Below are 108,914 nucleotides of genomic sequence, written 5' to 3'. Positions count from 1 at the left end.
ACCGGGTGCGAATCGCGTTGTAGTCCGGCGTGCTCGGCACGACCCGGGGTCCGTCGGCCGGGAAGGTGGCGGCACGGATCTCGGCGAGCAGCGACCCTTGAGGATGACGGCCGGGTCGGTGACGCGCGGGTCGTCGACGCAGCGGATCGCGGTGAAGGCGTCCTGGGTGGTGCCGTACTTGCCGGTGGAGTCGCGCTCGTTGTAGATGTCGGCGAGCTTCTCCAGCGTCGCGCCGCGCTGCTGCTTCAGCTCGTTGAGGCCGGTGTTCAGGACGTCCCAGAGGCTCTCCTGGTAGAGCGCCTGGATGACGCCGGTGGTCGCGTCCTCGTAGGAGAGCTTGCGGCCGTCGCCGACCGGGACCGGGAAGTCGATCAGCGGGCGGACGAGGTCCTGGAACACCTTGACCGCGGCGCCGGCGTCCTGGCCGAGCGCGCAGTCCTGCTGGGCGGTGCACGACTTCGCGAACTGCGTGAACGCCGTCCCGAAGCCCTGGCCCTGGGCGACCAGCGACTCGACCGCGTCCTGCTCCGGGTCGACGGCGCCGTCGAGGATCATCGCGCGGACGTTCTTCGGGAACGCCTCGGCGTAGGCCGACCCGATCCGGGTGCCGTAGGAGTAGCCCAGATAGGTGAGCTTTTCGTCGCCGAGGACCGAGCGCAGGACGTCCAGGTCCTTGACGACGTCCCGGGTGCCGACGTTGGCCAGCATCCCGGTGCCGTCGTCGGTGCGCTGGGCGCACTTCTCCGCGAAGTCCTTCTCCTGCGACTCCTGCTTGAGCACCCCGCCCGGCGAGCCGTCGGTCTCGCTGTCGTCGGCGCGGTCGGCGTCGCGCTCCTGGTCCGTGAGGCAGTGGATGGCCGGCTGGCTGGCGCCGATCCCCCGCGGGTCGAAGCCGACCAGGTCGAAGCGCTTGGCCAGACCGGTGCTCGTCGTCGGCTTGACCAGGCCGGCGGCCGCGACCATGCCCGACGCGCCCGGGCCGCCGGGGTTGACCACGAGCGACCCGATCCGGGAACCGCCGTCGGTCGCCTTGTGCCGGAGCAGGCCCAGCGTGATGGTGTCGCCGGCCGGCTTGGCGTAGTCCAGCGGCACGGTCAGCCGGGCGCACTGGAGGTCCTTCGCCTGGAACGCCGACCGGGCGTCTTCCGACGTCGCGTAAGGTGCGCACTCGCCCCAGCTCAGGCTCTGGCCGTAGAACCGCTCCAGACCGGCGGGGACCGGCCCGGACGGCGGGTGCGACTCGGTCGTCGGTGCGACCGGTGCCGGCTTGCCGGTGGACGTGCAGGCGGCCAGCGAGGCCGCGATCAGCACGGATGTCGCAATTGCGGTGATCCGGCGGCGTCGGATACGACCGGACCTGGCGCTGGGATGAGGGAACACGGTTGGATCGTCCCATCCGGCCGCGGAACTCGAACGCACCACCGCCACGTTGGGTGGGGCAGGCCGGTCGAGCGAGAGAGAACGGGAGACCAGGGGTGGCAGCACTGATCAGCCGGGTGGGCAAGAAGCTCCGCCGGATCATCCAGCGGCCGGGCAGCGTCGAGCTGACCCGCTACGAAGCACTGCTGCCCGCGGTCGAGAAGCTCGAACCCGAGCTCGAGAAGCTCTCCGACGAAGAGCTGACCGAGCGGGCGGGCGAGCTCCGCGAGAAGCTGAAGGACACCGCTTTCGGCGACAACCACCTGATCGAGATCTGCGCGCTCGGCCGCGAGGCCGCGCGGCGGGCCCTCGGCGAGCGCGCGTTCGACGTCCAGATCCTCGGCACGATGGGCCTGCTCAGCAAGCACGTCGTCCAGATGGAGACCGGTGAGGGCAAGACGCTCGCCGGCGCGCTGGCCGCGGCCGGCTACGCGATCCGCGGCAAACGGGTCCACGTCGTCACGGTCAACGACTACCTCGCCCGGCGCGACGCGGAGTGGATGGGCCCGGTGTACGCCCTGCTCGGCGTGTCGGTCGGGTGGGTCGAGCCCGCGCACTCCCGTGAGGAGCGTCGCGAGGCCTACCACAAGGACGTCACGTACGGCGCCGTCGCCGAGATCGGCTTCGACGTCCTGCGCGACCGGCTGGTCACCGCGGTCGACGACCTGGTCCAGCCCGACCCCGAGGTCGCGATCGTCGACGAGGCGGACTCGGTGCTGGTCGACGAGGCCCGCGTCCCGCTGGTGATGGCCGGCTCGATCGACCACACCGACGCCGACGAAGAGGTCGCGAAGGTCGTGCGGCGGCTGCGGCTCAACCTGCACTACGAAACCGACAGCGAAGGCCGCAACGCCTGGCTGACCGACGCCGGCGCGTCCGTCGTCGCGAAGTCGCTCGGCCTGGAGGTCGACGACCTCTACGGCGAGACGGCTTCGGACCGGCTCCCCGCGGTGAACGTCGCGCTGCACGCGCACGCGCTGCTCACCCGTGACGTCGACTACCTCGTCCGCGACGGCAAGGTGCAGCTCATCAACGCCGCCCGCGGCCGCGTCGCCGAGCTGCAGCGCTGGCCGGACGGCCTGCAGGCGGCCGTCGAGGCGAAGGAGCAGGTCACCGCGACCGACCGCGGCGAGATCCTGGACTCGATCACCGTCCAGGCGCTGCTCGCGCGCTACCCCGAGGTCGCCGGCATGACCGGTACCGCGGTCGCCGTCGCCGAGCAGCTGCGGGAGTTCTACGAGCTCGAGGTCGCGGTCATCCCGCCGAACACCCCGAACGTCCGCGAGGACCTGGAGGACCGGGTCTTCGCGTCGCCGTCGCAGAAGCTGCGGGCGATCGAGGAGGAGATCCGCACGGTCCACGAGACCGGGCGGCCGATCCTCGTCGGCACCCAGGACGTCGCCGAGTCCGAGGAGCTGGCCGAGAAGCTGGCGAAGGTCGACCTCGAGTGCGTCGTGCTCAACGCGCGCAACGACGCCGAGGAGGCGTCGATCATCGCCGAGGCCGGCAAGAAGGGCGCGGTCACCGTGTCCACGCAGATGGCCGGGCGCGGCACCGACATCCGGCTGGGCGGCACCGACGGCGCGACCCGCGACGAGGTCGTCGAGCTGGGCGGGCTGCACGTCATCGGCACCGCGCGGTACCCGTCGAGCCGGCTCGACGGCCAGCTGCGCGGCCGCTCCGGCCGCCAGGGCGACCCGGGCAGCGCGATCTTCTTCGCGAGCCTGAACGACGAGCTCGTGCTGTCGAACGCGCCGGACGTGCCCGAGGGCATCGTCGACGACGAAGAGACCGGCGAGATCACCGACAACGCGGCGCTGCGGCAGCTCAACCACGCCCAGCGCGTCGCCGAGGGCGTCGACCTGGAGATCCACCGCAACACCTGGCGCTACACGCGGCTGATCGAGCGGCAGCGGCGTGACCTGCTGGTGCACCGCGACAAGGTGCTTCGCACCGCGTACGCGGCGGAGCAGCTGGAGAAGGCGCACCCGGAGAAGTTCGGCGAGCTGAAGGAAAAGCTGGACGACCAGGACAAGCTGGAGCAGATGTGCCGCGAGGTGCTGCTGTTCCACATCGACCAGCTCTGGTCCGACCACCTGGCGTTCCTGACCGACGTCCGCGAGAGCATCCACCTCCGGGCGCTCGCGCGGGAGACGCCGCTGGACGAGTTCCACCGCGCGGCGATCCCGGAGTTCCACAAGATCATCGCCGAGGCCGACTCCCGGGCGGCGAAGACGCTCGAAGAGGCCGAGCTGACCGACGAGGGCATCGACCTCGGCGAGGCCGGCGTCCGGCGGGCGAACACGACGTGGACGTACCTCGTGCACGACAACCCGTTCGACTCGGACTTCGAGCAGACCATCAAGAAGGTCCGGAGCATGATCAAGCGGAAGTAGCCCGTTCCGGAAAACCCCCGTCCGGTTAGTCCGGGCGGGGGTTTTCTCGTTTGCCCGAGCCGGAAGAATCGGGGCATGCGCAAGATCCCGACGCTGTTCCGCCGCGACCCCGAAGACCTCCGCCGTGTGACCCGCGAAGTGCACCCCGAGTGCCAGTGGGTGCTCGACGGCCAAGGCGTGGCCACCCGCAAGTACGACGGCACCTGCGTCCGGCTCGACGAGTCCGGCGACTGGTGGGCGCGGCGCGAGGTGAAGCCGGGGAAGACCGCGCCGGACGGGTTCGAAGCCGTGCAGACCGACCCGGAGACGGGCAAGACGGTCGGCTGGGAGCCGGTCGGGCAGTCGTCGTTCGCGGCGTTCTTCGAGGAGGCGCAGGAGCGGCTCTTCGGTGCGGCGCCCGGCACCTACGAGCTGTGCGGGCCGAAGGTCAACGGCGATCCGGAGAAGCTCGGCACGCACCGGCTGGTTCCGCACGCGACCGCGCAGGAGTTCGCCGACGTCCCGCGCGACTACGACGGGCTGATGGCGTGGCTGCTCGCGCACCCGGAGTTCGAGGGCGTCGTCTGGCACCACCGGGACGGGCGGATGGCGAAGCTCAAGCACCGGGACGCGGTCGCGTCGGCCTAGGTGGCATTTCGCCCACATTCGCTCGGCTGACCGGGTGGCCGTGAGCCAGAATGGCGGCATGCCGCAACTGCGCATCGCGCTCGCCCAGGTCAACCCCACCGTCGGTGACCTCGACGGCAACGCCGACCTGCACGTCGCCTGGACCCGCAAGGCCGCCGAAGCCGGCGCTCACGTGGTCGTCTTCCCCGAGATGTCGCTGACCGGGTACCCCGTCGAGGACCTCGCGCTGCGCAAGACCTTCGCCGCCGCTTCCCGGCAGGGCGTCGAGTCGCTGGCGCGCCGCCTCGACGAGGCCGGCTGCGGCGAAGTGCTGACCTACGTCGGCTACCTCGACCTCGACGAGGTCGGCCCGCGCGACGCGGCGGCGGCGCTCTACCGCGGCGAGGTCGTCGCGCGGCAGTTCAAGCACCACCTCCCGAACTACGGGGTGTTCGACGAGCACCGCTGGTTCAAGCCGGGCACCACGCTCGACGTCGTCCGGTTCCACGGGCTCGACATCGGCATGGTCGTCTGCGAGGACATCTGGCAGGACGGCGGCCCGATCTCGGCGCTGGGCCGCGCGGGCGTCGACCTCGTGGTGGCGCCGAACGCGTCGCCGTACGAGCGGTCGAAGGACGAGCAGCGGCTGCCGCTCATCGCGCGGCGCGCCGCCGAGGCCGGCGCGCCGCTGGTCTACACCAACCAGATCGGCGGCCAGGACGACCTCGTCTTCGACGGCGACTCGCTCGTCGTCGGCGCGGACGGCGCGCTGCTGGCGCGCGCGCCGCAGTTCGTCGAGCACCTGCTCGTGCTGGACATGGACCTCACCGCGGGCGGGCACGCCGGTGACGGCGAGCTCGAAGGCCTGCACGTCCGGCGGCGCGTGCTGAGCGAGGAGCCGGTGCCGTCGTACGAGCCGACGGCCGAGCCGGTGATCAGCGAGCCGCTGTCGGACGAGGCCGAGGTGTGGTCGGCGCTGGTCGTCGGGCTGCGGGACTACGTGCACAAGAACGGCTTCTCGTCGGTGACGTTCGGGTTCTCCGGCGGCATCGACTCGGCGGTCTGCGCGTCGCTGGCCGCGGACGCGCTGGGCGGCGACAACGTCTACGGCGTCTCGATGCCGTCGAAGTACTCGTCGGGGCACTCGAAGGACGACGCCGAAGACCTCGCGCGGCGGATCGGGGCGCACTACCGGGTCGAGCCGGTCGAGGACATGGTCCGCGTCTACGTCGACCAGCTGCACCTGACGGGCCTGGCCGAGGAGAACATCCAGGCGCGGACGCGGGGCATGCTCCTGATGGCACTGTCCAACCTGGACGGTCACTTGGTGCTGGCCACCGGCAACAAGACCGAGCTGGCCGTCGGGTACTCGACGATCTACGGCGACGCGGTCGGCGCGTTCGCCCCGATCAAGGACGTCTTCAAGACGCACGTCTGGCAGCTGGCGCGCTGGCGCAACGCCGAGGCCGCGAAGCGCGGCGAGACGCCGCCGATCCCGGAGAACTCCATCTCGAAGCCGCCGTCGGCCGAGCTGCGGCCGGGCCAGGTCGACACCGACTCGCTGCCCGACTACGCGCTCCTCGACGACATCCTCGACGACTACGTCGAGGGCGACCGCGGGTACGCGGACCTGGTGTCCGCCGGGTTCGAGCCGGAGACGATCGACCGCGTGGTGCGGATGGTCGACAAGGCCGAGTACAAGCGGCGCCAGTACCCGCCGGGCACGAAGATCACGTTCAAGGCGTTCGGGCGGGACCGGCGACTGCCGATGACCAACCTGTGGCGCGAGGGCAAGGCCTGACCTCAGCTCAGGGCGACCTGGCGGCCTTCCGGGGTGCGGAGGGCCGCGTTCAGGCCCGCCTTGTCGGCGCGGCGGACCAGGAGCTCCAGGCCGAGCGCGTCGGTCGCCGTCCGGACCGACGCCGGGTCCGGGTGGGCGCCGGTGACCATCAGCAGCGGGATCGACGGCAGGCCGCGCGTGGTCGGGTGAGGCGTGCTGCCCCAGTCGATGAGGAACGGGCGGAGCGTGCCCGGCGCGCTCGGCGGGGTCAGGCGCCACCGCAGCAGCTCGCCGTCCGCGGTCTCGCGGGACATCTCGAGCGCGTCGCCCGGGTCGAAACCGTGCGCGCGGGCCTCGGCGATCGTCGCGTCGAGGTCGGTGGTGCGGACGGCCCACGCGACCAGCGCGGGCTCGGTCAGCTCGTCGATGCCGAACGGCCGCGGCGCGTCCGGCTCGGGCTGCGCCGGATCCGGGCCGACGACCTCCAGGTACATGCCGGCGCCGAGGTCGGCGAGGTGGTTGGCGGTGCCGAGGCCGACGTGGCTGCCGCCGGGGGCGGGCGTGACGCCGGTGAGCGCGGTGACGCGGGCGACGGCCTCGGCGAGGTCCGGGCCGGCGTAGACGAGGTGATCGAGCACGGCGCCATCATCCCGCGCCGACGGCGCTCGCCGCATCGACCATCCCGTGGCCGTAGTAGGTCGTGCCGGCCTTCGTCTCCCGGCAGACCGTGTCGGGGCACGGGAGCGGAGCCGCCGTCTCGTAGAGGGCCCGCTTGACGCGCTCGGCGCTCCACCACGGGTGCTCGCTCGCGATCAGCGCGGCGACGCCGCTCGCGTGCGGCGCGGCCATCGACGTCCCGCTCGCCGACCGGTATTCGCCGTTCGGCCAGGTCGACCAGACGCGCGCGCCGGGCGCCGCGACGCTGATCCGGGACGCGGAGTAGTTGGAGAAGCCCGCCTTCAGCAGCTTTTCGTCGAGCGCGCCGGTGCCGACGACGCCGGGCAGCTCGTGCGGCAGCCGCGTGCAGGTCGGGTCGATCGTGCGTTCCACCGGGGTGCTGTCGGCCGGGCTTTCGCGGTCGACCGAACGCGTGTCGAGGTCGATGCCGGCGTTGCCCGCGGAGGCGACCACGAGGACGTTCCGGCGCTGGGCGTAGGCGACCGCGCGGCCGACGGCGAGCTTCGCCGCGGCCTGGTCCGGCTGGTCGTCGCAGTTGTAGCGCCACGGGATCGAGCGGTAGCTGTTGTTGGTGACGGCGAAGCCGTGTTCGGCGGCCCAGACGAACCCGCAGACCATGCTTTCGGCCGTCTCGGTGTCGTCGAGCTCGGCGAGCTTCACCGCGGCGATGCGGACCCCGGGCGCGACGCCGACGACGCCGGATCCGTTGCGGGCCGCGGCGATCGTGCCCGCGACGTGCGTGCCGTGACCGTCGAGGGTCGGCCGCCAGGCGCCGGGGCCGCGGTCGGCCCAGCCGGACAGGCAGGACACGGAGTTCTTGGCGTCGAACGCTTTCGTCAAGTCGGGGTGGGTGTCGTCGACGCCGACGTCGAGCACGCCGACGAGGGTGCGCTTGCTGCCTTCGGTGACTTCGTGCGCTTCGGGCAGGTGCAGCGCCGCGACGTCCCAGGCGGTGCCCTCGGGCGGCACCTGGCCGGAGTTCGGCGAGTTCGGCCCGGTGTAGCGGAGGTCCTTGCGGGGCGCGAAGAACTCCTTCGGGATCTTCGCGGTGCGCGTCGCGCCCACGGCGTCGATGCCGGGAGACTTGCGGACCTTCGCGGCGAAGTCGTCCTTCGCCGTGTACGCGACGACAACGCCGATCTGGGGGTAGCTCGCGACCACCGTGCCGCCGGCTTTACGGATGACGTGCTCCGCCCACGACGTGTGGTGCGTGACGACGACGTGCGGCATGACCAGCGGATCCGCGGCCGCGGGAGCGACGATCAGGCCGAGCAGGATCGCCGTCACCAGGAATACTCGCCGCACCCAAGCCTCCTCGAATCGCCCAAACCGAACTTAGCGATCATTCGCGGCGGCGACACCCTCTTCGGTCGTAGGCTGACGGGATGACGACGGGGCTCACGGTGTTCGACACGGCGATCGGCGTCTGCGGGCTCGCCTGGCGCGGGGACGTCGTGGCCGGGACGTCGCTGCCCGACGGGGACGCTTCCCGCACCCGCGCGTCGCTGGCCCGGCGCTTCCCGGACGCGGTCGAGGGCCCGCCGCCGGCGCCGGTGCAAGCCGCGATCGACGGGATCGTGGCGTTGCTGGCCGGGGCGCGGGTCGAGCTGGCTTCGGTCCCGTTGGACTTCTCGGGCGTGCCGGAGTTCAACCGGCGCGCGTACGAGATCGCGCGGACGATCCCGCCGGGCCGGACGCTGACCTACGGCGACATCGCGCACCGGCTCGGCGTGCCGGGCTCGGCGCAGGCCGTCGGGCAGGCGATGGGGCACAACCCGTTCCCGATCATCGTGCCGTGCCACCGGGTCCTGGCGGCCGGCGGCAAGGACGGCGGGTTCTCGGCCCGGGGCGGGGTCGGGACGAAACGCCGGATGCTGGTGATCGAGGGCGCGCTGGCCGACGAGCCGACCCTGTTCTGACCGGCCTGCTCACCACCGGGGCGAGCGGGCCGCGAACGGACGACACGCGTACCTGGACGGTCAGCTCGCGTACCTGGACGGACGACTCGCGTACCTGGATGGACGACACGCGTACCTGGACGGACGACTCACGTGGCTGGGCTCCAGGGCTTCATCCAGGGGGTCGCGGGCCAGCCCTCCGCCGCCGCCATCAGGGGGATCGCCGTGGCGCCGTCGACGTGCTCGCGGATGATGTCCGCGTGGCCCGCGTGGCGGGCCGTCTCCTCGATCAGGTGCAGCAGCACCCAGCGGACCGACCACGCCTCGACGTCCTGCGGGTACCACGGGACGCCCTTCGGCACCGGGACCGGCCGGCCGAGGTCCTCGATCCCCGCGATGACCTCCGCCGTGCGGGCCGCCACCTCGTCGTAGCGCGCCAGGACGCTCGCCAGCGTCTCCGACGGCCCCAGGCTGTAGGCCGCCTGGTAGTCCGCCATCGCCTCGTCGAACGGCTTCTGCGGCAGCCCCAGCAGGATGTCGATCCAGCCGTCTTCCGTCGACGCCACGTGCTTGACCAGGCCGCCCACCGACAGCGAGCTCTTCGTCGGCGTGAGCCGGGCCTGCTCGTCCGTCAGCCCGTGGGCCGCCACCTTCAGCACGTGCCGCTGCTGCTCCAGGTACCGCAGCAGCCCGTCACGCTCGTCGGCCACCGGGGCACGTTTCCCGCCATCGAGATCAGCTCCTTCGCGCTCGTCCCCGGAATCGTGCCACCCACCACCGACATTTCCGGCGCGACCGCTCAGCCGCCCCGGGGCGCGTGCCGCGGCGCCGGCTTGATGAAGGCGTACGCCCCGCCGACGCCGTACAGGACGGCGCGCACCACCTGCTGGAACCGGCTGACCACACCTTCGGCCGTGTCCAGCTGCCGCGCGAGCACGAGCGCGGCCCAGGTGACCAGCACGATCACGAGCCCGGCGACGGCGAGCGCGCGCCAGCCCGGCGGCCACCACAGGATCAGGCTGATCACCCCGACCGTGAGCACGACGGTCGCCAGCAACGAGAGCACGTCGCTCTGCTCCGGGTAGGCGGCCTGCAGCAGCGCGACCACCCCGAACACGCTCACCGAGATCGAGCTGAGCCGCGCCGTCCAGTGGACCGGGCCGAGCCGGTGCAGCGGGGGCCCGGCGAGCAGGAACGCGACCCCCGAGACGGCCAGCAGGACGCGGAACACCGGCGGGCCGGTCAGCAGCGCCTCGACCGGGTCGTGCACCGGCGAGACGCCCGTCGGGAGGAAGAACTCCAGGAGCCATCCCGAATACGCGAGGACGGCCAGTCCCATGAGGAGGGCCGAGGCTATCCGAGCCGTGCGCACGAGGCACACATTAAGCGACCCCGGCCACCTCGGCCGCACCACCGTGATCAGACCGACCGAGTCGTTACGCCTGCGGACGGACGAAGGGGAACAGGACCGTCTGGCGGATCGAGGCTCCGGTGAGCATCATGAGCAGCCGGTCGACGCCCAGGCCGAGCCCGCCGGTCGGCGGCATGCCGTGCTCCAGGGCCAGCAAAAAGTCTTCGTCCAGCTCCATCGCTTCGACGTCTCCGCTCGCCGCGCGCAGCGACTGGGCCTCCAGCCGACGCCGCTGCTCGATCGGGTCGGTCAGCTCGGTGTAGGCGGTGCCGACCTCGGATCCGAACGCGATGAGGTCCCAGCGCTCGGCCAGCCGCGGGTCCTCGCGGTGCTGGCGGGTGAGCGGCGAGACGTCGGTCGGGTAGTCCGTGTAGAAGGTCGGCAGCACGGTCGCGCCCTCGACGAGGTGCTCGAACGCCTTGAGCACGAGGTCGCCGTGGCTCGGCTCCTCCCCCACCGGCACGCCCGCGGCCTCGCACAGCCGCCGCAGGTCGGCGATCGACGTCCCCGAGCCGACCTGCTCGCCGAAGGCCGCCGAGACGGCGTCGTGCACCGTGATCACCGGCCAGTCGCCGGAGATGTCGTGCTCGACGACCCGGCCGTCCGCGTCGGGCCGGCGCACGACCTGGGCGCCGTACGCGGCTTCGGCCGCGTGCTGGACCAGCTCGCGCGTCAGCGTCCGCATCGTGTCGTAGTCGGCGTACGCCTGGTACGCCTCGAGCATCGTGAACTCGGGGTTGTGCGTCGCGTCGACGCCCTCGTTGCGGAAGTTCCGGTTCAGCTCGAAGACGCGCTCGACGCCGGCGACGCACAGCCGCTTCAGGTACAGCTCGGGCGCGATCCGCAGGTACATCCGCATGTCGTAGGCGTTGATGTGCGTGACGAACGGACGCGCGTTGGCGCCGCCGTGGACCGTCTGCAGCATCGGCGTCTCGACTTCGAGGTAGTCGGCGTGGTGCAGGCGCTCGCGCACCGCGCGGACCACCGTGGACCGCAGCCGCAGCATGGTCGTCGAGTCGGGGTTGACCGCGAGGTCGAGGTAGCGCTGCCGCACCCGCGTCTCCGGGTCGGTGAGGCCCTTCCGCTTGTCCGGCAACGGGTGCAGGCACTTCGCGGTGACCGTCCACTCGTCGACGAGCACCGAAAGCTCGCCCCGCTTCGACGTCACGACCTGGCCGCTGACGCCGACGTGGTCGCCGAGGTCGACGCCGGTCCGCCAGCCCGTGAGGTCGAGCTCGCCGGCCTCCAGCATCAGCTGGATCTCGCCGCTGAAGTCCTTGACGCGCGCGAAGCACAGGCCGCCGAGCGTGCGCATCGCCAGCACACGCCCGGCGATCCGGACGCGGTGGCCGGTGGCGCTGTCCGGCTGCAGCCCGGCGAACTTCCTGACGACGTCGCCGATGTGGTCGTCCCGGCGGAACCCGACCGGGTACGGGTCGATCCCGGCCTCGCGCAGCTTTTCGAGCTTGGCCATCCGGACGCGGACCTGGTCCGGCCGCCGGGCCGGCTTGGCCGCCGGGACCGCCGCGGACTCCTCGATCTCCCGGACGCGCGCGACGAAGTCGTCGCCGACCGTCTCCAGGCGCAGCGCCCGCGACCGTCCGGTCGGGACGAACCCTTCGAGCGCGCCCGCGACGATGCCGACGCGCGGGAGCCGCCGCGCCGAGGAGTAGCAGAGGAACCGCGGCTCCCATTCCGGCCCGTACTTGGCGTTGGACCGGTACAGCGACTCCAGCTGGAAGAACCGCGACGCGAGGCTGAGGACCCCGCGCCACGCCCGCAGCACCGGGCCGGCGCCGATCCGCTCGCCCTCGGAGAAGACCGCGCGGAACATCGCGAAGTTGAGCGAGATCCGCTGCGCGCCCAGGTGCTGCCCGGCCGCGACGACCTCGGCGATCATGTACTCGTTGAGGCCGTTCTCGGCGTCGCGGTCACGGCGCATGAGGTCCAGCGAAAGCCCGCGCCTGCCCCACGGCACGAACGACAGCAGGCCGCGCAGGTCGCCGCGGGCGTCGTAGGCCTCGACCATGACGCTGCGGCCGTCGCTCGGGTCGCCGAGCCGGCCCAACGCCATCGAGAACCCGCGTTCGGTCTCGGCGCCGCGCCAGGCCTGGGCGCGGGCGAGCAGCTCGGCCATCTCGTCGTCGGGGATCTCGCCGTGGCGGCGCACGCGCGAGGTGTAGCCGGCCCGCTCGATGCGCTTGACGGCCTGGCGCACCGAGCGCCGTTCCGGCCCGGCGAGGCTGAACTCGCGGATGTCGAGCACGGCTTCGTCGCCGATCTCCAGGGCGCGCAGGCCCGCGTCGGTATACGCTTTCGCGCCGCGCTCGCTCGCGCCCAGCACACCCGGCGTCCAGCCGTACGTGCGCGTCTCGTCGAGCCACGCGCGGACGGCGTCCGGCCACGCCTCGGGGTCGCCGATCGGGTCGGCACTGGCGACGCTGGTGCCGCCGAGCACGCGGTACGTCACCGCGGCGCGGCCGCTCGGCGAGAAGACGACGCTCTTGTCGCGCCGGGTGGCGAAGTAGCCGAGGGAGTCGTCCTCGCCGTGTTCGGCGAGCAGCCGGCGGACGCGAAGCTCCTCTTCGTCCGTGCGCAGGCGACGGCTGCGCACGCCGCGGAAGAGCGTGTACAGCGCGGCGGTGGCGACGGCGGTCGCGCTCAGGTCGATGAGGACGTCCAGCCAGGCCGGCCCCTCGCCGACGCCGATCCGGCGCAGCTGCAGGTTCTCACCGGTGGCGTGGTTGACGACCCACGCGAAGCGCTCCCACGAGTCGCCGAGGTGGCCGGGAAACGCCTCCGCCAGCCCCCAGCCGACCAGGACCACCGCGGCGAGCCCGCCGAGGAGCACGGTCAGGCCGTCCCGCCAGGCGCTCGGCGCGAGCCGGGCGGGGAACGCCCTGCGCAGCGTGAGCAGGAAGACGATCAGGGCGACCGACAGCACGTCGGCCGCGGTGAGGGCCCACAGCTGGACGGGGATGTGCCGGACCTGCTTCGACCCGAGCGAGAGCAGCTCGGGCGACCACAGCAGCGTCGCCTGCAGGGCGAGGGTGAGCACCAGCCCGGCGACCTGGAACAGCACCAGCGTGTACAGCGCGGCCTTCTTGCGGCGGCGCAGGGCGCCACCCAGGACCACCAGCAGCAGCACCATCACCAGGCTCGCGCTGGTCGGCACGCTCAGGCTCGAGAACGCCATGTCGATGCCGTTGAGCAGGCGCCCGTGCGGGCCGTTCGTGAACAGCAGGAGCACCGAGAAGACCGCGGCCAGCTGGACCACGGTCGCGACGATGCCGCCCGCCTTCGCCTTCCAGGCGGGGAGGCGCGTGCTCGCGAGGGTTCCCATCGTTGGTTTCGTCGCCTTTCGCGGCCGATCGGTCGTCATGCCCTCTTCTTGACGTAAGTGAACCCGGGTTGGTTGTCCACGGACATCAACCTGAAGGACGACAGCTTGTCGTCCCTTCGCACGAGGGTGTGAAGCTGGTCCCACGGGGGTGGGTCCCGGCGCGGGAGCGTGTCACGCTTCGGGACACCTCTGCTCCACGACCCGGGGACCTCGCCGAGGCCTCGAGGGAAGGACGGTCGACGACGATGTCTGCTACCGCGAACGGGCCCGAAGAACCCGCCCCCTACGGCACCGGATCGGCGCCCAAGCCGGCTTCGGGCCGGAAGGTCCGCGTCCACCACCTGCGCGAGCTCAAGGAACGCGGCGAGCCGTGGCCCATGCTCACCGCGTACGACATGTACACCGCCGCGCTGTTCGACGAGGCCGGGATCCCCGTGCTGCTCGTCGGCGACTCCGCGGCCAACAACGTCTTCGGCTACGACACGTCGCTGCCGGTGACGGTCGACGAGCTGTTGCCGCTGGTCCGGGCGGTCGCCGGCGCGGTCAAGAAGGCCCTCGTGGTCGCCGACCTGCCGTTCGGCTCCTACCAGCTTTCGCCGGAGCAAGCGCTGGCGACGTCGGTTCGGTTCATGAAGGAGGGCCGCGCCCACGCCGTGAAGCTCGAAGGCGGGCGGCGGTTCGCCGCGCACGTCGAGGCCCTCACGTCGGCCGGCGTGCCGGTGATGGGCCACATCGGCTTCACCCCGCAGAGTGAGCACAACCTCGGTGGCTACCGGGTGCAGGGGCGCGGCGAAGCGGCGGACGCGCTGCTCGCCGACGCGCTGGCGCTGCAGGAGGCCGGGGCGTTCGCGGTGGTGATGGAGATGGTGCCCGCCGAGGCCGCGAAGCGCGTCACGGCGGAGCTGAAGATCCCGACGGTCGGCATCGGCGCCGGCCCGGACTGCGACGCGCAGGTGCTCGTCTGGCAGGACATGGCCGGGCTGCGGCGCGGGAAGGCGCCGCGGTTCGTCAAGCGCTACGCCGACGTCGCGACGGTGCTGCAGAACGCGGCGACGGCGTTCGCGGAGGACGTCCGGCGCGGCGAGTTCCCGGCCCCGGAACACGCTTTCCACGACTAACCCCGCTCCCTGAACCGCTCGGCGAGCGCCGGGTCGTTCTCCCACCACAACCCCGACGTCGATGCGGCGCCCGAAGCGGCTTCTTCGTCCAGCTGGACGTCGATCTGCTTCGCGCGCCGCTCGTCGTCGCGGGCCCAGCGGACGAACAGCGCCACCACGAACGGCAGGCCGGCGACGTCGCCGCCGATCCACAGCACGCCAGCGCCGATGATCTGGTCGGTCCGCGGATCCGGGCCCCGGCCGGGGTGGGCGGCCGCGTAGTGCGCGGGCGCCAGCAGCGGCCCGAGCCAGAGCACCAGGCCGAGCGCGCCGTCGAAGATCACCTCCGTGAACGCGATCCACACCGAGACCAGGTGCGGGTCGCGCCGCGGGGTCGGGTCGAGCCCCAGGCGCGTCCAGAAGTACGTGAAGCCCGCCAGCACGAGCGCGAGCCGGACCAGGCCGTCGACGACCGGGGACCGCAGCGTGAGGTCGTAGAGCGGGGTCAGGTAGAGCACCAGCAGCGGCACGACCAGCGCGAGCGTCACGACGGGCGGGAACGTCAACGCGCGGGCGAGCGGGCCGCGGCCGTGCCGGCGCGCCCACCGAGCCGGCACGGTGTCGAGCAGGAGCCGGATCGGCGAGCCCAGGGCCAGCAGGAGCGGCGTGATCATCAGCAGCGTGATCGTCTGGACCGCGCGGACCCAGAAGAACGTCGTGTCGTAGACCGCCAGCGGCGAGCAGGTGACGACCACGATCGTCGCCAGGCCGGCGAGGAACGCCGCCGTGCGGCCAGGCGGCCAGGTGCGGCGGCGGGTGGCGCGCACGTAGAGCGTGCCGAAGACGAGCACGGCGAGCACCGCCGGGACGTCGAGGGTCAGCGGCACGTCACACCGCGAAGAAGATCAGGCTGCCGATTCCGGCGACCACGCAGTAAATGGCGAAGGGGGTCAGAGTGCGCGTTTCGAAGTAACCGGTGAGGAAACGGACAGAAATGTACGAAGCGACCCCGGCGACGACACTGCCGACGAGGGCCGGCCCCAACGAAGCGTGGTTCTCGGGGGCGAACAGCGTCGGCATCTTCAGCACGCCCGCGGCGAGGATGACGGGAGTGGCGAGCAGGAAGGCGAAGCGCGCGGCGTCCTCGTGACCGAGCCCGCGGCGCAGGCCGGCGACCATGGTGATGCCCGAGCGGCTGATGCCCGGCAGCAGCGCGAGGATCTGGGCGGCACCGATCAGCACCGCCTCGCCGATGCGCAGCTTCGCCAGCCGGACGTCCGTCGCCTCCTCGACCGAGACGGCCCGCATCACCATGGTGTCCTCCGCGGAGAAGTCCACAGTGTCCTCTTCCGCCGCGGCCTTGCTCGGCCGCGAGAACTTCTCGGCGGCGTAGAGGACTCCGCCGTTGAGCGTGAGGAAAATGGCCGCCGGGACCGGCTTGCCGAGGTAGTCGCGCAGCACGCTTTCGAGCAGCAGGCCGGCCAGCCCGACCGGGATCGTGGCGAGCACGAGCAGCCCCGCGAGGCGCTGGTCGGGGGTGCGGACTTCGCGGTGGCGGATCGACGTCCACAGGCCGCGGATGATCCGCACCCAGTCCTTCCGGAAGAACAGCACGAGGGCCAGCGCGGTGGCGACGTGCATCGCGACGAGCACCGCGAGGTACGGCGAATCCTTGCTGATGCTCAGGTCCCGCTGCCACTGCCCGCCGAGCCAGGCGGGCAGCAGGATGCTGTGGCCGAGACTGGACACCGGAAACAATTCCGACACCCCTTGCAAGGCGCCGACGACAATCGCCTCGACGTAGGTCACCGCGGACATTCCGGGCCTTTCCGTACTGCTTTTCGAAACTCCGACACCGGAACGTACCGGCCCATCCGTTAACACGCGGCAAGGGGCACGGCATCGCTCAGCATCCCCTCAGCCAGTGTTCACGTACATGAACTTCAATCATGTCCTTGACTGACGTTCGGACCTTGGCTTAGCGTTTAGCCCGTCGCCGCCACGACGAAGCTTCGAACCCTCGACGAGGAGGATGGGAATGCGTGTGCGGACCACCGGCCGTCGTGACCACACCGACGCCCTCGTTCCTCCTCGCTCGGACGTCACCCGCAGGACGTCCGAGCCCACGGACGGGAGCCCGCTCAGCCCGGCGGCGGGGGCGGGCTCCCACCTTTCCTGGCCGTCGTCCCGGCACCCGGCGGCGAGGCGCCGGGGCGACGGCCAGGCCCCTCCGGCAGAGTGTCGGGCATGGACGAGCTCTACCCGCCGATTCCCCCGCGTGCCGAAGGGTTCCTGGACGTAGGCGACGGGCACCGGATCCGCTGCCAGGAGGCGGGGAACCCGGCCGGGAAGCCGGTCGTGGTGCTGCACGGCGGGCCCGGTAGCGGGATCGCACCGATGGCTCGGCGGCACTTCGACCCGGCGGCCTACCGGATCGTCCTCTTCGACCAGCGTGGTTCGGGCCAGTCGACACCGGGCGCGGACGACCTGGGCGCGAACACCCTGTGGCACCTGGTTTCCGACATGGAGAAGCTGCGCGAACGGCTCGGCATCGAGCGCTGGCAGCTCTTCGGCGGATCCTGGGGCGCGACCCTCGCGCTCGCCTACGCGCAGACGCACCCTTCCCGCGTCAGCGAAATCATCCTGCGCGGCGTCTTCACCGTGCGGCGCGGCGAGCTGGACTGGATCTACCGGGGTGGCGCCGCGAACCTGTTCCCGCGCGAGTGGGAGGCCTTCCTCGCCCCGATCCCGGCTTCCCGGCGCGACGACCCCCTTTCCGCGTACGTCTCGCTGCTCGACGATCCGTCCGAAGAGGTCCGGCACCGCGCCGCCATCGCGTGGAGCACCTGGGAAGGCGCGACGGTGTCCGTGCAGCCGCAGGAGTCCTTCGTCCGCCAGTACGCGGAACCGGCGTTCGCGCTGACGTTCGCGCGGCTCGCGGTCCACTACTTCCGCCACGGCGCGTGGCTCGAAGAGGGGCAGCTGATCCGCGACGCGGGCAAGCTCGCGGACATCCCCGGCGTGATCGTGCAGGGCCGGTACGACACGGTGTGCCCGCCGGTCACCGCGTACGAGCTGCACCGGGCGTGGCCGGGTTCGCGGCTGGAGCTGCTGGAAGGCGCCGGGCACGCGGTGACGGACCCGGGCGTGCTGGCCGCCCTGCGCGCGGCGACGGATTCATTCCGCCAGTAGCACCGAGAACACCTTTTCGAGCTTCTTCACGACGACGGCTTCGTCGGCGCGGTTCAGTTCGGTACTGCCGATGAGCGTGCGCATCACCCAGAAGCCGGCGATCACCGCGAGCGCCAGCGCCGGTCCCGTCCTGCCCTGATCGGGCAGGACGTCGGCGAGGTGCTTTTCGACGTGCCGCTCGATGCCCGCGCGCAGGATCTCCGCGGCGCGCGGGTTGGGCGCCGACCGCAGCATCAGCAGGAACGGGTCGAGCTGCCCGGCGTCCGGGGCGGTCCGGCGCACCAGCGCGGCGGCGATGTCCGCGGCGAGCGTCGCGGGGTCGTCGGTGAGCACGGTCCGCTCGGCCATCGCCGCCTCGACGACCTCGGCGAAGAGGCCTTCCTTCGAGCCGAAGTAGCGGTTGACGAGCATCGCGGTGACCCCGGCGGACTCGGCGATCTCGCGCACGCCGACGGCGTCGTACCCGGCCCGGGTGAAGGCGTCGAGCGCCGAGTTCAGGATGGCTTCCCTGGTCGCGGCGGCGTTGCGAGGTCTCATGTATACGAGTGTAGACTTATCGTAAGTCTACAGGTGTATACCTCTTGGGAAGGTGCTTCATGGATCTCGAAATCGCTGGTAAGCGCGCTCTGGTCACGGGTTCCAGCGCGGGCCTCGGTGCCGCGATCGCCCGGCTCTTGGCCGCCGAAGGCGCTTCGGTGGTGGTGCACGGCCGGGACGTCTCCCGCGCTTCGCGGGTCGCTTCGTCGATCGGTGCGGCCGGGGTGGCGATCGGCGATCTGTCGACCGACGCCGGGGCGGACGCGGTGGCCGCGGCCGCCGGGGACGTCGACATCCTGGTGAACAACGCCGGCTCATACGACCACCTGGGGTGGACGGACGCGACGCCGGAGGTGTGGGCGTCGACGTACGAGGCGAACGTGGTGTCGGCGGTCCGGATGATCCAGCGGTGCGTGCCGGGCATGCGGGCGCGGGGCTGGGGCCGGGTGGTCCAGATCGGCGGCGGGCTGGCGATCCAGCCGATGGCGATGCAGCCGCACTACACGGCGACGCTGGCGGCTCGGCACAACCTGGCGGTGTCCCTGGCCCGCGACCTGGCGGGTACGGGCGTGACGTCGAACGTGGTCGCCCCGGGCGCGATCCTGGTGGACTCGGTCCGCGAGCTGCTCACGACGATCGCGCCCTCGCACGGGTGGGGTGATTCGTGGGAGGACATCGAGCCGGCGGCGGCGCGGGACCTGGTCCCGAACGACGTGGGCCGGCTGGGGCGTCCGGAGGAGATCGCGGCGGCGGTGGGCTACCTGGTGAGCCCGGCGGCGGCTTACGTCAGCGGCGCGACGATCCGGGTCGACGGTGGCACGATCCGATCAGTGCACTGACCTTGGCCGGTAGGGGTCGACGGGTGCGGACGACCGGCGTTTTCCGGCTATCGTCGGCCCTCCACGGCTTCGGGGAGGAACCATGCGGGTCAAGGCATTCCTGTGCGCGGTGCTGAGCGCCGCCGGACTGGCCGTCGCTCCGGGGGCGGCGTCGGCCGCGGCTGCCGAGTGCAGCATCGACTTCGACCACATCTGCCTGTGGTCGGACATCAATTACCACAACGGCTACGGCGCTTGGGCGGGCTCGGTGGCGAAGCTTCCGACGGCCCTGAACGGCAAGGTGTCCAGCCTCGAGAACATCATGCCCGGTGCGGTTTTCTTCTTCTCCGGCGAGAACTACGGCGGCAGCTCCTTCTGCATCGAACCAGGCGACGTGGACCACGACCTGACCGCTCGCTACGGCGGCGGCATCAGCTGGAACGACCGCATCAGGTCGTTCCGGTACTACCCGGGCGGGTTCTGCAACCTGCCGTGACTCAGAGCCGGCCGCCCGACGCCGTGTCGCCGGACAGCCTCTGGGCCAGGTACACCGGGACCGTCGACACCACGATCAGCACCGCCGCCACCACATTGACGATCGGGGCCTGGTTCGGCCGGAACAGGTTGTTGTAGATCCAGATCGGCAGCGTCTCCATGCCCGTGCCCAGGGTGAAGGTCGTCACGATGATCTCGTCGAACGAAAGCGCGAACGCCAGCAGGCCGCCCGCCAGCAGTGCCGAGCGCAGCATCGGGAACGTCACCAGGCGGAACGTCGTGAACCCGGTCGCGCCCAGGTCCATCGACGCCTCTTCGAGGTTCCCGCCCATCCGGCGCAACCGGGCCACCACGTTGTTGAACACCACCACGATGCAGAACGTCGCGTGCGCGATGATCGCCGTCAGGAGGCCGAGGTCGATGCCGAGGATCGTCCGGAACGCGTTGTTCAACGCGATGCCCGTCACGATCCCCGGCAGCGCGATCGGCAAGATGATGAGCAGCGACACCGGGTTGCGCCCGAAGAACCGGTAGCGCTGCAACGCGAACGCGGCCATCGTCCCGAGCACCAGCGCGATCGCCGTCGCCGCCAGGCCCGCCTCCACGCTCGTCCACAACGCGTGCAACGCGCCCTCGTTCGACGACGCGCGGCTCCACCACTCCAGGGTGAACCGGGACGGCGGCCAGCCGAACGTCGTGTCCGCGTTGAACGAGTTGAGCAGCACCACCAGCAACGGGAAGTAGATCACCGCCAGGCCGAGGCCCAGCGCCGTCCACAACAGCGCCCGAGACGTCCGCACCGAGCCTCCTAGAGGTTGTCCAGCGCGCCGGTGCGGCGCACCGCGGCCAGGTACACGAGCATGATCACGACCGGCACCGTCGCGACCGTCGCCGCGAACGGCAGGTTGTTGGCCGCGCCGATGTTGTCGTAGACGACGTTGCCGAGCATCTGGGACGTGCCGCCGACGATCTTCACCGCGATGTAGTCGCCCAGCGACAACGAGAACGTGAAGATCGAACCGGCCACGATCGCCGGGAACGTCAGCGGCAGGATCACCGACCGGAACGTCCGGAACGACCGCGCGCCGAGGTCGCCCGACGCGTCCACGAGCGAGTCCGGCAGCCGATCCAAGCCCGCGTAGATCGGCAGGATCATGTACGGCAGCCACAGGTACGACAGCGTGATGATCGTCGCCGTGACGCCGTAGCCGGGAGAAATCCCGCTCAGGGCGCCGTTGCCGGACAGCATCGACCGCCACGCGTACGCCTTCACCAGGTAGCTCGCCCACAACGGCGTCATCACCGCGATCACCAGGATCCGCTGCGCCCGCGGCGACGCCAGCTTGGCCATCGCGAACGCCATCGGAAACGCGATGACGGCGTCGATCACCGTCACCAGCGCCGCGATCCCGACCGTGCGGAAGGTGATCGTGCGGTAGACCGCGTCGCTGAACAACGTCGTGAAGTTGTCCAGCGACCACTCGATCGTGACCTGACCGGTGAACGCGTCCGTGTGCCAGAACGCCGTGACGAACAACGCGGCCAGCGCGCCCAGGTAGGCCAGGCCGAGCCAGAGCAGCGGGGCCGAGAGCAGGAAACCCAGGCGCAGCTTGGGCTTCCGGTAGAAGAACGCCGAGAGCGCGGTCATGTCAGCCCTTGATCTCGGTCCAGGCCTTCGTCCACTCGCCGTAGTCCTTGCACTTGACGTCCGTGCGGCCGTCGAGGCACTGCGGGATCGGCGTGGTCCAGTAGGCGATCTTCGACGCGTACCCGGCGTCACTGGCGTGGTAGGTGTCGCAGAGCGTCTTGTCCGTCATCTCCGCGCACGCCTTCGTGTTCGCCGGCGCCTCGCCGAAGTACTCGGCGACCTGGGCGTTCACCTTCGGGCTGATGATGTAGTCGAGCCACTTGTACGCGCACGTCTTGTGCGCCGACTTCGCCGCGACCATCCAGGTGTCCGACCACCCGGTCGCGCCCTCGCTCGGCACCGACGCCTCCAGCGGCGCGCCCTCGCCCTTGGTCAGGTTGACCGTGACCTGCCAGGCGGTGCCGACGACGGCGTCGGCGTTCTTCAGCGCCTGGGACTCCTTGAGGTAGTCCGACCAGTACTCGGACACCAGCGGGCGCTGCTGCTTGAGCAGGTTCACCGCGGCGGTGAACTGCTTGTCGTCGAGCGCGTACGGGTTCTTGATGCCGAGGTCCGGCTGGTGCGCCATCAGGTACAGCGCGGCGTCGGCGATGTAGATCGGCGAGTCGTAGGCGATCACCTTGCCCTTGTAGGGCGAGTTCGCGTCGAACATCACCGACCACGACGTCGGCGCCGGCGTCACCTTGTCCGTGCGCCAGGTCAGCAGGTTCGCGCCCCAGCCGTGCGGGATGCCGTAGGAGACCCCACCGACGCTGTTCCACGACTTGTCCTTGAGGAACGGCTGCACGTCGGCGTAGTTCGGCACCAGCGCGGTGTTCACCGGCTCGGCGTCCCCGGAGGCGACCAGCCGCAGCGACGCGTCGCCCGAGGCGGACACGACGTCGTACTGCCCGGTCTTCATCAGCGTCACGGCCTCGTCGGAGGTGCCGAACGGCTTGACGTTCACCTTGCAGCCGGTCTGCTGCTCGAACGGCGTGACCCAGTTGACCTTCGGGTCGTTGGAGCCGTTCTCCGCGTAGCCCGGCCAGGCCAGCACGTTCAGCTGCCCTTCCGGCTGGCCGAGCGCTTTGAGCGCCTCCAGCTTCGGCGGGGTGAAGCCCTGCGCGCCGGGCGGCGCGGCGGAGTTCGAACCCGATGTGCCACATGCAGCCAACAGCAGGCTTGCGCCGAGGAGCCCGGCCAGCCGCGTCTTCCTGTTCTTCATGGCAAACCCTTCACTGACCGGGAACCTGGAAACTGTGTTCGTGGCGCCAGCTGAGCCGGACGCGGCCCTCCGCCAAGGCGCCGTCGGTGTTCTGCCGGACGACCGAAAGCTGTCCGCCGGCGTCGAGCGCGACGGTGTACCGCACGGTCGCGCCCGCGTAGACGACGTCGGTGACCGTGCCGGTCGCGCTGGTGTCCCCCACGGCGGCGGGCTCGGACAGCTCGGCGTCGAGGCGGATCTTCTCCGGCCGGATGCTGAACAGCCCCGGCCGGCCGATGACGGACTCGGCGCCGCGCCCGCCGAGCAGGTTCGACGTGCCGACAAACCCCGCGACGAACGCGCTGGCGGGGCGTTCGTAGACCTCTTCCGGTGGCCCGACCTGCTCGATCCTGCCGTCGTTGAAGACCGCGATCCGGTCGCTCATGGTGAGCGCCTCGTCCTGGTCGTGGGTGACGAAGACGAACGTGATGCCGACGTCGCGCTGGATCTGCTTCAGCTCGAGCTGCATCGCCTGGCGCAGCTTGAGGTCCAGCGCGCCGAGCGGTTCGTCGAGCAGCAGCACCTTGGGCCGGTTGACCAGCGCGCGGGCGAGCGCGACGCGCTGGCGCTGGCCGCCGGACAGCTGCGAGGGCTTGCGCGAGCCGTAGTCGTCCAGCCGCACGGTCTTCAGCGCTTCGAGCGCGCGCTCGCGGCGTTGCTGCTTCGGGACGCGCTTGACGCGCAGGCCGTATTCGACGTTCTGCTGCACGGACATGTGCGGGAAGAGCGCGTAGTCCTGGAACACCGTGTTGACGTCGCGCTCGAACGGCGGGAGCTGACTCACGTCCCGGCCGTCCAGCTCGATCGTGCCCTCGGTGGGCAGCTCGAAGCCGGCGATCATGCGCAGCACGGTCGTCTTGCCGGAGCCGGACGGCCCGAGCATCGAGAAGAACTCGCCGGGCGGGATGTCGAGGTCGAGGCCGTCGACCGCGTGGACGTCGCCGAAGTGCTTGCGCAGCCCGGAAAGCCGGATGGCCGGGCCGTCGGTCGCGCTCGGCGGCGGGGCGTCCTCCCGCGTCTCGGTGGGTGCTTGGTTGGGCATCGTGACCCTCACAGTGCGCTCATCACGTGCTTGACGCGGGTGTAGTCCTCCAGTCCATAGAGCGAGAGGTCCTTGCCGTAGCCGGACTTCTTGAACCCGCCGTGCGGCATCTCGGCGACCAGCGGGATGTGGGTGTTGATCCAGACGCAGCCGAAGTCGAGCTTCGCGGCCAGCCGCATCGCGCGCTGGTGGTCGCGGGTCCAGACCGAGGACGCGAGGGCGTACTGGACGCCGTTCGCGGACTTCAGGGCCTCGGCTTCGTCCTGGAAGCGCTGGACGGTGATCACCGGGCCGAAGATCTCGTTCTGGCTCATTTCGTCGTCCTGCTTCAGCCCGGAGACGACGGTGGCCTCGTAGAAGTAGCCCTCGTCACCGACCCGATTCCCTCCACAGTGGACGGTCGCGTGGGCCGGGAGCCGCTCGATGAAGCCCGAGACCTTCGCCAGCTGGGCCGCGTTGTTGAGCGGACCGTACGCGACGTCTTCGTCGTCGGGCTTGCCGGTCTTCGTGGTTTCGGCCTGCCGCCTGAGCGCCGCGACAAACGTGTCGTGCACCTCGTCGGCGACCAGCACGCGCGTGGCCGCCGTGCAGTCCTGACCCGCGTTGAAGTAGCCCGCGACGGCGATGGCCTCGGCGGCGGCTTCGAGGTCGGCGTCGCCGAAGACGATGACCGGCGCCTTGCCGCCCAGCTCCAGGTGCACGCGCTTGACGTCGTTCGCCGCGCTGCGCGCGACCTCGATGCCGGCCCGGACCGAGCCGGTGATCGACACCATCGCCGGGATGTCGTGCTCGACCAGCGCGCGGCCGGTGTCGCGGTCGCCGCAGACGACGTTGAACACGCCCGGCGGCAGGAACTCCCCCGCGATCTCGGCGAGCAGCAGCGACGACGCCGGCGTGGTGTCGGACGGCTTGAGCACGACCGTGTTGCCGGCGGCGAGCGCGGGCGCGATCTTCCAGATGGCCATCAGCAGCGGGTAGTTCCACGGCGTGACCTGCGCGCAGACGCCGACGGGCTCGCGGCGGACGAAGGACGTGTGGCCTTCCATGTACTCGCCGGCCGAGCGGCCTTCCAGTACGCGCGCGGCCCCCGCGAAGAACCGGATCTGGTCGAGGACCATCGGCATCTCTTCGGCCAGGGTCAGCGCGATCGGCTTGCCGGTGTTCGCGGACTCGACGGCCACGACCTCCTCGGCGCGGGCTTCGAGGGCGTCGGCGATCTTCAGCAGGGCGAGCTGGCGCTGGGCCGGGGTCGTCGCGCGCCAGGTCTCGAACGCGGTCGCGGCGACCTGCAGCGCGTTGTCGACGTCCTCCGGTCCGGCGATCGGCGCGGTGCAGTAGGGGCGTCCGGTGACCGGGTCGACGATCTCCGCCGTCCGGCCCGACTTCGAGTCGACGTACGCGCCGCCGACGTAGTGCTTCAGCTCCTGCACGGTGGACTCCTCCAGCGATCGGGGCTAAAACATATAAGTCCATATGTAATAGGACAAGAGGATCAGGCAAGATTGGTGCGAACGGGTACTCGGGCGGACGAAGGGTCACGATGCGCAAGGGCATGTCGCACAGCGCGCGATCCGCCATGTTCGCGCCGCTCGGCCAGGTCGGCCGGGCGGAAGCGGTGGCGGCGCGGCTGGTCGACGCCATCACGCTCGGCCTGCTCGCCGATGAGGAGCAGCTGCCCAGCGAAGCCGACCTGGCCGCGCAGTTCGGCGTCTCGACCGTGACGGTCCGGGAAGCGCTCGTGGCGTTGCGGCAGCAGGGGCTGGTCGAGACGCGGCGGGGGCGCAGCGGCGGCAGCTTCGTCCGCGCGCCGGCCAACCCGCCCCCGGACGAGTGGCGCTCGCGGCTGCGCGAGGTGTCCTTGTCCGACCTGCGCGACGTCGGCGACCACTACCTGGCGATCGCCGGCGCCGCCGCGAAGCTCGCCGCCGAGCGCAGCTCACCCGAGGACGTCGCCCGGTTGCGGCTGGCGACCGACGACCTCCGCACGGCGCACGGCATCGACTTCACGCGGGCGGAGCGGCAGTTCCACCTCGAGGTCGCGGCGGCGGCGCAGTCGCCGCGGCTGACGCACGAAGAGCTCCAGCTGCAGACCGAACGCGGCGGGCTGCTGTGGCTCCCGCTCGGCGCGGGGTCGCCTGCCTGCGAGGAGCACGCGGCGATCACGGCGGCGATCGCGTCCGCGGACGGCGAGCTGGCCCGCAAGCTCACCGAGGAGCACATCCTCGGCGCGCTCGACCGGCTCGCGGACGTGCACCTGGACCTGCTCGCCCCCTAAACTCCGATTTACTCCCGCGCATCGAGGTGAGCACCGTGAACGACACCCGCACGCTGGCCGGCGACGAGGTCGTCGAGCAGGTCTCGGCGTTGGTGGAAGGGGTCTTCGAGCGGCTGAAGCCCCTGCTGGCGGCGGCCGAGTCGGTGCTGGCGGACGCCCCGGCCGCGGCCGCGCTGCACCGGATCCGGCCGCCGGTCACCGAGGCACTGGGCGGGTTGATCGTCGGCGCGGGCTTCGTCAGCGCGCCGCACGTGCTGTCCGACTCCGAGTTCGGTTTCGAGTGGTGGACGGGCTCTGCCGACGAGCCGTCGCAGCTGTTCATCAGCTTGGACCCGGCCGCGGAGAACTTCCTGGACTACACGCGCCAGTCGTGGTTCACGGTCCCCCGCGACACCGGGCGGCGGCACATCAACGGCCCGTACGTGGATTACCTGTGCACCGACGAGTACACGCTGACGTTCACGATCCCGGTGGTCCTGGGCGGCGCTTTCGCCGGAGTGGTGGGCGCGGACGTGTACGTGCGCGAGTTCGAGCGCGCGGTCCGTCCCCGGCTGCGGTCGTTGGGCCGCGGCGCGGCACTGCTGAACGCACAGGGGCGGGTGATCGTGTCGAACAGCGTCCGGCAGCCGACGGGGTCCTTGGTGCGTTCGGCGGACGTCCCGGCGTGGTGGTCGGCGGGCGCGGAGCCGAACCCGGTGCTGCGGCGGTGCGGGGATTCGCCGATCGTCCTGGTCACCGGGGACTAGGGCCCGCCCATCATGGAGTACCCGACGTAGCAGTCCGGCCCGGCTCGCACGACCACGGACATCGGCGCCCCGTCGGGCGCCGGCCCGGCGACGAACACCGGGTGCGCGGCACCGAACCACGTGTCCACCTCGTCGACCTGGGCCAGTGCCACCTCGCCGCCGAGCCGGGCCGACGGCACGCAGTACGGCTCGTCGTGGCACCAGCCGGCCCCGGCGCACGTCGTGTAGCTGCGGTAATCCCGGCCGGCGTGGTGAATGCGGTACGGCAGCCCGCGGTCGCCGGGCAGCGCGTACCCGAAGTGGTTGGCCGTCCACGGCAGGAAAGCGAACCCGCCCGCGGCAAGCACCAGCAGCACCATCACGAGAGCAACCAGTGCCGCGCGTCTCTTGACCACGAGGGGTGGACGTCCGACGCGGCCGGCGAGTTGCTCACGCTTGCAGCGCGACCCACAGCTCCGCACGTACCCCCGGTGAGTCGAGGTCGCGCCCCAGCAGCTCCTCGGCTTTGCGGATCCGGTTCCGCAGCGTGTGCCGGTGCACTCCGAGCCGTGCGGCGGCGGTGTCCCAGTGGCCGTGGTGTTCCAGCCAGCAGCGCAGCGACGTCTCCAGGTCGCCGCGGCCCGTCTCGTCGTGCGCGCGCACCGGGGTGAGCATGCCGCGCGCAAACGCTTGCGCCACCGTGGGCTCGATCAGGGACAGCAGACCTCGGCCCGTGTGTTCCGCCGCCGACACCAGCGGTTTGTCCTCCGCGGACGCCACCTGGGCGGCCAGCTCCGCCTGCTCCAGACCGGCCGCGAAGTCCGTTGTGGACACCGGGCCCGCCAGCCCGCCGTGCAGGCCCCCGATCCGCGTCGCGGCCTCCGCCGCCGGGTCGGCCGGGCCGATCGCGACCACGGACGACCCGCGCCGCGCGGCGAACACCGGCTCGCTCTCCAGCGCCCCCAGCAGCTTGCGCCGCGCGGCGGGCGCACCGACGAACACCAGCACCGACCACGGCGCGTGCGGCGGCTCGCCGCCGGTCTCGGCCAGGACCCGCAACGCCAGCTCCGCCTGGCCGGCCACCAGCAGCTCCAGCAGCCCGGACCGCAGCGCCTGCCGGGCCGCCGCCTGCGCGCGATCCTGTTCCAACGCCAGGGAAAGCACCGAGACCGCGGTGTTGACGATGTGCCGCCCCGCCGTGTCGAGCGACGCGCCGACCGCGAGCACCCGCCGCGCGCTCGTGTCGAGGGTCTGCAGCACGACTTCCTGCCCGTCGAGCGTGACCACCCGGGTGCCGGCGCGAAGCCGCTCCAGCTCTTCGCGCAGCGAAGCGCCGTACGCGCGTGCGCTCGCCGGAGCTGCTTCGGTGACGGTGGTGCGGTCGAAGAGCAGCACCCAGCCGTCGACGAGCTTCGCCAGCTTCCGCAGCACCCCCGGCGGACCGCCGCGACCCACCGCTGTGCGCGTCAGCTCCTGCTGCGCCTTACCGATCCGGACGGTCATCGCGTACTCGTCGGCCGCCACCGCCCGTGACACCGCGCGGGTGATCGCGATGAACGGCGTCTCGCGCGGCACCTCCAGCACCGGCAGTCCCACTTCGGCCGCGGTTTCGACCAGCGCTCGCGGAACCTCGTCGTGACTCAGCCCGACACCGAAGCCGAGCCCGGCCACCCCCGCCTCGACCAGCCGGCGCACGTACGCGGGTGACGTCTCCTCGTCCAATGCCAAGCCAGTGGTCAGCAGCAGCTCGCCGCCTTCGAGGAACGCCTGCGGGTCGGTCAGCTCCGTCGGGTGCACCCACCCGATCGGGCGGTCCAGGAGGTCGTCGCCGGTCAGCACCCGCAACCCGAGCGGCCGGTCGGCGGCCAGTGCGGCCAGCGTGAGTGCCATAACGGCCAATTCTACGCACCTTCTTGTACGGAAAGGCCAGCTGACGGGGGTCGCGCGCGGACTCATCCTGAGGACGTCGACCGCCTTTCCCCAGGGAGCACGCCGTGACCGCAAGCACCACCGCCGAACCGCAGGCCCCGGCGCCCCGGCAGCGCAGGCTGCGCACCGAGATCCCCGGGCCCGTCTCGCGCGAGCTGCAGGAACGCCGCGCGAACGCCGTCGCCGCCGGGGTCAGCTCGGTGCTGCCCGTCTACGTCACGTCCGCGAGCGGCGGGCTCCTCACCGACGTCGACGGCAACGTCCTGATCGACTTCGGCTCGGGCATCGCGGTGACCAACGTCGGGCACTCCGCGCCGGCCGTCGTCGACCGCGTCCGCGAGCAGGCCGGCCGGTTCACCCACACCTGTTTCATGGTCGCGCCGTACGAGGGCTACGTCGAGGTCTGCGAAGCGCTGGCCGAGCTGACGCCGGGCGACCACGCGAAGAAGTCCGTGCTGTTCAACTCCGGCGCCGAAGCCGTCGAGAACGCCGTGAAGATCGCGCGGGTGGCGACCGGCCGCCAGGCCGTCGTCGTGTTCGACCACGCGTACCACGGGCGCACCAACCTCACCATGGGCATGACCGCGAAGTCGGTGCCCTACAAGCACGGTTTCGGGCCGTTCGCGCCCGAGGTCTACCGCGTGCCGGGCTCGTACCCGTACCGCGACGGCCTGTCCGGTGACGCGGCGGCGGCGCTGGCCATCGACCGGATCGAGAAGCAGATCGGCGGCGACCAGGTGGCCGCGGTCGTCCTCGAGCCGATCCAGGGCGAGGGCGGGTTCATCGAGCCCGCGCGCGGCTTCCTGCCCGCGATTTCCGCGTGGTGCCGCGAAAACGGCGTCGTGTTCGTCGCCGACGAGGTCCAGACGGGCTTCTGCCGCACCGGATCCTGGTTCGCGTCCACCGACGAGGACGTCGTCCCCGACCTGATCGCGACGGCCAAGGGCATCGCGGGCGGGCTGCCGCTGTCCGCGGTCACCGGCCGCGCTTCCCTGCTGGACTCCGTCGGCGCCGGTGGCCTCGGCGGCACGTACGGCGGCAACCCGATCGCCTGCGCCGCCGCGCTCGGCTCGATCGAGACGATGAAGACGGAGGACCTGGCCGCGTCGGCGAAACGCATCGAAGGCGTTGTCCTGCCGCGTTTGCGGGCGCTGGCTGCCGAAACCGGCGTCATCGGCGACGTCCGCGGGCGCGGCGCGATGCTGGCCGCGGAGTTCGTGCGTCCCGGGACGAACGAACCCGACGCCGACCTGACCAAGCGCGTCGCGGCGGCCTGCCACCGGGCCGGCGTCGTCGTGCTGACCTGCGGCACCTACGGCAACGTCGTCCGGCTGCTGCCGCCGCTGTCCCTGCCCACTGAGCTGCTCGACGAGGGCCTCGCGGTCCTCGAGCACGCTGTCCGCACGGAGGCTCGCGCATGACTTTCCCCTTCTGGGTCGCCGGCAAGCCGGTGACCGGCGGCGCGACGGCCGTCGTCCACCACTCCTACGACGGTTCTTCCGCCGGCTCGCACTTCGTGCCGTCCGCCGAGGACGTCGAAGCCGCGGTGCGGGCCGCGCACGACGTCGCCGACGAGTTCGCGACGCTGCCCGCGCACGTCCGGGCCGGGGCGTTGGACCACGTGTCCCGAGCCTTGGGTGAGCGGTCCGAGGAGATCGCTCAGCTGATCACGGCCGAGTCCGGCAAGCCGCTGAAGTGGGCGCGCGGCGAGGTCGGGCGGGCGGTCTCGACGTTCCGCTGGGCTGCCGAGGAGGCGCGGCGCTTCTCGGGCGAGCTGCAGCGGCTCGACACCGACCCGGGCGGCACCGGCCGGTTGGCGCTGGTCCGGCGCGTCCCGCGGGGGCCCGTTCTGGGCATCACGCCGTTCAACTTCCCGCTCAACCTGGTGGCGCACAAGGTGGCCCCGGCGATCGCGGTGGGCGCGCCGATCGTGCTCAAGCCCGCGCCGACGACGCCGCTGACGGCGTTGCTGCTGGGCGAAATCCTGGCCGAGACCGACCTCCCGGCGGGGTCGTGGTCGATCCTGCCGGTGGACAACGAGACGTCGTCGCGGCTGGTCGAGGACCCGCGGCTGCCGGTGGTGTCGTTCACCGGCTCGGTCCCGGTCGGCTGGGCGATCCGCGACCGCGTGCCGCGCAAGCACGTGGCACTGGAGCTGGGCGGCAACGGCGCGGTGCTCGTCTGTCCGGATTGGACGGACCTCGACTTCGCGGCGCAGCGGATCGCGACGTTCGCGATGTACCAGGCGGGGCAGTCGTGCATTTCGGTGCAGCGGGTGTACGTGCACTCTTCCGTTTACGACGCTCTTGCCGAGAAGGTCCTCGCGCAGGTCCAGACGCTGCGCACGGGCGACCCGCGCGCAGACGGCGTCGACGTCGGCCCGATGATCAACGAGGACGCGGCTTCCCGGGTTTCTTCGTGGGTCGCCGACGCGGTTTCGGGCGGCGCGCGGCTGCTGACCGGCGGCGGGCGTTCAGGGGCCACCTTCGAGCCGACGGTGCTGGCGGACGTCCCGGAGGACGCGTCGGTGATGGCCGACGAGGTCTTCGGCCCGGTGGTCTCGCTGATCCGGGTTTCGTCGGTGGCCGACGGGGTGGCGCGGATCAACGCCTCCCGCTTCGGGCTGCAGGCGGGCGTGTTCACCCGCGACCTCCCGACGGCGTTCGAGGTGTCGGCGGCGTTGAAGGTCGGCGGCGTGCTGGTGGGTGACGTGCCGAGCTTCCGCGCGGACCAGATGCCCTACGGCGGCGTGAAGGACTCGGGCGTCGGCCGCGAGGGCCCGGCGTCGGCGATGGCGGACTTCACCGAGGAGCGCGTCACGGTCCTGACGGGATTGACGCTGTAATCGTTCGCCCCCCGCCCGGCGCCGGCGTAGGTTCGGGGCCGGGTGAGGAGGGCGCATGACGCTGGCACGCAAGGGTTCACGGCTCATCACGGTCGAGGGCACGGACTACCGCTGGACGGTCCGCGCCAAGCCGACCTACTCGCAGGGGCTCGGCGCGACGATGACCTTCGCGGTCGAACTCGCCGAGCGGCCGGGCGCCACCCTGGTGGTCGACACCGGACGGCCGCGGCCGGACAACTGGCTGCACCTGGCGACCGAGCCGGTCCGGCCGGCCGAAGTCACCGAAGCCGTCCGCGCCGCACTCGCCCGGGGCTTCGACTTCACAGCGACGCCAGCGTCTCCGTAAGCGCGGCGTGCGCCTCGACGAGTGAAGGTCCGTACCACGTGAGATGGCGGCCGGAGACCAGGACGTACCGCGCGTCCAGGAAGTGGTCCGGGCCGTCGTCCTCCGTGAACACGTACGGCTCGTCCGGCAGGACCAGCAGGTCCGCATCCGCCGTGAAGTGCGCGCGCAGCTCGTCGACGTCCGGCCGCGGGTACCGCTCCGCCGACCCCGCGTAGACGTTCGCCACCCCGACCCGGCGCAGGACGTCGCCGCCGAAGGTGTCGCGGCCCAGGACGATCCACGGCTTGCGCCACACCGGGACCACCGCGTGGAACCGCACCGGCCGGACCTCGCGCCAGACCTCCTCCGCCGCCACCAGCCATTCGGGTTCGGCGAGGTCGTACGCCTGGGTCAGGATCCGCCGGAGCGACCCCAAAGCGGCCGGGACCGTGGCCGACGCCGTCATCACCCACACCGGGATCCCGTTGGCGCGCAAGCGTTCCACGTCCTCCGGGCGGTTCTCCTCGGAGTTGGCCAGCACGAGATCCGGCGCCAGGTCCAGCACGGCGTCGATCTTCGGGTACTTCGAGCCGCCCACCCGCGGGACGTCCAGGTCGGCCGGGTGCGTGCAGTAGTCGGTCGCCCCGGCGAGCCGGCCGGGCGCGCTGACCTCGACCGCTTCGGTCAGCGACGGCACCAGGGACACCACGCGGGAAGCCGGGCCGGTCAGCGGCACCGGCTCCCCGAGATCGTCGACGAGGTTCATGCGCGTTCGAACGACACCTTCCGCTTCTCGACGTCGACCGCGGTCAGCCGGACGTCGATCCGCTCCCCCGCGGTCAGCTTCTCCCCCGCGCACTTCGCCATCACCGTCGGGTCCTCGACCAGGATCTCCGCCTTGTTCTCGTCCGCGCGCAGCACCACCGCGCTGAACTCGCCGCCGATGTGCTCGGCCAGCACCCACGCCTCGACCTGGTCGATGCATGCCCGCTCGACCTTCGCGGCGAGCGTGTCCGACGCCGTCATGCGCTCCGGGACGTCCGCGAGCGCCGCCCGCACCCACTCCGGCACCTCGCGCCCGGCCGAGACGGCCAGGCAGATCTCCGTCGCGAACCGGTCGACCAGCCGCCGGATCGGCGCCGTGACGTGCGCGTACGCGCCGCCGATGCCCGCGTGCGTCGTCAACGACGGCAGTTCGCCGTCGAACGCCGTGTACCCCGCGCCGCGCAACAGGCGCGTCGTGTCGGCGTAGAGCGCCATCGACGCCGGCTGCCCGGGGTCCAACCGGGACAGGAACTCCGAGACCGTCGTCTTCGGCGCCCAGGCGATGCCCAGCGCTTCGGCCGAGCGCCGCAGCCAGTCGACGGCTTCGGGCTCCGGGTCGGGCAACGTGCGCAGGACGCCGACCCGCGCGTCGATCATGATCCGCGCCGCGGCCATCCCGGTGAGCAGCGAGATCTCGGCGTTCCAGGCGTCGACGGCGGTGCGCGGCCGGCGCGCCAGCACCCAGCCGCCGTCCGGGTCGCCGCTGATCTCCTGCTCCGGCAGCTGCAGCTCGACGGCGCCGCGCCGGACGGCCAGCTCGCGCCGTCGCCGTCCCAGCTCGGGCAACGCGGCCACGGACGGGTGCGGGTTTCCGGCTTCCAGGGCGGCTTGCACTGTCTCGTAGTCGAACTGCTCGGTGGACCGGACCAGTGCGCGCCGGACGCGGGTCGCCGTCGGTTCGCCCGATTCGTCGGTCTCGATGGTCCAGAGCACCGCGGGCCGGATCTCGCCGGGCAGCAGGCTCGCCGCGCCTTCGGAGAGCACCGGCGGGTGCAGCGGGACGTTCCCGTCGGGCAGGTAGAGCGTCTGCCCGCGCGAGCGCGACTCGCGGTCGAGCGCGCCGCCGGGCGGGACGAACGCGGCGAGGTCGGCGATCGCGTAGTGCACGCGGAAGCCGTGCGCGGTCCGTTCGACGACCATCGCCTGGTCGAGGTCCTTCGAGCCCGGTGGGTCGATGGTGACGAACGGCAGGTCCGTCGCGTCCTCGCGCGGGCCGGCGCTCGCCAGTGGGTCGAGCACCGCGGCTTCCGCCTCGGCCAGCACCTCGGGCCCGAACGACTCCGGCAGCGAAAACTCGGCACGCAGGGGCCCGAAGTCCCCGCCCGCCGAGTGTGTCCTGATCACGAGGGGAGGCACCCCCCAACCCTAACCCTCGAAGGGCCCGATGATCGCCCGATCGGGCGCGGGCCGGTCGGGTGTACGTTGACTTCGCAATAATGAAAACCGTCTTCATTTCCAGAAGGGGCTCCGATCGTGAAGATCGCGTTCGTCGGCAAGGGCGGCAGCGGGAAGACCACGCTGTCATCGCTGTTCGTCGCGTACCTCGCCGACGCCGGGCTGCCGGTGCTGGCCATCGACGCCGACATCAACCAGCACCTCGCCGTGGCACTCGGCGCGCCCGAGGAGGAAGCGCTCGCCTGGCCGACGCTTGGCGACAACATGGCCCTGATCAAGGACTACCTGCGCGGCGACAACCCGCGGATCGCCGACGCGGCGTCGATGATCAAGACGACGCCGCCGGGGCGGGGGTCGCGCCTGGTCCGGCCGTTCGAGGACAACCCGGTGTTCTCGGCGTGTTTCCGGCAGCTGGGCGGCGTGCGGCTCGGCGTCACCGGGCAGTTCGACGAGGACGACCTGGGCGTCAAGTGCTACCACTCGAAGGTGGGGGCCGCGGAACTGCTGCTGAACCACATGGTCGACGTCGAAGGCGAGTACGTGGTCATGGACATGACCGCGGGGGCGGACGCGTTCGCGTCGGGGCTGTTCACGCGGTTCGACGTGACGTTCCTGGTGTGCGAGCCGACGGTCCGCAGCGTGGGCGTCTACCGGCAGTACGCGGACTACGCGCGCGACTTCGGCGTGCGGCTCGTGGTGGTGGGCAACAAGGTGACCGACGCCGAGGACGTCGAGTTCCTGCAGGAGCAGGTCGGCGACGCGCTGCTGGGGTGGATGTCGGCATCCCGCCACGTCCGCGCGGCGGAGCGCGGCACGGCCCGGCCGATCGCCGAGCTGGAGCCACGAAACCTGTCGACCCTCCGCACGATGCAGACGACGGTCGACGCGGAGCAGCGCGACTGGGCGCGCTACCAGCGTCAGGCCGTCGAGTTCCACCTGCGCAACGCGGCCGCGTGGGCGGGCGACAGCCTGGCCGCGCAGGTGGACCCGGAGTTCGTGCTGGGCCCGGGGTTGTCGGTCTAGTCGTCGGCCTCCTCGGCATCGGCCCGCCGGGTCCGTTCCCGCGCGATGTCGAGGGCCCGCCGGGCGGTGGCTTCGTCGGGGTACGGGCCGAGGAGGTCGATGCTGCGGCTGCGCTCGAGGTGCTCGACCTGGTGGGTGCGGGTGTTGTAGTACCACCCCTGGTCCGGGTTCGGATCTTTGGACATGGTCCTAGGTTCGCACCACCGGGCCGGGTTGTCAGCGCTTGTACCGGTAGGGGATCTCGGTCGGCGTCCCGGTGGGACCGAAGTCCTGGTTTTCCTCCGGCTCGGCGGGCTGGTCACTGAACTCGTCGAACCAGCCGCGCGGGGTACCGCGAGGCGGAGTGGGCGGTTCCTGCCGCGAGGGCTGCGGGAGGGCGGTGTCACGCCCGGGAAAAACGGGCGGCGCCGAGTTCGGGGGAACGGGGGGCATCGTCCCGGGCCCGGGGAAGACGGGCCGCGCCGGGGCGGCGTGGCGGGCCGGGAAGGGCTGGGGGGTCGACTCCGGGCCGGGGAAGACGGGCTTGGAGCGGGTAGGTGGGGCGGGGTTGGCGGGCGGTGCCCAGGGCGGGGTGGCTGTCGCCGGGGGGTTGGGGTGCTGGGGGCTGGTGGGGTGCGGCTGGGGTGCGGGCGGTTGGTGCTGAGTAGGCGCCTGCGGTGACTGCTGCGCGGCGGGCAGTTGCTGCTGGGCCGGTGACTGCGGCGCAGCCGCCGGCTGCGCGCTCGACGGTTGCTGTGCGGCCGGTGGTTGCTGTGCGGCCGGTTGTCGCTGCGGCTCCCGGGCTGCGGGCGGTTGTTGCGGAAGTGGTGAAAGCGGCGCGGCGGACGGCGGCTGCTGGACCGACGGCCGCGGCTGCTCGGCCGGCGGCTGCTGAACTGACTGCTGTACCGCAGACGCTTGCTGTTGAGTCGCCTGCGGTGCCACAGGCGACTGGTGAGCGGGCTGCTGCACCGCAGTCGTTTGCTGCTGATTCGGTTCTTGCGAACCAGCAGGTCGCTGCACAGCAGACACCTGCTCCGGAGCCGGCGCCTGCGGCTCCTGCTGCTGCGCTGCAGCCGGTTGCGCGGCCGACGCCTGCGGCGACTGCTGCTGCACTGCAGCCGGTTGCTGCTCTACCGCGGGCGATTGCTGCTGGTCGGGCGACGGAGCGGCAGGTTGCTGCTGGCTCGGTGGCTGCGGACCGTCACCGGGCTGCGGCGAGGTCGGCGATTGCCGGCCGGAAGGCTGCTCGGCCGTTGCCTGCGGCTGCTCGGCAGACTCCTGACCGGTCGCCGCGGGACTGGCGGGTTCCTGCCCAGCGGAAGATCGCTGCTGCGCGGCAGGCGAGTGTTGGGCCGACGCCTGCGGCTGCTTCAGTTCCTGCGAATCAACAGGCTGCTGTACCGCGAACGGCTGTTGCTGCTGCGGATCCGCCGACTGTTGCGCGGCAGGCGACTGGTTCGGCAGTCGTGAATCAGCAGGTTGCTGCTGGTCCAGCGGCTGCGAACCGGCAGTGGGCTGCTGCGAGGCCGGCGATTGAGGGCCGGAAGCCAACTGCTGAGCCGCTGCCTGCGGCTGCCCGGCAAGCTGCGGTTCGCCGGACACCGGCGAACCGGCGGCCGTGTGTTGCTGAGCTGCGGTCTGCGGGACCTGCGACTGCTGCCCGGCTGGCGTCGGCTCCGCCGCCGGCGCTTGCGGCGTAGCCCACGGCTGTTGCTGGCTCGGCGACTGCGGCACGGCAGGCGGCTGCGCAGCGATCACAGGCGACTCCGGCGCGGCAGCCTGCTGATCCGCCGCCGATTCCGGCTCGGGCGCAACGAACGGCTGCTGCCCCTCAGCCGGTGACTCCGGCGCAGCAACCCGCTGATCCGCCGCCGCCGATTCCGACTCCTGTGCAAGGAACGGCTGCCGCCCCTCGGCAGGCGGCTCTTGCGCTGAAGGCGGCTGATGCATCTCCGATGCAACCGGTGCGCCCAGTTGCGGCTGCGGCTCACCAGCCGACTGCGGTTCCGCCGGGGGTTCCGCTGGTTGCTCCGGCGCTTGCGCGGCTGGGACCGCTGCCTCAGCCCCGGACTCCGCGCCATCCCGCGGCTCAGGCTCAGCAACATCCCGCGGCTCAGGCCCAGCGCCGTCCTGCAGCCCTGACCCAGCACCCTCCCGCGACTCGGGCACAGCACTACCCTGCGGCCCTGACTCGGGGCTCTCCCGCAGCTCGGGCCCAGCGCCGTCCCGCGACTCAAGCCCGGCATCGTCCCGCAGCTCAGGCCCAGCACCGTCCCGCGACTCGCTCGCAGCGCTGCCCTGCAGCTCGGGCCCAGCACCAACCTGCCGCTCAGGCTCAGCGGAACCCTGCAACTCAGGCTCTGCCGATGAAGACTCAGCTTCGGGCCGAACGACATCCCGTCGCTCGTCTTCGGCAGACACGGATTCAGCCGCCTCCCCCGGCCTCACCTCCACCGCCGCCTCAGGCTGGGTGGTCTCACCCCGCTCCGGCGCGGACTCGACCGGCTCCGACGGCTCAGCCCGCGACACAGACTCGGCCTGCGACACCTCAGCAGCGGCCGTCTCCGACGGCAGCGGCGTCGCTTCCGGCTCGGCCGGCTGCCAGCCAGTCTCCACCGGCTGACCGACGTCGATCGACGGCTCCCCCGGCGCAAGCGTCTCCTCGACAGAAGGCGCAGGAACAGCAGGTGAAACGCCGGCCTCCGGAGCCGCATGGCGGGGCGCTCGCTCCTCCGCCGGCCGGCGCCCCCGGTCCGGCGCACCGGGCTCCTGGCTCCAACCCGCCCCTGACGCCGACTGCCCCCACCCGGGTGGCTGAGCCGGCTGCTGCACCGTCCGCCACACCGGGGCCGGCCCGATGTTCATCGGTGCCGGGGCCTGATCCGGGCGGGCTCCCGGAGGCGGGGGCGTCGGACGGGCCGCCGGCCGCGGGATCGGGTCCAGCGACGACACCAAGACCGACGTGTTCTCCGGGTCCTCGACCTTCCGGCCGCTGCGCTCGCGGTAGACCATCTCGCCGTCGGCGTCCATCTCCACCAGGTAGCCCGCCTCCGCGAGCTGCTCCTCGTCGAGGTCCGCCAGCCTCTCGTAGCGCGATGGCACGACGCGGTAGATCGGCCAGGCCAGCGACGCGTGCTCGGCGTGGAACTGGGCCAGCAGCGCCGCCATCTGCTGCTGCCACGGCAGCGACATCCCCTCCGCCAGCGACCTGGGCAGCACCACGTACCCCGCGTCGACGCCCGGGTAGCCCTGGCTCAGCTGGTCGGACAGGGGCGTGCTGGACGCGGGGCGCGCCGACTGCCGGGGCGGCTGGGGCGCGCCGAACAGCCCCGCCGGGTCCTGGCCGGCCCCGGCTTTGCCTCGCTTGCCGAACTTGCGTCCCACGTGCTCATCCTCTGCCAGTACGCGGCCACCTGCTCGTGGAAGCGCCGCGACGTCGGGTGAATCGGCCGATTCGTGTCAAGGCCCTCGAGACCCATGCTAAACGCCGGGGCGGACGGCCTGCGGCACCACTTCGGCCTCGTCGAACGAGAACGGCCTCGTGTGCACCGGGACGCCGGTCTGCTGCGCCTCGACGACCTTGCCGTCGCCCAGGTACATCATCACGTGGTGGATCGTGTCCGGGTTCGAGGGATCCGTGGCGAGGAACAGCAGGTCACCGGGCTGCGCCTCGCGCACCGGCAGCAGCGCGCCCGCGTGGTACTGGTCGCGCGAAACCCGCGGCAGGATGATCCCGGCCGACTCGTACGCGCGCAGCATCAGGCCCGAACAGTCGTACGAGTTCGGGCCCGTGGCGCCCCACACATACGGCTTACCCTGCTCGCCGAGAGCGAAACTGATCGCCTTCCCGGCGGCCTCGCTCGGCGGCAGCAGCTGACCCAGCCCGGTACCGCAGGCGACGACGTCGACGACCTGGCCGACGTTCTCCACCAGCGTCGCCGCCATCGGCTCCCACTTGTGGTAGCGGTCCGGGAACCCCGAGCGCTCGACCTTCTGCGCCGCGTCGCCCGGGCGCATGTTCTCCCAGTCCGGGACCGCGAGCAGCACGTCGTAGAACTTGTTGACCGCGTACGTCGGGTTGGTGACCTCGGCGATCGAGCCCCAGCCCATCGACGGGCGCATCTGGAAGATGCCCTGGGAGTCGCGGTCACCGTAGGTGAGGTTGTGCAGCCCGGACTCGGTCATCCCGGCCTGGATCGCGACCTGCCACCCGCGCGGCGCCAGGGACCGCTGCTTGCCGATCGTGATGATCAGCGCGACGATCCCCTTCTGCTCGTCGTCGAGCTTGGACGCGTCGACCGTGCCGCGCTCGCCCTCGCCGGGCTGGGTCGGCCCGACCGAGGCGTCGCAGCTCATCAGCGACACGCCCCGGGCCTGCGCCTGCTGGTTGTCGACGACGACCTTGGCGGCGACGGCGGTGACGATCAGGGCACCGATCGCGACGAACACGATCAGCCCCAGCCACAACCCCAGCCGCCGCACGCTCAGCTCGCCTGGTCGTAGTCGGCGACGCGCCAGCCCGCGTTGGTGTTGACGACCGTGATGGCGAGCTTGGGCCCGTCGGTCGGGATCGTCAGCTGCACCGAGCTGGTGTAGGACGTCCCGACGACCGGCTCACCGGTGACCTTCGTCGCCGGGATGTTCGCCGGGTCGACCGACGACATCACCGGCAGGTACTCCTCGGTGGTGAAGGGTTTCAGCTTGGCGAGCCACTGGTCCGAGGTGATCCCGGCCGGGTGGTCGACCCAGGCCGCGGCCCACTCCTTGGCGACGCGGACGGCGTCCCCGTTCGGCGCCGCCGTGGTCGGGGTGGCCAGCGGCGCGGACAGCCGCGTCGGCAGGTTCGCCGTCGGCACCGGCGCCGCGACCCCGGGCGGCGGGGTCGCCGTCACCGACGTCGTGGTGCCGGTGGTGGGCGAGGCCTTGGCCTGCGGCTTGCCGACCACCTTCGGCAGCACGATGCCGAGCGCGGTGACCAGGATGGCCAGGAAGACCAGCGTCCCCATCAGGTGGCGGGGCGAGCGCAGCGGCCAGCCCCACAGGCGGCGGTAGACCGCGGCGCGGCCGCGGTTGGTGCGGATCGGCATCGGTCACCGCCCCATGGCTTGGTCGGTGTCCCGCTCTTCGCGGACCTCGATGCCGCGGGACGGCCGGTACAGCACGAAGACCGGCTTGCCCGCGACGACTTCGGGGTCGACGCGGCGGGGCTGGGTCCGCACGCCCGGCGTCCGCGGCACGTCCTGCGGCGTGTAGTCGCTGAAGCCGGACTCGGGGGTGCGCAGGTCGGACGGCACGACGACGGGCTCGGGCTCGTCGTTCCAGCGGCGGTCGGCCACCGGGGAGGTGTCGACGCGCCGGCTCTCCTCGCGGCGGAGCGTGGGACGACCACCGGCGCCGACGACGACGTAGTCGCCGGGGTCGCCGTTGGCCGGGTTGTACTGGCCGTAGACCGGGGAGCCGGGGCGTCCACCGGCGGGCAGCGCGCCCGCCGCACCGCCGCCGATCGCCCCCGGCCAGGCCCCGGACCAGGCGGCGGCCGGGCGGCCGGCGCCCGAGGTGTGGTCGAGCCGCTGGGAGTTGGCGAAGATCGTGGCCTCCGGCCGGAAGCGGCCACCACCGGCGGTGGCGCCGAGCGGACCGCGCTGCTCGCCGTCGACGACGTCGTCGGTGTCGCGCACGTTCTGCCAGAACTCGTCCTGCGGCGTCGGGCCGCTGCGGTTGCGCTTGAAGCGGGAGAAGATCCCGCCCCCGGGCGACGGCACGGCGGCGCCGACCATGCTGACCGACATCTCGACCATCTGCCACAGGCGCCGGACGGGCCGCCCGACCATGAACAGCAGCACGGTGATGAGCCCGGCGAGGACCATCTGCGTGAGCATGTTCAGCGAGTTCCCGGCGTCGAAGATGGCCTGCAGCAGCAGCGCGTGCACCCCGGCGAGCACCGAGAGCACCACGAGGTTGAACGCGACCCCGCCGGCGACCTTGAGCACGCGGCGCAGGATCTCGGGGTGCAGCAGGGCGACGAGCCCGATCAGCGGCGCGGTGAGCGCGAAGAGGCGGATCAGGACCTGGGCGAGGAGTACGGACGCCTTCGCGAGCAGCTGGAAGAGCGAGTAGACGAGGGCCTGGCCGAGGGAGAGGAAGCCGGCGCCGGTGCGGCCGCCCGCTTCGCCGGTGAAGTAGCCGGTGGCGGGGCCGAGCTTGGTGGAGATGTCCTTGTAGGCGTTCTTCTTGCCGTCGATGACACCTTGGTTGGCGTCGTCGCCGTTGCGCAGCTGCCCCCACGTGAACGCCTGCGCGTCCAGGAGCGGGCGGCCGAACTGGTCGGCCTGCGGCGCCGTCGGGGTGCCGAACTCGCCGCGCAGCCAGTTCTTGTAGACGATCTCGTTGTGCAGGTTCGTCGGCAGGATGTGCCGGATGACGCGGTCGTTCGAGTCGTCGACGAACCCGGCTTGGATGTTCGTCGTGGTCTGGACGATCGCTTTGTCGATCGGGTCGAAGTAGCGCAGCATCGCCAGCGACGACGCCGCCAGCCAGATCCCGGCCATCGCGTAGAGCGCGCGTTTGCTGACCGCGGCCAGGTCGCCGCGCCAGATGTTGCGGAACATCATGATCGACAAGATCAGCGCGACCAGCCCGAACAGCTGGGCGTAGATGTTGTTGTAGACCTTCTCCGCGCCGGACTTCACCGCGCTGTACAGCGGGTTGAGGAGCCCGCCCTCGAGCACGGTGTAGTGCAGCGAGTTCGTCGCGCCGACGATGTTCTTGCCCAGGTTGAACAGCTGGTTGCCGCCCCAGGTGTCCAAAGTGGACCCGGCCGGGGTGAGGTTCAGCGAGGTGCAGTTCGTCTCGAAGGTGTTCCAGACGAACCCGGCGTAGCTGTAGTCGACGTACGGGCTGCCGGCCTCGCCGTGGCCCTCGGCGGGGTCGATCGCGCCCACCATGCCCGCGCCGGGGCGTTCGGGGTTCGGTGCCTCACCGCAGGCCGCCGCGCTCGCCGCCGGGGCGGTCGCGATCGCCTGCAGCCCGAGCACGAGCATGACGGCGAACATCGTCGCCCGGCGGGACGGCGTGCGCCGCCCGGGCCGCGGGCCTTCCTTGATCCGCCGCTTGAGCGAGTGCCACCCGGCGGCCAACGTCAGCAGGACCGCCAGCGTCAGCACGGTGTTCATGCGGCGTCCCGGCCGGTGCCGCCCTTTCCACCCGTGCGGGCGTGCTGCTGCCCGCCATTGCCGTTCGGGGAAACACCGCCGTTCGGCGAGACACTGCCGTTCGGGGAAACGCCGCCCTCGACCTCGCCGGTTTCGGAGGCCAACGGATCGGGCGCGCCCAGGAGGTTCTCGTCGGCCAGGCCGACCTCCAGCTCCGCCGCCAGCTCGAAGTCCTGCTCCAGCTCGATGTCGTCCTCCGGTGGGGACGCCACGAACGGCCTCTTCTCCTCCGATGGGAGCGCCAGCTCGTTGCCCGGGCGGCGCGGGGGTGATGCCGCGTCCTTCGAGCCCGGGGTCGTGTCCATGACCGCGCGGAGGTGGTCCAGGTGCGGCCCGGAGAAGTCGACGCGGATGCGCTCGACCCCGCCCGCGCCGTCGCCGAAGATGAACTGGCGGGGCTCGACGTCGCGCTCCAGACCGCGCTGCTGTGACCCCGGACGACGGCCCAGGGCCGCCACCACCTGCTCGTACCCGACCCCGACCGGGACCTTCAGCAGCCGCAACGCGTCCGCCTGGGCGTCGTCGTCGTCCAACCGACCCACGAACACCGAGTCCAGCAGGGTCACGAAACCCTGGATCTTCAGGAAGTCCGCCGGGATCTGGGACGACAGCAGGACACGGACGTTCCACTTGCGCGAGTCACGCGCGAAGCGGTTCATCAGCACCCGGCCGGTCGGGACCTCGGACAGGAAGAACGCCTCGTCGATCCAGACGCCCTTGCGCATCTCCTTCGGCTTCTCGTACACCGACCGCTGGGTCAGCCACGCCGCCAGGTTCAGCATCTCGACGCCCAGGGACTCCGCGTCCGTCCAGTACTCGCGCGGGACGCCGTCCTTGGGCAGGGTCAGCCCGGCCATCGTCAGGACCGTCAGGCGGTCGTCGCGGGTCTCCGCGTACGGGTCCGCGTCCGTCTCCGGGATGAGCAGCGCCATCCGCTCGCGCATCTCGTCGAGGAAGTCCGCGACGACACCCGCGTGCTCGTGGTGTTCCGAAGAATCCCGCCGGAGCGCATCGATTACCTGGCCCGGATCCGCGTCGAAGCGGCCGCCGACCGTGCGGACCGCGCGCAGCAGCACGATCCGGGTCTGGGCCATCCGCGAGACCTCGTACGGCAGGACACCGGTCAGGACGTCGAGCACGAGACGTCGTCGCGTCGCACCCGCGAGGGCCTTCTCGCGGCGCCAGGAACGCTCCGGGTCTTCCTCGTCCATGAAGTGCTCGATCAGCGGCTCGGCGACCACCCGGTACGGGTTCAGGATGCCGGGCTGGGCGTTGAGCAGGTTGATCGGCCGCGCGTACGGGCGCAGCTCCGGCAGGTCGCACAGCCGCGACAGCGGGCCGGACGGGTCGAGAATCGTCCAGTTCGCGCCGGCGCGCAGCGTCTTGTAGACGATGCCGCCGCCGAGGAACGACTTACCACCACCCAGGCCGGCGACCATCGCGGTCAGGCCGGAGCCGTCGCGGATCTCCTGGGCCATCCACGGGTCCCAGGCCACCGGGCGCCGCGTGGCGGTGCACGTCTCGCCGAGCAGGATGCCGCGGCGGTCGCCGACCTCCGCGGTCGCCGTCGGGACCGCCGAGGACGCCCAGACCACCGACCCGCGGCGCATGTACGCCGCCGAGGCCAGCGGCTCGCCCGGGATGAACTCCCGGGCCATCGCGTACTGGGCCTCGGGGTGCTCGATGGCGATCTTCGGCTTGTAGAGGTCGAGCAGCTGCTGGGCCAGGCGCAGCGCGTCGCGCTCGGTCGGGCCGGACACCGCCAGCCGCCACCACGACCGCACGCGGGTGGCGAGCGCGGTGAAGCCCGACGTCATTTCGTCGTCGATCTCCAGCACGCGACCGGCCTGGCGCGACAGCGACTGCGGCGGCTCCAGCTCGTGCTCGTCGGTGTAGTGCTTGACCTGCGAGCGCACCTTGTTCATCTGGCGCTGCAGCTCGCTGGCGACCTCCTCGGGCCGCCGGACGTAGATCCGCGCCGACACCTCGACGGCGGCGGGCAGCCGGTCGGCGTGCTGGATCCACGGGTCGTCGACCTCGGGGATCTGCAGGCCGTGCATCTGCCCGACGGTGAGCACGGCCAAGTGCCGCGACACCCCGGCGTTGGAGCCGGTGCGGCCGCGGACGGTGACCGTCGGCGCGTACGGGTCGGCGTAGTAGTCGGCGGCGTCGGTGAAGCTGGCCAGGTCCTCGGGCTCCCAGGCCGCGCCCGGCACGGCGGGCATGTTCCGCGGCGCGGGCAGGCCGAGTGAGCACGAGCGGTGCATCAGCCAGGACATCTCCTCGGCGTGCACCGGACGGCCTTCCAGCCCGGCGCTGCCGATGACCTGGTCGAGGTGCTCGACCTCGGAGTCGAGCGCGCTCAGCTCGGCGTCGACGGCCTCGGGCAGGATCTTGCGAAGCACGGGCGCGGCGCGTTCGACCGCGCGGTCGACCATGCGCCGGGTCTGCACCTGGACGCCGATGTAGACCTCTTTTTCGGCCATCGAGCGGCCCATGAGCTGCTGCTGCTCGCCGATCAGGTAGTCGTCGAACGACAGCGCGCCGGGGACGTCGCTGGGGCGGCCGTGTGCGTTGTAGACGTGCGCCTCGGCCCACATCCGGATCGGGTACGGCCGGTTCGTCACGCGCAGGTGCAGCCAGCGGCCCTGCAGCTCGGCGTACTGGCCGGCGATGGCCGCGACGAGGTCGCGCCGCTGCGAGTCCGAGCGGAACGACCAGCGCTGCGGCGCCAGCCGGTACCACGCGTAGACCTCGTAGCCCGTGCGGACCAGGTGCCCGTCGATGCTGCGCACCGCGATCGAGGGGGTGTACGCGGGGATCGCCTGCTCGCCGGTCAGGCGACGGCCGTTGCCGCCTCCCGAGCCGTTCCGCGCCGCGCGGACCTGCTCGGGCGGCTGCCACGCGCCCGAGTGCGCGTCCCGACCCCGTTTTCCTCGGCTACCGCCGCGACCGAACAACGACTACCTCCCGGCCCGAGCCGCGTTGCCGCGGCTCCGGCGCGCTCGTGGTGTTCCCTGGACCCCGGCACCCGGCGGCCCGCCGTGGTGCTGGTACTGCCGCTTCCGGCGATGCTTCGGCAGCGGGCGCTCGGCCCGTACCCGGACGCGGCTGGCGCTGACCGCGCCGCCCGTGCCCGTGGTCACCTCGCGGGGGGTGTTGAGCTCGCGCCCGGCCATCGAGACCACGGTGCCCAGGGGCCGCTCGTGGCTGATCTTGGCCGTCAGCAGCCGGGTGATCGCGATCGTGGCGATGAACGCCCACGCCGTCGAGAAGAACCCGAAGCTCCACCCCGCCCAGCGTTCGACGCCGAGGACGACGAAGAACGCCGGGATGCCGATGAGCCACGCGACGTAGCGGGCTCTCCAGGGAAAAGTCGCTTTCGGCGGGCCGAGCCACACGGCGTCGACCCGGTAGACCTCGTCATCAGTCCTGATCCGCACGCCGCCGCCTCAGCCGGTGAACAGGCCGGCGATCCACTGGCCCACGTTCACGCCCGCGCCACTGACCGCGAGACCGATGATGGCGAGCGCGATGACCACGCCGGCGAGCCGCCGCATGACACCGGCGTTGTCGCCCTTTCCGCCACCCAGCCAGAGAAGCAGGAGGGCGACGGCCAGCAGCACCAGGGGGATGACGTTGTCGAGCAGCCACTGGCGCACGTTTCCCGTGCCCAGCTCGCCGGCGGCCAGCGTGTCGAGGGTGGTCAAGGTCATCATCGCGTTACTCCCGGTGCGCGGTGGGGCCCGCGCGGCTCTGGCTCAGGCGGTGCTTCGAACAACATCATGGCGGCTACGAGGGGTAGTGGTCAAAGCGCGCTGCGTAGACGACGGCTGGGTTGTCAACCGGTGTGGCGCGCACGGCGCACGAAAACTCCACGCCCACCATCATCGCGGCAAGGGCCCTCGGGTTAAAGCCCGGGCACCCATACTTCTCAGTGTGCTGACGAACTCACCCCATTGCTCGGGATTTGCTCACTGTGGGTACTTGCACCGAGGCCGTTGTGCGGCCTGGGACAGTGTGACATGACCCGAACGGCCCCGTCGCGCGAGTCCGCTCCGTTACCGTGGTTCGGCCGGTGGGCACCCATGTCGATCTTGACGGCTCGCGCTGTCCGTCACACGGCGCTCAAAACCTCACACGCTTTTCACTACATAGCGTGATCTTGGGCTTCACGCGCGGCGCTGGGCGAAAACGCCCTTCGGGAACGCACCGGCCGCGACCACGCGGCGGGTGAGGTCCCGGCCGAGCTCCTCCAGCCGGGCCAGCTTCTCGGCTCCGAGGTGGTCCCACGGGCCCCTCGCGGCGGCTTCGGTGGCCGCCTCGACGCGGTCACGCACCGCGACGCCTTCGTCGGTGAGCGCGCCGTCGCCGTCGAGGATCCCGCGGTCGCGCAGGCGCTGCTCGGCGGCGGTCCACTGCTCGTCGCTCCAGCCCCGCGTCAGCTTGGCCGCGTCGACGGTGAACCCGGCGCCGGTGGCCACGTGGGTGACGAGGGCTTCCACGCCGCTCAGGCCGTTGAGGAGGAGGGCGGCGATGTGGCCGTCGCCGCGGTGCTCGCGCAGCAGGGTGATGGCGTGCCAGAGCGCGAGGTGCGGCGGCTCGGGCCAGTCCAGGCCGGCGTGCGCGGCGTAGAGGGGGCGTCCTTCGGTCGTGCAGCCGGCGGTGGCCTCGCGGGCGAGGTCGGCGGCCTCGACGACCTCGTCGCTCTTCAGCTCGCCTTCGCCGAGGAGCCGGGTGAGGGCCCCGTCGACGCCGTCGAGCCGCGCTTCGAGGACCTGCTCCGGCGTCGCGAGGGTCCAGGCGCGCGGGATCACGCGGGCGACGACCTCGGGGTTGAAGTTGTAGAAGGTGGCGGCGACGACCTCGGGCCCGACCGGTCCCATCGCGGCCGAGCGGCCGGCGAAGTAGGGCATCCGCCCCGGCCGCAGCCCGATGCCGGTGAGCGCCTGGTCCACTTCGGGCGCGAAGTACGCCAGAGCGTGAAGGGAATCGAAGGCCGACTTGAACCGCTTCTCGTCACCCGCCATAGCGGCACCCTACTACCGGGTAACCACCCGCGGAACCTTCGGCCGTGACCGGTCGTGAGTGAGAAACAGGGTTGGAACACGGTTTCTCACTCACGACGGCCGCGGCAGAAGAGAGGCGGACGAGCCGGCATGTAAGCCGGATCCTGTTCCCGGGTCGCCTCGCGGCTCGCCGGGCGGCGGCCATCCATCTCGGCCTGCCGTCGCCGGCAGGCTCCAGCGGCCTACCCGCAGGCTCGGACGGGCCGTCCTCGAACGCCTGCGCAGGAGCTCGCGCTCCCTCTTGGCCTTGCTCCGGGTGGGGTTTACCCAGCCGCCCCGGTCACCCGGGACGCTGGTGGTCTCTTACACCACCGTTTCACCCTTACCCCGGCCCTCGTGAAGCACGCGGGCCGTGGCGGTCTGTTTTCTGTGGCACTTTCCCGCGGGTCACCCCGGGTTGCCGTTAGCAACCACCCTGCCCTGTGGAGTCCGGACTTTCCTCGGACCGGGTCGCCCCGGCCCGCGACCGCCCTGCCAGCTCGTCCGCGGCACAAATGGTAGCCCAGCGCCCGAGCCATGCTCGCGGGGACGAGCACCCGGCCATCGCGGGGCCGCGTGGCAGGCCGGATTCCCGCACCCGCTCGCCGCCGCCCCGTGGCACCCGCCGCACCACGGCCGCGGAACCGAGCAGCCGGGGGCCCGGGACTCAGTAGCCGGCCGCGGCGCGGCTGTGGTGACGGGGCCGCTCGGGTTCCGGGGGCCGCTGCGGCGGGACGATCGACGGCGCCGAGCGGCGGGCCAGCTCGGCCGTCCAGTGCAGCACCGCGGCGGGGCTGTCGAGGCCGATGAGCCCGACCAGCTCGCCGCCCGAGACGAAGCCGGTGATCGGGCGGGTTCCGGCCACCGGCGACTCCAGCAGCACCGTGTCCGTCCCGAGCATGGGCCGCCCGGCGACCTGGATCCGGACGCCGTGCTGCTCGGACCAGTAGCGCGGCACCGGCGTGTACGCCGGCGAACCCGACGGCCCGGCGAGCAGGTTCTCGGCCGCCGCGCGGCTCATCTCCACGGCGTTGAGCCAGTGCTCGTCCCGCCGCGGCGTCGCGTCGTAGCGGACGTTGGGCCAGCGGGCGACGTCGCCGGCCGCGACGATCGTGTCCGAGCCGACGACGTGGCAGGTGGGCCCGCAGACGACGCCGTCGTCGAGCGGCAGCTTCGCGCCGCGCAGCCAGGACACCGCGGGCACGCTCCCGACGGCGACCACGACGCAGCCGACGTCGATGGCGCGGCCGTCGGCGAACTCCAGGCCGACCGACGTCGTCCCCGGGTGCCACCGGCGGATGGTGGTCCCGAGCTCCAGCCGGACGCCGCGGGCGGCGTGCAACGCCGTGAGCCAGTCGCCGATCTCCGGGCCGAGGACGTCGGCCAGCAATGCCCGCGACCGGCCGATGAGGACGACGTCGCGGTCCATCTCCCGCAGGCTCGAAGCGACTTCGCAGCCGATGAAGCCGTCCCCGATGACGGCGACCGGGCCGGAGCTGGTGGCGAGGGCGCGCTGGAGGGCCGTGGTGTCGGACAGGGTCCGGACGACGACGACCCGCGGGTGGCCGTGCGGCGCGCCGGGCATCCGGCGGGGTTCGACGCCGGTGGCGATGATCAGGCCGTCGTAGCGGAGCTCCTCGCCGTCGAGGTGGACGACCTGCCGGTTCGGCGACAGCGCGGTGACCGGCGTGTCGAAGTACCACTCGGCGTCGACCTCGAGCGGGTCGGCGAGCAGGGTCTGGGCCCGGCTGACCGCGCCGGTCAGCAGGCTCTTGGACAGCGCCGGGCGGTGGTAGGCGATGTCCGGCTCGGCGCCGAAGACGACGACCTCGCCCTCGAACCCGAGCTCGCGCAGCCGTTCGGCGGCCCGCAGGCCGGCGAGACCGGCTCCGGCGATGACGATGCGTTCGCTCACGAGGTGGCTCCCAACAGGTGGATGGCTCGCATGGGACAGGCGCGCGCGGCCGCGCGGACGTTCGGCGTTTCCCGGGCTCCCGGCCGTTTCTCGTACTCCAGCTGCCCGTCGTGGCCGAGCTGGAAGACCCCCGGCGCCTCGGACTGGCAGACGCCGTAGGCGTGGCAGCGGTGGCTGTCGACGTCGATGCGCAGCGACGCGAGCTCGGGTTCTTCGGGCGCGGGCTCGATCAGCCCGGCCCGGACGAGGGCCGACGTGGGCAGCACCCGCAGCGCGGACAGCACCACCGGCGGCACGAGCAGCGTGATCCCGGCGAGCCAGACGACCGAAAGGTGCCCGCTCGAGATCGCGCCGAGCCAGGCGTGCACGGCCAGCAGCCCGATGGCGAGGTAGCCGAGCTGGTGGAAGCGCAGCCAGCGGCCTTCGCGCTTGCCGCGCCGCAGGCCCGCGGTGATCGACACGGCGATGACGAGCTCGAGGCCCGCGATGCCGAGCGCGTGCCGGGGCGTGCCGTCGTAGAACGGGAGCAGCAGGTCGGCGACGCCGAACGGGTCGTCCTCGAGGAAGAGGAACGTCAGCCCGTGCAGGGTGCCGGTGGCGAGGGTGAACACGGCGAGCAGGACGTGCCCGGCGCGCAGCGCGTCCTGGCCGCTGAACCGGCGGACCCAGCCGGTGGCGGCCAGCACGCCCCAGCACAGGGTGAGGCACATGCAGAGGTAGGTGAGGCGGCCGGACAGCGCGGCGGCCTGGGCGATCCCGGTGTCGTGCGGCGACACCGGGAACAGCGCGGCGGACGGGGACATGGACGGGCTTACCTCCGGGTGCGCGGCTGGGTCCTGCCGGGGGTTCCGAGCAGGCGGAGCAGGCCGAACGTGGCGACGGCGGCGAACGCCACGAAAGCGGCCCCGAGGGCGAGGTCTCCGCCACCGAGGGTGTCGTCCTCAGTGGCGGAGACGAGCAAAGAAGTGGTCTCGGCGAGCCCGGTGCTTTCGAGGAGCGTCAGGTGCCCGAGCGAGGTGTCGACGGCGGTCTGGGCGAACGCGCGGACGTCGTCGTCGCGGGTGCCGGCGCGGACGTCGGAGGCGAGCCCGAAGAGGGAGCCGTACTCGGCGCGCAGGCGGTTGACGTAGGCGCGGTCGAACGCGTCGCCGGAGTCGCCGGACAGCTCGCCGGCCCAGCGGCGTTCCTGCTCGGTCGGCACGGCGGGGAGCGTGATGGCGAGCCGGTCGGCGACCGCGCGCAGGGCGACGTCGAGGCGGGCCTGGTCGTCGGCGATGCGGACGGCGACCGCGCGCACGCGCCGGTTGGTGGCGCGCTCGGCGGCGAGCCTGCTCGCCGGCGTGGCCCACAGCGTGTGCTGCTTCAGGCGCGCCAGCAAGGTGCGGTCGGTCTGCTGCAGCTCACCGGCGGACGCGGGCAGGGCGCAGCCGAGCACGAGCGCGGTCGTGGCGGCGAACAAGGCCACGAATCGGAACGGCATCCCCGTTGTCCCTTCGTGAAGAACGTCTCACCGGGGGTTACGGAAGAACGGCGTTCACCGGTTCTCTTCGTCACCTTTTAGTGACTGTGATGTACATCACAAGACACAATTTGAACCCCCTCTGCGACGCACCTGGCCTAATGGGGCACGGAAACTAATGCATATGGCCTATTAAGTGCTTTTGCGCTACGCTCCGATGGCCCCACGGTCCGCCAGTCAGGTGAGGTTGCGAGCTTTATGGAAGCACTGGGCAGAGAAAGTCTCGGTCACGTCGGCCGCACTTCGTCCGCAACGGCGGTCGAGGCACGCCCCGACACGGGAGACGACCTCGTCCCGCTGCTGTACAAGGACTTCCGCGCCACCCTGTTTTCGCAGGTACTGGCCCTGACGAACCACGACCGGCAGTGGACCGAAGACGTCGTGCAGGAGACCATGATCCGCGCGTGGCAGCACTCCGGCACGCTCGAACGCGAGCCCGGAATGCTGCGCGGCTGGCTCCTCACGGTGGCGCGCCGGATCGTCATCGACGGCTGGCGAAATCGCCGGGTCCGCCCGCAGGAGGTCGCTCTGGAGATCCCGGAAAACGCCGAGTCCACCGATCGCGCGGACAGTTCGTTAGCCGCACTAACGATTAGCCGGGCAATGTCGGCACTGGACGAGAAATATCAGTCCGTCATCGCCGAGACATATCTCGCCGGAAACACCGTCCGGCAGGCGGCGACAATTCTGGGAATTCCCGAGGGAACCGTCAAATCGCGGTTGTACACGGCGATGCGGCAATTGCGTAAAGCGCTCGGGGAAGTGACGGTGCGATGAGGGCGAAGCACCGCGACGCCGCGGCTTACGAACTCGGCGTCCTCGACGATGCGGGAGAGTTCGAAACCCACCTCGCGGAGTGTCCCCGGTGCCGCGAACTGCTCACCGGCTTCCACCCGGTGTCCGCGGCGCTGGCGGAGGCGGCCCGGCTCGGGTACCTGCCGGGCGGCGGTTCCCCTCCCGGTGGTTCCCCGGTCTCCGGCGGGCCGGTCGGTGCTGGTGCCCCGGCTTCCGGTGGTTCCCCCGGTGCCGGTGCCCCGGCCCTCGGTGGTCCCGCCGACCACGGTTCGCCCGCCTCCGGTGGCTCCGCCGATGCCGGTGCCCCGGCCTTCGGTGGTCCCGCTGGTGCCGGTGCCCCGGCTCCCGATGGTGCTCCTGGTGCCGGCGTCCCAGCCTTCGGTGGTTCTCCCGGTACCGGTGCCCCGGCCCTCGGTGGTCCCGCTGGTGCCGGTGCCCCGGCTCCCGATGGTTCCCCCGGCCCCGGCTCCCCGGCCTCCGGCAGCGTCTCCGCCTCCGGTGGCCCACCCGCTACCGGCGACCCGGTCCCCGGCTCCACCCAGCGGCGGCCCGACGCGGCCGGCGTCGGCTACCCGCCGCCGAGCGAGGGGTCCGCCCGGCGGCGAAAGCCGTGGGTGTTCTCCCGCCGGCGGGGGATGGTCGCCGGCGTGCTCCTGCTGGGCGGGACGATCGTCTGCGCGGCCCGGCCGGCCGTCGCGAGGACCTGGTCCGCTTTCGCTGCGTCCATCGTCTCCCCTGCTCAGGTTGTGGCCGGTACCGGCCATGACCTGCGGGATCTCCCGTGGTCAGCCGGTTTCCAGTAGTCTGCCCCAACCCAACATGAAAGTCCTTACGGTGGATACCGAAGTAAATCCCGAGCATCCCGTCCGCGGGGCTTCGGTACCGAAGCGCCCCGCTCCGCGGCTCCCCGGCCGCGAGCCCGAGCTCAGCCGCCTGACCAGCCTGTTCCCCCTCGCGCTGGACGGCACGGCCGCGAGCGCGGTGCTGGTCGGCGAGTTCGGCATGGGCAAGACCGCCACGCTCCACACCGCCGCGGCGCTCGCCGCGGACGCCGGATTCACCGTCGCGGTCGCCACCGGGTCGCGGCTGGAGAGCCACCTGCCCGGCGGGGTCGCCCGCCAGCTGGCCGACGCGCTCGACGATCCCGGCGCCCCGCGCCCGCCCGTCGCCGACCTCTGCGGGCCGGCCGGCGAGAGCGAAGCGCTCGACCTCTTCTTCCGGATCATCCGGGACGCGACCGAGCGGGGCCCGCTGTTCCTCGGCATCGACAACGTGCACCTCGCCGACGCCTGGTCGATGCGGTGCCTCGCCTACATCCGGCACCGCGTGCTCGACCTGCCGGTGTTGATCATACTCACCTCCCTGATCGGCCACCCGCCGCACCGCGAGGTCGCGCTGCTGGAGATGGCCGGCTGCACGCCGGCGACGATCACCCTCAACGGCCTCGGCGACGCGGGTGCGGCGGAGATCCTCGGCCTCGCGCCGGGCGAGCTCGCGACCGCCTGCCGCGAAGCGACCGGCGGCAACCCGTACCTGCTGCAGGCGCTGCGGCCGCGGCTGCTGCCCGGCGCGGACCCGCACGAGCTCGGCTCGTCGCTGATCGGGCAGGTGCTCCACACGCGGATGGCGGAGTTCCCGGACGCGCCGGCGATCCTGCACGCGGCCGCGATCCTCGGCGAGGACGCCGGCTTCGACCTGCTGGCCCAGCTCGCCGGCGTCGACGAGCTCGACGCGCTGCAGGCGATCGACACGATGGTCCGGCTGCACGTGCTGAACAACAGCAACGCACCGACGCTGACCTACCCGTTCGTCCGCAACTCCGTGCTGCGGGACATGCCGAAGACGACGCGCGCGGTCAACCACGCGCGGGCGGCGAAGCTGCTGTCGGAGACCGGCGCGCCGGTCGAGCGCGTCGCCGCGCACCTGCTCGAAGCGACGTCGATCCGGATCCCGTGGGGTGTGGACGTCCTGCGGCTGAGCGCGCGCAACGCCGTGTTCTCCGGCCGGCCCGAGCTCGCCTCGCGGCACCTGCGACGGGCACTGGAGGAGCGGCTGACGTCGGGGCGGCGGGTGGCCGTGCTGCTGCAGCTGGCCCACGCGGAGTTCCAGGTCGACCCGCCCGCCGCGGCGCAGCGGGTGCGGGAGGCCGTCGACACCATCGGCAACCGCGACACAGCCGCGTTCATCGCCTCGGCGATGCTGCTGTCGCTCTGCGGCGGCCAGGACGCGCGGCTCGCGATCAGCGCGGCCGGCCAGATCGCCGCCCGGCTCGACGCGGGCGGCCCGGACGCCGTCTGGCCGCTGCTGTGCATGACCTACCTGGCCGAGGCCGGCAGCCGGCTCGGCCCGCCGCCGGAGTTCCGCGACTTCGAGGAGCAGTGGGCGCCGCTGACCGACCCGGCGGCGCAGCGCAGCCGCTCGGCGCTGCTGGCGCTGGACGCCGTCCGCAGCGGCGAGTCGGCACCGGACGCCGTCGGGCACTTCGCGGACGCGCTGAGCCTCACCGCGGGCGCCGCCGCCCCGGACCCGGCCGGCGACGAGCCCGAGCTGTTCGAGCAGCACTACTTCTTCACGCTGGCCACCGCGGTGCTCGCGGACGAGCCGACGCTCGTCGACCGGCTGTGCCGCGTCCTCGACGTCGAGCGCGAGCCGTGGGACGTGCACATCCCGCACGGCGCGCTGCCCACCCTGGCTCGCGGGATCGCGCTGCAGGCCAGCGGCGACCTGCAGCGGGCGAGCGTGCACTTCGAGTCGCTGCTGCGCCGCTTCGACGAGCGCGGCGGGACGACGACGTGCCCGGTCGGCGTGCTGTGCGCGGCGAAGCTCGTCGAATGCTGGGTGGACCTGGGCCGGTTCGAGGCGGCGACGTCGCTGCTGGACCGGATGGACTTCGTCGCGAGCCAGGGCCTGTTCACCCACACCTACCTCCTCTACGCGCGCGGCCGCCTGCGCGTCGCGACCGGGTACACCCGCTTCGGGTTCGAAGACCTGCTCAGCTGCGGCCGGAGGCTCGCCCACCACGGCATGCGGTTCCCGGGTTTCGTGCCGTGGCGCGCGCACGCGGCGCGGGCCGCGCTGGCGCTGGGCCAGGCCGACGACGCGGCCCGCTTGGCCGAAGAGGACATGAACGCGTCCGCCCGCTGGGGCGCGGCGCGGCCGCTGGGCACGGCCCTGACGACGATGGGCCTCGTCCGCGAGGACGACGAAGCCGAGCGGGCGCTGAACAAGGCGATCACGACGCTCGGCTCGTCCCCGGCCCGCCTCCAGCTGGCGACGGCGCTGACCGAGCTCGGCACCCTGCAGGCGCGCCACGGTCAGTCCGAGAAGGCCATCGAGACCCTGCGGCAGGCAGTGGAGCTGAGCGAGCACTGCGGCGCCCGTCCGCTCGCCCGGCGCGCGGCGGAGGAGCTGCGGTCGGCGCGGCGGACGTTGACGCCGGCCAAGGACAACGAGCACGGCTTGACGCGGCAGGAGAACCGGATCGCCGTCATGGCCGCGCAGGGGCTGACGAACCGGGAGATCGCGACCGCGCTGCACCTCACGCGGCGGACGGTGGAGCTGCACCTGTCCGGCGCGTACCGCAAGCTCGGCATCCCCGGCCGCGCGGAACTCGGTGGCGCACTGGCGAAGTCCCAGCGCGGCGGGTGAGTTCCCACCGCGTGGACGCGCGTTGACCGGCTCCGGCGTCATTGCTCTACTCGGGCCATGTCGCTCGAAGAGCCGTTGAAATTCGCCTACTGGGTCCCGAACGTGAGTGGTGGCCTCGTCACGTCCGACATCGAACAGCGGACGGACTGGGGCTACGAGTACAACAGAGACCTGGCCGTCCTGGCCGAGAACAGCGGGTTCGAGTACGCGCTTTCGCAGGTGCGCTACACGGCCAGCTACGGCGCCTCGTACCAGCACGAGTCCACCGGGTTCAGCCTGGCGCTGCTGCTCGCGACGCAGCGGCTCAAGGTGATCGCGGCCGTCCACCCCGGACTGTGGCACCCCGGTGTGCTGGCGAAGTTCATCGCCAGCGCCGACGTCATTTCCGGCGGGCGCGCGGCGGTCAACGTGGTGAGCGGCTGGTTCAAGGGCGAGTTCACCGGCCTCGGCGAGCCGTGGCTGGAGCACGACGAGCGCTACCGGCGGTCCGAGGAGTTCATCCGCGTGCTGCGCGAGCTGTGGACGAACGACCACGCCGAGTTCCGCGGCGACTTCTACCGGATCCACGACTTCGACATCAAGCCGAAGCCGGTGGCGGCCCCGCACCCCGAGATCTTCCAGGGCGGCAACTCGACGGCGGCGCGCAAGCTCGCCGGGAGCGTGTCGGACTGGTACTTCAGCAACGGCAAGGACTTCGACGGCTTCAGCGAGCAGGTCGCGGAAGTGCGGGGGTACGCGGCGTCGAACGCGCGCACTGTCCGATTCGGACTCAACGGGTTCGTCATCGCCCGTGAGTCGGAGAGTGAAGCTCGCGCGGTCCTGCAGGAGATCGTCGCGAAGGCCAACGTCGAGGCGGTGGAGGGGTTCCGGTCGGCGGTGGCGCAGGCGGGAAAGTCCACTTCGGACGCGAAAGGCATGTGGGCCGACTCGGAGTTCGAGGACCTGGTGCAGTACAACGACGGCTTCCGCACGAAGCTGATCGGCACGCCGGAGCAGATCGCCGACCGGGCGATCGAGTACAAGAAGCGCGGCGCTTCGCTGTTGCTGCTCGGGTTCCTGCACTACCTGGAGGACGTCGAGCACTTCGGCAAGCACGTGCTGCCGGTGATCCGGGCGAAGGAGCAGGACCTGGCGCGCGGCGCGGCCACCCCGGAGCCGCTCGGCGTCTGACCCGGGGCCGCCGGGGCGCCCCCCCGTTCTCGACGCTACCCGAGAGCACCGACAAAACCGGGGGGCGAAACCGTCGGCTAGCGTGAGCCGGTGAACTTCTGGGCAGGCGCGGGAAGCCTGATACTGCTGGCCGCCGTGCTGGTCTTCGCGATCGTGCGGCCGCGTGGCTGGCCCGAAGCGGTCGCCGCGGTGCCGGCGGCCGGCCTCGTGCTGCTGCTGGGGCTCGTGCGGCCGGAAGCGGCCGGGCAGCGCGCTGTCGAGATCCTCCCGACGCTGGGCTTCCTGGCCGCGATCCTGCTTTTGTCCTTTTTGGCCAGTGTCGACGGTGTCTTCACCTGGCTCGGCAACCGCCTGGCCGAGGCCTGCCACGGCAAGCCGCGGCGGCTGCTCGTGCTCACCTTCGCGGCGGCATCCGGAGTGACCGCCGTCCTCAGCCTGGACGCCACGGTCGTCCTGCTCACCCCGGTGGTTCTGGCGACGGCGACGAGCCTGCGTCTCCCACCCCGCCCGCACGTCTACGCCTGCGCGCACCTGGCGAACTCGGCGTCGACGCTGCTGCCGGTGTCCAACCTGACGAACCTGCTCGCGTTCGGCGCCTCGGGGCTGACGTTCGCCGGGTTCACCGCGGCGATGGCGTTGCCGTGGCTGGTCACCATCGCCATCGAGCTGCTGGTGTTCCTGCGGTTCTTCGCCGCCGACCTCCGTCCGCGCGAGACCGCCGAGCCGAAGCAGCACCTGGAGACGCCGACGTTCGCGCTGGTCATCCTGGGCCTGACCCTGGCCGGCTTCGCGCTGGGCCCGCTGGGCCACGTCGAGCCCGTGTGGATCGCGGCGCTGGCCGCGCTGATCCTCGGCACCCGCGCCCTGGCGCGGGGCACGATCAAGCCGTGGCAGCTGGTGACCGAAGCGGCGCCGCAGCTGTGCCTGTTCGTGCTGGGCCTGGCGGTCGTGGTCGAGGCGGTCTCGGAGCACCTGCTCGGCGGCCTGCTGCGCGACGTCCTGCCGTCGTCGGCGGGCCTGGTGGACCTGCTGCTCGCGGCCGGGGTGGCGGCGCTGCTGGCCAACCTGGTCAACAACCTCCCGGCGACGCTGATCCTGCTGTCCGTCCTGGGCCCGCACCCGGCGCCGGGGGTGCTGCTGGCGGTGCTCCTGGGGGTCAACATCGGCCCGAACGCGAGCTACCTGGGCTCACTGGCGACGCTGCTGTGGCGCCGCACGCTGCCGGAGCACCCGTCGGCGAAGACGTTCCACGCACTGGGGGCGATCACGACGCCCCTGTGCCTGGTGGCGGCGACCGGGGCGTTGTGGCTGAGCTTGGGCCTGCTGACCTGAGTCAGCCGGGCATCGCCACAGGTGCATGGGATACCTGGTGCGTGCTCGATTTCACGGAGCTGTCTCCAGATGGGGAAGATCTCGAACAACTCACCCGCGAACTCTGCCTCGCTCTCGACTACCGAATCCGGTGGTCGGACCACGGCGCGGACGGCGGCCGTGACCTCCTCCTCGAGGAGCCGGGAGACCCCGTGCTCGGCAAGAAGGTTCGCATTTGGCTGGTTTCCTGCGCACACACTGCCCATGCGAAGAGTGGTGCCGGACGCGCAGTAAACGGTGAGGATCTCGGATCGGACCAAGCTTCCTCATCAGCTGCGCAGCATTGACGAGTGGCTGGACGCGGCCGAAGCCTTGAAGCTGCCCGAAGGCCACGAGATCCGCCCGCGAGGTGTCTTCCACGATGACAAGCATGGTGGTCACCTGGTACTTCGGCTACCTCCACGACGTCTGTTCAGGCGGGCTGAGTCAGCCGGGCATCGTGATCGTCTGGCCCGGCTTCATCGTCGCGCCGCAGTCGTCGAGCGGGCCGCCGAAGCGGTCCGCTGCCACGGCCGGGATCGTCTTCGCCGCGTAGTCCTGCGCTGCCTTGAGCTTCGCCGGGTCCGTCGCCGCGTCCTTGCGCACCCAGTCGCCGTTGCGCAGGCCCTCGATCGGCGAGCTGTAGATCAGCACGTAGTCGCGGTCCAGGCGCGGGTCGAGCGCGATGCCGTTGCCCGCGGCCCACGGGCCCCAGGAGTGGATGAACGTCGGCTTCACCGTGTCGAACACGTAGTTCCGCAGACCCGCCAGGTCGTTGTCGTGCACCAGGTCGGCGATCGGCTTGTTGACCAGGCCGGCCATGTCGACGAGCTCGAGCCGGCTGGTCATCGACGAGCCGCCGAGGTCCGGCAGCAGCAGGGACGCCTTCTGGATGCCCAGGATGTCCGCGTACGTGTTGAAGCCGCGGCCGAAGCGGTCCGCCACCAGGCACGCCGTGATGTTCGGGCTCTTCGCGAACTTGTCCGCGGCCTGCGCGAACCCGATGGCCGACGGGACGAACGCCCCCACCAGCACCACGACGATCCCGATCCGCAGCAGCGCCCGGCGGTGCTTGAGCAGCTCGCCCGCCGAGAGCGTGCCGGCGATGACGGCCAGCGGCCAGATCGGGCTGGCGAACCGGTGCTGGTACATCCAGTCGGCGACCATCACGCCGTACGCGATGATGCCCAGCGCCAGCGGCACCAGCAGCGCGATCAGCGGACGCCGCCACGGCGCCTTGACCAGCGCGAACGCGATCACCAGCGCGAGCAGGACCACGCCGGCCCAGCCCGCGTAGCCGGCCAGCTCGAAGGGCCGCTTCAAGGCGTCGAAGCCGGGCAGCCCCTGCTGCTTGGCGACCGACGGGTTGGCCAGCAGCCGCCCGAACTCCGAGTGCCGCCAGACGACGTACGCGCCGAACGGCACGGCGAACGCCGCCACCGACAGCAAAGCCAGGCGGAAGCTCTTCCAGAACAGGCCGCCGCGCAGCAGGAGCAGCGCCGCCAGCGGGTACGCGCCCGCGTAGATCAGGCCTTCCGGCCGGGTCAGCGCGGCGAACGCGACCAGGACGCCCGCCCAGAGCGCGACCTTCGGCGTCAGCAGCTTGTCGCGCTTGACCGAGACGAACAGCGTCACGGCGAGCGTGACGACCACGAAGGCGAACAACGAGTTCTCCAGGCCGGACACGACCCAGATGACGAACGACGGGATCGTCGCCAGCGTCAGGCCCACGACCAGCGTGACCAGCCAGGCGAAGCGCGTGAAGATCTGCTTCGCGGCGATGTGGCACGCCGTCAGGATGCCGCCGGTGAAGAGCAGGCCCAGCGCCTTCGGGAACAGCACGTAGTCCGGGAGGCCGAACAGCAGGCCGTGGTCGAACAGGCCGACGAGCTTGCCGACGCCGAGCAGCACCATCCACGTCGGGTCGGAGAAGCCCTCGACCGGCGGGGCGCCCGGCTGCAGCACCGGGCCGAGGCCGTCGGCGAAGCTGCGGGCGTAGGAGAACGTGATGGCGGCGTCGTCGACGATCCAGTGGCCGTAGCGGGTCGCGTGCACCGCCACGGCGGCCATTCCCGCCAGGACGGCCAGCACCGGCGCCAGCCGCGAGCCCCAGCCCCGCGTGGTCGTCACGGGCGTGGGCTCCTCGGGGACGTCGCTCGGGGAGGTCTCGGTGAGTGCGCTAGCCGTCATTTCCTCGTCACTGTTCCGCCCGCAGGCCTCTGCCGGTGGGATACGCACGAGCTGGCGCCCCATGAAGCGCGCCCGAGGCCGGACCCGCCACCGCGGCGACGCGGTCGAGACACTGTAGCCAATACCCCATCGGGGGTCCGGCACGCGTCGGCATTGAGCGTGATCCACCCCACATTTCAGGTGGTCAGGTCAGGTGCGAGGTGTCGTTGACCAGCCGCACCGAAGCGTTCCCGTCCGGGTAGAACTCGACGATCGACAGCGACGCCAGATCGAGGTGCAGCCGGAACAGCAGCTGCGGGCCGGCGTCGAGCCCCATCCGGAGCAGCGTCTTGATCGGCGTCACGTGGCTGACCAGCACCAACGTCTTCCCGCCGTGCTCGGCGATCAGCTCGTCGCGGGCCTTGCGGACGCGTCGGTGGACGACGTCGAAGCTCTCCCCTCCGGGCGGCGGCACCGCGCTGTCGCCCAGCCACGCACCGTGGAGCTCGGGGTCGCGCTCGGCCGCTTCGGCGAACGTCAGGCCTTCCCAGTCGCCGAAGTCGGTCTCGATGAGGCCGGGGTGGGTCTCGACGCGCCCGCCGAGCGCGTCGGCGACGGCCTGCGCGGTCTGCTTGGTGCGGGTCAGCGGCGAGGAGATGATCGCGACGCTCTCGCCGTCGACGACCAGGCCCTCGGTCGCGGCCAGCCGCTTCGCCGCCGCGGCGGCCTGCGATCGGCCCAGCTCGGTCAGCGGGACGTCACCGCGGCCGGAGTAGCGGCGCAGCGCCGACATCTCCGTCTGGCCGTGGCGCAGCAGGAGCAGCCGGGTCGGGGTGCCCTTCGCACCGGTCCAGGCCACCGTCGCGCGGTCGGGCCGTCGGGTCGGGAGCTTCGGGGCGGGCTTCCCGGCGGCGGGCTTGCCGGTGGCCGCGTCCATCGCTTCGTTGGCGAGCCGGTCGGCGTGGGAGTTCTGGGCCCGCGGGATCCACTCGTACTCGACCCGGGAGAAGCCGGCGGCCAGCTCCTTGGCCCGTTCGGCCAGCGGCTGCATGTCCGGGTGCTTGATCTTCCAGCGCCCGGACATCTGCTCGACGACGAGCTTCGAGTCCATCCGGACGTCCACAGTGGACGCGCCGAGCTCGGCCGCGGCGGCCAGCCCGGCGATCAGGCCGTTGTACTCGGCGACGTTGTTGGTGACGACGCCGAGGCTTTCCTTGCGCTCGGCCAGGACCTCGTCGGTGGCGGCGTCCTTGACGACCGCGCCGTAGCCGGCCGGGCCCGGGTTGCCCCGGGAGCCCCCGTCCGCCTCGACGACCACATGCGACGTCACAGACCCGACTCCATGGTCCGGACCAGCACCGCGCCGCAGTTCTCGCACTGGATGACGTCGTCCTCCGGCGCGACCTTGATCTCGGCGATCGTGTTGCGGTCCATCTCCAGCTGGCAAGCGCCGCAGCGGCGGGCCCGCAGCAGCGCGGCGCCGATGCCCTTCTGCTCACGGACGCGCTCGTACAGCTTGAGCAGCGGCTCCGGGAAGCGCGGCAGCAGCTTCGCGCGGTCTTCTTCGCGGCGCGCGCGGGTGGTGTCGAGGTCCTTGAACGCCTCGTCGCGGCGGGCGACCGCGGCGGCGACCTCGGCCTCGGCCTTGTCGACCTCGGCGCCGGTGCGCTGCGCGTCCAGGCCGAGGGCCTCGCGCTGCTCCATCAGCTCCAGCAGGTCGTCTTCGAGCGCGCTCTGCCGGCGCTGCAGGGTCTGCAGCTCGTGCTCGATGTCGGTCATCTGCTTCGAGTTCACCGAGCCGGACGCGAGGAGCTTGCGGTCGCGGTCCTCGCGGGCGCGGACCGACTCGATCTCCTTCTCCTGCCGGGCCACCTCCCGGTCGAGGTCGGACGCGGCGGTCTCCACCGACACGAGCGCGTCACGGCGCTCGCGGGCCGTCTTCTCCCCCGCGTCGATCTCGGCCAGCTCGGGCAGGGTGCGGCGGCGGTGTGCGGTGCGCGAGAGCTCGGCGTCCACCTTGGCGAGCTCGAGCAACTGGCGCTGCACGGCGGGATCGGCCTTCACGGTGCTCCTCTAAATAGATGTGCGCTCGGCGCGGACGTTCCACGGGTCGGTGCACCGCGTGGAGACGTAGGTGTCGACGTTACCCGCAAACGCCTGCGCCACGACCAGCGAGGCTTGCCCGCACCAGGGCCATTCGCTGGCCCAGTGGGTCAGCCCGACCAGCGCGGGCACCGCGCCCGGGTTCGCGAGGTGCTCACCGGCGGGGTGATGCCGCAGGTCGGCGGTGACGAAGGCGTCGACGCCGGCCGCGGTGGCCTGCTTCAGGTAGGAGTCCCCGGCGCCGCCGGAGACGGCGACGGTGCGGATCGGGCGGTCCGGGTCGCCCGCGCCGAGCACGCCCGGCACGGTCGCGGGCAGGGCCTCGGCGACGCGCTGGACGAACGTCGCGAACGGCTCGGCCTCGGGCAGCTCGCCGATCCGGCCGATGCCGGTGACGCCGTCTTCGTTGGGCGCCAGCGGGCCGGTCACGCGCAGCCCGATCGCCTGCGCGAGCGCATCGGAGACGCCGGGGTCGGCGGAGTCGGCGTTGGTGTGCGCGCAGTAGAGCGCGATGCCGGTGCGGATCATCCGGTGCACCAGCGAGCCCTTGGCGGTGTCGGCGGCGACGCCGTGCACGCCGCGCAGCAGCAGCGGGTGGTGCGCGACGATCAGCTGCGCGCCGAGGTCGGCGGCCTCGTCGACGGTCTCGGCGACCGGGTCGACGCAGAACAGCACCCGCGTGACGGGCTCGGCGGGGTCGCCGCAGACGAGGCCGACGGCGTCCCACGACTCGGCGAGCGCGGGCGGGTAGGCCTGCTCCAGGACGGTGATGATTTCGGAAAGCGCGGGCACCGGGGGATCTTCGCATGTACGCGTGCGAGCCCCGCGAGTGCTGGCTGTGCGCTACGCGGTGATCTCCGGCTTAGGTCCCAGCTTCGGTCCCGCGGCGACGTGCATCACCCGTTAGTGGCGCCCCGGCGGCGGGTCCACCACCGCCGCCGTGAGCGCCGGGGCGGAGCGTCAGTTGCAGTTGCCGCAGCAGCCGCAGCCCTGACCGGTGCACTTCGAGCAGCATCCGTGCATGATCGCTCTCCTTCCGGTTCGCGTCCTCGCGGGAACGACGCTAAGTGGCGGCGCGGGGCAGCGGGTACCGCCGAGCGAGCGGGTGACCGGGTGAACCGGCCGGTTACGCTCGCGAAATGACGCACCTCGTCTTCGTCTGCTCCGGCAACATCTGCCGCTCCCCGATGGCGGAACTCGTCTTCCGCGCGCACCTCGAGGACGCCGGCCTCGGCGACGTCGTGCGCGTGTCCAGTTCCGGTACCGGGGGCTGGCACGCCGGAGAGCCCGCCGACAAGCGCGCCCGCGCGACGCTCGAAGCGCACGGCTACCCCACCGCGCACGTCGCCTCCGAGGTGTCGGACGAAGACCTCGCCGCCGATCTGCTGCTGGCCGCCGATGACGGGCACGCGGAGTTCCTGCGCGCCCGCGTCGACGATCCCTCGAAGGTGCGGCTGCTGCGGTCGTTCGACCCGTCCGCCCCCGGCGGCGCCGAAGTCCCGGACCCCTACTACGGCGGTGACGACGGCTTCGAAGACGTCCTCGGCATGATCGAACGCTCGGTGCCCGGTTTGCTGGATTGGGTGCGTTCGCGCGGGTAGAAGTCACAGGTGACGGAGGTCGGCGGGCGCCACGGGCGGGGCACCGCCTACCGTGGTGGGGTGCGGTTGCGGTTCCTGCTCAAGCCCGGGTGGCTGGCGCTGACGGTGGTGGTGTTCACCTTCGCCATCTGCTGCTTCACGCTGCTTTCACCCTGGCAGTTCAGCCGCAACGCCGAGCGCGAGCAGCAGAACTCCGCGCTGGAGGCCTCGTTCACCGCGCCGCCCCTGCCGCTGACGCAGCTCCTGCCGCCGGGGAGCGCGCCCGACCAGCACACGGAGTGGCACCTCGTCTCGATCACCGGCCAGTACCTCGCGGACAAGGAAGTCGTCGCGCGGCTGCGGACGGTCCAGGGCGAGGGCGCCTTCGAGGTGCTGACGCCGATGCGGACCACCGACGGCACGGTCGTCCTGGTCGACCGCGGGTACGTCCGGCTCGACAGCAAGTCCGGCGTGCTGCCGTACGCGCCGCCGCCGGCCGGGATCGTGTCCGTGACGGCCCGGGCGCGGGCGGACGAGACCGACCCGAAGAACCGGGACGCGTTCGCCGACGCGTCGACCGGCGGGCAGCTGCAGAGCTACGTCGTCGACTCGCGGGTGGTCGCGCGGGCGGGGAAGCTCGACATCCGGCCGGGGTACTTCCAGCTCGACACCGATCAGCCCGGCGTGCTGGGTGCGCTGCCGCTGCCGCAGACCGACTCGGGGCCGTTCCTGTCGTACGCGCTGCAGTGGATCGCGTTCGGCGCGATGGCTCTCCTGGGCTGGCTCTACTTCACGGTGCGGGAGCTGAAGCCGGGTGGGGCCTTGGTCTCCGGGGAGGCTCCTGCGCGGCGGAAGTCCGTCGCGGAGATCCTGGCCGAGGACGAGCTGGCCGAAAGTGGCCATCAGAAGTAGCTCGAAATTGGCCCTTCTTCGGGGCCACTTCCCGGCGTGACACTGGGCTCATGCTGATCCACCCCTGGGACGCCGCTTCGGACGCGGAGTGGCGCGAATGGCTGTCCACGCACGACTTCGGCCAGCTGATCGCCGGCGGCACGGGCCGCGACCTGCCGGTGGTGACCCCGGCGCACTTCGCGTTCGACGGCGACCGCACGGTGGTGACGCACCTGGCGCGCCCGAACCCGATCTGGCCGCTGCTGGAGGAACACCCGCGAGCGCTGCTGACGGTGGTCGACGACTACACGTACATCCGCGCGGACTGGAACACGGACGCGGACCCGGCGTTCGGGGTGCCGACGTCGTACTACGCGACGGTCCAGCTCGAGGGCGACGTGCGGCTGGTCGACGACCCGGACTCGAAGGCTTCGTTGCTGGAGAAGCAGCTGCGGCACTTCGAGCCGGACGGCGCGCGGGCGCCGGTGAGCGCGGCTTCGGACTCGCCGGACCGGCGGTTGCTGCCGGGGATCCGCGGGATCGAGTTCACGATCACGGGTGTGCGGGCGAAGTTCAAGTTCGGCGGGAACAAGACGGAGGAAGACCGGGACCGCATCGGGGGTCGACTGGCCGAGCGCGGCGGCCGGCTCGACGCGGAGGCGTTGACCCAGCTGCGCCGGCGCGGCTGAAGCCGCCGCACCGGCGGTCCGCGTCAGCCGCCGCAGGCCGGGACCGGGAGCACGTCCAGGAACCCGTGGATGGTTTCGCCCGTGGTGTGGTTGAGCGCGTCGGCGGTCATGTGCTGGGTGACGCCGGGTTGGTTGGCCGTCGCGTGCTGCTCCCGGATCCCCATGGTCGTCGAGACGTCGTCGCCGGTGAAGAAGACCAGGCCGTTGTCGGCGAAGGTGATGGTCCAGGTCTGGCCGGCGACGTTCGTGTGGATCTCGAACTCCTCCCCCACGACGAACGACCCGCCGGGGCCGTCGTCGTCGTGCTTGGACTTCAGCGTGAACGGCGTGCCCAGGCTGCCGGACTTGTCCTGCTCGTAGGTGGGACCGCAGCGCCGCTTGGCCTCGGCGGTGCCGCCGGTGACGACGAGGGTGACCAGGCTCGCGGCGACCACGCCCGCCGCAATGTGCTTGTACCGCACGAAATCCTCCCGTATCTCTGCGAAGCGTTGCCTACGCCTGTCGATACGCGGAGGAGTTACAGCGTCAGCGCGAGCGGCGCCGGAAACCCGCCACCACGGCCAAAACCACCGACGTCACCGCGGCCAGCCACCCGACGACCCGGGACAGCTCCACCGCCCGCGTCACGTGCCCCGCGTCCGGGTTCCGCCCGACCCCGAGCACCGGCAGCTCCGCCACCCCGTGCGGGTACACCGTCCGCCCGCCGACGCGGACCTCCAGCGCCCCCGCGAACGCCGCCTCCACCCGGCCCGCGTTGGGGCTCGGGTGGGCGATCGTGTCGCGGCGCCAGGCCCGCCACGCGCCGCCCGCCGAGCCGCCGACCACCGGGGCCGCCAGGACCGTCAGGGCCGCCGCCATGCGGGTCGGGACCAGGTGGACCAGCTCGTCGAGGCGGTCGATCGCCCAGTGGCCCTGCCGTCCGACGCGTGACCGGCGGAGCAGGCTCACCGCCCGCGCGCCGAGCAGGCCCGGGACCCCCGCCACCGCGCCCCAGACCAGGGGCGCCACGACCGCGTCCGACGTGTTCTCCGCCAGCGTCTCCACCGAGGCCCGGGACAGCCCGACCAGGTCCAGGCCGTCAGCCACGCGCGGGTCCAGCTCGGACAGCGTGGACCGCGCCGGGGCGAAGCGGGACTCCTCGAGGTCGCGCGCCAGCTCCGTGCCCTGCAGGGCCAGGCCGGCCGCGCCGAGCACCGCCCACGTCGTCACCGCCGTCGCCGACGCCTGCACCAGCGGACGGCCGCGGCCGGCGCGCTCGAGCAGGAGACCGCCGGCCACCGCGGCGCCCGCGACCGCGAGGCCCGGGCCCTGCGCGAGCCGCCGGAACGCCGTCACCGGGGGCCGGCGACGCGGGTCACCGAGGGCGCCGTCGGCCGCCACGCCCAACACCAGTCCGATCGCGCGCGCCGCGCTCACCCGTGCCCCCCGGCAGAAGAAAGTCCAGTTCCCGAGGGAGGCTACTCGCCTCCGCGGCACCGGCTTATTCGACCAGCGCCGCGATCTCCTCGCGCGCCTGGACGACGATGTCGCGCATCGCCCGCTCCGCCCGGTCCGCGTCGCCGGCCGCCACCGCCGCGGCCACCTCCAGGTGGAGTGCCACGGCCTCGGGCTGCGGCTCCGGCGGCATCAGCCCGTGCCCGGTCCGCCCGGTGAGCACCTCCGCGACGACCTCGGACAGCTGCGCGAACATCGGGTTCCGGGACGCGCCGAGCAGCAGGTCGTGGAACGCGATGTCGAACTCGAGGAACGTCGTGAGGTCGCGCGCCCGGGCCGTCCGCGCCAGCCGCTCCCCCAGCGCGCCGAGCCGGCCGCGCTCCTCCGGCGTCGCGCGCAGGGCCGCGTACCGCGCCGCGCACGGCTCGATCGCCGACCGCAGCTCGTTGAGCGTAGCGAGGGCCGTCGGCCGCGCGGGACCGTCGAGCTGCCAGCGGATCAGCCGCGGGTCGTAGTGATTCCACTCGGCCGGCTCCCGGACGATCACCCCGACCCGGCGCTTGCTGGTGGTCAACCGCATCGTCTCCAGCACTCGGACGACTTCGCGCGCGACAGTCCGCGAAGCGCCGAAGCGCTCCTGGAGCTCTTCGGAGCGCAGGACGGTGCCTGGTGGCAGCGCTCCGTTGGCGATCGACGCGCCGAGGGCGTCCAATACCTGCTCGTGTCCCACTCGGCCAACCTAGCCGTCTGATTCGATTAAGTAGTACTTCATCTTGAATAAGTAGTACTTTTGAGTTTGACTCACCCGAGCACAACGACGTGGGAGGTGCGGATGACCGTCATCGTGGTGATGGGCGTGTCAGGCTCCGGCAAGACGACGATCGGCACGGCGCTCGCGAACGCGCTGGACGTCGAGTACGCCGAAGCGGACACGTTCCACCCGCAGGCCAACATCGACAAGATGACCGCGGGGCACCCGCTGACCGACGAGGACCGCGCCCCCTGGCTCGAAGCCATCGCCGGCTGGATCCGCGAGCACCAGGCGTCCGGCGGCGTCGTGACGTCGTCCGCGCTCAAGCGCCGGTACCGCGACGTGCTGAGAACCGGCGGGAAGGTCTGGTTCGCCCACCTGAACGGTGACCACGACACCCTCGCCGAGCGGATGAAGTCCCGCTCCGGCCACTTCATGCCGGTGTCGCTGCTGGACTCCCAGCTCGCCGACCTGGAACCCCTCGAGCCGGACGAGCCCGGCGCCGTCTTCGACATCCGCGAGACGCCCGACGAGATCACCACCGCCGCCCTCACCGCCTTCCGGGAGCGTTCATGACCACCCTCGCCGCCGCCTGGACCGGCCACGACACCCGGCTGATCGCCGCGACGGTCGTCGCGATAGCCGTCATCGTCGTGCTGATCACCAAGGTGAAGCTGCACCCGTTCCTGTCGCTGGTGCTCGGCTCGCTCGTGCTCGGCCTGACCGCCGGGATGCCGGTCGACAAGCTGCTGAAGAGCTTCAGCAGCGGCGTCGGCAGCACGGTCGCGTCCGTCGGCATCCTCATCGCCCTCGGCGCGATGCTCGGCAAGCTGCTGGCCGACTCCGGTGGCGCCGACCAGATCGTCGACACGGTGCTCGGCAAGGCCCGCGGCGCCGCGCTGCCCTGGGCGATGGCGCTGGTCGCGGCGCTGATCGGGCTGCCGATGTTCTTCGAGATCGGCCTCGTCATGCTCATCCCGGTGGTGCTGCTCGCGGCCAAGCGCACCGGGAAACCGCTGATGCTGCTGGGAATCCCGGCGGTGGCCGGCCTTTCGGTGCTGCACGGCCTGGTCCCGCCGCACCCGGGCCCGCTCGCCGCGGCGGGCGCGCTGAACGCGAACGTCGGGATCACGCTGGCGTTCGGCCTGCTCGTCGGCATCCCGACGCTGGTCATCGCGGGGCCGCTGTTCGGCAAGCTGGCCGCGCGGCTGGTGCCGGACGCGACACCGCCCGAGCGGCTGATCCCCGAGCGGGCGGACCCGGACAAGCCGCGTCCCAGCTTCGCGGCGACGTTGACGACGGTCCTGCTGCCGGTCGTGCTCATGCTGGCGAAAGCGCTCTCGGACATCCTGCTGGCCAAGGACAACGGCGCCCGGCGCGTGCTGGACTTCATCGGCGACCCGCTGATCGCGCTGCTGGCGGCGGTGCTGGTGGGCATGGTGCTGCTGGGCCGCCCGGCGGGTCTCGACCGCTCCCGGCTGTCCACTGTGGTCGGTGACTCGCTGGGCCCGATCGCGGGCATCATGCTGATCGTCGGCGCGGGCGGCGGCTTCAAGCAGACCCTGGTCGACGCGGGGGTCGGCGACGTCATCACGGGCCTGGCCAAGGACGCGCACCTGTCGCCGCTGCTGCTGGGCTGGCTGGTGGCGGTGGCGATCCGCTTGGCGACGGGCTCGGCCACGGTGGCGACCGTCTCGGCGGCGGGCATCGTGGCGCCGTTGGCGGCGGGGATGGACCCGTCGCACAGTGCGCTGCTGGTGCTCGCGATCGGGGCGGGGTCGTTGTTCTTCTCGCACGTGAACGACGCGGGGTTCTGGCTGGTGAAGGAGTACTTCGGGCTGTCGGTCGGGCAGACGCTGAAGAGCTGGTCGGTGATGGAGACGCTGATCTCGGTGGTGGCGATCGCGCTGATCCTGCCGCTGTCGCTGGTCGTCTAGCGCTTGGTCCGAAGAAGGCCGCCACCCTGGCGAGGGTGGCGGCCTTCTTCATACGTTGACATGTGACCTTTTGGTCACCTATTCTCGCTCACGTGCCCGACGACGACCTGGTGTTCAAGGCGCTGGCGGATCCGACCCGCCGGTTCCTGCTCGACCTGCTCTTCGAGCGCGACGGCCGCACGCTCACCGAGCTGGAGACCCAGGTCGACATGACCCGCTTCGGCGTCATGAAGCACCTGAAGCTCCTCGAGGAGGCCGGGCTCGTCGTCGCGCGGAAGGAAGGCCGGGAGAAACGGCACTTCCTGAACCCCGTGCCCATCCGGCAGATCCACGACCGGTGGATCGACAAGTACACCGAACGTCACGTCACCGCGCTGCTCGATCTCAAGGACGAACTGGAAGGCGAAGAACCATGACGACCACCGTGCAGGTCCACCGCGTCTACATCAAGGCCACCCCGGAGCGCATCTGGGAAGCCATCACCAAGCCCGAGTGGACCCGGAAGTACGGCTACACCGGCCTCGCCGACTTCGACCTCAAGGTCGGCGGCAAGCACCGCACCCGCCCCACGCAGGAGTTCATCGACGCCGGCTTCACCGGTGACCTCGTCGACGGCGAAGTCCTCGAAGTCGACCCGCCGCGCAAGCTCGTCGTCACCTGGAAGCTGCTCATGGGTCCCGACGAGATGTCCGCCGAGCCGTACACCACGCTCACCTACGACATCGAGGCGACGAAGACCGCCGGCACCAGACTGACCGTCACCCACGACGTCACCGGCGCGCCGCTCACCGGCGAGATGGTCAGCGGGATCCACGAAGACGTCAACGCCGGCCCCGGCGAGAACGCGGGTGGCGGCTGGGACTGGATCCTGTCGGACCTCAAGTCCCTGCTCGAAACCGGCGAGATCCTGGTCCCCGCGCCGTGAAGGGTCTGGTGGCCTGCCTCGCGCCGCTTCGAGGCAGGCCACCAGGTCTATGCGCGCTGGGTCGCCGCCTTCAGGGACGCCTTCGCGGCGTCCGACGCGCCCAGCGTGTCCAGTCCGAACAAAGCCGCTCCCACCACCGGGTTCACGTCCACGACGCGGACCACCGCGCGCGGCGCGACCTTCAGGCAGCGCCGCTCGATCTCCGCGATCACCGGCGCGCCGACCCCGGTCAGCACCCCGCCGCCGAGGACGATCTCCGGTGCTTCCCCGGTCAGGTCCAGGTTCCGCAGGATCACCGCCGCGAACACGCTGACCTCTTCGACGAACCGGGTGACGATGTCCGACGCCACCTCGTCGCCCGCCGCCGCGACCTCGAACAGCAGCGGGCACAGGCCGTGGATCGAGGCCGGGTCGATCTCCTCGAAGTGCAGGCCCTGCACGACGTCCAGCAGCCTCCGCTTGCCGAAGAAGGACGCCACGGCAGCCTGCAACGCGGTCCGCGGACCGCGGCCGTCCTCGGCGCGCACGGCCCACCACAGGGCCTCCTCGCCGAGCCGGTAGCCGCCGCCCCAGTCGCCGGAGATCTTGCCCAGCGCGGGAAAGCGGTGCACGCGGCCGTCGGGACCGACGCCGGCGCCGTTGATCCCGGCGCCGCAGACCACCGCGACACCCACCCCCGCGCTGCCCGCCCGGAGCAGCGCGAGGGTGTCGTTGCCGACCGTCAGGGTGTCGCTCCACCCGCGCGCGGACAGCGCCGCGTGCAGCGCTTCTTCCTCACGTGGGAAGTCGAGACCGGCGAGGTACGCCGACGTGTGCACCGCGAACGGCTTCTCCCCGAAATCGGGAAAAGCCTCCAGGACCAGGCCTTCCAGCGCCGTGACGCAGGCCGCCACGCCGATGTTCTGCGGCGACGCGCCGGGTCCACGCGACTTGCCCAGCACGACGCCGTCTTCCGAGATCACCAGGACCTCGGTCTTGCTGTTGCCGCCGTCGATCGCGATGACAGCGGGCCTCATCCGCGCGCCCAGGGCAAGTACTCGCGGTTGATCTGCACCAGCGAATCGGCCAGCGTGTCGGCCTTCGTGTACTGGCCGACCAGCGGGTGCGCCAGCAGCGCGTCGGCCACGCGGTCGCGGCCGCCCTTGATCGCCGCCTCCAGCGCGAGGAACTCGTACGCCGTCGTCGCCGCGATGAGGCCCGAGAACTGCGGCTCCACCGGCGTCTGCGCGATCGGCGTCGCACCGTTGGAGTCCACAGTGGACCGCGCTTCGATGACGGCGTCGTCCGGCAGGAACGGGAACGTGCCGTCGTTGCGGACGTTCACCACGTGTTCCTCGGCCGGTCCGCCCGCGGTCAGCGCGTGCACCAGCTGCACCGCGGCTTCCGAGTAGTACGCGCCGCCGCGCTTCTCCAGCGACTCGGGCTTCGTGTTCTGCTCCGGGTCGAGGTAGATCTTCAGCAGCTCTTCCTCGACGTCGGAGACGACGTCCGCGCGCGGCCGCTCAGTGCGCTGCTTCGTGACCTGCTCGTCGTGCGCGTAGAAGTACTTCAGGTAGTACGACGGCACGACGTTCATGCGCCGCAACCACTTCTCCGGCACGCTGACCTCGTTCGAGAGGTAGTCCAGATGCTGGTCCAGCAGCTCCGGCAGCCGGTCGACGCCGTCGACGAGCGCGCCGCGCTCCCAGCTCAGGTGGTTCAGTCCGGTGTGGACGAGCTTGACGTCGTCCGCGCCGACGCCGAGCAGCTTTCCGAACTGGCGCTGCAGGTTGATCGCGACGTTGCACAGCCCGACCGCGCGGTGGCCCTCGTTGAGCAGCGCGCGGGTCACGATGCCGACCGGGTTGGTGAAGTTGACGATCCACGTGTCGTCGCCGGCGATCTTGCGGACGCGGTCGGCGATGTCGAGCACCACCGGCACCGTGCGCAACGCCTTCGCGAGCCCGCCCGCGCCGGTCGTCTCCTGACCGACGCAGCCGCAGGCGTGCGGGAACGTCTCGTCCGACCGCCGCGCCCGCTGGCCGCCGACGCGCAGCTGGATCAGCACCGCCGACGCGCCGTCGACGCCCTCTTCCAGCGACTGCGTGGTCCGCACCCGCGCCGGGTGCCCGGCGTGGTCGAGGATGCGCTGGCTGAACCCGCCGACGGCCTCCACGCGGTAGGCGTCCGGGTCGACCAGCACGATCTCGTCGACGTCCAAAGTGGAGCGGCGGCCGGCGATCCCGTCGATCAGCTCCGGCGTGTAGGTGGACCCGCCACCGACGACTGCCAGCTTCATCCCTTGACTCCCGTGAATGTGATGCCCTTGACGAACGACTTCTGCGCGAAGATGAACAGCACGATCACCGGCGCCATGATCAGCGCGGTGGCGGCCATCGTCATGTTCCACTCGACGTGGTGCATGCCGCGGAAGGACGCGATCGCCAGCGAAAGCGGCCAGTGGTCCTGGTTCTCGCCCGTGTAGAGCAGCGGCCCGAAGTAGTCGTTCCAGGTGAACAGGAAGCAGAACATCGCGGTGGCCGCGATCCCGGGCTTCGCCATCGGGATGAGCACCCGGTACATCGCCTGGAACTCGTTGCAGCCGTCGATCTTCGCCGCTTCGAGGTAGTCCTTCGGAATGGTGAGGAAGAACTGGCGGAGCAGGAAGATCGAGAACGCGTCGAAGAAGAAGTACGGCACGATCAGCGGGACCAGCGTGCCGGTGAGGCCCATCCGGACCCACAGGTCGTACAGCGGCACGATGGTGACCTGGGGCGGCAGCATCATCGCGGCGACCGTGAGCATGAAGAACAGGTTCTGCCCGCGCCACCGCAGTTTCGCCAGCGCGTACGCCGCCGGGATCGCCGAAAGCAGCGCGCCGACGGTCGCCAGCGCCGAATACAGCAGGCTGTTGCCGAAGTACTCCAGCAGCGGCGCCTTCTTGAACACCGTGACGAAGTTTTCGAAGTGCCATTCGGTCGGCCACAGGCTCGCCGTCATCGCCTGGTCGCTCTTCATCACGGCGGTGAGGAACACGAACAGCAGCGGCAGCATGAAGATCACGCCGAGGGCGATCCCGGTCGCGTGCAGCGCGATCCAGGACAGCCGCTTGTCCCAGGTCCGCTTGAACCGCACCCGCGGCGGCACGCCCGCCGGTTTCTGCGGCGCTTCGGCCAGTGCGGTCATGCCCCCTCCTCCTGGTGCTGGGACTTGCGCAGCTGCCGCACGAGAATCCACGTGAAGCCCGCGCTCACGATGAACAGCAGCACCGCCATCGCCGCCGCGTAACCCATGTTGAAGTAGCGGAAGCCCTGGACGTAAAGCCAGATCGGGTACGTCAGCGTCGAGTTCTGCGGCGCACCGATGAGCTTCGAGTTGCCGGCGACGTCGGCGGTGCCCGCGGACGCGGAGGCCGCCACGATCGCCTGCGTGAAGAACTGCAGCGCGTAGATGATCGAGTTGACCACGCCGAACAGCAGCACCGGCGAGATCGACGGCAGCGTGACGTGCCAGAACCGCCGGACCGGGCCGGCGCCGTCGAGCTCGGCGGCCTCGTACTGCTCGGTCGGGACGTCAAGCAGCGCGGCCAGGATGATGATCATCAGCTCGCCGGAGCCCCACAGCGCGAGCAGCGTCAGCGCGGGCTTCGACATGGCCGGGCTGTTGAACCACAGCCCGCCGTCGATGCCGATGAGCCGCAGGAACCGGTTCACCGGCCCGAATTCGGGGTTGAACACGAAGACGAACGCCAGCGTCGCCGCCGCGGGCGGGGCCAGGGTCGGCAGGTAGCAGAGCGTCCGGACCAGGCCCACGCCCGACTTGAGGCGGGAGATCACCGACGCGATGCCGAGCGAGAACAGCACCCGGCACGTCGTCAGGATGACCACCAGCCACAGCGTGTTGTACGCCGCGACGCCGACCAGCGGCTCGGTGGTGAACATCCGGACGTAGTTGTCGAACCCGATGAACTGCGGCGGGTTGATCAGGTCGTACTTGGTGAAGGAGTAGTAGACCGTGGCGATCAGCGGGTAGCCGAAGAAGACCAGGAACCCGATGAGCGCCGGGGCCATGAAGAAGAAGACGGTCCGGCGGCGCTTGGCCCGGCGGGCCCCCGCCCGCGCCTTGGCAGGCGCGGACGGGGAACCCTGGGCTTTTTCCGCGAGCGTGGACGTCATCCGCCCGCGCCCTTCTGCTTCAGTTCGTCGTTGATCTGCGCATCCACCTTCTTCAGGCCTTCGGTCAGATCGGGGATCGAGCCGGCCTGCCACTTCTCGGCGAAGTCGTTGACCGCCTTGAGGTGCGCGTCACCGATCGGCGTGGTCTGGTTCGAGACGAGCTTGCCGCTGTCGTACATGTCGAGGAACGTCTTGAACTGCGGCTGCAGGTCGAGGCGCGGCGACGTCAGCGAGGCCTTCGTGCTGGGCACGTTCTTCAGGCCGTTGGCCATGTCCACCAGGGTGTCGGTGTCCAGGGTGACCTGCTTGATCAGCTCCCACGCGGCGCCGGGGTTCTTGGCGCCCTTGGGGATCGCGATGATCGTGCCGGTGGTGAAGGCACTGCCGTACTTGTCCGCCATGGTGGTGAGCACCGGGGCGGGCGCGGTGGCGTAGTTCAGGGTCGGCGCCTGGTCCTTGATGAACGCGGTGCGGAACTCACCGTCGTAGATCATCGCCAGCTTGCCCTTCTGGAAGCCGTTGTCGGCGGAGTACTCGTCACCGAGACCGGCCTTGAACTTCTCGACCTTGTCGTGGCCGCCGAGCGCGTCGATCAGCTTCTTCTGGAACTCGAACATCGCCGTCCAGCCGGGGTTGGTGGCGAGGTCCGACTTGCCGTCCGGGCCGATGAACGGCGCGCCGAAGTTCGGCGCCCAGTACTGGGCCTGGTTGGCGTAGAACGGCATCGACGGCAGGAAGCCGGCGACCTTGATCGAGCCGTCCGCGTTGTACTCGGTCAGCTTCTTGGCGTCTTCGAGCAGCTCGTCCGTGGTCTTCGGCGGCGAGGTGACGCCCTTCGCCGCGAACATGTCCTTGTTGTAGTAGAAGCCGTAGACGTCGGCGAGCATCGGCATCGCGCACCGCTTGCCCTGGTACTCGGTGTAGTTGCGGACCGCCTCGGGGATTTGGTTCAGGTCGATCTTGTCGCGGTCGATGTAGGGCTTCAGGTCCTGGAAGCTGCCGTTGGAGCACCAGGCGCCGAGGTTGTCGGTGTAGAAGGAGATCGCGACGTCGGGTGGGTTGCCACCGCGGATCGACTGCGTGAGCTTGTCGTCGTCCTGGTTGCCCTCGTGCTTGATCTCGATGTTCGGGTACTTCGCCTTGAGCTTGTTGAGGCCCGCGGTGACCACGCCGTACTCGCGGTCGGTGAACTTGCTGTAGACCGTGATCGTGAGCTTGTCGTCCTTGCCGGGCGCGGCGGCCGCGTCACCGCCGCCGCTCGGCGCGGCGGCGCCGGAACAGGCGCTCGTCAGCAGGACGGACGCCGCGGCGGCGGCCACTAACAGGGCGCCTCGGCGGGTCCGGGTGGTAGGGGGCATGGCCCTCCTCCTCATCGGTTGGGGCTGCTACTCGGTTGGGGACGGGGCGGAACGGGTGTTCGGGAGGGCCTCCGGGTTCTTGCCGAGTGGCTCTCCGACCGCGGGCCTGCGCGACCCGAGGAGTGTGGGGGTGACGACGCCGAAGACGTCCTCACGGGCGGTGGCCAGCGCGGACTGCAGCGCGCCGGCGCGGACGGCGTTGCCCTGCACCGAAGCGCAGCCGACGGGCGTGCGCGGCAGGACCAGGTCGTGCAGCTTTTCCTGCACCAGCGCGGCGAGGTTCTCGCCGCCGGCGCGGCTGGTGTCGCCGCAGAGGAGCACGAGCTGCGGGTCGGCGACCGCGACGAGGTTGGCGATGCCGCCGGCGACGCGGCGGGCGAGGTCGTGTCGGAAGGGGTGGTCCGGCTCGGTTTTCGCGACGGCGTCCCAGGCGGTTTCGGCTTCGACGCCGTGCGCGGCGGCGAGGCGGCAGAGGGCGGGCGAGTCGACCAGGTTGCCGAACCGGGCGCCGGCCTCGGGCCAGACGTCGCCGGTGTCCACGGTGGCCGGGTCGGGCACGCGCATCCAGTCGATCTCGCCGCCGCCACCGGTGGCGCCGCGCAGCAGCCGGCGGCCGATGACGACCGCGCCGCCGACGCCTTCGGACAGCCAGACCATGACGAAGTCGTCGACGTCCTGAGCCTGCCCGACGCTCATCTCCTCGACGGCGACGAGGTTGACGTCGTTCTCGATGAGGACGTCGACGCCGAGGTCGTCGCTGAGTCGCTGGGGAACGTCGAAGCCGAGCCAGCCGGGGATGTGCGGGGCGGAGGACAGCAGGCCGGTCCGCGGGTCGAACGCGCCCTGCGCGCCGATCACGACGTGGGCGAGCTGAGTCCTGGTCAGTCCGGCTTGCCGGGCGACGTGTTCGAGGGCCTCGCCGAAGGTCCCGACGACGTCGGCGCCTTCGTGGACGGGCAACGGCGTCCGGTACTCGGCGAGCACGATCCCGGCGACGTCGGCGACGACGAAGTCGGCGAGGTGCGGGGTGAGGTCCACGGCGGCGACGAAGGCGAGGCTGCCGTTGGCCGCCCAGAGCTGGGCGCGGGGACCCCGCCCACCGCCGCGGACGCCGGCCTTGATGACGAGGTTGTCCTGCTCGAGCCGGGTGATGAGCTGCGCGGTGGCGGGCTTGGAGAGCCCGATGGCGAGCTCGAGCTCGGCACGCGTCAGCGGGCCCTCCCGCAGGAGGACCTCGATGGCGGCGCGATCGTTGATCTCGCGCAGCATCCGCGGGCTACCGGCTCGCACTCGTCCCTCCGGACTTAATTAGGATACTTTACAGACGGTTTCGCAGGACTGTAGTGAGCCGGGGCACAGCCGTCAACGGTCTCGTGAAACGAGCAGGTAACGCCTCGACGGCGCAGGGCCACGTGGCGGAAACACCGGTGAACGAGTTGCGCCGGGCGGGCGGGTCCTGGTCAGCGGATTTCCGGTTGCTTCGCCGAGGATGCTGGACTTCGTGGACATTGTGGCGCAGCGGGTGCGGACCACCTGGACCAAGCGGTCCCGGGGTGGTCCGGCGGCTGCCGCGCGCAACCGCGTGCCGGTGGCCTTCCCCCTGCTCGCCGGTGCCCCGATCCACGAGGTGACGGTCGACGAGTCGACCGGCTTCGAGCCGCGGTTCACGGCGCTCGACGTGCTGGACGACGTGACGCTCCGTTTCGCCGGCGGAGCGCTGGCGGTGCGGGTGGAGCTGGCGCGGATGAGCCGGCCGACCCGGGAATGGCGGCCGGCGCCGGTCGTCTTGCGGCCGGGCGAGTGGCTGCGGTGGCAGATCAACTACCGCTTCGGCTCGACGTGCGCGTGCGACGCCCAGTGGCGGTACCGGCTGGAGACGCTGAACCTGGCTTACGGCACCGAGTTCACCGGCGAGCCGGCTCGCACGGTGATCGAGCGCGGTGATCTGCGATGACGCCGCCGGAGGATGTGCTCGGCTGCCCGGTGCCGATCGCCCGGTTCGTCGCGCGGACGGAGCTGGCGGTGGTCGCGCTGCAGCACGTGGTCGCGTACCCGGGTGGCTGTTCGCTTCACCTGCACCTGAGCGTCCGGCGGGGGTCGCTCGACGCTGTCACGTGGGAGGGCATCGCCGCGAGCCACGCGGGCGGGTTCCCCGGACCGGCGGACGACGGGCTGCAGTTCCGGGTCAGCGAGGGGTCGCTGGTGGAGGTCGGTGGCGGCGCGAGCTACGACGACCGGCGCTACCGCGGTGACCGGCAGCTTTGGCTTTCACCACTCCCGGCCGGGCCGTTCGAGTTCAGTGTGGAGTGGCGGAAGGTCGGCCTCGCCCGCACCGCGACCACGATCGACGGACAAGCCATCGTCGAGGCGGCGGCGCGGGCCGAGCCGTACTGGCCGTGAGGAGGGAGAAGGCGGATGTCCGAGCAGTTCGAGGCAGGCCGGGACCGGGTGGTGGCGACCCTGCGCACCTTGGTCGCCGAAGGGGCGGACGGCCCGCCGGACTGGGAGAACGACACCCTCCCGCGCTATCTGGAAGCGCTGGCCGGGTGGTTGCGGGACTGCGAGGGCTACTACGCGAACCAGGGCATCCCGCTCCCCGCCGATGGCTGGCAGGTCTTCCGGGACGCCCTGGTAGCGGCGACGGTGTACGAGTAGCGGCTACTCCTCCGCGTCCGCCCAGGCCTGGAGCATCACGCGGGCGATCGACGAGTTCCCCGGCAGGATGATCTCCGCCGCCCCGTCCGCGATCGGCGTCGGCTTCGAACCCTCGCCCCGCACCGAACTGTTCTCGAACGCCTCACGCACCTCCGCCCGCGACACCCACAGCGCCTCTTCGATCTCTCCGTCCGCGGGGACCAACGGCAACGATCGATCCGCCCGGGCCGTGAACCCCAGCATGATCGACCGCGGGAACGGCCACGGCTGGCTCCCGAGGTAGCGGACGTCCGACACCACCGCCCCCACCTCCTCGCGGATCTCGCGCAGGACGCACGCCTCCAGCGACTCGCCCGCCTCCACGAACCCCGCCAGCACCGAATACCGCCCCGCCGGCCAGATCGGCTGACGCGCCAGCAGCACGTGGGAGCCGTTCACCCCCTCCGAGGAATGCACCAGGCAGATCACCGCCGGGTCCGTGCGCGGGTACTCCTCGCGGCCGTCGTTGGTGCACTTGCTCGCCCAGCCGAACTGGATCAGCTCCGTCGGATGACCGCAGCGCGTGCAGAACTTCGCCTGGCGACGCCAGTTCCGCAACGCCTGTGCCGTCGTGAACAGGCCCGCCGACGTGTCGTCCAGCAGGTCTCCGTACCCGCGCAGCTCGACCCAGATCTCGCCGTCGGCGCGCGGGACCTCCTCGACGAACCCCCAGCTGCCCGCCATCTTCACCGTGTCGGCGTCGCCCGACGGGCCGCCCGGCAGCGACCAATAATCCGTGTCCTGCCACTCGCCGAGGAACACCGCGTCCGCCGGCGGTGAAGCGCCGAAGTCGACGGCTTTGCGGAAGGCCAGCACCGAAGAGCCTTCGACCACCGGGGTGCGCCCGGTGTCGTCCAGCAGGACGACCCGGGCGTCGGCCCAGCGCGACAGCAGCCGCGAAGGGTTGGTGCGCAAGCCCTCCTGACGGTCCACAGTGGACCGTGACAGGGTGGGCAGGTCACCGAGGGCGAACGGGACGGACATCAGGCGGGCTCGCCCACTACGACGTCGCCCAGCGCGAGGAGCTTGTGTTCCAGCACCGCCGCGTCGCCGACCACCACGCCGGTGAACCGCTGGGGTGCGAAGTACTTCAGCGCCGCTTCCGCGACCTCCGAAGCCGTCACCGCCGCCACCCGCGCCGGGTGCTCGTTCAGCCACTCCAGGCCCAGCCCGGTCGAGGCCAGCGCCAGCACCTGGCCGGCCAGCCCGGACTGCGACGACGTCGAGGTCAGCAGCGAGCCGATCGCGTACTGCCGCACCGACTCCAGCTCGTCGCCCACCGGCGGGACCTGGCCGAGGCGGCCCAGCTCGTAGCGGGTCTCCAGCAGCGCCGGCGCGGTCGCCTCGGTCGCGGTGTCCGCGTCGACGTTGACCACCGCGGTGCCGTCGGTGAACTCGAACCCGGAGTGCGCGGAGTACGTGTACCCCTTGTTCTCGCGGATGTTCTCCACCAGCCGCGACGAGAAGTACCCGCCGTAGGCCAGGTTCGCCAGCTGCAGCGCCGCGTAACCCGGGTCGGTGCGCGGCACGGTCTGCGCCGACAGCCGGATCTGCGACTGCACGGCGCCGGCGCGCGGCACCAGCAGCACGTTCGGCCCGGTCAGCTCCGGCAGCGCCGGCAGCCGGACCGCGGAACGGTCGGAAGCCCAGCCGCCCAGCACCTTCTCCAGCTCGCCGACGACGGCGGCCGGATCGATGTCGCCGACCAGCACCAGCACCGCGCCGCGCGGCAGCACGGACGCCTGGTGCAGCGCCCGGACCTGCTCGGGCGTCACGACGGCGACGTCTTCGGCGCGCGGGACCTCTCGCGTCGCCGGGTGGTCGCCGTACCGGTGCTTCTGCAGCGCCTCCCGCGCGATCGTGCGCGGCTGCGTGCGCGAGACCGCGATCCGCTCGACCAGCCGCTCCTTCTCGCGCGCGATCTCGTCGTCGGCGTAGGTCGCCCCGGTGAGGACGTCACCGAGCACGTCGAGGAACGTGGGGAGCTTCTCCGCGAGCGCCGATCCGGTCAGCACCAGGCGTTCCGGGTCGACGCCGGCGCCGATGTCGCCGCCGATCAGCGCCAGCTCGGCGTCGATCTCGATGCGGTTGCGGCGCGCCGTGCCGGTCAGGATCGTCTCGGCGAGGACCTCGGACGTCGCCGCGTGCAGCGCGTCGTCGCCCGCGAACGGGATCCACAGCCGCGCCTCGACCATCGGCACGGTCGCCTTGCGCACGGCCAGCACGCGCAGGCCGTTCGAGAGCTCGGTGTCCACATGGGACAGATCGCCGGCGGCGCGCTGCTCGCCGAGGGGCGGCAGCGGGCGCGGCCCCCGCGCGGTGCGGCCGATCTCCTCGGCCGTGCGGTGCGTTGCAGAAGTCACTGCTCGTTGTTCCCTTCCGAAGCGGGCTTGACCACCAGCACGGCGCGCGCGTCCGGGCGCAGCGCCTTCGCCGCGGCCGACACGGCTTCCGACGTGACGGCGGACATCCGGTCCGCGAGCTTGTACACCAGCGACGCGTCGCCGTAGAGCAGCTCGAACGAGCCGAGCGCGAGGGTCCGGGACACCAGCCTGTCGTGCTCGGAGTGCAGGCTCGCCGTCCAGCGGGCGGTGACCTTCCGCAGCTCGTGGGCGTCCGGCGGGTTCTCGGCGATCTTCTCGAGCTCGTCGTCCAGCGCGGCGAGCACGCGCTCGCGCGGCACCTCGTGCGGGTGGATCAGGGTGATGGTGAACGTGTCCGGGTCGCGCGCCTCGAACGGGCCGAACAGCCCGGCGCCGGCGCCGATGTCGACGACCAGCGGCTCCTTGTGCACGAGCCGCTGCTGCAGGCGGGAACCGTCGCCGTCGGTCAGGACGCCGGCGAGCACGAGGTAGGCCAGGTAGCCGTCGACGTCGTTGATCGGGTCGGGCATCCGGTAGCCGATGCCGAGCGCGGGCAACGGCGCGTGCGGGTCTTCGACCTCGCCGCGCAGCTCGGTGGTCGGCAGCGGCTCGGCGAACGACGGCCGCTGCGGCGCGGGCCGGAACGGGACGTCGCCGAAGTGCTGCTCGATCAGCTCCTTGGCGGTCCCGATCTCGAAGTCGCCCGCCACGGTGAGCACGGCGTTCGCCGGCGCGTAGTAGGTGTCGAAGAACGCGGCGCAGTCTTCGACCGTGGCGCTCTCGAGGTCCTCGAAGCCGCCGTAGCCGTTGTGCGCGTTGGGGAACGTCGAGTACAGGACCGGCGGCAGGGTGATCCAGGGGAACCCGCCGTAGGGCCGGTTCAGCACGTTGAGCCGGATCTCTTCCTTGACGACGTCGATCTGGTTCGCCAGGTTCTCGGCGGTCAGCTTCGGCGCTCGCATCCGATCGGCTTCGAGGAACAGCGCGCGCTCCAGCGCGGCGCTCGGGAGCACCTCGAAGTAGTCGGTGTAGTCCGGGTGGGTGGACCCGTTGAAGGTGCCACCGCTGGACTGCACGTGCCGGAAGTGGGCGAGTTTCTCCAAGCTCTCGCTGCCCTGGAACATCAGGTGCTCGAAGAGGTGCGCGAAACCGGTGCGCCCCTCCGGCTCGGAGCGGAAACCCACGTCGTAGTGCACGCTGACGCCGACCACCGGCGCGGTCGCGTCGGGTGCGAGGACCACCCGCAGACCATTGTCGAGGGTGTATCGGACGAGCTCGGGATCGGCCATGGCCCCACCCTACGACGGCTCGGGGCCTCCTGGCTTCCCGGCTGGCGGGTGAGAACCGGTGTCCGCGGCCACGGTGGCGAGCAGCCGCCCGCGGTGCGCGCCGGCGAAGGTGCCGGCGAGCGCCGTCGCGAACGATCCGGCCTGGTCAGGGGTGATGTCGCCGTCGTGCCAGTACACCTTCGGCGGGTGGTCGAGGCCGGCGAACGCGGCCACCCACGGGCCGGTTTCGCCCAGAGCTGACGCGTACGGCAGGCCGCGGGAGAACACCACCTCCCGCTGCGGCTCGTCGAAGTCCTCCGGCCGCACCGCGGAGACCCCTCGCAGGCGGCGCGCGACTTCCGCGCCCGCGCGGCGGCGCGCGGGCAGCGCGGCCGAGACGGCGACGGCGGCGGCCCCGGCCAGCGCGAGGATGACGCCGAGCTGGGCGTACCCCGCGGTCAGCGCGAGCAGGATGGTCAGGAACACGCCGTAGAAGACGGCCCGGATCCCTGCGCGCCGAAGCCGCCCGGTCGCGAGCCAGCCGCGGCCGGCGAGGTCGGCGCGCAGCTCGGCCCGGGGAAGTTCGACGTGCCGCAGCCGCAGTTCGGCGAATGTCACCGACTCGTCCGGCAGGACGGCTTCGTACACCGCACGTTCGAAGGACGTCAGGTGGTCGTCGGGCGGGTTGCGGCGGGTCAGTGTGGGGCCGTCGCTCACCCAGACGTAGTTGCGGACGACCAGGTCGAGCACGGTCGCGGCCAGGTCCGCCGGCCCGGCCCGGCCGTGCAGCAACACACCGGCGTGCCCCGGCAGCACACCCTCCGGAGACGCGAACTCACCATTCCTCGCGATCAGCCCGGCCTTCGGCGGGTCGCCGGTGTCACGGCGGCGGGCGAAACCGACGAAGGCGACCGCGGCCAGGAGGAGCGCGGCGAAGACGGCCCAGGCCCAGCCGACGGGGGCGGTGAGCACGAACGCGCCGGCGATCGTCTTGGCCGGGACCAGGACCTCGTTGCCGGGGACGGTGCCCGCGGGCAGCTCGACGGTCGCCGTCATCCGGTCACCCGCGGCCAGGTTCTGCTGGCTGAACCGCGTGAGCCCGGCGTGGTCGATCTGCGCGGCGGCGCACGGGAAGCCGCCGATAGCGCAGTCGACGGCGACCGGGATCTTCGGCGCCGCGAAGGAGGCGCGGACGAACTTCAGGTCGGCGCTCCAGCCACCGGCCAGTTCCCAGGTGACCTGGTTCCCGGCGACGACACCGTCCACTGTGTACCGGACGATCGACGTGCCCGAGGTGAGGTGGACGGTGAAGGTGCCGTCGTCGACCTGGGCCGTACCGCTGCCTTCGAGGACGACGTCGCGGACGCCGTAGACGCGGTCGCGGTCGTGCGGCGCCGCGACCCGCAGCGGGACGCGGCGGTCCATCGTGACGCCGTCGGGCACGGAGATCGCTTCGGCTACCGAAAGCGAGCCGTCGCGCTCGACCTTGAGCTGGATCTCGGCGCTCTGCGGCACGGTGGGCAGCGGCGGCTCGTCCACCGGTGCCGCGGTCAGGAGGAGCGCCAGCACCGCTTCCGCGAGCACGGTCAGCGGGACGCGCGCACGGACGCGGTGAGCAGCCCGTCGAGCGCCGTCAGGAAGGACGGGAAGTGCGTGCCGAAGCGGCGCAGGTCGTGATCGGACTCCATGCCGCCGTACCAGTAGAGCCCGGCCGAACCGTCCGAGGCGGGGTTGAGCGCGGCGAAGGTGCCGAGCCAGCGTTCGGTGTCGCCCAGCACGACCGCGTACGGAAGCGAGCGTGAGAACACCATCTCGCGATCGGCCGGCGGGATGTCCTCGGCCTTCGCGGTGCGCAGGTAGTCGAGCAGGCCGCGGACCTGGCCGACGAGCACCCGGCCGCGCGCGGTGCGCGAGGGCAGCAGCGCGGCCGCCGCGGCGACGGCGAGCCCGGCCAGCGCGACCGCGACGCCGAGCAGCGCGTCGCCGATCGTGAAGGTGAGGACCGCGGTGGCGACCGCGCCGAGCGCGAAGATCCCGGCGCCGAGCCAGGTCAGCCGGCCGCGGGCGGTGTCGGGCCGGCGGGAGAACCAGCGCTTGGTGACGACGTCGGCGTACATCGCGTCGCTGATCTTGCGCAGGTCGAGCCGGCCGTGGGCGCGCAGCCGGGACACGAGCACGGCGTCGGTGCCGGCCGGCAGGAGCGTCTCGTAGACGGCGCGTTCGAAGTCGTGCAGGTGCTCGTCCGGCGGGTTGCGGCGGGCGATCTGCCAGTCGGGCCCCGGTACCTCGGCCAGCCAGAGGTAGTTGCGGACGGCGAGGTCGACGACGGTGGCACTGATGTCGACGACGTCGACGGTCTCGTCCACGACGGTGCCGACCTGGCCGGGCAGGACGCCGTCCGGGCTGGCGAAGAAGAGGCGGTCGCCGTCGCGGAGCAGGACTTCGACCGGGCCGGTGGCGGTGGTGAGCGCGCCGGCGTCTTCCTTGCGGCGGCGCTGGACGAAGAGGCCGCCGGCCACGAGGAAGACGAGCAGGAGCGCGAAGACGACGCCGGTCAGCGGGGTGAAGGCGAAGGCGGTGGCGAAGAGCCCGACCTCGGCGAACTTCGCGTTGGCCGGGACGGTGTTCGCGGGCAGTCCGACGAGCAGGTCGACCCGGTCGCCGGGCTGGACGTCGTTCTGTTCGAGCCGGACGACGCCGGTGTGGTCGAGCTCCGCGAGGGTGCAGCGCTGGTTCGAGCCGATCGGGCCGGCGAAGCAGTCCACAGGGGACAGTCGCGGCGACGGCGCGAGGAAGGAGGCGGTGAGCTTGTCCAGGGGCGCGTCGAAGCCGCTCGCGACCTGCCAGCGGGCTTGCTGGCGGCCGCTCTGGTCGGCGATGGCGCCGTCGACGGTGTAGGTGACGGTGGAGGTGCCGCCGGTGAAGGTGAGGACGAGCTGGTCACCGGTCAGCCGGCTGGTGGCGGCGCCTTCGGTCTTGACGTTCCCGGCTTCGAAGACGCGGTCCTGGTCGTCACCGGCCGAGACGCGGAGGGGGACGCGCGAGATGAGCTGACGGCCACCGGGGACCGTGACCTTCTCGGTGACTTCGAGGGAGCCGTCGCGCAGAACCTTGAGGGCGACATCGGCGGTGGCGCCTTCGGGCGGCTGGACGTTTTGGCCGTTTTCGCCGTTGAGCTGCTGGGGCTTCTTGACCTGTTCGGACGGAGCGTTCGGCAGGACGGGCCCGGCGGAGGGCCCTTGCGCGGCGGCCGGCCCGGCGCTCAGCACGACCCAGGCGGCGACCGCGGCCGCTGCCCCCCATTTGCTCGACACAGCACCACACCCTAGAGCACCCGCTCTATGCTGACGCCCGGAACGGCGAGATCTCCGCAGGTACGCCGCTTCCGACGGGGAAATCGCACGGGGGGTTCCGCTTTCATGACGCAAGGCCCACAGGGACCTGGCTCCGGTCCTGGCCCGCACGACCCTCGGCGGCCGTTGCCACCGCCGGGGGCCCGGCCGTTGCCACCACCCGGGGCTCGGCCGCTGCCACCGCCGGGGACTCGGCCGTTGCCGCCGGGGCCGGGGCCGGTCGGACAGCCGCAGCAAGGTCCGCAGTTTCCCGGCCACCCTCCCCGAGGCCCGCAAGGCACCCAGGGCTTCCCCGCTCACGGCCCACCGACCGGCCCCTACCCGCGCCCCGGCTTCCCTCCGGCCGGCGCGCCCCTCCCGCCGCCGGCCGCCGCTGTCCCGCCCGCCTTCGCCCCTTCCTACGCCGGCCCGCCGCCCGGTGCGCCCTACGGCCCGCGGTTCGCGCCCGGCTACCGCCCCTACGTCGCCAAGAAGTCCAACACCGGGGTCATCGTCGCCGTCGCGATCATCGGGATCGTCGCCGTCGTCGGGGGGCTCGTCGCGGCCGTCGCGCTGATCGGGGGCAACACGCGGCACGTCGCCGACGCGGGGTACTCCAGCACCTACCCCTCGGACACCGACGAAACGACCTCCGCCGCCGAGACCACCGAAACCACGTCGTCCACCGAAGACACGACCAGCAGCGAGACCACCGAGCGCACGACCCGCACGTCCGAGCCCCCGCGCGGGCCGCGCCCGGTCGCCGCGACCGGGGACAACCCGATGTTCGCCAGTGCCGACTACGGCCTGCAGAACGTCTCCTGCTCGCTGAGCCGCTGGGCGACCGACCAGGGCAGCGCCACCCGCTTCTTCCAGTCCGGGATCGCCTGCCTCGACGCGATGTGGTCGCGCATGCTCGGCGGCGCGAACCTGCCGTTCCGGTCGCCGAACCTGTCGGTGCCGCGGTCGCTGTCGGAGTCGTCGACGCCGTGCGGCAGCGGCGGCACGACGACCGGTGTGACGCCGTTCTACTGCCCGTCGAACGACACGATCTACATGCCGCTGGACCGCATCGAGATCGACGTGTGGGGCAACCACCCCGGTCCCTACCTCTCGATGCTCGCCCACGAATACGGCCACCACGTGCAGAACCTGGCCGGCATCTCCGAGGCGTACGGCAACCAGCGCTACGACGCGGGCGCCGACTCGGCGGTCGGGCTGGAGCTGTCCCGGCGGATGGAGCTCGAGGCGCAGTGCTTCTCGGGCATGTTCCTCGGCTCGGCGTCGGTCTCGGGCGGCTCGGTCGACAAGAACATCTACAACGAGGCCTGGAACGCCCAGGACCGCGGCGACGACTACGCCCGCAACGGCAAGCGCGACCACGGCAGCGCCAAGCACAACATCTCCTGGTGGCAGCACGGCGCGACCAAGAACCGCAACCAGCAGTGCAACACGTGGCTGGCCGCGTCGGGAGACGTCTCCTAGCCCGGCGGGGCGAACGGGTTTTCGGCGGGAGGCACCGGGGTTCCGGACGGCGGGGTCGGCGTGTCCGCGTCGGCCGCCCGCCAGGGCGAGGCCACGGCGGGCTGCCCGCCCGTGGCGGTCGACCCGAGCTGAGCGCTCGCCGGGTACCCGGCCTGCGGGAACCCCGGCCGATCCGGCCCCGGCGTGGCGGGGAGCTGCCCGCGCGCCGCCGCGACCTGCGCCGCGTAAGCCCGGACCGCCCGCGCGTGGTCGCGGTTGCGCCGTTCCGCCAGCACCGCCGCCAGGAACGCCCACGGCGGCACGCCCGGCGGCACCGGCGTCCCCAGTGCGTTGCCGACCTGCTGCGCCAGCTTCCAGCCCAGCGCGTGCGACGCTTCCGGCGCCAGCTGGCCGAACCGCGCCAGGAACTGACGGCTCGCCAGCGCGAGGTCGTCCGGGAGCCGCGTCAGGTCGAGCTGGGCCGCCCAGCCCTCGAGGCCCGGCGGCATGCCGATCGCCGGGTAGCCCACGCTTTCCGGCACGCGGTCGCGGACCACCAGCGTGCCGGCGAGGAAGTCGCCGACGCGGCGGCCGTCGGACGAGCACAGCGACACGATCACCGCCACCGCCCCGAACACGCCGAGCGCCCAGAAGTCGATGACGAACCCGGCGAGGCCGCGCGTCAGGGCGTGGCGGAAACGGATCGGCCCGCCGTCGACGCGCACCACGCGCAGCCCGACCGCCATCTTGCCCAGCGAACGGCCCCGCGACAGCGTCTCGAACAGCACCGGGTAGCCGACCATGATCAGCACCACGAACACCAGGAGGAGGGTCAGCGCGAGCGATCCGTCGTCGCCCGGCACGGTGAGCATGAGCACGACGAACGCGCCGATGAACAGCGCGAACTGCACGAGGACGTCCAGCACCATCGCCAGCGCCCGGCTGGCGAGCTTGGCGACGTGCAGGTCCAGGACGACGGCTTCGCCGGTGACCAGCTCGGATTCCTCGTGCACACGGCCCAGCGTAGCGACGGATAGGCTGACCTCGTGGATGTGGACGTCTTCGTCGCGACGCACTCGGCGGAGTGGTCCCGGCTCGGCGAGCTGACCCACCGCGGCGGCAAGCTGACGGGGGCGGAGGCCGACGAGCTGGTGACGCTCTACCAGCGGACCGCGACCCACCTGTCGATCGTCCGGTCGGTCGCGCCCGACCCGGCCCTGGTGAGCCGCCTGTCCGGGCTGGTCGCCCGCGGCCGGAGCGCGATCTCGGGGTCGCACAACCCCGCGTGGCGCGAGGTCGCCCTGTTCTTCACGCGCCGCTTCCCCGCCGCCGTGTACCTCTCGCGGCGCTGGTGGATCCCGGCCGCGCTGGTGTCGATCGCGGTGATGGTCGTGATCGCGGTCTGGGTCGCCGGCGACCCGAACGTGCGCGCGTCGATCGGCAGCGCGGACGAGCTCAACCAGCTGACCAAGCCCGGCGGCGAGGCGGAGAGCTACTACTCGACGGGCCCGGCGACGTCGTTCGCGGCGCGCGTGTGGACGAACAACGCCTGGGTGGCCGCGACCTGCCTGTTCCTCGGCATCGCGCTGGGCATGCCGGTGATCGGCGCGCTGTGGCTGAACTCGCTCAACGCGGGCGTGATCATCGGCGCGATGAGCGCGGCCGGCCGCGGCGACGTGATGATCGGCCTCCTGCTCCCCCACGGCCTCCTGGAGCTGACGGCGGTGTTCATCGCGGCGGGCACCGGGCTGAAGCTCGGCTGGACGGTGGTCGACCCCGGCCGCCGTTCCCGGACGAAAGCGCTGGCCGAGCAAGGCCGTTCGGTCGTGGTGATGGCGCTGGGGCTGGCGTGCGTGCTGTTCGTGTCCGGGCTGATCGAAGCGTTCGTGACGCCGTCCGGCTGGCCGACGTGGGTCCGGGTGGGGATCGGCGTCGCGGTCGAAATCGCTTTCCTGGTCTACGTTTTCACGCTCGGCCGACGGGCGGCGAAGGAAGGCGAAGTGGGCGACCTCGACGCGCGCGACGCCGGGGACGCCCTGCCCGAGTCAGCATAGGCACGAGCCCTCGAAGGCGATCGACGATCCGTCCTCCAGCCCGGCCGTCCCGACGAACCGCGCCTCGAACTCGCCCACCTCGGTCAGCACCAGCTTCGGGCTCGACGCCGTTCCGTCCGCGCCCGTCTTGACCGTCACCGTCTCGCCGCCGCCTTCGAACACCAAAGCGTTCTTCGGGCGGGCCGCGCGGACGAAGAACGTCACCGGCACGTCCGCCGCCGGCTGGCCGTTTTCGCCGATCACCCGGACCACGAACGGCGTTCCCGGGTCCTTCGACGCCAGGCGCTGGCCGTTGCCGGACAGGATCGCCAGCGTCCGGCCGCCCGCCGCCCACGTGTTCGCGATGCCCGTCAGGGAACAGACTTCCTGGTACAGCCGGGCCCCCGGGGCGGCGTCCTCCGCGGTCAGGCACCGCGCCGTCGCGACGTTCGCGATCTCGACCAGGCCCGGCAGTCCCGCCACGCGCCGCCACGTCTGGTGCTTGTCCTTGTCGTCGCAGGCGGCCATCTTCACCGCCACCCCGTCGACCGGGCTCGCCGCCGTCAAGCACTGTCCACTCTGGACATTCGTGAAACGCTGCGAGGCGTACGTCCACTTCGCGCCCGCGTCCCCCGCGTCGGCCAGCACGGGCTTGCCGTCGGCCACCGCGAGCGAGAGCTTGCCCCCGCCGTCGGCCAGGTAGACGGGAGAACCGTCCACCGCGGGCGCCGAAGAGATCGCCAGGGCCACCGCCATGAGCTTCCACATGCTTCGGGCTTAACAGGCCGAACGGACGTTCACCACCGGAGCCACCCGTTAGAGCCGCCCGGCCGCCTTCAGCGCCAGGTACCGGTCCGCCAGCGCCGGCGGCAGCTCCTCCGGCACCGCGTCCACCACGCTGACCCCGTGCCGGGCCAGGCGTTCGGTCACCCGCTGCCGCTCCGCCGTCGCCCGCGACGCCGCCGCCGCGTCGTACACGGCCTCCGCGTCGCCCCGGCCGGTGAGCATCTCCGCGACCCGCGGGTCCGCCACCGCCGCCACGATCAGCTCGTGCCGCGCGGTCAGCGAGCTCAGCACCGGGAACAGGCCTTCCTCCAGCGGCGCCGCGTCGAGCCCGGTCAGCAGCACCACCAGCGAACGGCGGCGGGTGCGCTGGAGCACCTCCGCGACCATCCCCCGCGCGTCCGTCTCGACCAGCGACGGCTCGATCGGCGCCATCGCGTTCACCAGGGACGTCAGCAGGGAGGCCCCCGAAGAACCCTGCACCGCGGCCCGCAGGCGACGGTCGTACGCCAGCAGGTCGACGCGGTCGCCCGCCCGGGAAGCCAGCACGGCCAGCAGCAGCGCCGCGTCCATCGCCGCGTCCAGGCGCGGGGCGTCGCCGACCCGGCCGGCCGACACGCGGCCCGTGTCCAGCACCAGCACCACGTGCCGGTCGCGCTCCGGGCGCCAGGTCCGGACCATCACGTCCGCCGCCCGCGCCGTCGCGCGCCAGTCGATCGAGCGGACGTCGTCGCCGATCACGTACTCGCGCAGCGAGTCGAACTCCGTGCCCTGACCGCGGATCAGCACCGCGCTGCGGCCGTCGAGCTGCTGCAGCCGCGCCAGCCGCGACGGCAGGTGCTTGCGGCTGTGGAACGGCGGCAGCACGCGGACGGTCCACGGCACCTCGTGCGAACCCTGCCGCGCGGCCACGCCCAGCGGCCCGACCGACCGGACCGTCACCCGCGCCGCCGTCCGGTCGCCGCGCCGCGTCGGCCGCAGGGAAGTCACCAGCGCCTGCCGTTCCCCGGCCGGGACGCGCAAAGCGTGCCGGTCCGCGGCTCCGGCCGAAGGCGGCCACGCGTCACGCAGCTGGCCGCGCACCGCACGGCCACCGGGGTTCGCGACGACCAGCGTCACCTCGCACGGCTCGCCGAGCCGCACCGACGTGTCGCCCGACCGCCGGAAAGCCAGCGGCCGCACGCTTCCCGCCAGCACGAGGTCGACGACCACGAGCAGCACGAGCACACCGCCGACGGCCAGGATCCCGGTCGTCGACGGCCACACCAGCCCGACCACCAGCGCGCCGAACAGCGCGAGCAGCCCGAGCCTTCCGGTGACGGCCATGTCAGCGCGGCACGGGCACGGACGCGAGCACGCGGTCGAGCACGCCGTCCGCGGTGACGCCCTCCAGCTCGGCCTCCGGCCGCACGTCGAGACGGTGCCGCAACGCGGGCCGCGCCAGGGCCTTGACGTCGTCGGGGGTCGCGTAGTCGCGCCCGGCGAGCCACGCCCAGGCCCGCGTCACCGCGAGCAACGCCGTGGCGCCACGCGGGGAAACGCCGATCCGCACCGACGGCAACGACCGCGTCGCCCGGCACAGGTCGACGACGTACCCGATCACCTCGGGCCCGATCGTCACGCGGGCCACGGCTTCCCGCGCCGCCGCCAGCTCCGTCGCGCCCGCGACCGCCTTCAAGCCCGCCGCGGCCAGGTTGCGCGGGTCGAAACCCTGCGCGTGCCGCCAGAGGATGCCGATCTCGTCCTCGCGCGACGGCGTGGGCATGGTCAGCTTCAGCAGGAACCGGTCCAGCTGCGCCTCCGGCAGCGGATAGGTGCCTTCGTACTCCACCGGGTTCTGCGTGGCGATCACGATGAACGGGTCGGGCAGCGGCCGCGTCTTGCCGTCGAGCGAGACCTGCCGCTCCTCCATCGCCTCCAGCAGCGACGACTGCGTCTTCGGCGGCGTCCGGTTGATCTCGTCGGCGAGGAGCAGGTTCGTGAACACCGGCCCCTCGCGGAAGGAGAACTCGCCGCTGTGCGCGTCGTAGACGATCGAGCCGGTGACGTCGCCGGGCATCAGGTCCGGCGTGAACTGCACGCGCGTGGTCTCCAGGTCCAGCGCCGCGGCCAGCGCCCGCACGAGCAGCGTTTTCGCTACCCCAGGGACGCCTTCGAGCAGCACGTGCCCGCGGCACAGCAGCGCCAGGATCAGCCCGGTGACGGCGGCGTCGTTGCCGACGACGGCCTTGCCGACCTCCGCGCGCAGCGCAATCAGCGCGTCCCGGGCCCCCGTCGCGTTCTCGCTGGTCAAGTTCGCCCCACCTCTCGTTCCACCCTGTCCAGTTCGCCGGCCAGCCGGACCAGCGCGGGGTCGTCCGGCACCGGCGGGCCGTGGAGCACCGCGCCGATGTCGTTGGCCGGCCGCCCGGTGCGCGCGCTCACCGCGGTCACCAGCGCCGCCGCGTCGGCGTCGCGCGGCAGGCCCAGCACGGTCCGCAGCCGGCTCCGCGCCGCTTCCCGCAGCGTCTCGCCCGCGTGTCCCGCGGCCTTCGCCCGCCGGTACAGCCGGGCGCGCCCTTCGGCGGTTTCGGCCGCGCGCACGACGATCGGCAGCGGCTCGGTGACCACCGGGCCGAGCCGGCGCGCCCGCCACAGCGCCAGCAGCGCCACGGCGACGAACGCCTGCGCCGCACCGTAGTACCAGCCGTCGGGGATCAGCTCGAAGATCGACTTGCGGGTGTCGTCCAGCGCCGGGTCCGCCGTGGACGGCAGGTACCAGACGAGCTTCGGGTGCCCGCCGAGCAGGTGCAGCCCGAGCGCGGCGTTGCCCTCGTCGGCGAGCCGCGAGTTGGTCAGCGGGGCGGGCGAGCCGAGCAGCGTCGTCGTGCCGCCCGCGTCGGCGAGCTGCAGCAGCGTGCCGCCGCCGTCTTCGCCGGGGTAGCAGGACCGCGCGCCGGGCGAGGCGTACCCGATGCCACCGAGGGTGACGTCGCCCGCCGCGACGGCCGCGGCGACCGTGCACTGCGGGCTCAGGGTGCCGGTGTCGCTCTGGCCGACCGGGTGCACCAGCGGCAGCGAGTCGTGCAGCGTCGGGGCTCCCGGCGTCACGAAGACGACGTCCGCGGCGTGCTGCCGCAGCGCGTCGAGCCGCTTCGCCGGGACGAGGTCGGGCTGGGTGACCAGCAGCGTCGCGTCTTCGCTGATCGCGTCGTCGGCTTCGTCGGCGGTGTGCGCGGTCCGGACGTCGACGCCCTGGTCCCGCAGGAGCTGCGCGAGCGCGTGGGCGCCGCCGGGTTCGTACGAGCCGGGTTCGAGCGCGCCGTGGGTCTGCTCGCCGCGGCCGAGCAGGAGCAGGGCCCCGGCGGCGAAGATCAGCGCGACCAGGGCGAGCGGGATCCGCGCACCGCGCCAGATCCGGCGCACGTCCGGCGAAACGGAGGTGGTCACGAGGCCGCCAGGGCGACCGGCTTTTCCCGGCCGCAGCGTTCGTCCAGCTCGGTGAGCGTCCGGTACGCCGTTTCGGTGCCTTCGCGGCCGCCGTAGTGGACGTCGTCGAAGAGCCGCGCGCCTTCCCGCAGTTCCGCCGCGACGTTCGGCAGCAGGGTCCCGGCTTCGGCGGCGGCCTCGTCCGCGGTCCGGCCGGAGCGGGCGTCGAGCAGCGCGCGTTCCTCCAGGGCCCGCACGACGGCGCGGAAGCGGTCGCGGACGGCGTCGTCGTACCGGCCGGCGGCCGCGGCTTCGGCGGCCGAGCGGCGGTAGTCGTCGGCGCTCTGGCGCCTGCCGCCGAAGACCGTCCCGCCGGCCCGGGACGTGCGGGCGATCTTGCCGGTGCGCAGCCGGACCACGACGACGAGCACGATCAGCAGCACGAGGACGAGCAGCACGCCCCAGATCCCGCCCGGGACCACGGACGAAACGCCGTTGAGCAGCTTCTCCAGCTGCTCGCCGAGCCACTGCCCGATCTGCTGCAGGAAGTTCGGCTGCGCGTCCCGGTACTTCGGGTCGGTCAGCTCTTCCGCGGCAGCGCGGCGCGCGGCGTCCCGGTCGATGTCGACCGGGACGTCGATGAGGACCAGCGTCACCATGCCTGCGGCGGCTGCACGCCGGCCGCGCGGGCCAGCTCGATGTCCATGCCTTCGCGGCGCATCCGCTGGTCGAGGTAGACGATCACGGTGACCAGCGTGACGAACGGGATCGCGATGGTGCCGGAGACGATCTGCCCGGCCGACTGCAGCAGCAGGTCACCCGTGCTGGGCAGCGTCACCTTGCCCGGGTTGAGCACCTGGTCGAAGACGCCGGTGCCGAGGGCGAACGGCAGCTGGATGATGTTCTCGAACAGCGACTGGATGAGCCGCGCCAGCAGCAGGATGCCCAGCACCCGCCAGAACGCGCCGCCGACCAGCTTGATCGACCGCGCGAACGCCTCGCGGAACGTCCCGCGCTCGAGCACGAGCGCCGGCACGGCCAGCGCCCAGAACACCCAGGCCAGCACGCCGGGGACGATGCAGAGCATCAGGCCGAGCGTCGTGACCAGCGCGTACACGAACGCGACGCCGAGCAGCGGGAACAGCCGCGGCTGCAGCTCGCGCCACGCGATGCCGAACGTGACCTCGCGGCCCAGCGCGGCCCGGCCCATCACCGTGGCCATCAGGCCGGTGGTGATCGCCAGCAGCAGGGTCGAGATCAGCAGCGTCGGGATCAGCACGAGGAAGAGGTCGCCGAAGGTGCCGAAGACGAGGTTGCGCACTTCTTCGTCGGTCGCGCCCGGGCCGAGGGTCGCCGTCGTGGCGAGGTTCTCGAAGTCGGCGATCACGTACTTCTGCACGAGGAACGTGATCCCGGCGGTGAGCACCGCCATCACCGCGCCGATGCCGAGGATCAGCAGCGGGTGCCGGCGGATCGCGGTGATCGCGCCGTCGAGGATGTCGCCGATGTTGAGCGGCCGCAGCGCGATCACGCCGGGCTTGCCGAGCCCGTGCGGGCTCCAGCCCCGCGGCTGCTGGTACTGCTGCTGGTACTGCTGCTGCCCGCCGTACGGCGGCAGTGGTGTCGGCGATGTCGGCGGTGTCGGCGGCCGCTCCCAGCCCGGCGGGGTCGCCGGTCCCGGGGTCGCCTGGGCGTCCGGCGGCTGCCACCCGCGCGGCGGCGTCGCCGGTGACGCGGAGTGGTCTTCGGCCGGCTTCGAATCACCCGATCCGGGGGCGGGAATCCGTGGGACGCCCTGGCTGGGTGTCGGCGTGTCGTCGCCCTTGTCGCCGGGCGCGCCACCGGTGTCTGTCATCGAAGCCCCTCGCCTGCGGTACCTGGTTGGCAACACTCTTTCAGAGCCGGTCGCACCCGGCCAGACCTGGGGTGACGTCCGTTCGCGGTGACACCGTGCGCACGGACGGGTGCGAGAGGCCCCATTCCCCCGATATGCTGAATGGCGGGATCGGGTACCCCCGGTCCGTACCGAGACCCTTCGGGACTGCCTAGTGACGCAACCGCCCCACGGCCAGGTACCGCCTCGCGGAACCGTCCAGCCGCCGCCGGTGCCGGATGCGCAACCGGATCTTCCCTGGCTGGGCCGCCCGCACACCGTGTCCGCGCCGCGTCGCCGGTCTCCCGCCGCGGTAATCGGGGTGTGCCTCGGCGCGGTCGCCGTGCTGGTGCTCGGGCTGGTCGCGATCGTCGCCCTCAACCGCGGCGAGACCCCTCTGGCCAACGCGAACTTCCGGGACACGCCGTCGTCCCAAGACGTCCCTTCACCCCTGCAGCCCGGCGGCGCGGGCGCTCCGGCCTCGGCGTCGAGCCCGCCGTCCGAGACCTCCGCGCCCAGCGCGACCGGCCCGCAGAAGATCCTCAAGCTCGCCGACCACCCGATCCTGCAGGACCCGAACGCCGGCCTGCAGAACCGCGTCTGCACGCTGCCGACGTGGCAGAGCACCCAGGCGGGCGCGGAAGCGTTCTTCACCGCGGCCAGCAAGTGCCTGGACGCGGCGTGGGGCCCGTTCCTCGAGGCCTACCACCTGCCGTTCACGCCACCCGCGCTGCACTTCCCGACGGGCGCGAGCTTCGAGACCGAGTGCGGCACCATCCAGGTCGGCATCGCGACCGCCGCGTACTACTGCGAAAACAACCTGTACGTCCCGTTCCGCGGGCTGCAGACCGACCAGTACGGCAACAACCCCGGCGTCTACCTGGCCCTGTTCGCCCACGAGTACGGCCACCACGTGCAGGAGGTCGCCGGGCTGATGGACGCGGCCTGGCAGAAGATCTACGAGGCCGGCCAGAACAGCCCGGCCGGGCTGGAGATGTCGCGACGCAAGGAACTGCAGGCCCAGTGCTTCTCGGGCATGTTCCTCGGCGCGCACGTCGACCAGGGCGGCACGATCAGCCGCGACATGTACAACAAGGCCTGGAACGACCAGGAGACCCGCGGCGACAACACCTCCCGCAGCCACGACCACGGGACGAACGCGCACTACGCGTCCTGGTGGCGGGCGGGCGCGACGAGCAACCGGATCTCCGACTGCAACACCTTCGCGGCGCCGTCGTCCGAGGTCAGCTAGCTGTTTTGGGTCGCAGCGGGATGCTCAGCCACAGGTAGACGAACATCCCGCCCGAGAAGCACGCGAACACCAGCAGGAACAGGCCGACCGGGCGCCGTGCGTCCGAGGCGCCCGCCGAGGTGTCCGCGACGCGGACCGTGACCGTCCCCTGGTCGGGCAGCACCTCCGGGACGCCGACGTCGACCCGCTCGCCTTGGCCGTGCCCGCAGCCGTTCAGGGTGCCTTCGTGCGTCTTGCCCGCGACGGTGAACTTCACGGTCTCGACCGCGTCCGGCCGGTCGCACGGCGCCGGCTTGGTGACCTCGGCCTGTACCGGCGCGCCCACGTCGTCGTTCGAGATGCCCAGCAGCCCCGGGCCGGCCAGCCAGGCCAGCAGTACGACGAGCACACCCGCCGCGGCGGGGATCGCCACCGTGGGCCACTTGAGATCGAGTGATCGCGGGGGCACTTCGCCATGGTTCCAGATCCGGCGGGCAAAACCCAGGCGCCCCGGTCCCGGCTACCAGGTCCCGCCGGGTCTCGCCGGGCGAAGCGGACCTACCGCTCGATCTTCTCCGCCTGCGTCACCTTCTTGACGTAGAGCAGCTTGTCGCCCGGCTCGATGGCGTCGGCCTGCGGAGCGTCCACGCGGTACAGGACGCCGTCGCGGACCAGGCCGAGGACGAGGTCGGGCAGGTGCCGCGGCGACCCGCCCTCCTCGGACGGCTCGACCGGCCGTTCGGCGATCGCCAGGCCCGATTCGGGCGTGAGCAGGTCCTCCATGATGTCGACGACCAGCGGCGTCGACGTCGCCATGCCGAGCAGCCGCCCGGCCGTCTCGCTGGAGACGACGACCTGGTTGGCGCCGGACTGCTTGAGCAGGTGGACGTTCTCCGCCTCCCGCACCGACGCGACGATGTGCGCCTGGGGCGCCAGTTCGCGCGCGGTGAGCGTGACGAGGACCGCCGTGTCGTCCCGGTTCGGGGCGACGACGACCGCGCGCGCGTGCTGCACCGCGGCCACGCGCAGGACGTCGGAGCGGGTGGCCGAGCCGTGCACGGCGACGAGGCCGAGCGCGCTCGCCGCGTCGAGGGCCTGCTGGTCGGTGTCGACGACGACGATCTGCCCCGGGGCGATGTTCTCGTCGCCGAGCAGCGCGTTGACGGCGGACCGGCCCTTGGTGCCGAACCCGACGACGACCGTGTGGTCGCGCACCTTCGTCCTCCACTTCTGGATCTTGAACGCCTGCCGGGAGCGCTCGGTGAGCACCTCCAGGGTGGTCCCGACCAGGACGATGAGGAAGAGCACCCGCAGCGGGGTGATCACCAGCACGTTCACCAGGCGGGCGGACGAGGTGGCCGGCGCGATGTCGCCGTAGCCGGTCGTCGAAAGCGAAACGGTGGCGTAGTACAGGCTGTCGAGCAGGGACAGGCCGTCGCCGTTGGCGTCGCGGTAGCCGTCACGGTCGACGTAGACGATGATCACCGTCAGCAGCAGCGCGAGCGTCGCGCCGATGACCCGCTTCATGATCGAACGCAGCGGGCTGACCGTCAGCTCGGGCATCCGCAGGACGCCGACGAGCTCGTGGTCCGGCCGATCGGTGAGACTGCCCAGCGGCAACCGCCTCAGTGCCTTCATGCACCGGCTCCCCACGGCAGGTGTCGAGCGTCACTCACGCCCGGAGGATAGCCGAACGGAGTAGGCCGCCGCCGCGTGGAACGATGAGTCGATGGCCACCTCCCAGCGACCCGCCCACTTCCTGGCCGGTGCCCTCGGCTTCATGGGCGTCCTGCACTTCGCCGTCCCGAAGCCGTTCGACGGCCTGATCCCCCGGTGGCTGCCGGGTTCCCGGCGCGCGTGGACGTACGGTTCGGGCGTCGCCGAGCTGACGGTCGCGGCCGCGGTGGCGGTCCCCCGCACCCGCCGCCTCGGCGGCCTGGCGGCGGCCCTGCTCTTCCTGGGCGTCTTCCCAGGCAACGTCAAGATGGCCGTCGACGCTGCCGCAGCCCCGGCCCCGCAACGCGCGATGGCCTGGGCCCGCCTCCCCCTGCAGTGGCCCCTGATCGCGTGGGCCCTTCGGGTCCGCGACCGCGCCTGACCGGCGTGATTAGACGGTCGACACGCGTGATTGAAGGGTCAACTCGCGTGATTGAAGGGTCGACACGGCCCCGGCACGCAAACCCGCCGTGTCGACTCTCCAATCACGCGTGTCGACCCTCTGATCACGCGTGTCGACTGCTCAATCACGCGTGTCGACCCTCGGGTCACGCTTCGGGGATGTTGCGGAGGATTTGGCGGAGGCCTTCGGGGTCCAGGAGGTCGGCTGGGCGGATCGTGCGGTTCGCGCGGACGTAGTGGAATGCCGCGCGGACCTCCTCCACCGGGACGTTCTTCAGCGCCGCCCACGCCATCCGGTACGCCGCCAGCTGGACCGCCAGCGCCGGCAGCCGGGACTCCGGCGGGACCGCGCCCGTCTTCCAGTCCACGACCTCCCAGTACCCGTCCGGGTGCCGGAACACGGCGTCCATGCGGCCGCGCAAGGTGATGCCCTCGACGTCCGCCGAGAACGACACCTCCACCGCCACCGGCACGCGGGCCGCCCACTCGCTCTTCTCGAACTCCGTCTGCAGCTCTTCGAAATCGGTGTCGGGCGCCTCGCCGAAGTCGGCCGCGCCCGGGAGGTCGTCGATCTCGATGAGCTGGTCGCCCGCGAACCGGCGCTCCAGCCAGCCGTGGAACTCCGTGCCGCGGCGGGCGAAGCTGTTCGGCTCCATCGGGAGCGGACGGCTCAGGTCCGCCGCCAGCTTCCCCGCGTCGTCGGCCAGCGCGACCAGCTGGCTCACCGAAAGCCGCGACGGCAACGGGACCCGCCGGACCCGGTCGTCCTTCCGTGCCCACTCTTCGAGGAGGACGTCGGTGTCGGTCAGCCAGCCGTCCGGATCATCCTCTTCGGACACCTCTTCATCCACAGTGGACAGCGCTTCGGACACCAGCTCCACCCCCGTCTGGACGCCGGTGCGGCGGTCGGCCAGCGGATCGACCGGCCAGCGCCCCTTCCGCGAGTCCGACACCAGCGGGTTCTCGTCCTCTTCGGACGGTTCCGGCGCCCACTCGGCGAGCTGCCCGACGCCGGTCTCGCGTAGGACGTCACCGATCTCCGTCAGGAACTCCGACGGCCCCTTGGACCGGCTGCTGCTCTCGTTCCACCAGTGCCCGGACACGATCAGCGCACGCTCGGACCGCGTCAGCGCGACGTAGCAGAGCCGCCGTTCCTCCGACTGCTCCCGCTCGACGAACCCGGCTTCGTGCAGTTCCAGTCCTTCTTGGACTTCCTTGCGGTCGTAGCCGTCGGCGATCCGCAGCTCCGGCAGGTCCTGCGAGTCCCCGCGCAACGCCGCGGGCAGCGACGTCGCGGTCCGCAGCCACGACGACGACCGCCGCCGCCCCGGGAAGACGTCCTGCACCAGGTGCGGGACGGCGACGACCTCCCATTCGAGGCCCTTCGCCGAGTGCACGGTGAGCACCTGCACGCGGTCGGGCACGACCTCGACCTCGCCCGGGGTGAGGCCGTCTTCGGCGTGCGCGGCGGTGTTCAGATAGTCCACAAAGGACAGCAGGGTCGCCGTCGGCGCCGTCTCGGCGTAGTCGGTGACGACCTCGGCGAACGCGTCCAGGTGCGCGCGGCCGGCGGATCCGGGGCGCGCCAGCGATTCGACGTCCAGGAGCATCGTGCGTTCGACGTCGGCGACCAGCTCGGGCAGCGACTGGTCGAGCCGCCGCCGCAACGCGGACAGCTCCCAGCCGACGCGGCGGATGCGCTTGTAGCCCTCTTCGGAATACCGTTCCGGCGAGCCCGGCTCGTCGATGGCGTCGATCAGCCCGGCCTGCTCGACGCGTTCCACGACCAGCTCGGGCGCGTCCGGCTTCTCGGGACTCGAGAGTTCGCCGGCGCGCCGCCACAACGCGGCGACGTCGGCGGCCGCGAGCCGCCAGCGCGCGCCGGTCAGCAGCCGGGCCGCCGCGCTGCCCGACAGCGGGTCGGCGAGCACCTTGAGCGTCGAGACGAGGTCCGCGACCTCGGGCTCGTCCAGGAGCCCGCCGAGCCCGACGACCTCGACCGGCAGCCCACGCGCCCGCAGCTCGGCGGCGATCGGCGCCATGTCGGCGCGGCGCCGCACGAGCACGGCGGCGGTCGGCGGCTTGCCGGTCTCCTCCTGGGTGGCGTACCAGCGCCGCGCGAGGGCGTCGGCCACCCAGTCGCGTTCGGCGCGGATGTCCGGCAGCAGCGCGCACGCGATGTCCGCGGGCCCGGCGCCTTCGCGCGCCCGGAGCCGTTCGACGCCGAGGCCGCGCGCCCGCAGCGGTTCGGCGATGGCGTTGGCTAGGTCGAGGATCTCCGGCGGGTTGCGGAAGCTCGTCAGCAGGCCGAAGTCGTTCGCGGGGACCAGGTTTTCCCCGTCGTGACGCGGGAAGTCCGTGGTGAAGCGGGGGAGGTTGGCCGCGCTGGCCCCGCGCCAGCCGTAGATCGCCTGGGCCGGGTCGCCGACCGCGGTGACCGGCATCGGCTGGTTTTCGACGCCGCCGAACAGCGCCCGGAGCAGGACGCGCTGGGCGTGCCCGGTGTCCTGGTATTCGTCGAGCAGCACCGCGCCGAAGCGCTCCCGTTCGCCGCGCACGACCGACGGGTAGTTGCTCGCGAGCTGCGCGGCCAGCGACATCTGGTCGGCGAAGTCGAGCGCGCCTTCGTTGCGCTTGCGCCGGTGGTACTCCTCGACCAGCGGCAGCAGCGCGAGCCGGAAGTGCTGCGCTGCCATGATTTCCGTGAGCTTCTGCGGCAGCGCGGCCCGCTGTCCCTTGGCACGCGGCGCGTTCTCGATGACGCGGCACATCCACGTCGTGTATTCGGCGAGCTGGTCGACCGAGATGAGGTGCTCACCGAGCTCACCGGCCAGCTGCAGGACGTCCGCGGTGACGGTCGACGGGACGCGGTCGGTGTCCAGCTCGTTGTCCCAAGTGGACACGACGCGGTGCGCGATCTGCCACGACGACGTTTCGGACAGCAACCGGACGCCGGGCTGGACCGGCAGGCGCAGGCCGTGTTCGGACAGCAGGCGCCCGGCGTAGGCGTGGTAGGTGAGGACGGTCGGCTCACCGGCGACCACAGTGGACCGCAGGCCGCCGCTCGGGTCGAGCCGGTCGAGCAGCCCGGAGCCGGCGAGTCGCCGCAGCCGGGCCCGCACGCGTTCGCCGAGCTGACGAGCGGCCTTGCGGGTGAAGGTGAGGCCGAGGACGCGGTCGGGGCTGACGATCCCGTTGGCGACGAGCCAGACGACCCGCGCGGCCATGGTTTCGGTCTTGCCGGCGCCGGCCCCGGCGACGACGAGGGAGGGCTCGACCGGCGAGGCGATGACGGTGGCCTGTTCGGGAGTCGGCCGGTGCAGCCCGAGCGCGTCGGCGAGTTCGGCGGGCTCGACGGGGTTGGCGACGACGAGCGGACTCACGCACGCCTCCCGGCCGGTCGTGAGTGGGAAACAGGGTCAGAACACTGTTTCCCACTCACGACGGGTCAGGTGGGGTGGTAGGAGCAGCGGGTGCCGGTGTGGACGCCGTCGCGCAGGACGTCGCCGATCACCGCGTCCGCCGCCGCGATGCGGGTCAGCGCGCGGCGGATCGCCTTGCCCACCGCGATCCGCGCCTTCTCCTCCGCGCCCGCGAACTCGCGGACCCGGCCCGCGAGCCCGGCGGCGGCCGACAGCTCGCCCAGCAGCCAGTCGCGCTCGGTGCGCACCTTCTCCGCCCGGCCCGCGTCGTGGTTGGCCTCGTGCTCGTCGAGCTCGGCCTCGAGGTTCGCGAGCCAGCGCCGGTAGTGCGCGGTCGCCGTCCGGTCGAGCGTCGGCTGCGCGGACGTCACCTCGGCGACCACCCCGTGCGCCAGCTCGACCGCGGTCAGCTCGTGCCCCGGGTTGTCCAGCAGCGTCGCCAGGTAGCCCATGCCGACGCTGTGCTCGACCAGCACGGACCGCCCGTCCAGACCGAAGAGCCAGTGGCTGCCCTGGCGCCGGCACGTGACCCGGCGGTCCGCGACGCGGGCGGCGAAGACGGGCAGCACCATCCCGAGCTGCTCGGCTTCGCGCGTCGCCGCGGCCAGCTCCCGTCCGGCTTCGGCCGAGCCGGGCCCCAGCGCCTGCGCGAGCCGGGCGCGGGACAGCACCACGGCCGGCCAGTGGGCCAGCGCGAGGTTGTCGCGCACGGCCGCCCGGAAGTGCTCCGCGGCGCGTTCGGTTTCACCCGCGGTCAGCATCGCCACGCCCAGCGCGTGCTGCACCGAGCCGAAGCAGGCGACGGCGAGGCTGCCCATCATCGGCAGCCGCGCGAAGGGCGTGAGCAGCGCGTAGGCGGCGCGCGCCGATTCGACGTCCGAGAGCAGGTACGCCGACTCGACGATTCCGTACATCGACACGAGCCAGCTGCTCGACCGCGGCAGCAGCGCCAGATCCTGCCCGCTCAGCCGGGCCAGCGCCCCGGCCGCCTCGCGCTCGTCTCCGGCCGAAGCGGCGGAGACGGCCAGTCCGGCGACGAACGCGTTGTCCACCGCGCTGAGCGTCGGCGAGTGCACCGTCTCGCGCAGCACCGGCAGCAGCTCGGCCACGCGGCCCTGGAACCACCGGATGGCGCCGAGCTGCGCGGTGTACCAGCCGATCGCGTCGGCGTCGCCGGCCTGCTCGCCTCGCAGCGCACAGGCGGCCGCGCGCGCTTCGGCCTCGTCGAACCGGCCGGCGCGGATGCTGAGCATGACGTCGATCGCGTCGAGCACGAATCCGACCGCGAGGTGGTCGCAGCCGGCCAGCTGGCCGCGCAGGTCGGCGAGCCCGCGCTGCGCGTGCGGGTCGCCGTCGAGGAAGAGGTCGACCGTGCGCCAGAGCAGGCCCATCAGCAGGTCGCTGCGCCGCCCGGTGCGGAAGCCCTCGGTGATCAGCTCGTGGGCGAGCGCGCGGCGCTGGCCACCGTGGTCGGGGCCGAGCAGGCAGTGGTGGGCCAGGCTCGCGGCCTCGGCCCAGGCGACCGGGTCGCCCGCGCGCTTGGCTTCCTCGAGCACGGCGAGGATCTCGTTGCTCTCCCCGGCCACGTAGTCGGCCTCGCCCGCGAGCCGGGCCTTGAGCCGCAGCGCCAGCGACGACCCCGGGTCGACCGCGGTCCACGCACTGCGCAGCCGCGCCTGCAGCAACGCCGCCGCGGGCGCGCTCCGGTGTTCGTGCACCCACAGCCCGCCCATGCCCAAGGCGGCGCGCGCCATCCCGGCCCCGTCGCAGTCGGCCTCCGCGGCCCGGTACGCCCGGTCGAACCACTCCCGGCCGGCGCGCAGGTCGCCGTCGGCCTCGAGTGCGCGCTCCCCGTTGCGCAGCAGCTCGCCGAGTGTGGTGGCCGCCGGCCGCGTTTCGCTGTCCAGCATCGCCGCCCCCTCTCCCCCGGGAAATGGTGCCCGCGCGACCGGCCGGGGTCAACGTGCGAAAACCGGCGGGAAAGTCCCGGTCACGGCCGGGAATTTTCCGCCGTCACGGTCCGCGTGCGGTCCATTCGCGACAGTCGCTGACGGCCGCCGTCAGCGCTTCGCCAGGGACCGGTCAGCCCCCGCGGCGAAGCTCCGTGCCATGAAAAATCTCAGCGTCCTGATTTCCGGCGCCAGCATCGCCGGCCCCGCCCTCGCCCTCTGGCTGACCCGCCACGGCTGTTCCGTCACCGTCGTCGAACGCGCCCCGTCGGTGCGCCCGGGCGGCCAGGCCGTCGACTTCAAGGGCGCCACCCACCGGACCGTCCTGGAGCGCATGGGCATCCTCGACGACGTCCTGGCCCGCCGGACCGGCGGCACCGACCAGACGATCATCGACGCCGGGGGACGGCCCCAGGCCGTGATCCCCGGCGAGTTCACCGGCGGCGACATCGAGATCCGCCGCGGCGACCTGGCCGGCCTCCTGTACGAGCGCACCGCCGCGCACTGCGAGTACCTCTTCGGCGACACCATCACGGCGCTGACCGAGACGGCGGACGGCGTCGACGTCACCTTCGCCCACGCCACTCCGCGCCGGTTCGACCTAGTCGTCGGCGCCGACGGCATCCACTCGAACATCCGGCGGCTGGCCTTCGGCCCGGAGCGCGACTACGTCCGCTTCCTCGGCCACTACTACGCCTTGGCCGAGCTGGGCGGGCAGGTCGAGGACGGCGAAGCCGTGATGTACAACGAGCCGGGCCGGATGGCCGCGGTCGGCGGGCCGAAGGCGTCGGCGTTCTTCGTCTTCGCTTCACCTGAGCTGGACTACGACCGCACGGACACCGAAGTCCAGCGGAAACTGGTGGCCGCCGCCTACCGCGACGCGGGCTGGCGGGTGCCCGAGCTGATCGAGAAGCTTCCGCAGGCCCGCGACTTCTACCTCGACTCGCTCGCCCGCGTGACGATCGGCCACTACTCCCGCGGCCGCGTCGTCCTGCTCGGCGACGCCGCCTACGGCAACACCCTCGGCGGCTTCGGCACCGGCCTGGCGATCGTCGGCGCGTACGTGCTCGCCGGCGAACTCCTCGAAGCCCACGGCGACCACCGCGCCGCCTTCGCCCGCTACGAGGAGCAGATGCGCGGCTACGCCAAGGTCTCGCAGCGCGGCAGCGCGGGCCCGTTCCTCGCGCCGCCGTCCCGGCTGCGGATCAAGCTGCGGGACTGGACGTTCAAGTCCCGCTTCCTGCTCCGCCTGATGCTCAAGGCGACCGACAGCTTCGCCACGGACATCGAGCTGAAGGACTACGCCTCGGGCTCGTAGGCCAGGTTCGGCCGCAGCCACTGCTCGACTTCGGCGATCTCGACGCCCTTGCGCCGCGCGTAGTCCTCGATCTGGTCGCGGCCGAGCCGGCCGACGGTGAAGTACTTCGAGTCCGGGTGCGCGAAGATCAGCCCGGACACGGCGGCCGCCGGCGTCATCGCGAACGACTCCGTCAGCGCCATCCCCAGCTCGTCCGACTCCAGCAGCTCGAACAGCTCCCGCTTCTGGCTGTGGTCGGGGCTGGCCGGGTAGCCGAGCGCCGGGCGGATGCCGCGGAACCGCTCCGCGTGCAGGTCCTCCAGCAGCGGTTCGGCGTCGGGCTCGAACCAGTCGCGGCGGGCCTTGAGGTGGATGTACTCCGCGAACGCCTCGGCCAGCCGGTCGGCCAGGGCCTTGACCATGATCGCGCGGTAGTCGTCCTGCTCGGCCTCGTACTTCGCGGCGAGGTCGTCGGCGCCGTGGATGGCGACCGCGAAGCCGCCGAGGTGGTCGCCCACCGGCGCGATGTAGTCCGCCAGGCAGCGGTTCGCGCGGTCCAGCGGCTTCGACGTCTGCTGCCGCAGCATCGGGAACCCGACGTGCGCGAAGTCGCCGTCGAGCAGGATGTCGTCACCCTCGCTGTGCGCCGGCCAGAACGCGTACGCGCCCTTCGCGCGGAAGCTGCTGTTCGCGATGATCTCGTCGAGCAGCGTGTTCGCGTCGTCGAACAGCTCACGGGCGACGGGCTCGTCCAGGATGGCCGGGTACTTGCCCTTGAGCTCCCAGGCGAGGAACAGGAACTGCCAGTCGACCATCTCGCGCAGCTCGGTGATGCTCGGCTCGACGACGCGGCGGCCGGTGAACGCCGGGGTCGGCAGGGCGTCGAACGACACCTTCTCCGGGTTCGCCCTGGCCTGCTCGAGGGTCAGCATCGGGCGGCGCTGCTTGTTCGCGTGCTGCTCGCGCAGCACTTCCTGGTCGGCGCGGTTCTTCTCGGCGAGCGCGATCGAGCGGTCCGGGTCGAGCAGGTCGGACACCACGCCGACGACCCGCGACGCGTCGAGGACGTGCACCGTCGCGTTGTCGTAGGCGGGCGCGATCTTGACGGCGGTGTGCTGGCGGGACGTCGTGGCGCCGCCGATCAGCAGCGGCAGCTTCAGCCCGCGCCGCTGCATCTCGGTCGCGACCGCCACCATCTCGTCCAGCGACGGCGTGATCAGCCCGGACAGCCCGACCGCGTCGGCACCCTCGGTGACCGCGGTGTCGAGGATCTTGGCGGCCGGCACCATCACCCCGAGGTCGATGACCTCGTAGTTGTTGCAGCCGAGCACGACCCCGACGATGTTCTTGCCGATGTCGTGGACGTCGCCCTTCACGGTGGCGAGCACGATCTTGCCCTGGCCGCCCGACGACTCCAGCCGGCCTTCCTGGCGCGCCTTCTCCTTCTCCTCCTCCATGAAGGGTTCGAGGTAGGCGACGGACCGCTTCATCACGCGGGCGCTCTTGACCACCTGCGGCAGGAACATCTTGCCGGAGCCGAACAGGTCGCCGACGATCTTCATGCCGTCCATCAGCGGGCCCTCGATCACCTCGAGGGGCCGGGCCAGCTGCTGCCGTGCCTCTTCGGTGTCCTCGACGATGTAGTCGACGATGCCGTGCACCAGCGCGTGCGACAGCCGTTCGCCGACCGTGCCTTCGCGCCAGGAGAGGTCGACGACGCGCTTGGTGCCGCTGCCCTTGACGTTCTCGGCGAAGCTGACCAGCCGGTCGGTGGCGTCTTCGCGGCGGTCGAAGAGCACGTCCTCGACCAGCTCGAGGAGATCGGCCGGGATGTCCTGGTAGACCGCGAGCTGCCCAGCGTTGACGATGCCCATGTCCAGGCCGACCTGCACGGCGTGGAAGAGGAACGCCGAGTGCATGGCCTCGCGCACGACGTCGTTGCCGCGGAAGGAGAACGAGAGGTTCGAGATGCCGCCGCTGGTCCGGGCGCCGGGACAGCGTTCCTTGATCCGCGGCAGCGCTTCGAGGAACGCCTTCGCGTAACCGTTGTGCTCGGAGATGCCGGTGGCCACGGCGAGGACGTTCGGGTCGAAGATGATGTCCTCGCCCGCGAACCCCGCCTGCTGCGTCAGCAGGTCGTAGGCGCGGCCGCAGATCTCGACCTTGCGGTCGGCGGTGTCGGCCTGGCCCTGCTCGTCGAAGGCCATCACGACGACGCCGGCGCCGTAGTTGCGGATGATGCGGGCTTGGGCGAGGAACGGCTCCTCGCCCTCCTTGAGGCTGATCGAGTTGACGACGCCCTTGCCCTGCAGGCAGCGCAGGCCGGCTTCGAGCACGGTCCACTTGGAGCTGTCGACCATCACCGGGATCCGGGCCACCTCGGGCTCGGTGGCGATGAGGTTGAGGAACGTCGTCATCGCCTCCTCGGACTCGAGCAGGTCGGCGTCCATGTTGACGTCGAGCAGGTTGGCCCCGCCGCGGACCTGCTCCAGCGCGACGTCGACGGCGCCCTGGTGGTCGCCGGACTCGATGAGCCGGCGGAACCGCTTGGAGCCGGTGACGTTGGTGCGCTCGCCGATCATCACGAACCCGGTGTCGGCGCCGATGCCGAACGGCTCGAGCCCGCTGAAGCGGGTGTGCGTGCGCGGCTCGGGCACCTCGCGGGGCTTGACGCCCTTGGCCGCGGCGGCGATCTTCGCGATGTGCGCCGGGCTGGTGCCGCAGCAGCCGCCGACCAGGTTGACCAGGCCTTCGCGGGCGAACCCGCCGATCAGCCCGGCGGTCTCGTCCGGCGTCTGGTCGTAGCCGCCGAACGCGTTCGGCAGGCCGGCGTTCGGGTGACAGGCGACGTAGGTGCCCGCGATCCGCGACAGCTCCTCGACGTGCGGGCGCATCTCCTCGGCGCCCAGCGAGCAGTTGACCCCGACGACCAGCGGCTTCGCGTGCTCGATCGAGCTCCAGAACGCCTCGACGGTCTGGCCCGAGAGCGTCCGCCCGCTCAGGTCGACGATGGTGACCGAGATCCACAGCGGCAGGTGCGGCGCGACGTCGCGGGCCGCGGCGATGGCCGCCTTGCAGTTGAGCGTGTCGAAGATCGTCTCGATCATGAGCAGGTCGACGCCGCCTTCGGCGAGCCCGCGGATCTGCTCCGCGTACGCGGCCTTGACCTGCTCGAACGTCACGGCGCGGTACGCCGGGTCGTCAACCTTGGGCGAGAGGCTGAGGGTGACGTTCAGCGGGCCGATCGACCCGGCGACGAACTTGCCGCCCAGCTCGTCGGCGGCCTGGCGGGCGAGCTGCGCGCCGCGGACGTTCATCTCGTGGACGTGGTCCTGCAGCCCGTAGTCGGCCTGGCCGATGCTCGTGGCGGTGAAGGTGTTCGTCGTGGTGATGTCCGCGCCGGCCGCGAGGTACTGGCGGTGGACGTCGAGGATGACGTCCGGGCGGGTCAGGTTCAGCAGGTCGGGGTCGCCGGTGACGTCGTGCGTGTGGTCGCCGAAGCGGTCGCCGCGGTAGTCGGCCGGGGTCAGCCCGGCCCCCTGCAGCATGGTGCCCCACGCGCCGTCGAGCACCGCCACCCGCTGTCCGAGCAGCTCGCGCAGGCGCGCGGTGGCCTCGGACTCGCTGGGGGTTTCTCGCGGGGTGATCGGGTTCACCGGCAGCCTCCCTCATCCGGGAGGCGCCCTTGTTCGGTGGATCCCGGTCGAGCGTGGCGGACCCGGCGGTCCGTTGCAGCGCCTCTCGACCTGTGGTCCACGGTACTGGAAACGGGCATTCGCACGCCAACCCGCCCCGCCGGTGCGTCCACTGACTGGGACACCGTGAGTCCACAATGGATTACCAGGTCCACCCTGCCTCCGCCTCGTGTCGCTCTCGGGCCCACCTTGACGCGTCCCGGGCCGGAGCGCTGCTCCCCGCCTGCGCAACCGGGGTCGCCTCGATCATCGTTCGATCGCGTCGCGACGTTACTCTCCGCGTCCACGTTGCCACTTTTCGCACTCGCGGCCGACCTTGAAAACTGAAACACGTTCTAATACGCTCCTCGCGTGGACTACGGAATCGTGCTGTTCACCAGCGACCGAGGCATCACCCCGGCTTCCGCGGC

The 108,914-nt window shown here is 71.8% G+C and carries 94 protein-coding genes, 1 other RNA gene and 1 riboswitch; of the genes, 33 read left to right on the top strand and 62 right to left on the bottom strand.

The window, feature by feature from the left end; all coding sequences use genetic code 11:
• Positions 1 to 1,311 (bottom strand): alpha/beta fold hydrolase (locus ABZ342_RS24470; RefSeq protein ID WP_360477082.1); only part of this gene is annotated, 1,311 nt, incomplete at its 3' end.
• A gap of 164 nt (positions 1,312 to 1,475) precedes the next feature.
• Between ABZ342_RS24470 and secA2 the strand changes: the two genes are divergently transcribed.
• From secA2 to ABZ342_RS24455, 3 genes are all read left to right on the top strand, one after another.
• Positions 1,476 to 3,815: an accessory Sec system translocase SecA2 gene (gene secA2 / locus ABZ342_RS24465; protein ID WP_360477079.1), complete on the top strand. Its 2,340-nt coding sequence runs from the start codon at positions 1,476 to 1,478 to the stop codon at positions 3,813 to 3,815.
• 75 nt (positions 3,816 to 3,890) lie between these two features.
• A complete protein-coding gene (locus ABZ342_RS24460; protein WP_360477076.1) occupies positions 3,891 to 4,442 on the top strand; it encodes a DUF5565 family protein in 552 nt (183 codons plus the stop codon).
• 58 nt (positions 4,443 to 4,500) lie between these two features.
• Positions 4,501 to 6,222, top strand: coding sequence for an NAD+ synthase (locus tag ABZ342_RS24455; protein ID WP_155549957.1), 1,722 nt, complete (start codon positions 4,501 to 4,503; stop codon positions 6,220 to 6,222).
• A gap of 2 nt (positions 6,223 to 6,224) precedes the next feature.
• On the opposite strand, the gene ABZ342_RS24450 is transcribed toward ABZ342_RS24455, so the two are convergent.
• Positions 6,225 to 6,839 (bottom strand): VOC family protein, encoded by a 615-nt coding sequence (locus ABZ342_RS24450; protein ID WP_360477073.1) that lies wholly within the window; start codon positions 6,837 to 6,839, stop codon positions 6,225 to 6,227.
• Positions 6,840 to 6,846: 7 nt separating this feature from the next.
• Complete coding sequence (locus ABZ342_RS24445; protein ID WP_360477070.1) at positions 6,847 to 8,184, bottom strand: S8 family serine peptidase; 1,338 nt, start codon at positions 8,182 to 8,184, stop codon at positions 6,847 to 6,849.
• An 80-nt stretch (positions 8,185 to 8,264) separates the two neighbouring features.
• On the opposite strand from ABZ342_RS24445, the gene ABZ342_RS24440 reads away from it, so the two are divergent.
• Positions 8,265 to 8,798 (top strand): methylated-DNA--[protein]-cysteine S-methyltransferase, encoded by a 534-nt coding sequence (locus ABZ342_RS24440; protein ID WP_360477067.1) that lies wholly within the window; start codon positions 8,265 to 8,267, stop codon positions 8,796 to 8,798.
• A 128-nt stretch (positions 8,799 to 8,926) separates the two neighbouring features.
• Here the strand turns inward: ABZ342_RS24440 and ABZ342_RS24435 are convergent, their stop codons facing one another.
• From ABZ342_RS24435 to lysX, 3 genes are all read right to left on the bottom strand, one after another.
• Positions 8,927 to 9,487, bottom strand: a complete 561-nt coding sequence (locus ABZ342_RS24435) for a DinB family protein (protein WP_360477064.1) — start codon at positions 9,485 to 9,487, stop codon at positions 8,927 to 8,929.
• 89 nt (positions 9,488 to 9,576) lie between these two features.
• Positions 9,577 to 10,149 (bottom strand): hypothetical protein, encoded by a 573-nt coding sequence (locus ABZ342_RS24430; RefSeq protein WP_360477061.1) that lies wholly within the window; start codon positions 10,147 to 10,149, stop codon positions 9,577 to 9,579.
• 64 nt (positions 10,150 to 10,213) lie between these two features.
• Positions 10,214 to 13,531, bottom strand: a complete 3,318-nt coding sequence (gene lysX, locus ABZ342_RS24425; RefSeq protein WP_360477088.1) for a bifunctional lysylphosphatidylglycerol synthetase/lysine--tRNA ligase LysX — start codon at positions 13,529 to 13,531, stop codon at positions 10,214 to 10,216.
• Positions 13,532 to 13,776: 245 nt separating this feature from the next.
• On the opposite strand from lysX, the gene panB reads away from it, so the two are divergent.
• On the top strand, positions 13,777 to 14,649 hold the full coding sequence (gene panB / locus ABZ342_RS24420) for a 3-methyl-2-oxobutanoate hydroxymethyltransferase (protein WP_155549962.1): 873 nt from the start codon (positions 13,777 to 13,779) through the stop codon (positions 14,647 to 14,649).
• Here the strand turns inward: panB and ABZ342_RS24415 are convergent.
• Positions 14,646 to 15,515, bottom strand: coding sequence for a cytochrome c oxidase assembly protein (locus tag ABZ342_RS24415; RefSeq protein ID WP_360477058.1), 870 nt, complete (start codon positions 15,513 to 15,515; stop codon positions 14,646 to 14,648). The two genes, panB and ABZ342_RS24415, sit on opposite strands and share 4 nt — an antisense overlap.
• Position 15,516: 1 nt before the next feature.
• Positions 15,517 to 16,446 (bottom strand): undecaprenyl-diphosphate phosphatase, encoded by a 930-nt coding sequence (locus ABZ342_RS24410; protein WP_360477055.1) that lies wholly within the window; start codon positions 16,444 to 16,446, stop codon positions 15,517 to 15,519.
• A gap of 429 nt (positions 16,447 to 16,875) precedes the next feature.
• Here ABZ342_RS24410 and pip point away from each other — a divergent pair, with 429 nt between their 5' ends.
• Entirely contained in the window at positions 16,876 to 17,820 is a 945-nt protein-coding gene (pip, locus tag ABZ342_RS24405; protein WP_155549965.1) for a prolyl aminopeptidase, read from the top strand.
• On the opposite strand, the gene ABZ342_RS24400 is transcribed toward pip, so the two are convergent.
• Positions 17,806 to 18,357 (bottom strand): TetR/AcrR family transcriptional regulator, encoded by a 552-nt coding sequence (locus ABZ342_RS24400; protein WP_155549966.1) that lies wholly within the window; start codon positions 18,355 to 18,357, stop codon positions 17,806 to 17,808. The genes pip and ABZ342_RS24400 overlap by 15 nt on opposite strands.
• Positions 18,358 to 18,416: 59 nt before the next feature.
• Between ABZ342_RS24400 and ABZ342_RS24395 the strand changes: the two genes are divergently transcribed.
• Positions 18,417 to 19,196 carry an SDR family NAD(P)-dependent oxidoreductase gene (locus ABZ342_RS24395; protein WP_360477051.1) on the top strand — a complete coding sequence of 260 codons (780 nt, stop codon included), beginning with the start codon at positions 18,417 to 18,419 and terminating at the stop codon, positions 19,194 to 19,196.
• A gap of 82 nt (positions 19,197 to 19,278) precedes the next feature.
• The gene (locus ABZ342_RS24390; protein WP_360477048.1) at positions 19,279 to 19,671 is read left to right on the top strand and encodes a peptidase inhibitor family I36 protein; all 393 of its coding nucleotides are present in this window, start codon (positions 19,279 to 19,281) and stop codon (positions 19,669 to 19,671) included.
• Position 19,672: 1 nt separating this feature from the next.
• On the opposite strand, the gene ABZ342_RS24385 is transcribed toward ABZ342_RS24390, so the two are convergent.
• Genes ABZ342_RS24385 through ABZ342_RS24365 form a run of 5 tightly spaced genes read right to left on the bottom strand, consistent with a single transcriptional unit; the run spans position 19,673 to position 25,033 of the window.
• Positions 19,673 to 20,470 (bottom strand): ABC transporter permease, encoded by a 798-nt coding sequence (locus ABZ342_RS24385; protein ID WP_360477045.1) that lies wholly within the window; start codon positions 20,468 to 20,470, stop codon positions 19,673 to 19,675.
• An 8-nt stretch (positions 20,471 to 20,478) separates the two neighbouring features.
• The gene (locus ABZ342_RS24380; RefSeq protein WP_360477042.1) at positions 20,479 to 21,318 is read right to left on the bottom strand and encodes an ABC transporter permease; all 840 of its coding nucleotides are present in this window, start codon (positions 21,316 to 21,318) and stop codon (positions 20,479 to 20,481) included.
• Position 21,319: 1 nt separating this feature from the next.
• A complete protein-coding gene (locus tag ABZ342_RS24375; protein ID WP_360477039.1) occupies positions 21,320 to 22,522 on the bottom strand; it encodes an ABC transporter substrate-binding protein in 1,203 nt (400 codons plus the stop codon).
• A 10-nt stretch (positions 22,523 to 22,532) separates the two neighbouring features.
• Positions 22,533 to 23,603, bottom strand: a complete 1,071-nt coding sequence (locus ABZ342_RS24370) for an ABC transporter ATP-binding protein (RefSeq protein ID WP_360477036.1) — start codon at positions 23,601 to 23,603, stop codon at positions 22,533 to 22,535.
• 8 nt (positions 23,604 to 23,611) lie between these two features.
• Complete coding sequence (locus ABZ342_RS24365; protein ID WP_360477033.1) at positions 23,612 to 25,033, bottom strand: gamma-aminobutyraldehyde dehydrogenase; 1,422 nt, start codon at positions 25,031 to 25,033, stop codon at positions 23,612 to 23,614.
• Between the two features lie 110 nt (positions 25,034 to 25,143).
• On the opposite strand from ABZ342_RS24365, the gene ABZ342_RS24360 reads away from it, so the two are divergent.
• Complete coding sequence (locus ABZ342_RS24360) at positions 25,144 to 25,878, top strand: FCD domain-containing protein (RefSeq protein WP_360477030.1); 735 nt, start codon at positions 25,144 to 25,146, stop codon at positions 25,876 to 25,878.
• A 35-nt stretch (positions 25,879 to 25,913) separates the two neighbouring features.
• Positions 25,914 to 26,624, top strand: a complete 711-nt coding sequence (locus tag ABZ342_RS24355) for a cache domain-containing protein (RefSeq protein WP_360477027.1) — start codon at positions 25,914 to 25,916, stop codon at positions 26,622 to 26,624.
• Here ABZ342_RS24355 and ABZ342_RS24350 read toward each other — a convergent pair.
• Positions 26,621 to 27,019, bottom strand: a complete 399-nt coding sequence (locus ABZ342_RS24350) for a hypothetical protein (RefSeq protein ID WP_360477024.1) — start codon at positions 27,017 to 27,019, stop codon at positions 26,621 to 26,623. The two genes, ABZ342_RS24355 and ABZ342_RS24350, sit on opposite strands and share 4 nt — an antisense overlap.
• A 34-nt stretch (positions 27,020 to 27,053) precedes the next feature.
• Complete coding sequence (locus tag ABZ342_RS24345) at positions 27,054 to 28,493, bottom strand: PucR family transcriptional regulator (RefSeq protein ID WP_360477021.1); 1,440 nt, start codon at positions 28,491 to 28,493, stop codon at positions 27,054 to 27,056.
• Between the two features lie 104 nt (positions 28,494 to 28,597).
• Between ABZ342_RS24345 and gabT the strand changes: the two genes are divergently transcribed.
• From gabT to ABZ342_RS24330, 3 genes are read left to right on the top strand one after another with little or no spacing between them, the layout of a single operon-like run.
• Positions 28,598 to 29,953: a 4-aminobutyrate--2-oxoglutarate transaminase gene (gene gabT / locus ABZ342_RS24340; RefSeq protein WP_360477018.1), complete on the top strand. Its 1,356-nt coding sequence runs from the start codon at positions 28,598 to 28,600 to the stop codon at positions 29,951 to 29,953.
• Positions 29,950 to 31,377, top strand: coding sequence for an aldehyde dehydrogenase family protein (locus ABZ342_RS24335; protein WP_360477015.1), 1,428 nt, complete (start codon positions 29,950 to 29,952; stop codon positions 31,375 to 31,377). Before gabT ends, ABZ342_RS24335 begins: the two co-directional genes overlap by 4 nt.
• A 55-nt stretch (positions 31,378 to 31,432) precedes the next feature.
• A complete protein-coding gene (locus ABZ342_RS24330; protein WP_360477012.1) occupies positions 31,433 to 31,723 on the top strand; it encodes a hypothetical protein in 291 nt (96 codons plus the stop codon).
• On the opposite strand, the gene ABZ342_RS24325 is transcribed toward ABZ342_RS24330, so the two are convergent.
• Positions 31,698 to 32,468 carry a helical backbone metal receptor gene (locus ABZ342_RS24325; RefSeq protein ID WP_360477009.1) on the bottom strand — a complete coding sequence of 257 codons (771 nt, stop codon included), beginning with the start codon at positions 32,466 to 32,468 and terminating at the stop codon, positions 31,698 to 31,700. The two genes, ABZ342_RS24330 and ABZ342_RS24325, sit on opposite strands and share 26 nt — an antisense overlap.
• Positions 32,465 to 33,871, bottom strand: coding sequence for an RNB domain-containing ribonuclease (locus ABZ342_RS24320; protein ID WP_360477006.1), 1,407 nt, complete (start codon positions 33,869 to 33,871; stop codon positions 32,465 to 32,467). The genes ABZ342_RS24325 and ABZ342_RS24320 overlap by 4 nt, the downstream gene beginning before the upstream one ends.
• A gap of 129 nt (positions 33,872 to 34,000) precedes the next feature.
• Between ABZ342_RS24320 and ABZ342_RS24315 the strand changes: the two genes are divergently transcribed.
• Entirely contained in the window at positions 34,001 to 34,945 is a 945-nt protein-coding gene (locus ABZ342_RS24315) for an ATP-binding protein (protein ID WP_360477003.1), read from the top strand.
• On the opposite strand, the gene ABZ342_RS24310 is transcribed toward ABZ342_RS24315, so the two are convergent.
• From ABZ342_RS24310 to ABZ342_RS24250, 13 genes are all read right to left on the bottom strand, one after another.
• Positions 34,942 to 35,130, bottom strand: coding sequence for a hypothetical protein (locus ABZ342_RS24310; protein WP_155549982.1), 189 nt, complete (start codon positions 35,128 to 35,130; stop codon positions 34,942 to 34,944). The two genes, ABZ342_RS24315 and ABZ342_RS24310, sit on opposite strands and share 4 nt — an antisense overlap.
• A gap of 31 nt (positions 35,131 to 35,161) precedes the next feature.
• The gene (locus ABZ342_RS24305; protein WP_360477000.1) at positions 35,162 to 38,311 is read right to left on the bottom strand and encodes a hypothetical protein; all 3,150 of its coding nucleotides are present in this window, start codon (positions 38,309 to 38,311) and stop codon (positions 35,162 to 35,164) included.
• Positions 38,312 to 38,407: 96 nt separating this feature from the next.
• Positions 38,408 to 39,409 carry a C40 family peptidase gene (locus ABZ342_RS24300; RefSeq protein WP_360476997.1) on the bottom strand — a complete coding sequence of 334 codons (1,002 nt, stop codon included), beginning with the start codon at positions 39,407 to 39,409 and terminating at the stop codon, positions 38,408 to 38,410.
• A gap of 2 nt (positions 39,410 to 39,411) precedes the next feature.
• Positions 39,412 to 40,014: a hypothetical protein gene (locus ABZ342_RS24295; RefSeq protein ID WP_360476994.1), complete on the bottom strand. Its 603-nt coding sequence runs from the start codon at positions 40,012 to 40,014 to the stop codon at positions 39,412 to 39,414.
• Positions 40,015 to 40,017: 3 nt separating this feature from the next.
• Positions 40,018 to 42,099 (bottom strand): magnesium transporter, encoded by a 2,082-nt coding sequence (locus ABZ342_RS24290; RefSeq protein ID WP_360476991.1) that lies wholly within the window; start codon positions 42,097 to 42,099, stop codon positions 40,018 to 40,020.
• A complete protein-coding gene (locus tag ABZ342_RS24285; RefSeq protein WP_360476988.1) occupies positions 42,096 to 45,098 on the bottom strand; it encodes an ATP-binding protein in 3,003 nt (1,000 codons plus the stop codon). Before ABZ342_RS24285 ends, ABZ342_RS24290 begins: the two co-directional genes overlap by 4 nt.
• 3 nt (positions 45,099 to 45,101) lie before the next feature.
• Positions 45,102 to 45,581: a hypothetical protein gene (locus ABZ342_RS24280; RefSeq protein ID WP_155549294.1), complete on the bottom strand. Its 480-nt coding sequence runs from the start codon at positions 45,579 to 45,581 to the stop codon at positions 45,102 to 45,104.
• A gap of 9 nt (positions 45,582 to 45,590) precedes the next feature.
• The gene (locus tag ABZ342_RS24275) at positions 45,591 to 45,857 is read right to left on the bottom strand and encodes a hypothetical protein (protein WP_004562703.1); all 267 of its coding nucleotides are present in this window, start codon (positions 45,855 to 45,857) and stop codon (positions 45,591 to 45,593) included.
• 453 nt (positions 45,858 to 46,310) lie between these two features.
• Complete coding sequence (locus tag ABZ342_RS24270) at positions 46,311 to 47,168, bottom strand: hypothetical protein (RefSeq protein WP_360476985.1); 858 nt, start codon at positions 47,166 to 47,168, stop codon at positions 46,311 to 46,313.
• A gap of 116 nt (positions 47,169 to 47,284) precedes the next feature.
• An RNA gene (gene rnpB / locus ABZ342_RS24265) (RNase P RNA component class A) lies at positions 47,285 to 47,689 on the bottom strand.
• A 164-nt stretch (positions 47,690 to 47,853) separates the two neighbouring features.
• On the bottom strand, positions 47,854 to 49,101 hold the full coding sequence (locus tag ABZ342_RS24260) for an FAD/NAD(P)-binding oxidoreductase (RefSeq protein ID WP_360476982.1): 1,248 nt from the start codon (positions 49,099 to 49,101) through the stop codon (positions 47,854 to 47,856).
• Positions 49,098 to 49,904 carry a ferredoxin gene (locus ABZ342_RS24255; protein WP_360476979.1) on the bottom strand — a complete coding sequence of 269 codons (807 nt, stop codon included), beginning with the start codon at positions 49,902 to 49,904 and terminating at the stop codon, positions 49,098 to 49,100. The genes ABZ342_RS24260 and ABZ342_RS24255 overlap by 4 nt, the downstream gene beginning before the upstream one ends.
• An 8-nt stretch (positions 49,905 to 49,912) precedes the next feature.
• On the bottom strand, positions 49,913 to 50,581 hold the full coding sequence (locus ABZ342_RS24250) for a DUF4142 domain-containing protein (RefSeq protein WP_360476976.1): 669 nt from the start codon (positions 50,579 to 50,581) through the stop codon (positions 49,913 to 49,915).
• A 237-nt stretch (positions 50,582 to 50,818) separates the two neighbouring features.
• Between ABZ342_RS24250 and ABZ342_RS24245 the strand changes: the two genes are divergently transcribed.
• A complete protein-coding gene (locus tag ABZ342_RS24245; RefSeq protein WP_155549289.1) occupies positions 50,819 to 51,397 on the top strand; it encodes a sigma-70 family RNA polymerase sigma factor in 579 nt (192 codons plus the stop codon).
• A gap of 586 nt (positions 51,398 to 51,983) precedes the next feature.
• On the opposite strand, the gene ABZ342_RS24240 is transcribed toward ABZ342_RS24245, so the two are convergent.
• On the bottom strand, positions 51,984 to 52,142 hold the full coding sequence (locus ABZ342_RS24240; RefSeq protein WP_360476971.1) for a hypothetical protein: 159 nt from the start codon (positions 52,140 to 52,142) through the stop codon (positions 51,984 to 51,986).
• Between the two features lie 107 nt (positions 52,143 to 52,249).
• Here ABZ342_RS24240 and ABZ342_RS24235 point away from each other — a divergent pair, with 107 nt between their 5' ends.
• The 3 genes from ABZ342_RS24235 (at position 52,250) to ABZ342_RS24225 (ending at position 57,565) form a co-directional block, all read left to right on the top strand.
• The gene (locus ABZ342_RS24235; RefSeq protein ID WP_360476968.1) at positions 52,250 to 55,063 is read left to right on the top strand and encodes an AAA family ATPase; all 2,814 of its coding nucleotides are present in this window, start codon (positions 52,250 to 52,252) and stop codon (positions 55,061 to 55,063) included.
• Between the two features lie 57 nt (positions 55,064 to 55,120).
• Positions 55,121 to 56,233, top strand: a complete 1,113-nt coding sequence (gene sfnG / locus ABZ342_RS24230; protein ID WP_155549286.1) for a dimethylsulfone monooxygenase SfnG — start codon at positions 55,121 to 55,123, stop codon at positions 56,231 to 56,233.
• 90 nt (positions 56,234 to 56,323) lie between these two features.
• Entirely contained in the window at positions 56,324 to 57,565 is a 1,242-nt protein-coding gene (locus ABZ342_RS24225) for an SLC13 family permease (protein ID WP_360476965.1), read from the top strand.
• Between the two features lie 465 nt (positions 57,566 to 58,030).
• Here the strand turns inward: ABZ342_RS24225 and ABZ342_RS24220 are convergent, their stop codons facing one another.
• The 4 genes from ABZ342_RS24220 to ABZ342_RS24205 form a co-directional block, all read right to left on the bottom strand.
• Positions 58,031 to 59,773: a hypothetical protein gene (locus ABZ342_RS24220; RefSeq protein ID WP_360476962.1), complete on the bottom strand. Its 1,743-nt coding sequence runs from the start codon at positions 59,771 to 59,773 to the stop codon at positions 58,031 to 58,033.
• A gap of 184 nt (positions 59,774 to 59,957) precedes the next feature.
• A complete protein-coding gene (locus ABZ342_RS24215; protein WP_360476959.1) occupies positions 59,958 to 61,082 on the bottom strand; it encodes a bifunctional RNase H/acid phosphatase in 1,125 nt (374 codons plus the stop codon).
• Complete coding sequence (locus ABZ342_RS24210) at positions 61,079 to 61,816, bottom strand: C4-type zinc ribbon domain-containing protein (RefSeq protein WP_360476956.1); 738 nt, start codon at positions 61,814 to 61,816, stop codon at positions 61,079 to 61,081. The genes ABZ342_RS24215 and ABZ342_RS24210 overlap by 4 nt, the downstream gene beginning before the upstream one ends.
• Before the next feature lie 9 nt (positions 61,817 to 61,825).
• The gene (locus tag ABZ342_RS24205) at positions 61,826 to 62,647 is read right to left on the bottom strand and encodes a Nif3-like dinuclear metal center hexameric protein (protein ID WP_155549282.1); all 822 of its coding nucleotides are present in this window, start codon (positions 62,645 to 62,647) and stop codon (positions 61,826 to 61,828) included.
• A gap of 347 nt (positions 62,648 to 62,994) precedes the next feature.
• Between ABZ342_RS24205 and ABZ342_RS24200 the strand changes: the two genes are divergently transcribed.
• From ABZ342_RS24200 to ABZ342_RS24190, 3 genes are read left to right on the top strand one after another with little or no spacing between them, the layout of a single operon-like run.
• Positions 62,995 to 63,456: a low molecular weight protein-tyrosine-phosphatase gene (locus tag ABZ342_RS24200; RefSeq protein WP_155549281.1), complete on the top strand. Its 462-nt coding sequence runs from the start codon at positions 62,995 to 62,997 to the stop codon at positions 63,454 to 63,456.
• Between the two features lie 60 nt (positions 63,457 to 63,516).
• Entirely contained in the window at positions 63,517 to 64,347 is an 831-nt protein-coding gene (locus ABZ342_RS24195; protein WP_360476951.1) for an SURF1 family cytochrome oxidase biogenesis protein, read from the top strand.
• Between the two features lie 50 nt (positions 64,348 to 64,397).
• Entirely contained in the window at positions 64,398 to 65,015 is a 618-nt protein-coding gene (locus ABZ342_RS24190) for an FMN-binding negative transcriptional regulator (protein WP_360476948.1), read from the top strand.
• A gap of 23 nt (positions 65,016 to 65,038) precedes the next feature.
• On the opposite strand, the gene ABZ342_RS24185 is transcribed toward ABZ342_RS24190, so the two are convergent.
• From ABZ342_RS24185 to ABZ342_RS24175, 3 genes are all read right to left on the bottom strand, one after another.
• Positions 65,039 to 65,476 (bottom strand): hypothetical protein, encoded by a 438-nt coding sequence (locus ABZ342_RS24185; RefSeq protein ID WP_155549278.1) that lies wholly within the window; start codon positions 65,474 to 65,476, stop codon positions 65,039 to 65,041.
• A 64-nt stretch (positions 65,477 to 65,540) separates the two neighbouring features.
• The gene (locus ABZ342_RS24180) at positions 65,541 to 66,431 is read right to left on the bottom strand and encodes a cobalamin biosynthesis protein (protein WP_360476944.1); all 891 of its coding nucleotides are present in this window, start codon (positions 66,429 to 66,431) and stop codon (positions 65,541 to 65,543) included.
• Positions 66,432 to 66,495: 64 nt separating this feature from the next.
• On the bottom strand, positions 66,496 to 67,179 hold the full coding sequence (locus tag ABZ342_RS24175; protein WP_155549276.1) for an FCD domain-containing protein: 684 nt from the start codon (positions 67,177 to 67,179) through the stop codon (positions 66,496 to 66,498).
• A gap of 102 nt (positions 67,180 to 67,281) precedes the next feature.
• Here ABZ342_RS24175 and ABZ342_RS24170 point away from each other — a divergent pair, with 102 nt between their 5' ends.
• The 4 genes from ABZ342_RS24170 (at position 67,282) to ABZ342_RS24155 (ending at position 70,062) form a co-directional block, all read left to right on the top strand.
• Complete coding sequence (locus ABZ342_RS24170; RefSeq protein WP_360476940.1) at positions 67,282 to 67,776, top strand: gluconokinase; 495 nt, start codon at positions 67,282 to 67,284, stop codon at positions 67,774 to 67,776.
• Positions 67,773 to 69,137, top strand: a complete 1,365-nt coding sequence (locus tag ABZ342_RS24165) for a gluconate:H+ symporter (RefSeq protein ID WP_360476937.1) — start codon at positions 67,773 to 67,775, stop codon at positions 69,135 to 69,137. Before ABZ342_RS24170 ends, ABZ342_RS24165 begins: the two co-directional genes overlap by 4 nt.
• Before the next feature lie 92 nt (positions 69,138 to 69,229).
• Positions 69,230 to 69,553, top strand: a complete 324-nt coding sequence (locus ABZ342_RS24160) for a metalloregulator ArsR/SmtB family transcription factor (RefSeq protein ID WP_155549273.1) — start codon at positions 69,230 to 69,232, stop codon at positions 69,551 to 69,553.
• Positions 69,550 to 70,062 carry an SRPBCC domain-containing protein gene (locus ABZ342_RS24155; RefSeq protein WP_155549272.1) on the top strand — a complete coding sequence of 171 codons (513 nt, stop codon included), beginning with the start codon at positions 69,550 to 69,552 and terminating at the stop codon, positions 70,060 to 70,062. The genes ABZ342_RS24160 and ABZ342_RS24155 overlap by 4 nt, the downstream gene beginning before the upstream one ends.
• Before the next feature lie 47 nt (positions 70,063 to 70,109).
• Here ABZ342_RS24155 and ABZ342_RS24150 read toward each other — a convergent pair whose 3' ends face one another.
• The 6 genes from ABZ342_RS24150 to ABZ342_RS24125 are packed head-to-tail and all read right to left on the bottom strand — an operon-like array spanning position 70,110 to position 76,843.
• Positions 70,110 to 71,078 (bottom strand): BadF/BadG/BcrA/BcrD ATPase family protein, encoded by a 969-nt coding sequence (locus tag ABZ342_RS24150; protein ID WP_155549271.1) that lies wholly within the window; start codon positions 71,076 to 71,078, stop codon positions 70,110 to 70,112.
• Positions 71,075 to 72,340, bottom strand: a complete 1,266-nt coding sequence (locus ABZ342_RS24145) for a 6-phospho-beta-glucosidase (protein WP_360476932.1) — start codon at positions 72,338 to 72,340, stop codon at positions 71,075 to 71,077. Before ABZ342_RS24145 ends, ABZ342_RS24150 begins: the two co-directional genes overlap by 4 nt.
• Entirely contained in the window at positions 72,337 to 73,227 is an 891-nt protein-coding gene (locus ABZ342_RS24140; protein WP_155549269.1) for a carbohydrate ABC transporter permease, read from the bottom strand. The genes ABZ342_RS24145 and ABZ342_RS24140 overlap by 4 nt, the downstream gene beginning before the upstream one ends.
• A complete protein-coding gene (locus tag ABZ342_RS24135) occupies positions 73,224 to 74,216 on the bottom strand; it encodes a sugar ABC transporter permease (RefSeq protein WP_360476929.1) in 993 nt (330 codons plus the stop codon). The genes ABZ342_RS24140 and ABZ342_RS24135 overlap by 4 nt, the downstream gene beginning before the upstream one ends.
• Positions 74,213 to 75,574 (bottom strand): extracellular solute-binding protein, encoded by a 1,362-nt coding sequence (locus ABZ342_RS24130; RefSeq protein ID WP_360476926.1) that lies wholly within the window; start codon positions 75,572 to 75,574, stop codon positions 74,213 to 74,215. The genes ABZ342_RS24135 and ABZ342_RS24130 overlap by 4 nt, the downstream gene beginning before the upstream one ends.
• 27 nt (positions 75,575 to 75,601) lie before the next feature.
• Positions 75,602 to 76,843: an ROK family transcriptional regulator gene (locus ABZ342_RS24125; protein ID WP_155549516.1), complete on the bottom strand. Its 1,242-nt coding sequence runs from the start codon at positions 76,841 to 76,843 to the stop codon at positions 75,602 to 75,604.
• Between the two features lie 232 nt (positions 76,844 to 77,075).
• Between ABZ342_RS24125 and ABZ342_RS24120 the strand changes: the two genes are divergently transcribed.
• The 3 genes from ABZ342_RS24120 to ABZ342_RS24110 are packed head-to-tail and all read left to right on the top strand — an operon-like array spanning position 77,076 to position 78,229.
• On the top strand, positions 77,076 to 77,528 hold the full coding sequence (locus ABZ342_RS24120) for a hypothetical protein (protein WP_360476923.1): 453 nt from the start codon (positions 77,076 to 77,078) through the stop codon (positions 77,526 to 77,528).
• Positions 77,525 to 77,974 (top strand): hypothetical protein, encoded by a 450-nt coding sequence (locus tag ABZ342_RS24115; RefSeq protein ID WP_360476920.1) that lies wholly within the window; start codon positions 77,525 to 77,527, stop codon positions 77,972 to 77,974. Before ABZ342_RS24120 ends, ABZ342_RS24115 begins: the two co-directional genes overlap by 4 nt.
• Positions 77,975 to 77,989: 15 nt before the next feature.
• On the top strand, positions 77,990 to 78,229 hold the full coding sequence (locus ABZ342_RS24110; RefSeq protein WP_360476917.1) for a hypothetical protein: 240 nt from the start codon (positions 77,990 to 77,992) through the stop codon (positions 78,227 to 78,229).
• A gap of 3 nt (positions 78,230 to 78,232) precedes the next feature.
• On the opposite strand, the gene nudC is transcribed toward ABZ342_RS24110, so the two are convergent.
• The 5 genes from nudC to ABZ342_RS24085 are packed head-to-tail and all read right to left on the bottom strand — an operon-like array spanning position 78,233 to position 85,213.
• Positions 78,233 to 79,252: an NAD(+) diphosphatase gene (gene nudC / locus ABZ342_RS24105; RefSeq protein WP_360476914.1), complete on the bottom strand. Its 1,020-nt coding sequence runs from the start codon at positions 79,250 to 79,252 to the stop codon at positions 78,233 to 78,235.
• Complete coding sequence (locus ABZ342_RS24100) at positions 79,252 to 80,631, bottom strand: pitrilysin family protein (RefSeq protein ID WP_360476911.1); 1,380 nt, start codon at positions 80,629 to 80,631, stop codon at positions 79,252 to 79,254. Before ABZ342_RS24100 ends, nudC begins: the two co-directional genes overlap by 1 nt.
• Entirely contained in the window at positions 80,628 to 81,920 is a 1,293-nt protein-coding gene (locus tag ABZ342_RS24095) for a pitrilysin family protein (RefSeq protein WP_155549264.1), read from the bottom strand. The genes ABZ342_RS24100 and ABZ342_RS24095 overlap by 4 nt, the downstream gene beginning before the upstream one ends.
• 9 nt (positions 81,921 to 81,929) lie before the next feature.
• A complete protein-coding gene (locus ABZ342_RS24090; protein ID WP_360476908.1) occupies positions 81,930 to 83,483 on the bottom strand; it encodes a DUF2207 domain-containing protein in 1,554 nt (517 codons plus the stop codon).
• Positions 83,484 to 83,485: 2 nt separating this feature from the next.
• Positions 83,486 to 85,213 carry a DUF2207 domain-containing protein gene (locus ABZ342_RS24085; RefSeq protein WP_360476905.1) on the bottom strand — a complete coding sequence of 576 codons (1,728 nt, stop codon included), beginning with the start codon at positions 85,211 to 85,213 and terminating at the stop codon, positions 83,486 to 83,488.
• 237 nt (positions 85,214 to 85,450) lie between these two features.
• Here ABZ342_RS24085 and ABZ342_RS24080 point away from each other — a divergent pair, with 237 nt between their 5' ends.
• On the top strand, positions 85,451 to 86,716 hold the full coding sequence (locus ABZ342_RS24080; protein WP_360476902.1) for a neutral zinc metallopeptidase: 1,266 nt from the start codon (positions 85,451 to 85,453) through the stop codon (positions 86,714 to 86,716).
• Here ABZ342_RS24080 and ABZ342_RS24075 read toward each other — a convergent pair.
• Entirely contained in the window at positions 86,713 to 87,708 is a 996-nt protein-coding gene (locus tag ABZ342_RS24075; protein ID WP_360476899.1) for an RDD family protein, read from the bottom strand. The two genes, ABZ342_RS24080 and ABZ342_RS24075, sit on opposite strands and share 4 nt — an antisense overlap.
• Before the next feature lie 33 nt (positions 87,709 to 87,741).
• Between ABZ342_RS24075 and ABZ342_RS24070 the strand changes: the two genes are divergently transcribed.
• Positions 87,742 to 88,749, top strand: a complete 1,008-nt coding sequence (locus ABZ342_RS24070) for a stage II sporulation protein M (protein ID WP_360476896.1) — start codon at positions 87,742 to 87,744, stop codon at positions 88,747 to 88,749.
• Here ABZ342_RS24070 and ABZ342_RS24065 read toward each other — a convergent pair.
• From ABZ342_RS24065 to ABZ342_RS24040, 6 genes are read right to left on the bottom strand one after another with little or no spacing between them, the layout of a single operon-like run.
• On the bottom strand, positions 88,741 to 89,496 hold the full coding sequence (locus ABZ342_RS24065; protein WP_360476893.1) for a ricin-type beta-trefoil lectin domain protein: 756 nt from the start codon (positions 89,494 to 89,496) through the stop codon (positions 88,741 to 88,743). The two genes, ABZ342_RS24070 and ABZ342_RS24065, sit on opposite strands and share 9 nt — an antisense overlap.
• 48 nt (positions 89,497 to 89,544) lie before the next feature.
• A complete protein-coding gene (locus ABZ342_RS24060) occupies positions 89,545 to 90,837 on the bottom strand; it encodes a DUF58 domain-containing protein (RefSeq protein ID WP_360476890.1) in 1,293 nt (430 codons plus the stop codon).
• A gap of 1 nt (position 90,838) precedes the next feature.
• Positions 90,839 to 91,804 (bottom strand): MoxR family ATPase, encoded by a 966-nt coding sequence (locus tag ABZ342_RS24055; RefSeq protein ID WP_155549257.1) that lies wholly within the window; start codon positions 91,802 to 91,804, stop codon positions 90,839 to 90,841.
• Positions 91,801 to 92,940, bottom strand: a complete 1,140-nt coding sequence (locus ABZ342_RS24050) for a DUF4350 domain-containing protein (RefSeq protein WP_360476886.1) — start codon at positions 92,938 to 92,940, stop codon at positions 91,801 to 91,803. Before ABZ342_RS24050 ends, ABZ342_RS24055 begins: the two co-directional genes overlap by 4 nt.
• Positions 92,937 to 93,578 carry a DUF4129 domain-containing protein gene (locus ABZ342_RS24045; RefSeq protein WP_360476883.1) on the bottom strand — a complete coding sequence of 214 codons (642 nt, stop codon included), beginning with the start codon at positions 93,576 to 93,578 and terminating at the stop codon, positions 92,937 to 92,939. The genes ABZ342_RS24050 and ABZ342_RS24045 overlap by 4 nt, the downstream gene beginning before the upstream one ends.
• A complete protein-coding gene (locus ABZ342_RS24040; protein ID WP_360476880.1) occupies positions 93,572 to 94,774 on the bottom strand; it encodes a hypothetical protein in 1,203 nt (400 codons plus the stop codon). The genes ABZ342_RS24045 and ABZ342_RS24040 overlap by 7 nt, the downstream gene beginning before the upstream one ends.
• Before the next feature lie 250 nt (positions 94,775 to 95,024).
• On the opposite strand from ABZ342_RS24040, the gene ABZ342_RS24035 reads away from it, so the two are divergent.
• Positions 95,025 to 96,044, top strand: coding sequence for a neutral zinc metallopeptidase (locus tag ABZ342_RS24035; protein WP_360476877.1), 1,020 nt, complete (start codon positions 95,025 to 95,027; stop codon positions 96,042 to 96,044).
• Here ABZ342_RS24035 and ABZ342_RS24030 read toward each other — a convergent pair.
• Together ABZ342_RS24030 and ABZ342_RS24025 are read right to left on the bottom strand one after the other, a co-directional pair.
• Complete coding sequence (locus ABZ342_RS24030; protein ID WP_360477085.1) at positions 96,037 to 96,456, bottom strand: hypothetical protein; 420 nt, start codon at positions 96,454 to 96,456, stop codon at positions 96,037 to 96,039. The genes ABZ342_RS24035 and ABZ342_RS24030 overlap by 8 nt on opposite strands.
• Before the next feature lie 125 nt (positions 96,457 to 96,581).
• Positions 96,582 to 97,661 (bottom strand): potassium channel family protein, encoded by a 1,080-nt coding sequence (locus tag ABZ342_RS24025; protein ID WP_155549253.1) that lies wholly within the window; start codon positions 97,659 to 97,661, stop codon positions 96,582 to 96,584.
• 91 nt (positions 97,662 to 97,752) lie between these two features.
• Between ABZ342_RS24025 and ABZ342_RS24020 the strand changes: the two genes are divergently transcribed.
• Complete coding sequence (locus ABZ342_RS24020; RefSeq protein ID WP_360476873.1) at positions 97,753 to 98,121, top strand: hypothetical protein; 369 nt, start codon at positions 97,753 to 97,755, stop codon at positions 98,119 to 98,121.
• A gap of 166 nt (positions 98,122 to 98,287) precedes the next feature.
• Here ABZ342_RS24020 and ABZ342_RS24015 read toward each other — a convergent pair whose 3' ends face one another.
• Together ABZ342_RS24015 and ABZ342_RS24010 are read right to left on the bottom strand one after the other, a co-directional pair.
• The gene (locus ABZ342_RS24015; RefSeq protein ID WP_360476870.1) at positions 98,288 to 101,524 is read right to left on the bottom strand and encodes an ATP-dependent DNA helicase; all 3,237 of its coding nucleotides are present in this window, start codon (positions 101,522 to 101,524) and stop codon (positions 98,288 to 98,290) included.
• A 65-nt stretch (positions 101,525 to 101,589) separates the two neighbouring features.
• Positions 101,590 to 103,473, bottom strand: a complete 1,884-nt coding sequence (locus ABZ342_RS24010) for a hypothetical protein (RefSeq protein WP_360476868.1) — start codon at positions 103,471 to 103,473, stop codon at positions 101,590 to 101,592.
• A 199-nt stretch (positions 103,474 to 103,672) separates the two neighbouring features.
• Here ABZ342_RS24010 and ABZ342_RS24005 point away from each other — a divergent pair, with 199 nt between their 5' ends.
• Positions 103,673 to 104,830 carry an FAD-dependent monooxygenase gene (locus ABZ342_RS24005; RefSeq protein ID WP_360476865.1) on the top strand — a complete coding sequence of 386 codons (1,158 nt, stop codon included), beginning with the start codon at positions 103,673 to 103,675 and terminating at the stop codon, positions 104,828 to 104,830.
• Here the strand turns inward: ABZ342_RS24005 and metH are convergent.
• A complete protein-coding gene (gene metH / locus ABZ342_RS24000) occupies positions 104,812 to 108,465 on the bottom strand; it encodes a methionine synthase (protein WP_360476862.1) in 3,654 nt (1,217 codons plus the stop codon). The genes ABZ342_RS24005 and metH overlap by 19 nt on opposite strands.
• Before the next feature lie 14 nt (positions 108,466 to 108,479).
• Positions 108,480 to 108,558, bottom strand: a riboswitch (S-adenosyl-L-homocysteine riboswitch).
• Positions 108,559 to 108,914 lie beyond the last annotated feature (356 nt).

This window comes from Amycolatopsis sp. NPDC005961 (genome assembly GCF_040629235.1).
GTDB lineage: Bacteria > Actinomycetota > Actinomycetes > Mycobacteriales > Pseudonocardiaceae > Amycolatopsis > Amycolatopsis camponoti.
Note: the sequence above shows the minus strand (reverse complement) of the source record. Positions and strands in the feature narration are given on the sequence as shown.

Excerpts from the sequence above, each read along its gene's own strand:
- ABZ342_RS24460 (WP_360477076.1), top strand. The coding sequence starts at position 3,891 with ATGCGCAAGATCCCGACGCTGTTCCGCCGCGACCCCGAAGACCTCCGC.
- ABZ342_RS24455 (WP_155549957.1), top strand. The coding sequence starts at position 4,501 with ATGCCGCAACTGCGCATCGCGCTCGCCCAGGTCAACCCCACCGTCGGT.
- ABZ342_RS24440 (WP_360477067.1), top strand. The coding sequence starts at position 8,265 with ATGACGACGGGGCTCACGGTGTTCGACACGGCGATCGGCGTCTGCGGG.
- lysX (WP_360477088.1), bottom strand. The coding sequence starts at position 13,531 with ATGGGAACCCTCGCGAGCACGCGCCTCCCCGCCTGGAAGGCGAAGGCG.
- panB (WP_155549962.1), top strand. The coding sequence starts at position 13,777 with ATGTCTGCTACCGCGAACGGGCCCGAAGAACCCGCCCCCTACGGCACC.
- ABZ342_RS24410 (WP_360477055.1), bottom strand. The coding sequence starts at position 16,446 with ATGTCCGCGGTGACCTACGTCGAGGCGATTGTCGTCGGCGCCTTGCAA.
- pip (WP_155549965.1), top strand. The coding sequence starts at position 16,876 with ATGGACGAGCTCTACCCGCCGATTCCCCCGCGTGCCGAAGGGTTCCTG.
- ABZ342_RS24400 (WP_155549966.1), bottom strand. The coding sequence starts at position 18,357 with ATGAGACCTCGCAACGCCGCCGCGACCAGGGAAGCCATCCTGAACTCG.
- ABZ342_RS24395 (WP_360477051.1), top strand. The coding sequence starts at position 18,417 with ATGGATCTCGAAATCGCTGGTAAGCGCGCTCTGGTCACGGGTTCCAGC.
- ABZ342_RS24390 (WP_360477048.1), top strand. The coding sequence starts at position 19,279 with ATGCGGGTCAAGGCATTCCTGTGCGCGGTGCTGAGCGCCGCCGGACTG.
- ABZ342_RS24380 (WP_360477042.1), bottom strand. The coding sequence starts at position 21,318 with ATGACCGCGCTCTCGGCGTTCTTCTACCGGAAGCCCAAGCTGCGCCTG.
- ABZ342_RS24375 (WP_360477039.1), bottom strand. The coding sequence starts at position 22,522 with ATGAAGAACAGGAAGACGCGGCTGGCCGGGCTCCTCGGCGCAAGCCTG.
- ABZ342_RS24370 (WP_360477036.1), bottom strand. The coding sequence starts at position 23,603 with ATGCCCAACCAAGCACCCACCGAGACGCGGGAGGACGCCCCGCCGCCG.
- ABZ342_RS24360 (WP_360477030.1), top strand. The coding sequence starts at position 25,144 with ATGCGCAAGGGCATGTCGCACAGCGCGCGATCCGCCATGTTCGCGCCG.
- ABZ342_RS24345 (WP_360477021.1), bottom strand. The coding sequence starts at position 28,493 with ATGGCACTCACGCTGGCCGCACTGGCCGCCGACCGGCCGCTCGGGTTG.
- ABZ342_RS24335 (WP_360477015.1), top strand. The coding sequence starts at position 29,950 with ATGACTTTCCCCTTCTGGGTCGCCGGCAAGCCGGTGACCGGCGGCGCG.
- ABZ342_RS24330 (WP_360477012.1), top strand. The coding sequence starts at position 31,433 with ATGACGCTGGCACGCAAGGGTTCACGGCTCATCACGGTCGAGGGCACG.
- ABZ342_RS24325 (WP_360477009.1), bottom strand. The coding sequence starts at position 32,468 with ATGAACCTCGTCGACGATCTCGGGGAGCCGGTGCCGCTGACCGGCCCG.
- ABZ342_RS24310 (WP_155549982.1), bottom strand. The coding sequence starts at position 35,130 with ATGTCCAAAGATCCGAACCCGGACCAGGGGTGGTACTACAACACCCGC.
- ABZ342_RS24295 (WP_360476994.1), bottom strand. The coding sequence starts at position 40,014 with ATGCCGATCCGCACCAACCGCGGCCGCGCCGCGGTCTACCGCCGCCTG.
- ABZ342_RS24290 (WP_360476991.1), bottom strand. The coding sequence starts at position 42,099 with ATGAACACCGTGCTGACGCTGGCGGTCCTGCTGACGTTGGCCGCCGGG.
- ABZ342_RS24275 (WP_004562703.1), bottom strand. The coding sequence starts at position 45,857 with ATGATGACCTTGACCACCCTCGACACGCTGGCCGCCGGCGAGCTGGGC.
- ABZ342_RS24270 (WP_360476985.1), bottom strand. The coding sequence starts at position 47,168 with ATGGCGGGTGACGAGAAGCGGTTCAAGTCGGCCTTCGATTCCCTTCAC.
- ABZ342_RS24255 (WP_360476979.1), bottom strand. The coding sequence starts at position 49,904 with ATGTCCCCGTCCGCCGCGCTGTTCCCGGTGTCGCCGCACGACACCGGG.
- ABZ342_RS24250 (WP_360476976.1), bottom strand. The coding sequence starts at position 50,581 with ATGCCGTTCCGATTCGTGGCCTTGTTCGCCGCCACGACCGCGCTCGTG.
- ABZ342_RS24245 (WP_155549289.1), top strand. The coding sequence starts at position 50,819 with ATGGAAGCACTGGGCAGAGAAAGTCTCGGTCACGTCGGCCGCACTTCG.
- ABZ342_RS24240 (WP_360476971.1), bottom strand. The coding sequence starts at position 52,142 with ATGGACGCAGCGAAAGCGGACCAGGTCCTCGCGACGGCCGGCCGGGCC.
- sfnG (WP_155549286.1), top strand. The coding sequence starts at position 55,121 with ATGTCGCTCGAAGAGCCGTTGAAATTCGCCTACTGGGTCCCGAACGTG.
- ABZ342_RS24220 (WP_360476962.1), bottom strand. The coding sequence starts at position 59,773 with ATGACGGCTAGCGCACTCACCGAGACCTCCCCGAGCGACGTCCCCGAG.
- ABZ342_RS24200 (WP_155549281.1), top strand. The coding sequence starts at position 62,995 with ATGACGCACCTCGTCTTCGTCTGCTCCGGCAACATCTGCCGCTCCCCG.
- ABZ342_RS24190 (WP_360476948.1), top strand. The coding sequence starts at position 64,398 with ATGCTGATCCACCCCTGGGACGCCGCTTCGGACGCGGAGTGGCGCGAA.
- ABZ342_RS24170 (WP_360476940.1), top strand. The coding sequence starts at position 67,282 with ATGACCGTCATCGTGGTGATGGGCGTGTCAGGCTCCGGCAAGACGACG.
- ABZ342_RS24165 (WP_360476937.1), top strand. The coding sequence starts at position 67,773 with ATGACCACCCTCGCCGCCGCCTGGACCGGCCACGACACCCGGCTGATC.
- ABZ342_RS24155 (WP_155549272.1), top strand. The coding sequence starts at position 69,550 with ATGACGACCACCGTGCAGGTCCACCGCGTCTACATCAAGGCCACCCCG.
- ABZ342_RS24150 (WP_155549271.1), bottom strand. The coding sequence starts at position 71,078 with ATGAGGCCCGCTGTCATCGCGATCGACGGCGGCAACAGCAAGACCGAG.
- ABZ342_RS24145 (WP_360476932.1), bottom strand. The coding sequence starts at position 72,340 with ATGAAGCTGGCAGTCGTCGGTGGCGGGTCCACCTACACGCCGGAGCTG.
- ABZ342_RS24140 (WP_155549269.1), bottom strand. The coding sequence starts at position 73,227 with ATGACCGCACTGGCCGAAGCGCCGCAGAAACCGGCGGGCGTGCCGCCG.
- ABZ342_RS24135 (WP_360476929.1), bottom strand. The coding sequence starts at position 74,216 with ATGACGTCCACGCTCGCGGAAAAAGCCCAGGGTTCCCCGTCCGCGCCT.
- ABZ342_RS24130 (WP_360476926.1), bottom strand. The coding sequence starts at position 75,574 with ATGCCCCCTACCACCCGGACCCGCCGAGGCGCCCTGTTAGTGGCCGCC.
- ABZ342_RS24125 (WP_155549516.1), bottom strand. The coding sequence starts at position 76,843 with ATGCTGCGCGAGATCAACGATCGCGCCGCCATCGAGGTCCTCCTGCGG.
- ABZ342_RS24115 (WP_360476920.1), top strand. The coding sequence starts at position 77,525 with ATGACGCCGCCGGAGGATGTGCTCGGCTGCCCGGTGCCGATCGCCCGG.
- ABZ342_RS24110 (WP_360476917.1), top strand. The coding sequence starts at position 77,990 with ATGTCCGAGCAGTTCGAGGCAGGCCGGGACCGGGTGGTGGCGACCCTG.
- nudC (WP_360476914.1), bottom strand. The coding sequence starts at position 79,252 with ATGTCCGTCCCGTTCGCCCTCGGTGACCTGCCCACCCTGTCACGGTCC.
- ABZ342_RS24095 (WP_155549264.1), bottom strand. The coding sequence starts at position 81,920 with ATGGCCGATCCCGAGCTCGTCCGATACACCCTCGACAATGGTCTGCGG.
- ABZ342_RS24065 (WP_360476893.1), bottom strand. The coding sequence starts at position 89,496 with ATGTGGAAGCTCATGGCGGTGGCCCTGGCGATCTCTTCGGCGCCCGCG.
- ABZ342_RS24060 (WP_360476890.1), bottom strand. The coding sequence starts at position 90,837 with ATGGCCGTCACCGGAAGGCTCGGGCTGCTCGCGCTGTTCGGCGCGCTG.
- ABZ342_RS24045 (WP_360476883.1), bottom strand. The coding sequence starts at position 93,578 with ATGGTGACGCTGGTCCTCATCGACGTCCCGGTCGACATCGACCGGGAC.
- ABZ342_RS24040 (WP_360476880.1), bottom strand. The coding sequence starts at position 94,774 with ATGACAGACACCGGTGGCGCGCCCGGCGACAAGGGCGACGACACGCCG.
- ABZ342_RS24025 (WP_155549253.1), bottom strand. The coding sequence starts at position 97,661 with ATGAAGGCACTGAGGCGGTTGCCGCTGGGCAGTCTCACCGATCGGCCG.
- ABZ342_RS24020 (WP_360476873.1), top strand. The coding sequence starts at position 97,753 with ATGGCCACCTCCCAGCGACCCGCCCACTTCCTGGCCGGTGCCCTCGGC.
- ABZ342_RS24010 (WP_360476868.1), bottom strand. The coding sequence starts at position 103,473 with ATGCTGGACAGCGAAACGCGGCCGGCGGCCACCACACTCGGCGAGCTG.
- ABZ342_RS24005 (WP_360476865.1), top strand. The coding sequence starts at position 103,673 with ATGAAAAATCTCAGCGTCCTGATTTCCGGCGCCAGCATCGCCGGCCCC.